The sequence below is a fragment of the Burkholderia semiarida genome (assembly GCF_029268935.1).
GTDB lineage: Bacteria > Pseudomonadota > Gammaproteobacteria > Burkholderiales > Burkholderiaceae > Burkholderia > Burkholderia semiarida.
Window position 1 is genome coordinate 1,503,738 of record NZ_JAHLCL010000008.1, and the last position, 115,343, is coordinate 1,619,080.

The 115,343-nt window shown below is 68.5% G+C and carries 101 protein-coding genes and 1 pseudogene (1 of these 102 only partly in view); 46 read left to right on the forward strand and 56 right to left on the reverse strand.

All coding sequences use genetic code 11. From position 1 onward, the window contains the following. Positions 1-11 precede the first annotated feature (11 nt). On the forward strand, positions 12-473 hold the full coding sequence (locus tag KPB06_RS30000) for a CBS domain-containing protein (protein ID WP_012339746.1): 462 nt from the start codon (positions 12-14) through the stop codon (positions 471-473). A 157-nt stretch (positions 474-630) separates the two neighbouring features. Here the strand turns inward: KPB06_RS30000 and KPB06_RS30005 are convergent, their stop codons facing one another. Then, positions 631-960 carry a DUF4148 domain-containing protein gene (locus KPB06_RS30005; RefSeq protein WP_059584855.1) on the reverse strand — a complete coding sequence of 110 codons (330 nt, stop codon included), beginning with the start codon at positions 958-960 and terminating at the stop codon, positions 631-633. 514 nt (positions 961-1,474) lie between these two features. On the opposite strand from KPB06_RS30005, the gene KPB06_RS30010 reads away from it, so the two are divergent. Next, the gene (locus KPB06_RS30010; RefSeq protein ID WP_027781009.1) at positions 1,475-1,873 is read left to right on the forward strand and encodes a GreA/GreB family elongation factor; all 399 of its coding nucleotides are present in this window, start codon (positions 1,475-1,477) and stop codon (positions 1,871-1,873) included. Between the two features lie 175 nt (positions 1,874-2,048). Here the strand turns inward: KPB06_RS30010 and KPB06_RS30015 are convergent, their stop codons facing one another. After that, positions 2,049-3,131, reverse strand: coding sequence for a porin (locus KPB06_RS30015; RefSeq protein ID WP_059584854.1), 1,083 nt, complete (start codon positions 3,129-3,131; stop codon positions 2,049-2,051). 581 nt (positions 3,132-3,712) lie between these two features. Between KPB06_RS30015 and KPB06_RS30020 the strand changes: the two genes are divergently transcribed. After that, positions 3,713-4,084, forward strand: a complete 372-nt coding sequence (locus KPB06_RS30020) for a YXWGXW repeat-containing protein (protein ID WP_059609057.1) — start codon at positions 3,713-3,715, stop codon at positions 4,082-4,084. Positions 4,085-4,306: 222 nt separating this feature from the next. Here KPB06_RS30020 and KPB06_RS30025 read toward each other — a convergent pair whose 3' ends face one another. Next, entirely contained in the window at positions 4,307-4,693 is a 387-nt protein-coding gene (locus tag KPB06_RS30025; RefSeq protein WP_059584853.1) for a winged helix-turn-helix transcriptional regulator, read from the reverse strand. A 324-nt stretch (positions 4,694-5,017) separates the two neighbouring features. Here KPB06_RS30025 and KPB06_RS30030 point away from each other — a divergent pair, with 324 nt between their 5' ends. Then, entirely contained in the window at positions 5,018-5,494 is a 477-nt protein-coding gene (locus KPB06_RS30030; protein ID WP_059584852.1) for a nuclear transport factor 2 family protein, read from the forward strand. A 158-nt stretch (positions 5,495-5,652) separates the two neighbouring features. Here KPB06_RS30030 and KPB06_RS30035 read toward each other — a convergent pair whose 3' ends face one another. The 6 genes from KPB06_RS30035 to KPB06_RS30060 form a co-directional block, all read right to left on the reverse strand. Continuing rightward, the gene (locus tag KPB06_RS30035; RefSeq protein ID WP_059584851.1) at positions 5,653-6,903 is read right to left on the reverse strand and encodes an MFS transporter; all 1,251 of its coding nucleotides are present in this window, start codon (positions 6,901-6,903) and stop codon (positions 5,653-5,655) included. A gap of 291 nt (positions 6,904-7,194) precedes the next feature. Next, positions 7,195-7,842: a glutathione S-transferase family protein gene (locus KPB06_RS30040; protein WP_059584850.1), complete on the reverse strand. Its 648-nt coding sequence runs from the start codon at positions 7,840-7,842 to the stop codon at positions 7,195-7,197. Between the two features lie 264 nt (positions 7,843-8,106). Beyond that, positions 8,107-8,562, reverse strand: coding sequence for a MarR family winged helix-turn-helix transcriptional regulator (locus tag KPB06_RS30045; protein ID WP_059584849.1), 456 nt, complete (start codon positions 8,560-8,562; stop codon positions 8,107-8,109). A gap of 166 nt (positions 8,563-8,728) precedes the next feature. Beyond that, positions 8,729-10,252 (reverse strand): efflux transporter outer membrane subunit, encoded by a 1,524-nt coding sequence (locus KPB06_RS30050; protein ID WP_059584848.1) that lies wholly within the window; start codon positions 10,250-10,252, stop codon positions 8,729-8,731. Next, complete coding sequence (locus tag KPB06_RS30055; protein ID WP_275905767.1) at positions 10,249-13,422, reverse strand: efflux RND transporter permease subunit; 3,174 nt, start codon at positions 13,420-13,422, stop codon at positions 10,249-10,251. Before KPB06_RS30055 ends, KPB06_RS30050 begins: the two co-directional genes overlap by 4 nt. 13 nt (positions 13,423-13,435) lie before the next feature. After that, positions 13,436-14,602 (reverse strand): efflux RND transporter periplasmic adaptor subunit, encoded by a 1,167-nt coding sequence (locus tag KPB06_RS30060; RefSeq protein WP_059584847.1) that lies wholly within the window; start codon positions 14,600-14,602, stop codon positions 13,436-13,438. Between the two features lie 79 nt (positions 14,603-14,681). Between KPB06_RS30060 and soxR the strand changes: the two genes are divergently transcribed. Further along, a complete protein-coding gene (gene soxR, locus KPB06_RS30065) occupies positions 14,682-15,161 on the forward strand; it encodes a redox-sensitive transcriptional activator SoxR (RefSeq protein ID WP_059584846.1) in 480 nt (159 codons plus the stop codon). A gap of 24 nt (positions 15,162-15,185) precedes the next feature. Here soxR and KPB06_RS30070 read toward each other — a convergent pair whose 3' ends face one another. After that, entirely contained in the window at positions 15,186-15,947 is a 762-nt protein-coding gene (locus tag KPB06_RS30070) for an SDR family NAD(P)-dependent oxidoreductase (RefSeq protein ID WP_059584845.1), read from the reverse strand. A gap of 108 nt (positions 15,948-16,055) precedes the next feature. On the opposite strand from KPB06_RS30070, the gene KPB06_RS30075 reads away from it, so the two are divergent. Further along, entirely contained in the window at positions 16,056-16,967 is a 912-nt protein-coding gene (locus KPB06_RS30075) for a LysR family transcriptional regulator (RefSeq protein WP_059584844.1), read from the forward strand. A 24-nt stretch (positions 16,968-16,991) separates the two neighbouring features. Here KPB06_RS30075 and KPB06_RS30080 read toward each other — a convergent pair whose 3' ends face one another. Beyond that, on the reverse strand, positions 16,992-17,645 hold the full coding sequence (locus tag KPB06_RS30080) for a TetR/AcrR family transcriptional regulator (protein ID WP_059584843.1): 654 nt from the start codon (positions 17,643-17,645) through the stop codon (positions 16,992-16,994). 146 nt (positions 17,646-17,791) lie between these two features. Here KPB06_RS30080 and KPB06_RS30085 point away from each other — a divergent pair, with 146 nt between their 5' ends. Next, a complete protein-coding gene (locus tag KPB06_RS30085) occupies positions 17,792-19,084 on the forward strand; it encodes an NAD(P)/FAD-dependent oxidoreductase (RefSeq protein ID WP_059584842.1) in 1,293 nt (430 codons plus the stop codon). A gap of 44 nt (positions 19,085-19,128) precedes the next feature. Next, complete coding sequence (locus KPB06_RS30090; RefSeq protein ID WP_059584841.1) at positions 19,129-19,518, forward strand: DUF3331 domain-containing protein; 390 nt, start codon at positions 19,129-19,131, stop codon at positions 19,516-19,518. 3 nt (positions 19,519-19,521) lie between these two features. On the opposite strand, the gene KPB06_RS30095 is transcribed toward KPB06_RS30090, so the two are convergent. Together KPB06_RS30095 and ggt are read right to left on the reverse strand one after the other, a co-directional pair. Then, entirely contained in the window at positions 19,522-20,850 is a 1,329-nt protein-coding gene (locus KPB06_RS30095) for a dicarboxylate/amino acid:cation symporter (RefSeq protein WP_059584840.1), read from the reverse strand. Between the two features lie 151 nt (positions 20,851-21,001). Further along, entirely contained in the window at positions 21,002-22,753 is a 1,752-nt protein-coding gene (gene ggt / locus KPB06_RS30100; RefSeq protein ID WP_059584839.1) for a gamma-glutamyltransferase, read from the reverse strand. 373 nt (positions 22,754-23,126) lie between these two features. Here ggt and KPB06_RS30105 point away from each other — a divergent pair, with 373 nt between their 5' ends. The 3 genes from KPB06_RS30105 to KPB06_RS30115 all read left to right on the forward strand — a co-directional run bounded on the left by KPB06_RS30105 (position 23,127) and on the right by KPB06_RS30115 (position 25,462). Further along, positions 23,127-24,005: a MurR/RpiR family transcriptional regulator gene (locus KPB06_RS30105; RefSeq protein ID WP_059584838.1), complete on the forward strand. Its 879-nt coding sequence runs from the start codon at positions 23,127-23,129 to the stop codon at positions 24,003-24,005. A 151-nt stretch (positions 24,006-24,156) separates the two neighbouring features. Next, positions 24,157-25,101: a metallophosphoesterase family protein gene (locus KPB06_RS30110; protein WP_059584837.1), complete on the forward strand. Its 945-nt coding sequence runs from the start codon at positions 24,157-24,159 to the stop codon at positions 25,099-25,101. 19 nt (positions 25,102-25,120) lie between these two features. Continuing rightward, on the forward strand, positions 25,121-25,462 hold the full coding sequence (locus KPB06_RS30115) for a cupredoxin domain-containing protein (protein WP_059585118.1): 342 nt from the start codon (positions 25,121-25,123) through the stop codon (positions 25,460-25,462). Positions 25,463-25,492: 30 nt separating this feature from the next. Here the strand turns inward: KPB06_RS30115 and KPB06_RS30120 are convergent, their stop codons facing one another. Further along, complete coding sequence (locus KPB06_RS30120; protein WP_275905766.1) at positions 25,493-26,662, reverse strand: alpha/beta hydrolase; 1,170 nt, start codon at positions 26,660-26,662, stop codon at positions 25,493-25,495. 346 nt (positions 26,663-27,008) lie between these two features. Between KPB06_RS30120 and KPB06_RS30125 the strand changes: the two genes are divergently transcribed. Both KPB06_RS30125 and KPB06_RS30130 read left to right on the forward strand, forming a co-directional pair. Then, positions 27,009-27,317, forward strand: a complete 309-nt coding sequence (locus KPB06_RS30125) for an ArsR/SmtB family transcription factor (protein ID WP_059584834.1) — start codon at positions 27,009-27,011, stop codon at positions 27,315-27,317. An 80-nt stretch (positions 27,318-27,397) separates the two neighbouring features. After that, entirely contained in the window at positions 27,398-28,459 is a 1,062-nt protein-coding gene (locus tag KPB06_RS30130; protein ID WP_059584832.1) for an alkene reductase, read from the forward strand. An 18-nt stretch (positions 28,460-28,477) separates the two neighbouring features. On the opposite strand, the gene KPB06_RS30135 is transcribed toward KPB06_RS30130, so the two are convergent. Continuing rightward, positions 28,478-29,005: a GNAT family N-acetyltransferase gene (locus KPB06_RS30135; RefSeq protein ID WP_059584830.1), complete on the reverse strand. Its 528-nt coding sequence runs from the start codon at positions 29,003-29,005 to the stop codon at positions 28,478-28,480. A 92-nt stretch (positions 29,006-29,097) separates the two neighbouring features. Here KPB06_RS30135 and KPB06_RS30140 point away from each other — a divergent pair, with 92 nt between their 5' ends. Next, on the forward strand, positions 29,098-29,709 hold the full coding sequence (locus KPB06_RS30140; protein WP_059584828.1) for a LysE family translocator: 612 nt from the start codon (positions 29,098-29,100) through the stop codon (positions 29,707-29,709). 21 nt (positions 29,710-29,730) lie between these two features. On the opposite strand, the gene KPB06_RS30145 is transcribed toward KPB06_RS30140, so the two are convergent. Then, on the reverse strand, positions 29,731-30,651 hold the full coding sequence (locus KPB06_RS30145; protein ID WP_155634560.1) for a phosphatidylinositol-specific phospholipase C: 921 nt from the start codon (positions 30,649-30,651) through the stop codon (positions 29,731-29,733). Between the two features lie 6 nt (positions 30,652-30,657). On the opposite strand from KPB06_RS30145, the gene KPB06_RS30150 reads away from it, so the two are divergent. Continuing rightward, complete coding sequence (locus tag KPB06_RS30150) at positions 30,658-31,689, forward strand: LacI family DNA-binding transcriptional regulator (protein WP_059584826.1); 1,032 nt, start codon at positions 30,658-30,660, stop codon at positions 31,687-31,689. Positions 31,690-31,721: 32 nt separating this feature from the next. Here the strand turns inward: KPB06_RS30150 and KPB06_RS30155 are convergent, their stop codons facing one another. From KPB06_RS30155 to ypfJ, 11 genes are all read right to left on the reverse strand, one after another. Further along, on the reverse strand, positions 31,722-32,582 hold the full coding sequence (locus KPB06_RS30155) for a carbohydrate ABC transporter permease (RefSeq protein WP_059584824.1): 861 nt from the start codon (positions 32,580-32,582) through the stop codon (positions 31,722-31,724). Next, the gene (locus KPB06_RS30160) at positions 32,579-33,448 is read right to left on the reverse strand and encodes a carbohydrate ABC transporter permease (protein WP_059584823.1); all 870 of its coding nucleotides are present in this window, start codon (positions 33,446-33,448) and stop codon (positions 32,579-32,581) included. Before KPB06_RS30160 ends, KPB06_RS30155 begins: the two co-directional genes overlap by 4 nt. A 40-nt stretch (positions 33,449-33,488) precedes the next feature. Continuing rightward, complete coding sequence (locus KPB06_RS30165; protein WP_059584821.1) at positions 33,489-34,733, reverse strand: ABC transporter substrate-binding protein; 1,245 nt, start codon at positions 34,731-34,733, stop codon at positions 33,489-33,491. Positions 34,734-35,035: 302 nt separating this feature from the next. Further along, entirely contained in the window at positions 35,036-36,247 is a 1,212-nt protein-coding gene (locus KPB06_RS30170) for a porin (RefSeq protein WP_275905765.1), read from the reverse strand. A gap of 161 nt (positions 36,248-36,408) precedes the next feature. Beyond that, a complete protein-coding gene (locus tag KPB06_RS30175; protein ID WP_059584816.1) occupies positions 36,409-37,347 on the reverse strand; it encodes a helix-turn-helix domain-containing protein in 939 nt (312 codons plus the stop codon). Between the two features lie 69 nt (positions 37,348-37,416). Continuing rightward, positions 37,417-38,013: a DUF3156 family protein gene (locus tag KPB06_RS30180; RefSeq protein ID WP_059584815.1), complete on the reverse strand. Its 597-nt coding sequence runs from the start codon at positions 38,011-38,013 to the stop codon at positions 37,417-37,419. Next, the gene (locus tag KPB06_RS30185; protein ID WP_059584813.1) at positions 38,010-39,512 is read right to left on the reverse strand and encodes an APC family permease; all 1,503 of its coding nucleotides are present in this window, start codon (positions 39,510-39,512) and stop codon (positions 38,010-38,012) included. Before KPB06_RS30185 ends, KPB06_RS30180 begins: the two co-directional genes overlap by 4 nt. Before the next feature lie 230 nt (positions 39,513-39,742). Further along, positions 39,743-41,083, reverse strand: coding sequence for an aspartate aminotransferase family protein (locus KPB06_RS30190; RefSeq protein ID WP_059584811.1), 1,341 nt, complete (start codon positions 41,081-41,083; stop codon positions 39,743-39,745). 70 nt (positions 41,084-41,153) lie between these two features. After that, positions 41,154-42,656: an aldehyde dehydrogenase family protein gene (locus KPB06_RS30195; RefSeq protein WP_059584809.1), complete on the reverse strand. Its 1,503-nt coding sequence runs from the start codon at positions 42,654-42,656 to the stop codon at positions 41,154-41,156. A gap of 169 nt (positions 42,657-42,825) precedes the next feature. Further along, entirely contained in the window at positions 42,826-43,554 is a 729-nt protein-coding gene (locus tag KPB06_RS30200; RefSeq protein WP_059584808.1) for a helix-turn-helix transcriptional regulator, read from the reverse strand. A gap of 170 nt (positions 43,555-43,724) precedes the next feature. Continuing rightward, complete coding sequence (gene ypfJ, locus KPB06_RS30205) at positions 43,725-44,606, reverse strand: KPN_02809 family neutral zinc metallopeptidase (protein ID WP_059584805.1); 882 nt, start codon at positions 44,604-44,606, stop codon at positions 43,725-43,727. A 428-nt stretch (positions 44,607-45,034) separates the two neighbouring features. Between ypfJ and KPB06_RS30210 the strand changes: the two genes are divergently transcribed. From KPB06_RS30210 to KPB06_RS30230, 5 genes are all read left to right on the forward strand, one after another. Beyond that, entirely contained in the window at positions 45,035-45,826 is a 792-nt protein-coding gene (locus KPB06_RS30210; RefSeq protein ID WP_059584804.1) for an SDR family NAD(P)-dependent oxidoreductase, read from the forward strand. Positions 45,827-45,927: 101 nt separating this feature from the next. Then, positions 45,928-46,953, forward strand: coding sequence for a LysR family transcriptional regulator (locus KPB06_RS30215; RefSeq protein ID WP_059584802.1), 1,026 nt, complete (start codon positions 45,928-45,930; stop codon positions 46,951-46,953). A 99-nt stretch (positions 46,954-47,052) separates the two neighbouring features. Beyond that, positions 47,053-47,742, forward strand: coding sequence for a DUF4286 family protein (locus KPB06_RS30220; RefSeq protein ID WP_059584800.1), 690 nt, complete (start codon positions 47,053-47,055; stop codon positions 47,740-47,742). Positions 47,743-47,800: 58 nt separating this feature from the next. Further along, entirely contained in the window at positions 47,801-49,120 is a 1,320-nt protein-coding gene (locus KPB06_RS30225; RefSeq protein WP_059584798.1) for an MFS transporter, read from the forward strand. 49 nt (positions 49,121-49,169) lie between these two features. Beyond that, positions 49,170-49,871 (forward strand): DUF2848 domain-containing protein, encoded by a 702-nt coding sequence (locus KPB06_RS30230; protein WP_059584797.1) that lies wholly within the window; start codon positions 49,170-49,172, stop codon positions 49,869-49,871. Positions 49,872-50,236: 365 nt separating this feature from the next. Here KPB06_RS30230 and KPB06_RS30235 read toward each other — a convergent pair whose 3' ends face one another. Continuing rightward, positions 50,237-51,214, reverse strand: a complete 978-nt coding sequence (locus tag KPB06_RS30235; protein ID WP_059584795.1) for an NAD-dependent epimerase/dehydratase family protein — start codon at positions 51,212-51,214, stop codon at positions 50,237-50,239. A gap of 99 nt (positions 51,215-51,313) precedes the next feature. Between KPB06_RS30235 and KPB06_RS30240 the strand changes: the two genes are divergently transcribed. Further along, positions 51,314-52,216 carry a LysR family transcriptional regulator gene (locus KPB06_RS30240; protein ID WP_059584793.1) on the forward strand — a complete coding sequence of 301 codons (903 nt, stop codon included), beginning with the start codon at positions 51,314-51,316 and terminating at the stop codon, positions 52,214-52,216. Between the two features lie 86 nt (positions 52,217-52,302). Here the strand turns inward: KPB06_RS30240 and KPB06_RS30245 are convergent, their stop codons facing one another. After that, positions 52,303-53,175 carry a LysR family transcriptional regulator gene (locus tag KPB06_RS30245; RefSeq protein ID WP_059584791.1) on the reverse strand — a complete coding sequence of 291 codons (873 nt, stop codon included), beginning with the start codon at positions 53,173-53,175 and terminating at the stop codon, positions 52,303-52,305. Between the two features lie 145 nt (positions 53,176-53,320). Here KPB06_RS30245 and KPB06_RS30250 point away from each other — a divergent pair, with 145 nt between their 5' ends. Next, the gene (locus tag KPB06_RS30250) at positions 53,321-54,781 is read left to right on the forward strand and encodes an MFS transporter (protein ID WP_059584790.1); all 1,461 of its coding nucleotides are present in this window, start codon (positions 53,321-53,323) and stop codon (positions 54,779-54,781) included. Positions 54,782-54,871: 90 nt separating this feature from the next. Here the strand turns inward: KPB06_RS30250 and KPB06_RS30255 are convergent, their stop codons facing one another. After that, the gene (locus KPB06_RS30255) at positions 54,872-55,069 is read right to left on the reverse strand and encodes an oxidoreductase-like domain-containing protein (RefSeq protein ID WP_059584788.1); all 198 of its coding nucleotides are present in this window, start codon (positions 55,067-55,069) and stop codon (positions 54,872-54,874) included. Positions 55,070-55,237: 168 nt separating this feature from the next. Between KPB06_RS30255 and KPB06_RS30260 the strand changes: the two genes are divergently transcribed. Then, on the forward strand, positions 55,238-55,660 hold the full coding sequence (locus KPB06_RS30260; protein WP_059584786.1) for a RidA family protein: 423 nt from the start codon (positions 55,238-55,240) through the stop codon (positions 55,658-55,660). A 77-nt stretch (positions 55,661-55,737) separates the two neighbouring features. On the opposite strand, the gene creD is transcribed toward KPB06_RS30260, so the two are convergent. The 4 genes from creD to KPB06_RS30280 all read right to left on the reverse strand — a co-directional run bounded on the left by creD (position 55,738) and on the right by KPB06_RS30280 (position 60,276). Continuing rightward, the gene (gene creD, locus KPB06_RS30265) at positions 55,738-57,132 is read right to left on the reverse strand and encodes a cell envelope integrity protein CreD (protein WP_059584784.1); all 1,395 of its coding nucleotides are present in this window, start codon (positions 57,130-57,132) and stop codon (positions 55,738-55,740) included. A gap of 105 nt (positions 57,133-57,237) precedes the next feature. Continuing rightward, entirely contained in the window at positions 57,238-58,707 is a 1,470-nt protein-coding gene (gene creC, locus KPB06_RS30270) for a two-component system sensor histidine kinase CreC (RefSeq protein WP_060009283.1), read from the reverse strand. 15 nt (positions 58,708-58,722) lie between these two features. Next, positions 58,723-59,436, reverse strand: a complete 714-nt coding sequence (gene creB / locus KPB06_RS30275; protein ID WP_059584780.1) for a two-component system response regulator CreB — start codon at positions 59,434-59,436, stop codon at positions 58,723-58,725. 126 nt (positions 59,437-59,562) lie between these two features. Beyond that, positions 59,563-60,276: an SDR family NAD(P)-dependent oxidoreductase gene (locus tag KPB06_RS30280; RefSeq protein WP_059584778.1), complete on the reverse strand. Its 714-nt coding sequence runs from the start codon at positions 60,274-60,276 to the stop codon at positions 59,563-59,565. Between the two features lie 342 nt (positions 60,277-60,618). Here KPB06_RS30280 and KPB06_RS30285 point away from each other — a divergent pair, with 342 nt between their 5' ends. Next, entirely contained in the window at positions 60,619-61,326 is a 708-nt protein-coding gene (locus tag KPB06_RS30285; protein WP_059584776.1) for a hypothetical protein, read from the forward strand. A gap of 95 nt (positions 61,327-61,421) precedes the next feature. On the opposite strand, the gene KPB06_RS30290 is transcribed toward KPB06_RS30285, so the two are convergent. Both KPB06_RS30290 and KPB06_RS30295 read right to left on the reverse strand, forming a co-directional pair. Further along, positions 61,422-62,231 (reverse strand): SDR family oxidoreductase, encoded by an 810-nt coding sequence (locus tag KPB06_RS30290; protein WP_275905764.1) that lies wholly within the window; start codon positions 62,229-62,231, stop codon positions 61,422-61,424. Continuing rightward, positions 62,228-63,061 carry a molybdenum cofactor biosynthesis F family protein gene (locus KPB06_RS30295; RefSeq protein WP_059584773.1) on the reverse strand — a complete coding sequence of 278 codons (834 nt, stop codon included), beginning with the start codon at positions 63,059-63,061 and terminating at the stop codon, positions 62,228-62,230. The genes KPB06_RS30290 and KPB06_RS30295 overlap by 4 nt, the downstream gene beginning before the upstream one ends. A 170-nt stretch (positions 63,062-63,231) precedes the next feature. Here KPB06_RS30295 and KPB06_RS30300 point away from each other — a divergent pair, with 170 nt between their 5' ends. From KPB06_RS30300 to KPB06_RS30310, 3 genes are all read left to right on the forward strand, one after another. Then, a complete protein-coding gene (locus tag KPB06_RS30300; protein WP_059584772.1) occupies positions 63,232-64,026 on the forward strand; it encodes an AraC family transcriptional regulator in 795 nt (264 codons plus the stop codon). A 184-nt stretch (positions 64,027-64,210) separates the two neighbouring features. Beyond that, positions 64,211-65,143: a DMT family transporter gene (locus KPB06_RS30305; protein ID WP_059585116.1), complete on the forward strand. Its 933-nt coding sequence runs from the start codon at positions 64,211-64,213 to the stop codon at positions 65,141-65,143. 201 nt (positions 65,144-65,344) lie between these two features. Next, complete coding sequence (locus tag KPB06_RS30310) at positions 65,345-65,893, forward strand: hypothetical protein (RefSeq protein ID WP_059584770.1); 549 nt, start codon at positions 65,345-65,347, stop codon at positions 65,891-65,893. Between the two features lie 93 nt (positions 65,894-65,986). On the opposite strand, the gene KPB06_RS30315 is transcribed toward KPB06_RS30310, so the two are convergent. Then, positions 65,987-66,121, reverse strand: a complete 135-nt coding sequence (locus KPB06_RS30315) for an entericidin A/B family lipoprotein (protein WP_006485835.1) — start codon at positions 66,119-66,121, stop codon at positions 65,987-65,989. A 231-nt stretch (positions 66,122-66,352) separates the two neighbouring features. On the opposite strand from KPB06_RS30315, the gene KPB06_RS30320 reads away from it, so the two are divergent. Beyond that, positions 66,353-67,648 (forward strand): aspartate carbamoyltransferase, encoded by a 1,296-nt coding sequence (locus tag KPB06_RS30320; protein WP_059584768.1) that lies wholly within the window; start codon positions 66,353-66,355, stop codon positions 67,646-67,648. A 143-nt stretch (positions 67,649-67,791) separates the two neighbouring features. On the opposite strand, the pseudogene KPB06_RS30325 reads toward KPB06_RS30320, so the two are convergent. Continuing rightward, positions 67,792-67,947 (reverse strand): annotated as a pseudogene (locus KPB06_RS30325) (VapC toxin family PIN domain ribonuclease); the annotation flags it as partial. 173 nt (positions 67,948-68,120) lie between these two features. On the opposite strand from KPB06_RS30325, the gene KPB06_RS30330 reads away from it, so the two are divergent. The 8 genes from KPB06_RS30330 (at position 68,121) to KPB06_RS30365 (ending at position 73,894) form a co-directional block, all read left to right on the forward strand. Further along, positions 68,121-70,364: a TonB-dependent receptor gene (locus KPB06_RS30330; protein ID WP_275905763.1), complete on the forward strand. Its 2,244-nt coding sequence runs from the start codon at positions 68,121-68,123 to the stop codon at positions 70,362-70,364. 3 nt (positions 70,365-70,367) lie between these two features. Further along, positions 70,368-71,123, forward strand: a complete 756-nt coding sequence (locus KPB06_RS30335) for a tetratricopeptide repeat protein (RefSeq protein WP_275905762.1) — start codon at positions 70,368-70,370, stop codon at positions 71,121-71,123. Further along, complete coding sequence (locus tag KPB06_RS30340) at positions 71,120-71,803, forward strand: Fe2+-dependent dioxygenase (RefSeq protein ID WP_275905761.1); 684 nt, start codon at positions 71,120-71,122, stop codon at positions 71,801-71,803. Before KPB06_RS30335 ends, KPB06_RS30340 begins: the two co-directional genes overlap by 4 nt. An 84-nt stretch (positions 71,804-71,887) precedes the next feature. Continuing rightward, positions 71,888-72,127: a type II toxin-antitoxin system Phd/YefM family antitoxin gene (locus KPB06_RS30345; protein WP_021158157.1), complete on the forward strand. Its 240-nt coding sequence runs from the start codon at positions 71,888-71,890 to the stop codon at positions 72,125-72,127. Next, positions 72,124-72,519 carry a type II toxin-antitoxin system VapC family toxin gene (locus KPB06_RS30350; RefSeq protein WP_059585115.1) on the forward strand — a complete coding sequence of 132 codons (396 nt, stop codon included), beginning with the start codon at positions 72,124-72,126 and terminating at the stop codon, positions 72,517-72,519. The genes KPB06_RS30345 and KPB06_RS30350 overlap by 4 nt, the downstream gene beginning before the upstream one ends. Beyond that, the gene (locus tag KPB06_RS30355) at positions 72,488-72,895 is read left to right on the forward strand and encodes a M15 family metallopeptidase (protein WP_275905760.1); all 408 of its coding nucleotides are present in this window, start codon (positions 72,488-72,490) and stop codon (positions 72,893-72,895) included. The genes KPB06_RS30350 and KPB06_RS30355 overlap by 32 nt, the downstream gene beginning before the upstream one ends. Positions 72,896-72,997: 102 nt before the next feature. Further along, positions 72,998-73,582, forward strand: a complete 585-nt coding sequence (locus tag KPB06_RS30360; protein ID WP_059584758.1) for a nucleotidyltransferase family protein — start codon at positions 72,998-73,000, stop codon at positions 73,580-73,582. 171 nt (positions 73,583-73,753) lie between these two features. After that, positions 73,754-73,894 carry a hypothetical protein gene (locus KPB06_RS30365; protein WP_012339712.1) on the forward strand — a complete coding sequence of 47 codons (141 nt, stop codon included), beginning with the start codon at positions 73,754-73,756 and terminating at the stop codon, positions 73,892-73,894. A gap of 49 nt (positions 73,895-73,943) precedes the next feature. Here the strand turns inward: KPB06_RS30365 and KPB06_RS30370 are convergent, their stop codons facing one another. The 8 genes from KPB06_RS30370 to panE form a co-directional block, all read right to left on the reverse strand. Next, the gene (locus tag KPB06_RS30370; protein WP_059584755.1) at positions 73,944-74,702 is read right to left on the reverse strand and encodes an SDR family oxidoreductase; all 759 of its coding nucleotides are present in this window, start codon (positions 74,700-74,702) and stop codon (positions 73,944-73,946) included. Further along, the gene (locus tag KPB06_RS30375) at positions 74,699-76,246 is read right to left on the reverse strand and encodes an FGGY-family carbohydrate kinase (RefSeq protein ID WP_059585113.1); all 1,548 of its coding nucleotides are present in this window, start codon (positions 76,244-76,246) and stop codon (positions 74,699-74,701) included. The genes KPB06_RS30370 and KPB06_RS30375 overlap by 4 nt, the downstream gene beginning before the upstream one ends. Before the next feature lie 29 nt (positions 76,247-76,275). After that, positions 76,276-77,364 (reverse strand): alcohol dehydrogenase catalytic domain-containing protein, encoded by a 1,089-nt coding sequence (locus KPB06_RS30380; protein WP_059584753.1) that lies wholly within the window; start codon positions 77,362-77,364, stop codon positions 76,276-76,278. Between the two features lie 46 nt (positions 77,365-77,410). Beyond that, positions 77,411-78,424 carry an ABC transporter permease gene (locus KPB06_RS30385; protein ID WP_059584751.1) on the reverse strand — a complete coding sequence of 338 codons (1,014 nt, stop codon included), beginning with the start codon at positions 78,422-78,424 and terminating at the stop codon, positions 77,411-77,413. Further along, on the reverse strand, positions 78,411-79,988 hold the full coding sequence (locus KPB06_RS30390; protein WP_410469505.1) for a sugar ABC transporter ATP-binding protein: 1,578 nt from the start codon (positions 79,986-79,988) through the stop codon (positions 78,411-78,413). The genes KPB06_RS30385 and KPB06_RS30390 overlap by 14 nt, the downstream gene beginning before the upstream one ends. A 5-nt stretch (positions 79,989-79,993) precedes the next feature. After that, positions 79,994-80,938: a substrate-binding domain-containing protein gene (locus KPB06_RS30395; protein ID WP_059584750.1), complete on the reverse strand. Its 945-nt coding sequence runs from the start codon at positions 80,936-80,938 to the stop codon at positions 79,994-79,996. A gap of 120 nt (positions 80,939-81,058) precedes the next feature. Next, entirely contained in the window at positions 81,059-82,018 is a 960-nt protein-coding gene (locus tag KPB06_RS30400; RefSeq protein ID WP_059584748.1) for an AraC family transcriptional regulator, read from the reverse strand. Between the two features lie 249 nt (positions 82,019-82,267). Further along, the gene (gene panE, locus KPB06_RS30405; protein ID WP_059584746.1) at positions 82,268-83,215 is read right to left on the reverse strand and encodes a 2-dehydropantoate 2-reductase; all 948 of its coding nucleotides are present in this window, start codon (positions 83,213-83,215) and stop codon (positions 82,268-82,270) included. A 247-nt stretch (positions 83,216-83,462) separates the two neighbouring features. On the opposite strand from panE, the gene KPB06_RS30410 reads away from it, so the two are divergent. Continuing rightward, positions 83,463-85,016, forward strand: coding sequence for a methyl-accepting chemotaxis protein (locus KPB06_RS30410; protein WP_059584745.1), 1,554 nt, complete (start codon positions 83,463-83,465; stop codon positions 85,014-85,016). An 18-nt stretch (positions 85,017-85,034) separates the two neighbouring features. Here the strand turns inward: KPB06_RS30410 and KPB06_RS30415 are convergent, their stop codons facing one another. Then, positions 85,035-85,712 carry a LuxR C-terminal-related transcriptional regulator gene (locus KPB06_RS30415; RefSeq protein WP_059585111.1) on the reverse strand — a complete coding sequence of 226 codons (678 nt, stop codon included), beginning with the start codon at positions 85,710-85,712 and terminating at the stop codon, positions 85,035-85,037. A 375-nt stretch (positions 85,713-86,087) separates the two neighbouring features. Between KPB06_RS30415 and KPB06_RS30420 the strand changes: the two genes are divergently transcribed. Next, positions 86,088-86,579 (forward strand): hypothetical protein, encoded by a 492-nt coding sequence (locus KPB06_RS30420; protein ID WP_059584743.1) that lies wholly within the window; start codon positions 86,088-86,090, stop codon positions 86,577-86,579. Positions 86,580-86,606: 27 nt separating this feature from the next. On the opposite strand, the gene KPB06_RS30425 is transcribed toward KPB06_RS30420, so the two are convergent. From KPB06_RS30425 to KPB06_RS30440, 4 genes are all read right to left on the reverse strand, one after another. After that, positions 86,607-87,113 (reverse strand): hypothetical protein, encoded by a 507-nt coding sequence (locus tag KPB06_RS30425; RefSeq protein ID WP_059584741.1) that lies wholly within the window; start codon positions 87,111-87,113, stop codon positions 86,607-86,609. 126 nt (positions 87,114-87,239) lie between these two features. After that, positions 87,240-88,607 carry a sigma-54 dependent transcriptional regulator gene (locus tag KPB06_RS30430; protein ID WP_373453017.1) on the reverse strand — a complete coding sequence of 456 codons (1,368 nt, stop codon included), beginning with the start codon at positions 88,605-88,607 and terminating at the stop codon, positions 87,240-87,242. A 164-nt stretch (positions 88,608-88,771) separates the two neighbouring features. After that, on the reverse strand, positions 88,772-89,356 hold the full coding sequence (locus KPB06_RS30435) for a hypothetical protein (RefSeq protein WP_089465673.1): 585 nt from the start codon (positions 89,354-89,356) through the stop codon (positions 88,772-88,774). A 155-nt stretch (positions 89,357-89,511) separates the two neighbouring features. Continuing rightward, a complete protein-coding gene (locus KPB06_RS30440; RefSeq protein WP_275905759.1) occupies positions 89,512-90,912 on the reverse strand; it encodes a chemotaxis protein CheA in 1,401 nt (466 codons plus the stop codon). Here KPB06_RS30440 and KPB06_RS30445 point away from each other — a divergent pair. Further along, on the forward strand, positions 90,902-91,213 hold the full coding sequence (locus KPB06_RS30445) for a hypothetical protein (protein ID WP_226093905.1): 312 nt from the start codon (positions 90,902-90,904) through the stop codon (positions 91,211-91,213). The genes KPB06_RS30440 and KPB06_RS30445 overlap by 11 nt on opposite strands. On the opposite strand, the gene KPB06_RS30450 is transcribed toward KPB06_RS30445, so the two are convergent. From KPB06_RS30450 to KPB06_RS30470, 5 genes are all read right to left on the reverse strand, one after another. Next, a complete protein-coding gene (locus KPB06_RS30450; RefSeq protein WP_059584734.1) occupies positions 91,197-91,478 on the reverse strand; it encodes a hypothetical protein in 282 nt (93 codons plus the stop codon). The genes KPB06_RS30445 and KPB06_RS30450 overlap by 17 nt on opposite strands. A 71-nt stretch (positions 91,479-91,549) precedes the next feature. After that, positions 91,550-92,140 carry a hypothetical protein gene (locus KPB06_RS30455; protein ID WP_059584733.1) on the reverse strand — a complete coding sequence of 197 codons (591 nt, stop codon included), beginning with the start codon at positions 92,138-92,140 and terminating at the stop codon, positions 91,550-91,552. Between the two features lie 111 nt (positions 92,141-92,251). Further along, entirely contained in the window at positions 92,252-92,575 is a 324-nt protein-coding gene (locus tag KPB06_RS30460) for a hypothetical protein (RefSeq protein ID WP_059585110.1), read from the reverse strand. A 363-nt stretch (positions 92,576-92,938) separates the two neighbouring features. After that, a complete protein-coding gene (locus KPB06_RS30465) occupies positions 92,939-93,208 on the reverse strand; it encodes a hypothetical protein (RefSeq protein WP_179231784.1) in 270 nt (89 codons plus the stop codon). Positions 93,209-94,455: 1,247 nt separating this feature from the next. Continuing rightward, a complete protein-coding gene (locus tag KPB06_RS30470; RefSeq protein ID WP_059584731.1) occupies positions 94,456-95,379 on the reverse strand; it encodes an AraC family transcriptional regulator in 924 nt (307 codons plus the stop codon). Positions 95,380-95,559: 180 nt separating this feature from the next. On the opposite strand from KPB06_RS30470, the gene KPB06_RS30475 reads away from it, so the two are divergent. The 7 genes from KPB06_RS30475 to KPB06_RS30505 form a co-directional block, all read left to right on the forward strand. Further along, positions 95,560-96,021, forward strand: a complete 462-nt coding sequence (locus KPB06_RS30475) for a (2Fe-2S)-binding protein (protein ID WP_006480868.1) — start codon at positions 95,560-95,562, stop codon at positions 96,019-96,021. A gap of 2 nt (positions 96,022-96,023) precedes the next feature. Further along, positions 96,024-98,234 (forward strand): xanthine dehydrogenase family protein molybdopterin-binding subunit, encoded by a 2,211-nt coding sequence (locus KPB06_RS30480; protein ID WP_089465677.1) that lies wholly within the window; start codon positions 96,024-96,026, stop codon positions 98,232-98,234. 447 nt (positions 98,235-98,681) lie between these two features. Beyond that, positions 98,682-99,080, forward strand: coding sequence for a winged helix-turn-helix domain-containing protein (locus KPB06_RS30485; protein ID WP_059639757.1), 399 nt, complete (start codon positions 98,682-98,684; stop codon positions 99,078-99,080). A gap of 383 nt (positions 99,081-99,463) precedes the next feature. After that, positions 99,464-100,621, forward strand: coding sequence for a type III secretion system cytoplasmic ring protein SctQ (gene sctQ / locus KPB06_RS30490; RefSeq protein WP_089465679.1), 1,158 nt, complete (start codon positions 99,464-99,466; stop codon positions 100,619-100,621). Between the two features lie 3 nt (positions 100,622-100,624). Next, on the forward strand, positions 100,625-101,299 hold the full coding sequence (gene sctR, locus KPB06_RS30495) for a type III secretion system export apparatus subunit SctR (protein ID WP_059584725.1): 675 nt from the start codon (positions 100,625-100,627) through the stop codon (positions 101,297-101,299). Next, positions 101,299-102,081, forward strand: coding sequence for a lytic transglycosylase domain-containing protein (locus KPB06_RS30500; protein WP_226289532.1), 783 nt, complete (start codon positions 101,299-101,301; stop codon positions 102,079-102,081). The genes sctR and KPB06_RS30500 overlap by 1 nt, the downstream gene beginning before the upstream one ends. Before the next feature lie 264 nt (positions 102,082-102,345). Continuing rightward, positions 102,346-115,343, forward strand: the 5' portion of a protein-coding gene (locus tag KPB06_RS30505) for an LWXIA domain-containing protein (RefSeq protein ID WP_275905758.1). Its footprint extends 541 nt past the window's final position; 12,998 of the gene's 13,539 nt are visible here — the first part of the coding sequence; the start codon lies at positions 102,346-102,348; the stop codon falls past the right edge of the window.

Below are 115,343 nucleotides of genomic sequence, written 5' to 3' on the forward strand. Positions count from 1 at the left end.
GGAGAAAGCGAATGAGCACGACTGTCGCGCAGATTCTCAAGGCCAAGCCGGATTCGGGCCGTACCATCTACACCGTCACGAAGACCGATCTCGTCTACGACGCCATCAAGCTGATGGCCGAAAAGGGTATCGGTGCACTGCTGGTCGTGGACGGCGACGACATCGCGGGCATCGTCACCGAGCGCGACTACGCGCGCAAGATCGTCCTGCAGGACCGCTCGTCGAAAGCCACCCGCGTCGAGGAAATCATGACGGCGAAGGTGCGCTACGTCGAACCGTCACAATCCACGGACGAGTGCATGGCGCTGATGACCGAGCACCGGATGCGCCACCTGCCCGTGCTCGACGGCGGCAAGCTGGTCGGCCTCATCTCGATCGGCGACCTCGTGAAGAGCGTGATTGCCGATCAGCAGTTCACGATCAGCCAACTCGAACACTATATCCACGGCACGCCTACCGTCACGTCGGCCTGATTCGCGTCAGCAAAAAAGGCCCAAACGCGTCAGCGTCTGGGCTCAAAGCCGCCGGCATGCGGCGACGGAGGTTCTGCTCCTGCGGGCGAACGACGCGCGGTCAGCGCGCGTCTCGTCGATTCAGCGGTGCGCTCGGGCAGACCCGGGGAACGTTCAATTAGTTACCGAAGTAGACCGAATTCACGGGATTCGGCGCTTCCCGCGTCACACGGCGGCCGGATTGTGCGGCACCCGTCGCCACGGCACCGTAGCCGCTCGTATCGGCCTGAGCGAGCGCCGGCTGGTTCGGCTGGATACGCTGTTCGGCAGCCTGGATGTCGCTCGGATATTGCGAATCGCTCGCCACCGGCTTGTAGCCGTTCTGCTCGAGTTGCACGAGTTCGGCCTTGACCTGAGCGCGGGTCAACCCCTGCTCGGACTGCGCGAACGATGCAATCGGAGCGGCAAGGACGGATGCGGCGATGGCTGCGTAGACGATCGACTTCATGATTTACCTCCGGAATATGTTGTCTTTTGACGTCGCCTCGACGGGGACTGTCTGAAGCGATTGAGTCCAGTGTAGTGCTCGCCGAACCAAGGGGAAACCCTTAGTTTGAATATACAGCGTTGCGTTTCTGGAAAAAATCGCCGATGGTTTTCAGACAGAGGCGTTGCAACTTGCTTCATCCGCACAACAATCGCTGACGAAACGCCAACAATCGAATCACTTGCCCGGAAGGTTGTGTTGTAGAATCGTAAGGTTTTATTCGCCAGTCGATATTCCGTCCACCATGTACGCGCTCACGCCCCTTTCGGTTTCGCCGTCCGGCCCGGCCGGCGTGCGCGCGTGCGCCGGCCAGCCGGCGCATCCCCTCGCTCGACGCACGGCCCAGGCGCCGCTCGCCCCTGCCCGGCGCCTGATCTGACCGCTCGGTCTCCACCCCGGAGCCAGGTCAGACAGGCTCCGGGCGATCCTCATAGGCACGCCACGCCTGCCCCTGCCGATCATTTGGAGAACTCCCATGAAACAACGCCTTTACCAGCTGACCGAACTCGACGTCGCTCGCCTCGAAAAGCACGCCGAGCACAACCCGCGCTTCCAGACGATGCTCGACACGCTGCTCGAACGCGCCGATATCGTCCAGCCCGACGCCATCAAGGCGAACGTCGTCACGATGAACTCGCAGATCACGCTACTCGACGAAGCGACCCAGGAACAGGCCACCTGGACGATCGTTTATCCGGACGCCGCCAACCTCGAACTCGGCCGCTTGAACGTCTTCTCGCCCGTCGGCATGGCGCTGCTGGGCACGCAACGCGGCCAGATGGTCAAGGTGATGCAGCCGAGCGGTGCCGAAAAGCTGATGAAGGTCGCCGAGATCGTGTTCCAGCCGGAAGCCAACGGCGAATACACGCGCTGAGCCGCTGGCGGCCAATGCTGCGTCACACGGCGCGCAGAACGAAAAAAGCGAGGCCCGTGCCTCGCTTTTTTGCAGCCGGACGATCCGGATCATCGTCATTGCTTTCCACAGACGAAAAAAGGCGCCCGAAGGCGCCTTTTCGATGCTGCGAAGCGGGTTGCCCCGCTCGTCACGCTTAGAAGCGGTGACGCAGACCAACCGTTGCTGCGGTTTGGTTGATCGACGAGCTCGGAGCCGTCGTGTTGTCGCCGTTGTAGATCGACGTGCCAAACGCGTTGTTCTTCGCACCGCGCTGGTACACAGCTTGTGCGTACACGTCCGTGCGCTTCGACAGCGAGTAGTCAGCTTGCAGGCCGAACTGGTTCCAGTGCGAGCTGCCACCGTTAACCTTCGCGTTCGTGTACGTGTATGCTGCGCCGAGGCCGAGAGCCGGCGTCAGGTTGTACTTTGCGTTGACTTCGTAGTTGTCAGCGCGCAGCGACGGAACGCCGACAGCTTGGTTGTCGATACGCGACTGCGTCCATGCAGCGCCGACTTGCGCCGGGCCGAATGCGTAACCAGCAGCAGCACCGTACGTGCGGACACGGCCTTGTGCAGCGATGTTCGTCGCGCCGTTGGCGTTGGTACCGTCGCCGAGGTTCGCTTGCGAGTATGCCGCACCCAGCTTCAGGCCTTGGAACTGGTACGACAGACCGCCGCTGTATGCACGGTTGTTGCCGAAGTTCTGGTTGTTCGAGAACGAGTACGTGCCGCCGAATTGCAGGCCAGCGTAGTTAGCGCTCGTGTACTTGATCGAGTTGTTCAGCGCGACGTCGCCGTTCGTGCTCAGACGGTCGTTGTTCAGCGGGTGAGCGAAGTACGTGCCGCCCCACGAACCCGTTGCCGTCAGCGGCGCCAGGTAGTCTTGCGTTGCGTCGTATTGCTTACCCAGCGTGACCGTACCGTACTGGCTCGACAGACCGACGAACGCTTGACGGTTGAACATGCCACCGTTGTTGCCCAGACGGCCGTTACCGATGTTGAAGCCGCTTTCCAACGTGAAGATTGCCTTCAGGCCGCCACCGAGGTCTTCCGAACCACGCAGGCCGAAACGGCTCTGGTCGATACCCGAGCCCATCGACCACAGCGACTTGCTGGCGACGTTGCTTTGGTAGGTGATGCCTGCGTCCAGCACGCCGTACAGCGTGACGCTGCTTTGTGCGTGAGCGACGGTAGCGAACGATGCTGCAGCTGCTGCAACGATCAGAGTCTTGTTCATTCGTGGAGCTCCCTTCTAAAAAGAGGCAGGTCTCGCGACCTTGTTCATAAACGGTCTCAACCGCCCGGGAGCGCCATCGGTCCTGCTGGCGGCGCCCGGATAGTTGCCCGTTTGGGAACCGTGAGTTTAGGGGTGTACCCTAGGGGAGCGATCCGCAAATAAAGAAATAACCTTTTCCAGAACTAGAAATAATGAAAGTGGGGAGGCGTCATAAGTATTTGTTTTAACGTTTGTTTTTGACTTCTTGACGCGTGCTTTTTGGAGCCCTTCATCGCACCATTCTTACATGTCAGCGTCTTGACGGTTGCATAGAAACAACAAGCGGATTCGGTTCGGCACCCCAAAATCGGTAATTGTTACCCGATTCAATCTCAAATATTGGCCAGCCGGCATCTCGGACGGCCCCCTCCGCCCCACAAACCCGAGCGACGCCCATAGCCACGACGAGATCCCGTCAGCCGTCGAAAAGGGAAAGAGTGGCGTTTCGTGACACTCGGTAACAGCCTTGACCGCCCGTGTAACCCTCCGGGTGCACCTGCAGGCTAATGTAAGGCGACCTCGAATACTGAACAGGAATCGCCATGAATCGACGCTCGCTGCTGCGCGCCATCGGATTGACCGCCGCCTTCGCGGGTACCGGCTGGCTGCGCGCCGCCTCGGCCCAGCCCGCCCCGCCCGTGTACCGTCCATCCGGCCCGAACCGCGTAGCGGGCGGCCCGCCCCATGCGGATCGCCCGACCTTCGCGCCGCCGGCCGCGCGGCGCGACCGCCGCCCACCGCCGCCACGGCCGCATGGCTATATATGGACGGACGGCTACTGGCGCTGGCAGCGCGGCCGCTATATATGGGTGCCCGGTCGCTGGGTCGCCCGGCGCCCCGGGCGCCGCTGGGTGCCCGGCTACTGGCGCCGCCAGGGGCCCGTGTGGGTCTACGTCGACGGTTCGTGGCGGTAAACAGCAGCCCGGCTCCGGCCGATGAAGGTTCCGAGCGGAACGGCGCGCGCGAGCCGGCGCCGTCCGCGCCACGGAATCATGCGCGACGGCAGCGGGTGCCCGGCAACATATCGTCGGGCTATCCATTTCGACGACCTCTCTTGGATCGCGAAGTGATTTCATGGCGATGCAAGTGCATCCGCCACGCTTCACCGCGCCCCGCTCGTTCGCCACGTACCACGCTCAACTCACGCCCTCTTCCGACTCGCGCGCACGACGGCGCGACGCGCGGATCGCACGATGATGTTCGTCGGCCCACCGGATCATCGCGTGCATCGGTGTCAGGAACGAACGCCCGAGGTCGGTCAACGCATATTCGACCCGCGGCGGCACTTCGGCGAACAGCGTGCGGCTGACGAAGCCATCCTGCTCGAGCCGCTTCAGCGTACGCGACAGCATCTGGTTCGACACATCGCCGATCGTACGGCCGAGTTCGTTGAAGCGCATCGTTCCGCCCGACAGCGCCTCGAGCACGAGCAGGCTCCACTGGTCGCCGATGCGGTCCAGTACATCGCGGATCGGGCACGGCTGATCGAGATCGACGGATTCGTCGGCGGACGGCAGCGGCATGACGGAATTCTCTTTCACGGGCGGTTCACAGTCACCGTGGCGTGACCTGTTCACACCGCGGTGACTTCTTGTGACGGGTTCGCGGCAACTGTACCATTCGATCGGCCCGACAGCCGCCTGCCCGTCGTCCGGATTCACCAGTTCAACGAAGCATGACGATATCGCGCACTATCGGCAGCGGCATCTCGTGGTCTTGCCGGCGAATCGCTCATGCCGATACGGGATGCATCGCGCGGCCACGGCTCGATCGCTCGCCGGCGAGCGCGTTCAGCGCCACCCGAGTCGCGCATCCCTCCACGCATCGTCAGACCAGGAAAACGCTACATGTCATCGTTTCGCTCCCCCGCTCACGCCGTTGCCGCAGTCGTTCTGCTGGCCGCATCGACGGCCGCGCTGGCCACCGGCCCGGCCACGCGCGACCTGGCTGCCGAGGAAGCCAACCGCCAGCTCGTGCTGACGTTCTACGAGCGCTTCTTCAACCGGCACGAAGCGGTCGAGGCCGCCGCCGTGGTCGCGGACGACTACAAACAGCACAACCCGCACGTGCCGGACGGCAAGAAGCCGTTCGTGTCGTACTTCGTCGGCGCGTTCCAGAAGAATCCGGCGTCACGCGCACGCATCGTCCGCAGCGCGGCCGACGGGGATCTGGTGTACCTGCACGTGCATGCGACCGAGCGCCCGGGCGATCGCGGCGAAGCGGTGGTCGACATCTTCCGCGTGAAGGACGGCAAGATCGTCGAACATTGGGACGTGATCCAGCCAGTGCCGGAAACGTCGGCGAACCGGAACACGATGTTCTGACGCATCGCGCCGGCGCGTCGCGATGCCGGGGGGCTGGGACGCGGCCCGGACCTCGTCCGCCGCGCCGGTGTCGGGCCGTGCGAAGTTGCGCGACGACCACGCACGGGGCCCCGTTCGACAGGAGCGGGCCAACGTCGCGCGGCCCACGACAACAACCCCTACGACAACACGGCCGTTCTCGCGCCCGGCCGCGTACGCCCGTACGCCACCATCATCGCGAAGCTGAGCAGGAAACCCGCGCCGCCGATCAGCAGCAATCCGATTTCGCCGAATACCGGCAGCAGATTCGTCAGCGCGCCCGTCACGACCCACGCGACCGCCATCACCGAGCCCGCGACGCCGAGCGCCCAGCCCTGCCGATCGTCGCTGACGGCGTCGGAAAACGCCGTATACATCGTCGTGTACGCAACCATGTCGAAGCAGCCGACGACCATCGCGAGCGTCCACAGCACCGGTTCATTCGGGAACAGCGCGGACAGGATCTGGCCAAGGCCGGCCACGAGCAGGCCCGTCTTCGCGATATCGATCACGCGCCACACGCGCAGCATCAGCCGCACGACGCACAACAGGCCGAACACGAAGCAGATGCCGATCACGCCGCTGAACAACCCGAGCCGCGCGCTCGTGTAACCGAATTTCGCCTGCAACAGCAGCATGACGGTCTGCAGGTAGAGCCCGTAGCCGACCTGCATCAGGAAGAACACCACCGACAGGAATGCGACGTCGCGCTGCCGCGCGGCTTCCCGGATGATCCGCAGCGGCAACAGCGGATCGATGCGCGTATCGCCGCGCGGCGCCGCGGAATCGCGATACGACGCCCAGGTCCAGCACGCGCAGATCAGCGACAACGCGGCGACCAGCGCGAACGGCGTGCCGTAGTCGAACACCGGCGAGATCGTCCGGTCGGACGTCACGCCGCCGAGCACCGGGCCGACGATCACGCCCGCGCTGAACGCGAGCGACATAATGCTCATGTTGTACGCCTTCGTCTCGGGCGTGCTGAGATCGGTGATGGCCGCCTGCGCGATGCCCTGGCAGCCGGCCATCAAGCCCGTGAGCCCGCGCCCGGCCAGCAGCAGCGCGACGCCGGCATGCGACGCACCGGCCGCCATCATCGCGTAGCCGGCCGCGAGGCCGAACACGCACAGCAGCAGGATCCGGCGGCGGCCGTAGCGATCGGACAGCTCGCCCATCAGCGACGAGCCGAAGAACATGCACAGCGGATAGATCCCGTAGCCGAGGCCGAGATAGAAATTGCGCACGTGCGCGCTGGCGTCGGCCGGCAGGATGCCCGCGTGCGGATCGCTGAAAATGGCGGACATCATCGGATAAACGAGGCCGAACCCCATCGCGTCGAGCGCGATGGCGAGCAAGCAGGGGCCGAGCAGCTTGTAATCGAGCCGGGACATGGCGACCTTCCGGACAGAGTGAATGATCGCGCCAGCGTAAACACCGGGCGACGGCCGCGGTAGGCCGCCGGACGCGATGCTGATCATCGGCTCGCCCGATACCCGCGATACCGCCCGCGCCGATGGGTCGCCGTCCCGCCCGGGCGGCCGCTACATCGGGCGCGCATCGCGTCGGGCCGCCGCACCACACGGCTCTGCCCGTCGCCCGCACGCGACGTGCTGATCCATTTGGACCGCACGAAGCGCACGCCTGGTTGCGATCATGGCCCAGGCGGCGCCGGCGATGCGACGTCAGTGCGCCGCCTCGGCCGTCGGCACGCGGCATGCGCTCAGGCCGCGCTGAACGGCCGGCCGCGCGGCGATCTCGGCAAGCCAGCGCTCGACGTGCGGAAAGCCGGCAAGGTCGAGGTCGAGCTCGGCCGCCGTGCGCAGCCACGGGAACGCGGCAATGTCGGCGATCGAATACCGCGACGACGCGAGATACACCGATTCCGACAAGCGGCCGTTCACGACGCCGTAGAGACGCAGCGCCTCCTTCCGGTAGCGGTCGATCGCTTCCGCATTGCCCGTCTTCGAGGCGTGCAGGAACCACCACAGCTGACCGAGCATCGGCCCGATCCCGCCGATCTGGACATGCAGCCATTGCTGGACCGCCGTGCGCTCGGCCAGCGTTTCAGGCTGCAGGCAGCCCGTCTTCTCGGCGAGATAGCCGAGAATCGCGCCGGATTCGAATACGGCCAGCCCCGTGTCGTGGTCGACGATGGCCGGGATCTTGCCGTTCGGATTGGTCGCGAGATACGCCGCGCTGCGCTGCTCGCCGGCGGACAGGTTCACCTGCACGCGGTCGTGGGCAAGCCCGGCCTCTTCCAGGTAGATCGCGATCTTGTGCCCGTTCGGCGTGTCGGCCGTATAGAACGTGAGGGAGTGCGTCGAGGTCATGTCGGTCCTTGTCATCGGTTATCATTGCAACTGCAATCGTTGCAATTGCAATCCTATGCCGAAACCGGCGATGCCGGCGACATGCCAGTACTCGAAGGAGGGACATGCAGATGGCGCGGCCTGGTCCGCCCGTGCGGCGCCCGACACCTGCCGCGCCGCGTCAGCCCGCCTCGAACGGCTGACGACGCGGCGGCTCGTGCCGCATGGCCGGCCGGCGCCCGCGCTCGATGCGCGGCGCGCGGCCGCTCCGTGTACCGGATACCGTTACTTCACTCCGGCTGCCGCGTCGCGCGCGGCAGCGGCCGCGCGATCGAGCGCAACGGCCATCGCCGCCCGCTCCTTGCCGGTGAACTGGTTGAGAAAAAGCTCGGCGACCGTCGACTGGTAGACCTTCCACATCTTTTTGCGCAGCGTCCGCCCCTTGGCGGTGATGCTCGCGAACGCGGCGCGGCCGTCGTCCGCCGAACGCGTGCGCGTGACGAGCCCCTCCTGTTCGAGCCGGTCGATGAGCCGCGTCAGGTTGTAGCGCTCGATCGCCAGCACATCGGCCAGTTCGTGCATGCGGCGCGTGCCGTCGGGCCCGCTTTCGAGCCCCCACAGTGCGTCGTACCACGCGTATGCGGGCAGGGACGCCGCCGCGAGGCGACGCTCGATCTCGCGAATCATCGTCCGGTGCGCGCGGACGAACGAGAACCACAGATCGGGTTCGGTTGCGCTCATGTCAGGTCGTTCCTCTCTCTTAATTGCATTTGCAATCAAATTTTACCGCGAGAACGATGACCCTTTCATGCGATTGCCATTGCCGCGTTGCTCGCCGATCGCTGCGCGTTGCTTTGCGCGGAGCGACGCGACGCGACGCCACGATCGCCGCGCCGCACTGTTCGCGCTACTTCTCCGACTGAGCAAGCGGGCCTTGTGCGCCCCGCCCCGTACCCGACGGCCAGCCGCCCGCGAGCGCCTTGTACAGCGCGACCGTCGATGCCGCGCTGCGCATCCGCCCGTCGGCCGCCGCGTCCTGCGCCTGCAGCAGCGTCCGTTGCGCGTCGAGCACTTCGTAGTAGTCGATCGCGCCCGCCGAGAAGCGCGCCTGCGCAAGTTGCGCGGCGCGCGCGCTGTCGTCGGCCGCGCGCACGAGATGAGCGGTCTCGTCACGCGTGCGCGCGACGCGCAGCAGTGCATTCTCGGTTTCCTCCAGCGCGCCGAGCACGGTCTGCCGGTACTGCGCAAGCTGGCCGGCGGCCTCCGCGTCGCTCGCGGCGATCCGAGCGCGCACGCGGCCGACGTCGAGGAACGACCAGTCGATGCCGAGCGCGATCAGGTTCGTGTCGCTGCCCGCGCGGAAGAACCCGTAGCTGCTCGTCGCGCTGCCGAGCAGCCCCGACAGCGTGAAGCGCGGAAACAGGTCGGCCGTCGCGACGCCGACGCGCGCGGTCGCCGCATGCAGCCGCGCCTCGGCGGCCGCGACATCGGGGCGGCGGCGCAGCAAGTCGCCTGGCGTGCCGGGATCGATGTCGGCCGCGAGCGCCGGCAGCGGCACCGGCGCGGCCGTCTTCGGCGGGTCGAACCGGCCGATCAACGCATCCGGCGTCTGCCCGACCAGCACCGCGAGCCGATGCTCGTCGACGCCGATCGCGGCTTCGTACACGGCGATCCGCGACGTCGTCGATTCGTACTGCGCACGCGCTCGCGCCGCATCGAGTTCGGAGCCGCGTCCCGCGCCGACGCGCACATTGATCAGCGCAAGCGTCTGCTTCTGGTTGTCGGCGTTCTCGCGCGCGATCCGCAATCGTTCCTGCGAGCCTCGCAGATCGACGTACGTGCTCGCGACCTCTCCCGCGATCGCGACGCGCACCGCGCGCACGTCGGCCGCGCTGGCCGCCGTTTCCGCGCGCTGCGATTCGATCGAGCGCCGCACGCGGCCGAACAGGTCGAGTTCCCACGCGGCATCGACGCCCACGCTCGACGTCGGCGCATCGCGCTGGCTGCGCGGCGCGCCGAACGCCTGGTCCTTGCTCATCAACTGATGGCCGATCCGGCCGCTCGCGGTGATTGTCGGATAGCGGTCGAACGTCGCCTGCGACAGCAGCGCATTCGCCGCGTCGTAGCGCGATACGGCCACCTGCAGATCCTGGTTCGCCGCGAGCGCCGCGTCGATCAACTGCGTCAGCGCCGGATCGCCGAAACCGCGCCAGAACGCGGCATCGGCCGCCGCCGATGCGTCGGGCGGCATATCGGGCCGTGTATCGGACCATGTATCGGCCGGCGCCGCATCGCGCTGCGTCGCCGGATGCGCATCGCGCGCGAACCGCGCGGCCGTGGCCGTATCCGGTCGTTTGAAATCGGGGCCGACCGCGCATGCGGCGAGCGTCACCGACATCGCGAGCGCGGAAAGACGGAAAGCGGCGCTCATCGGTTTTCTCCTTCGAGGGTGCCATGCTGTTCGCTCCAGACGGCCGGCGTGCCGCCCGCGAGCTTGCGGATCGCCACGTAGAACACGGGCGTCAGGAACAGCCCGAACAGCGTGACGCCCAGCATCCCCGCGAACACGGTGACGCCGGTGGCCGCCCGCACCTCGCTGCCCGCGCCGCTGCCGATCAGCAGCGGCACCGAGCCCGCGATGAACGCGACCGACGTCATCACGATCGGACGCAACCGCAGCTTGCACGCTTCGAGCGCCGCGTCGACCACACCCTTGCCCTGGATCTCGAGCTCGCGCGCGAATTCGACGATCAGGATCGCGTTCTTGCACGCCAGCCCCATCAGCACGACGAGACCGACCTGCACGAACACGTTGTTGTCGCCGCCGGACAGCCACACGCCGAACAGCGCCGCGCACATGCACACGGGCACGATCAGGATCACCGCGAGCGGCAGCGTCCAGCTCTCGTACAGCGACGCGAGCACCAGGAACACGAGCATCACGGCCAGCGGGAACACGACGATCGCCGCGTTGCTCTGCGTGACCTGCTGGTAGCTGAGGTCGGTCCATTCGAGCGTGATGCCCGGCGGCAGCACGTCCTTCGCGATCTGCTGCAGCTTCGCGATCGCCTGCGACGACGACATCGTCTTCGGGTCGGCATCGCCGATCAGGTCGGCGGCCGGATAGCCGTTGTAGCGCACGACCGGATCGGGGCCGTACGCGGGCCCGACCGTCACCATCGAGCCGATCGGCACCATCTCGCCCTTCGCGTTGCGTGTGCGCAGGTTCGCGATGTCGGCGGCCGTCTGCCGGTGGCCGGCATCCGCCTGCGCCATCACGCGATATACGCGGCCGAACACGTTGAAGTCGTTCACGTACATCGAGCCGAGATACACCTGCAACGTATTGAACAGATCGGTCAGCGCGACGCCCTGCGCCTTCGCCTTCAGCCGGTCGACCTTCACCTCGAGTTGCGGGATGTTCGCCTGGTACGAGCTGACGGGATAGCTCATCCCCGGCGTCTTCGCGACCGCGGCCTGGAACGCGGTGAGCGCCTTCTGCAATTCGCCGTAGCCGAGGCCGCCGCGATCCTCCAGATACAGCGCGTACCCGGAGCCGTTGCCCAGGCCCTGGATCGGCGGCGGCATCAGGGCATACGTAATGCCGCCGCCAATCGCCGCGAAGCGCGCGTTCAGGTCCGCGTTGATCTGCGCGGCGCTGCGGTGACGCTGGTCGAACGGCTTGAGGATCACGTAGGAGTTCGTGATGTTCGGCGTGTTCACGCCCTGCAGCGCATTCAGCCCGGCGAACGCCGGCACCATCTCGACGCCGTCGGTACCGAGCGCGATCTTCGTCATCTGCTCGGTCACCGCGCTGGTGCGCGCGAGCGACGCGCCTTCCGGCAGCTTCGCGCCCGCGAACAGGTACAGCTTGTCCTGCACCGGGATGAAACCGCCCGGTACCGCGTCGAACAGCAGCGCGGTCGCCGCGAGCAGCGCCGCATAAACCGCGAACACCACGCCGCGCCGCTTCAGCGTGCGCGCGACGACGCCGTGATAGCGATCGGCGCTGCGCTCGAAGAAGCGGTTGAACGGATGAAACAACCAGCCGAATGCGCGGTCGAGCGCGCGCGTCAGTGCATCCTTCGGCGCGCCGTGCGGACGCAGCAGCTTCGCGGCGAGCGCGGGCGACAGCGTCAGCGAGTTGATCGCGGAGATCACCGTCGAGATCGCGATCGTCACCGCGAACTGCTTGTAGAACTGGCCGGTGACGCCCGACATGAACGCCATCGGCACGAACACCGCGCACAGCACGAGCGCGATCGCGACGATCGGCCCCGACACCTCGCGCATCGCCTGGTGTGCGGCATCGCGCGGGCTCAACCCTTGTGCGATGTTGCGCTCGACGTTCTCGACCACGACGATCGCATCGTCGACGACGATCCCGATCGCGAGCACGAGCCCGAACAGCGTCAGCGTGTTGATCGAATAGCCGAGCAGATAGAGCCATGCGAACGTGCCGACCACCGATACCGGCACCGCGACGAGCGGAATGATCGACGCGCGCCACGTCTGCAGGAACAGGATCACGACGAGCACGACCAGCACCACGGCCTCGATCAGCGTGTGCTGCACCGCGCGGATCGATTCGCGCACGAACACCGTCGGGTCCCACACCGGGCGGTACGCGACGCCAGGCGGGAAGCGCTTCGACAGCTCGTCGAGCTTCGCATACACGGCCTTCGCGACGTCGAGCGCGTTCGCGCCCGGCGACAGGAAGATGCCGACCACGGCCGAATGCTTGTCGTTGAAATACGAGCGCAGCGTGTAGTCACCCGCGCCGAGCTCGATGCGCGCGACGTCGGACAGCTTCACGACCTGCCCGTCGTCGCCGTTGCGCAGCACGATGTCGCTGAATTCCTGAACCGTGCGCAGGCGGCCGCGCACGTTGATCGACACGAGAAAGTCGTTCTTCTTCGGCGACGGCTCCGCGCCGAGCTGGCCGGCCGACACCTGCACGTTCTGCTCGCGCACGGCCGCGATCACGTCGCTCGCGGTCAGGCCGCGCGATGCGAGCCGGTTCGGGTCGAGCCACAGCCGCATCGCGTAATCGCCCGAGCCGTACACGCCGACGTCGCCGATGCCGGTCAGCCGCGACAGCTCGTCCTTCACGTTCAGCGTCAGGTAGTTGCGCAGGTACAGCGAATCGCGGCTGCTGTCGGGCGAATAGAGGCTCACGTACATCAGCGGCGTGGGCGACTGCTTCTGCGTGGTCACGCCGTACTGGCGGACCTCGTCGGGCAGGCGCGACAGCGCCTGGCTCACGCGGTTCTGCACGCGCACGGCGGCCGTGTCGGGATCGACGCCCTGCAGGAACGTGACGACGACCTGCAGGCTGCCGTCCGACCCGGCGACCGACTTCATGTACATGATGCCTTCGACGCCGTTGATCGCCTCTTCCAGCGGTTCGGCGACCGACTCGGCGATTTCCTTCGGGTTCGCGCCCGGGTACGTCGCACGCACGACGACGCTCGGCGGCACGACTTCGGGATATTCGCCGGCCGGCAGCATCGGAATCGAGATCAGGCCGATCGCGAAAATGACGATCGACAGCACGACCGCGAAAATCGGGCGGTCGATGAAGAAGCGGGAGAAATCCATCGTATCGCTCCCGTCATTGCGCGGCAGGCGCGCCGGCATCGGCGCGCGCGGGCAGCGCCTTCGGCTTCACCTGCGCGCCCGGATAGTAGATGCGCTGCACGCCGTCGACCACCACGCGGTCGCCCGCCTGCAACCCCTTCTCGACGATCCGCTCGCCGTCGAGTTCGCGGCCGATCGTCACGTCGCGACGCAACGCCTTGTCGCCGGGGCCGATCACGTACACGTACTTGCGGTCCTGGTCGGTCAGCACGGCCTTGTCGTCGACCAGCAATGCATCCTGGTCGCGGCCGCTCACGAGCTGCACGCGCGCATACAGGCCCGGCGTAAACGTATGGTCCGCATTCGGCAGCCGCACGCGGGCGCGGATCGTGCCGGTTTGCGGATCGAGCCGGTTGTCGAGGAAATCGACGGTGCCCGCATGCGGGAAGCCCGTCTCGTTCGCGAGGCCGACGCGCACCGGATCGGCGCCGATCGCGCGATGCGCCGGATCGGCACGCCGCGCGTTGTAGCGCAGGTAGCTCTGCTCGTCGCAATCGAAATACACGTAGACCGGATCCTGCGACACGACGGTCGTCAGCAGCGTGTCGTCCGCGCGCGCGAGGTTGCCGACGGTCGCGACCGCGCGGCCGACGCGCCCCGCGATCGGCGCACGCACTTCGGTGAAGCCGAGATTGAGCTTCGCGTCGGCAACGGCCGCGTCGGCTGCCTGCAGGTCGGCGCGCGCCTGCTCGGCGGTGGCGCGCGCGTTGTCGAGTTCCTCCTGCGACGTCGCATGCGCATCGATCAGCGTCTGCACGCGCTTGAGCTGCAGGTTCGCGAGGTTCGCGGCCGCACGGGCGCGCTGCTGCTGCGCATTCGCACGGTCGAGCGCGATCCGGTACGGGCGCGGATCGATCTCGAACAGCAGCGCGCCCTGCGCGACCACGTCGCCCTCCTTGTACGCGACACGCTGCAGATAGCCGCTCACGCGCGGCCGCAACTCGACCGCGTCGACCGCTTCGACGCGTCCGTTGAATTCGTCCGCGAGGCGAACGGTACGCGGCGCGACGGTGGCGACGCCGACTTCGGGCAGCGGCTGGGCCGACGACGTGCCTTTGCCGTCGTGACAGCCCGACAACGCCAGCAACAGGGCGCAGGCCACGCCCAAAGGCGACGTCCTGCGTAGGGAAAAGGAGCGCATGATGCCTCGCGACGGGTTAAACTGCCGCGTAGCATAAAAGTTGAAGTTAACTTCAAGTCAAGCTTTCCCGGAGGGCGTCATGGGTATCCCGGAAACCCCGCAATGGCCGCTGATGTCGATCCGCGAAGTGGCCGCGCGCAGCGGCGTGCCGGCGTCGACGCTGCGTTTCTACGAGATGCGCGGATTGATCAAGTCGCACCGCAACGGCTCGAGCCATCGCCGCTATTCGCGTGCGGTGCTGCGGCTGATCGCGTTCATCGTGTTCGCGCAGAAGATCGGCTATTCGCTCGACGAAATCGCCGAGCAGCTCGTCAGCCTGCCCGAGGACACCGCGCCGACCAACAAGGACTGGCAGCGGCTGTCACGCGGCTGGAAGCAGCGCGTCGCGAGCCGGATCGAGGAATTGCAGCGGCTCTACATCAACCTCGACGAATGCATCGGCTGCGGCTGCCTGTCGCTGAAACGCTGCAAGCTGACCAACCCGGAAGACCGCGCGGGCCGCAACGGGCCCGGTGCACGGCGCTGGCTCGGCGACAAGCCGCCAACGGATTGCGAATGACGCGCCGATCGTGGATGCCGTGCGTCACCCGACGCGCCAGCCGCCGTTCACCGCGATCGTCGCGCCGGTGACGAACGACGCGCGCGGCCCGGCGAGCCAGGCAACCGCATCGGCGACGTCGTCCGGCTGCCCCGCGCGGCCGGCCGGCGTCTGCGCGCGGATCATCGCCGCGACCGCCGGCGCGACCCCGCCGTCCCCGAAGAAACGCGTGCCGGCGATATAGCCGGGCGCCACCGTATTGACCGTTGCGCCGCGCGGCCCGAGTTCGCGTGCCAGCGCGACGGTGAAGCCTTCGACGCCGGCCTTCGCGGCCGCATAGGCGAGGCCGCCCGGCAACAGGCTGCCGGCGCGCGCCGCGATCGAGCCGATGTTGACGATTCGCGCCGCGCGATCGGCGAGGTGCGGCAGCACGGCCATCGTCGTCAGGAACAGGCTCTTGAGGTTTGCGTCGAGCACGGTGTCCCACACGGCCTCGGCCTCGCTCGCTTCGGTGTCCGCACTGACGCGGGCGGTCCGCCCCGCGTTGTTGACGAGGACGTCGATACGCGGCCATCTTGCGACGATCGCCGCCACCACCGCCTCCGCATCGCGTCGCACGCTCAGATCGCCGGCCTGCCCGACTGCCGCTCCGCCCAGGCGCGCGACAGCCGCCTCCAGCCGCGCCGCATCGCGCCCGACGAGCGCGACGCGATACCCGTCCCGCACCAGCCGGCTCGCGATCGCGAAGCCGGTCCCGCTCGACCCGCCCGTGACGATGGCCGTGCGCTGCTGTTCATTGCCCGTCATGATCTGCCCTCCCGAGTATCGACGGTTGACGACAAGGACATTCTGGGCAGCGCAGGGTGATAGGTAAAATACGAATTCGATGATCTATTGATACATGGCAGGTATCGCATGATCGATCTGCGCCAGTTCCGGCAATTCATCGCGGTCGCCGAAACGCTCGGCTTCCGGCGCGCGGCCGAGCGACTGCACATGGCTCAGCCGCCGCTCAGCGCGGCGATCCGCAAGCTCGAGGACGAACTGGGCGTCGCATTGCTCGAGCGCGACAACCGCGGCTCGCGGCTCACGCCGGCCGGCGAAGCGTTCCTGCTCGAAGCGCGGCGCGCGCTCGAACAGGCCGAGCGCGCGGTGGCCGTGGCGCGCCGCGCGGGCGCCGGCCTCGGCGGCACGCTGCGGCTGCGCTTCGTCGACAGCACGGTCAACGCGCTGTTGCCGCTGATCCTGCGCGCGTTCCAGGAGCGCCATCCGGACGTCGATTTCCAGCTCGAGGAAGGCACGACCGCCGAACAGATGCTCGCGCTGCGTCAGGACCGCACGGACGTCGGCATCGTCGTGCTGCCGGTGGCCGATGCCGGCGACGTGCATGTCGAGCCGCTGCTGCGCGACCGGATGGTGGCCGCGCTGCCCGACGGCCACCGGCTCGCGCGGCGCCGCCGCATCGCGCTGGCCGAGCTGGCGGATGAACCGTGGGTCATGTTTGCCGCGCACCACGGGCCCGGCATGCACGCGCTGATCGTGACGGCGTGCGCGCAGGCGGGCTTCGCGCCGCGCGTGGTCCAGCAGCCGCGCCAGATGCAGACGACGGCCGGGCTCGTCGCGGGCGGCATCGGCGTCGCGCTGATGCCGCGCCTGTTCGTGCCGATGCAGCCGCGAGGCATTACGTTCTGCGAACTGAAGGGCGCGGGCAGTCCGCTCGCGTACGAGCTGGCGATCGCATACCGCGCGCCGTCGCCGCTCGTCGATGCGCTGCGCGAGAGCGCGCGGAACGCGGTGCGCGAGCTGGGGCTGATCGCGGCGACGTGACCGCGCGCATCGCGCGCGCGGCGCTCAGTCGCCGAGAATGTTCAGCGCGACCGCGAGCACGGCCTGCCTGAATTCGTGCTGCCGCGTGGGCAGCGACGTGAACTCCAGCATCATGTGGCTGTACGACACGGTCGTACCCACGGCGCTCGCGATCATGAAGAACAGCACGTTCGGATCGACCGGACGAATCGCGCCGGCCTCGACCGCGTCCGCCAGCAGCGGAAACATCGCGTCGTGGTACGGGCGCACGAGCCGCTCCCGCAGCCGGTCGAGCCGCGCGCCCTCCTCGGTCGCCGCCGTCGAGAAGAACATGCCGATATCCGGCTCCGCGAATTCGTGATCGACGCACAGCTCCAGCGCGCGCCGCACGCGCTCGCGATGCGGCAGCGGCGACGCGCGCAACGCACGCAGCGCGTCGAACATCGGTTCGGCCAGCTCGACGATCTGCTCGACGACCGCCAGCCACAACGTTTCCTTCGTGCCGAAGTGATGGGCGATCAGCGCCGCGTCGATGCCCAGCTCGCGCGCGACTTCACGCACGCTCGTCGCGTCGTAGCCGCGCTTCGCGAACGTGCGGCGCGCGGCCCGCAATATCACGTCCGGACCGACGGACGCATCCGCCAGCGGCCGTCCGCGCGTCCGCCGCTTCGACGGCGCGCGTTCAGTGACTTCTGCCACGTTTTTCCTGCTCCTTGAACGATTCGAATGCCCGTGTCCGGCCCCCGCTTCGACATGCCGGAATCGGGCGACCCGCCCCGCTCCGTTGACACGCGGAGCCGGGAAGCGCTAGGATCATACCTTATTCATCACGTGATGATTTATCCATGACAACCCCTACACGCATCGTCATCGTCGGCGGCGGGATCGCCGGGCTGCAACTCGCGACCCGCCTGGGCGAGCGTCTCGGCCGGTCCGGGCAGGCACGGATCACGGTCGTCGATCGGAGCCCGACGCACATCTGGAAGCCGATGCTGCACACGATCGCGGCCGGCACGCGCGACGTCCAGCAGCAACAGGTGATCTTCCTCGCCCATGCGCGCGACCACGGCTACACATACCAGCCCGGCGAACTGAAGGGGCTCGATCGCGCGCGCCGCCGCGTGCAGCTCGGCGCGATCCGCTCGCGGGACGGCGACGTGGTGATCGGCGCACGCGAACTCGAATACGACGTGCTGATCCTCGCGCTCGGCAGCCAGGCCAACGATTTCGGCGTACCCGGCGTGCGCGAGCACTGCTACTTCATCGACAGCCAGCAGCAGGCCGAGACCTTCAACGAAGCGTTGCGGATGCGCGTGTTCCGCAGCATCGCGCGCGACGAGCCGTTTCGCGTCGCGATCGTCGGCGCGGGCGCGACGGGCGTGGAACTCGCGGCGGAGCTGAGCCGCTTGCTGGAAGTGGCGCAGGCGTACGGTGACGAGACGGTACGCGAGCGGCTGCAGCTCACGCTGCTCGAAAGCGGCCCGCGCATCCTCAACGCGTTTCCGCCGCGCATTTCCGCGTCGGCCCGGCGGCGGCTCGAACAGATCGGCTTTCGCGTGCTGACGTCGACGCGCGTCACGTCGGCCGACGCGAACGGTTTCCACTACGGCGACGGGTCGTTCGCCGAAGCCGACCTGATGGTCTGGGCGGCCGGCGTGAAGGCGCCCGACTTCATGCAGGCGCTGGGCGGGCTCGACACGAACCGCGCGAACCAGATCGTCGTCGGCCCCACGCTGCAGGCGACCGGCGACGAGTGCGTGTTCGCGATCGGCGATTGCGGCAGCCTGCTGCCCGACGGCCACGAACGACCGCTGCCGCCGACCGCGCAGGTCGCGACGCAGCAGGCCGAGCACCTCGCGAAGCATCTGCCCGCATGGCTCGACGGCACGCCGATTCCACCGTTCGCATTCCACGATTTCGGCGCGCTGGTGTCGATCAGCGATTACGACGCATTCGGCACGCTGGGGCAGTTCGGGTTCTTCCGCGGCGGCTTCATCCAGGGGCGCTTCGCGCAGTTCAGCCACCTGATGCTCTACCGGCGGCACCAGCAGGCGCTGCACGGCTTTTCCAAGGCGACCCTGCTGTGGATCGCCGAACGGATCAACGGCTGGGTGCAGCCGCGCATCCGCCTGTCGTGATGCCGCGCGTCGCGGCACCGCGTAACGTTTCGAGGAACAGAGACATGAACAACCGTGCAGCGCCCTGGCTCATGACCGTCGCCGCGATCGGCAGCTTCGACATGCCGTCCGTCTCATGGGGTGCGCCGCGGCGGCGCAGCGTCACGCGCGACCGGCTGCCGTCGTGGGACGCGACGAGCAAGCCGACCATCGACGTGCTCGAACGGCCGACCGCCGACACCGTGATGATTTCGTGGTGCGACGCGTGCACCGGACACTACGGCTACCAGAAATGGCGCCTGTTCACGACGCGCAAGCGCGGCGTGTGCGCGCTGTCGGGGCGACCGATCGAGATCGGCGACAGCGTCTATGCGCCGCAACTGCTCGGCTCGACGCCGGGCAACGCCGCCGCGATGGTCCTCGCGGCATGCATCGACGACGCGCTGGCGGCCTGAGCGTCAGGTCGCCGTGGTCTGACCGGCGCCATAGGCCGGATCGCCGTTCTGCCGTTCGAGTTCGGCATCGAGATGCGCGGCATGCGCGCGTGCTTCGGACTCCGACATCAGCTCGCCCTCCCACTTCGCGACCACCGCGCTCGCGATCGAGTTGCCGACCGCATTGGTGGCCGAGCGGCCCATGTCGAGGAACGTGTCGACCCCGAGAATCAGCAGCAGCCCGGCTTCCGGGATGTTGAACTGGTGCAGCGTCGCCGCGATCACGACGAGCGACGCGCGCGGCACGCCGGCCATTCCCTTCGACGTGAGCATCAGCACGAGCAGCATCGTGATCTGCGTGCCGAGCGACAGGTGGATGTTGTACGCCTGCGCGATGAACAGCGACGCGAACGTGCAGTACATCATCGAGCCGTCGAGATTGAACGAATAGCCCATCGGCATCACGAAACTGGAGATCTTGCGCTTCACGCCGAAGCGGTCGAGCGCGTCGAGAATCTTCGGATACGCGGCTTCGGAGCTGGCCGTCGCGAACGACAGCATGAACGCTTCCTTGATCAACGCGAGCAGCTTGAACACGCGGCGGCCGAGGAACAGCAGCCCGGCCGCGACGAGCGCGGCCCACAGCAGCACGAGGCTCGCGTAGAAGTCGCCCATGAACACCGCGAACTTCAGCAGGATCGACAGCCCGTTGACCGCGACGGTCGACGCCATCGCTGCCATCACCGCGAGCGGCGCGAGCTTCATCACGTAGCCGGTGATCTTCAGCATCACGTGCGCGAGCTGGTCGATCGCGGCGACGAGAATCTTGCCGCGCTCGCCGAGCGCGGCGAGCGCCACGCCGAAGAACAGCGAGAACACGACGATCTGCAGGATTTCGTTGTTCGCCATCGCCTCGGCGATCGACTTCGGCACCATATGGCCGACGAAATCCTTCAGCGTGAACTTGGACGTCGCGAGATGCGCGGACGCGCCGATGTCCGGCAGCGGCAGGCCGAGGTTCTCGCCGGGCCGCAACAGGTTCGCCATCAGCAGGCCCAGCAGCAGCGAGACGAGCGACGCGGTGACGAACCAGCCGAACGCTTTCGCGAACACGCGCCCGACCGACGCCGCGTCGCCCATGTGCGCGATGCCGACGACCAGCGTCGAGAACACCAGCGGGCCGATCACCATCTTGATCAGCCGCAGGAACACGTCGGACACGAGCGAGATGTAGCCGGCGATTTCCGCGGCCGACTGCTTGTCCGGAAGCTGCGTGTAGATCAGGTAGCCGATCAGGATGCCGGCTGCCATGGCGAGCAGGATCCAGCCTGCCGCAGACATTCGTTTGTTCATGACGGAGTTCGCCGAGTGGCGATGGAGTTGACGGAAGAAAGGTGCGCGCCGCTCAGGCTGGTGGATGTCCGCCGACGGGCGCGCTGCCGCCGCACCGGCATTCGCGGCAACGCGAACGCCGGCGGCAGCGATTCGGGATGAAACGGTCGGGTCAGTAGCCGATCGCCGAACCGGCCGGACGGCGCGGGTCGTTGTAGCCGTAGATGAAGCCGACACGCACGTTGCCGGACACGGACGAATCGTTCCCGGAACTCTGACGGCTCGCCGCTTCGGTGCCCGGCAGGCCGACCATGATCAGCTCGGCGGCGCCCCACGGCGTCTGCTCGACCATCTTGTAGCCCATGTTGCGCAGGATCGCGAGCGTGTCGGGCGACAGGCCGTAGGTTTCGTAATAGACCGCGTCGGGCAGCCACTGGTGATGGATGCGCGGCGCGGCGACCGCGTCCTGCGGCGTCATCCCGTAGTCGATCACGTTCAGCACGGTCTGCAGCGTGATCGTGATGATGCGCGAGCCGCCCGGCGAGCCGACCACCATGAACACCTTGCCGTCCTTCTTCACGATGGTCGGCGCCATCGACGACAGCGGACGCTTGCCCGGCGCGATCGAGTTGCGCGTGCCCTGCACGAGGCCGAACAGGTTCTGCGCGCCGACCTTCACGGTGAAGTCGTCCATCTCGTCGTTGAGGAAGAAACCGGTGCCCGGCGCGATGACCACGGCGCCGAAGCGGCCGTTGACCGTATAGGTCGTCGACACCGCATTGCCGTCATGGTCGACGATCGAGTAATGCGTCGTTTCCGGCTTCTCGTGCACGCCGACACCGGGCTGCACGTCGACCGACGGCGTGGCCGTGTCCGCATGGATGCTCTTGCGGATCTGTGCCGCGTATTCCTTGCTCGTCAGCTTCGCGATCGGGTTGTCGATGAAGTCCGGATCGCCGAGGAGCGTGTTGCGGTCTTCGTACGCGTGGCGCATCGCTTCGGTCATGTAGTGGACCGCCGCGGCCGAGTGGTAGCCGAGCTTGCGCAGGTCATACCCTTCGAGGATGTTCAGCGTCTCGCACATCGTCACGCCGCCCGAGCTCGGCGGCGGCGCCGACACGAACTCGTAGCCGCGATACGTGCACGTCAGCGGCGCCATGTCCTGCGCGCGATAGGACGCGAAGTCTGCCGCCGTGATCACGCCGCCGCCGCGCTTGGCGGCCGCCTCGACGATCTTCGGGATCTCGCCGTGATAGAACGCGTCGGGCCCCTGCTCCGCGATGCGTTCGAGCGTGCGGGCCAGATCCTTCTGCACCAGGCGGTCGCCCGGCTGCAGCGCCGAGCCGTCCGGGCGCAGGAAGATGCGTGCGGCTTCGGGATCCTTCCTGAAGCGCTCGACCGTCGTGTCGAGGATGTCGGTATCGCCGCGCGTCAGCACGAAGCCGTCACGCGCGAGCCGGATCGCCGGCGCCATCACCTGCCGGCGCGTCAGCTTCCCGTACTTGCGCTGCGCGAGATCGAGGCCCGCCACCGTACCCGGTACGCCGACCGCGCGATAGCCGTACAGGCTCTGCTCCGGAATGACGTTGCCCGACGCATCGAGATACATGTTCGCGGACGCCGCGGCCGGCGCCGTCTCGCGGAAATTGATGAAGCGGTCGCGACCGTCGGCCAGATGGATCGTCATGAAACCGCCGCCGCCGATGTTGCCGCAGCACGAATTGGTCACCGCCTGCGCATAGCCGACGGCGACCGCCGCGTCCACCGCGTTGCCGCCTGCCTTCAGGATGTCGACGCCGATCTGCGACGCGAAGTGCTGCGACGACACGACCATGCCGTTCTTCGCTTCGACCGCCGGGTCCGACGCGGCGAACGCGCACACGCTCATCGCCGACAACAGGGTGAGTATTACGAGCCGCCTCATGACGGGATCCTCCAGACGAATAAACCGGGCCATGCGGGAATGCACCAGTGCGCAACTACGTGTCGACGCTGCCAATCCGACATGTAATAAACGATACATTCCAGTGAGGCCGCGATCATAGCACTCGGTTTTTTGGGCCAAAACCTAGGGTAAGCCCTGAATTTGACGCGAAAGCACGTCGATAAGACTGACAATGAATGTTCGATTTATTACACATATGAACGTATTCGTTGAGCAGGGTGATGCGTCCCTCTAATTTCAGGCCGTACGCGGCCTGCGGCACGTCGATCGGCTAACATGCGTGCAGTTGGCGGCAGACGCCCGTCTGCCGTTTGGTCGTTCAGTTCAATTCAGATAGAAAGCCGGAGTACCGATGGGGACGAGCATCAGGGCGTTGTTGTTATCCCAGATGGATAGCTTCACGCCGTCGGAACAGAAGGTCGCGCAGGCGTTGCTGGAGCGCTATCCCAGTCTCGGGCTGGGCCCCATCGCGCAGTTTGCGAAGCAGGCGGAAGTCAGCGACCCGACCGTGTTCCGCTTCGTCGTCCGGATCGGTTTCCCGAACTACTCGTCGTTCCAGCAGGCGCTGCACGACGAGATCGACACCGCGATGAATTCGCCACTCGCGCGGATGGATGCGTTCCACTCGGAAACCGGCATGCGCGACAGTCATGCGGCGATCTTCCAGCGGCTGTCCGAATCGCTAGCGGCGACGATCGAAGGGCTCGACGCGGCCGCGTTCGACGCGGCCGTGGCGGTGCTGGCCGATCCGGACGTACGCATTTTCTGCGGCGGCGGGCGGTATACGGCGCCGCTCGCGTCGCTGTTCTCGTTCACGCTCGCCTATGCGCGGCCGCGTGTGCAGTACGTCGAGCCGAACGTGAATCTCGCGTCCGTCGCGCTGGTCGACATGGGGCGCAACGACGTGCTCGTGATCTTCGACTTTCGCCGTTACCAGAAGGACAGCATCCGCTTCGCGCAGGCCGCGCACCGGCTCGGCGCGCGGATCCTGCTGGTCACCGACGAATGGCGCTCGCCGATCGCCGCGTTCGCGGAAATCGTGCTGCGGATCCAGGGGCGCCCGTTCGCGATGCTGCAGACCAACGTGCCGGCGCTGGCGCTCACCGAGGCGCTCGTGATCGCCGTGACGAACCGGCTGCCGGAGCTCGCGCGGCAGCGGATGGAAAAGATCGAGCGGCTCAATGCCGGCGGGATCGAGTGGGATACCAACCAGCGGGATTTGCCCGAATGACGATCGTTCGCGTGGCGGGCGTGGGCGCCGGCTTTCGACCTCGCAACGGCCGGGAATAAATCCGCCGCTTCGCCGGTATCGCATGCGAAGGCGCCGGCTTATTCCAGGACGATCCGGCCGTCCGGTTTCGTCACGAGAATGCGAGGCTCACATGGCTTCATCGACCCCCACCCGCCCGTCACGCCGCAAGGCCCTGCAATGCATGGCCTTCGGCGGCCTCGGCACGCTGTTCACGCTGTCGGGCGGCATCCTCACGCCGTTCGATCTCGCCCTCGCGCAGGCCGGCGACGCGCGCCCGGCCGCCGCGGGCCGGCCGCTGTTCGTGCAGATCAGCGATACGCACATCGGCTTCAACAAGGACGCGAATCCCGACGTGTCGGCCACGCTGAAGCAGACGATCGATCTCGTCAACGGGATGCCTGCCTTGCCCGCGCTGGCGATCCATACCGGCGACATCACGCATCTGTCGAAGCCCGAGGAATTCGACCACGCGTCGCAGTTGCTGTCCGCGCTGCGCGTGCCGGAACTGCACACGGTGCCCGGCGAGCACGACGTCACCGACCGTTCCGGCGCCGAATATTTCGGCCGGTTCGGCAACGCGTCGGACAACCGCGGCTATTACAGCTTCGATCACGCGGGCGTGCACTTCATTGCACTCGTCAACGTGATGCACTTCAAGCCGAACGGGCTCGGCAGCTTCGGCGACGAGCAGCTCGCGTGGCTCGCGCAGGACCTGAAAGGCCGCTCGTCGAGCACGCCGATCGTCGTGTTCTCGCACATGCCGATGTGGACCATCTACGAACCGTGGGGCTGGGGCACCGGCGATGCGCCGCAGACGATGGCGCTGCTGCGCCGCTTCGGCTCGGTCACCGTGCTGAACGGGCACATCCACCAGATCGTGTCGAAGGTCGAGGGCAACGTGACGTTCCATACCGCCCGCTCGACCGCGTTCCCGCAGCCGACGGCCGGCAACGGCCCGGGACCGGTGCCGCTCACGGTGCCGCACGACCGGCTGCCGTCGATGCTCGGCGTGACGACCGTCGAATTCGCCGGCCATCCGGTTGCGTCGTCGCTGCACGATGCGACGCTCGCCTGACAAATATAAGGAGACCGACATGATCCGCTTCACGCCATCTCGAATCATCACGGTGCTGATCCTGTGCGGCGCGGCCGCCGGCATGCCGCCCGCCGCGTTCGCGCAAGGCCCGACCGGCCCGCTCGTGACGATCCGCAATTTCATGTTCTCGCCGATGTCGACCACGATCAAGGCCGGCACGACGATCACGTGGAAGAACCTCGACGCGGAGCCGCACACCGTCGTCAACGACGCCGGCATCTTTCATTCGAAGGCGCTCGACCAGGACGAAACGTATGCGTTCCGCTTCGACAAGCCGGGCGTCTACAAGGTGTTCTGCGGCATTCATCCGTACATGAAGGAAACGATCACCGTCGAATGACGATGCCGGCCGGTCGTCATCGGCGTATGCTCACTGCCCCGCCGAGCGCATGCCCGGCGCGGTACCGGCGACGACCGGGCACGACTGCGGCAGCGCCTGCCCGAACAGGACGGCCAGCCCGCAAGCGGACGCGAACATGCCGAGGCCGTCATGCCCGACGCCCGGCACTTCGACGACCTGCTGCGCGAGATCGTCCGGATGCCGCTTCTTCAGGTAATCGAAATACGCGAGCCCGCGCGCGAGCCGGTACGGCCCCTGCGCCATCGCCGCGCACGAACGGTCGATGAAATGCGTGGTGGGATTCGTGTCGGCCTGCCCAAGCAGGTACACGACATGGCGCGCGACGTAGCGCGTTTCGAGATCGCGCACGTCCTGCGATGCAACGTAAGGCGGCGCCGACTTCAACCCGTACTTCCATTCGGTCGCGCGCGGGCAGGCGCCGCCTGCCATGGCCTCGGCATTCGGCCGTTCGTCGTCGAAATACAGGTAGCTCGACGGGTTCGCAACCACGTAGCGCACGGCAATGCCGGTACGCGCGAGCGCGTCGCCTTCGCGCCCGGCCACCGCATAACGCTGCAGCAACTGTGCGCCGGCCGAGTGGCCGATCACGACGACCGTCGACATCGACGGGTACCGGCCGCGGTCGGCGAAATGCGCGAACAGCGCGTCGAGCGCCGCGAACGAGCTGATCGGGCCCGGCTGGCGGGCCGGTTCACCGCCCTTCCATCCTTCCTGCGTCCATGCGAGCGTCGGCGCGGGCAACGAAAACGCGCGCACGTCGGCGCGTGTCAGGAACTGCGGCGCGACGACCATCGTGCCCGTGCCGGCCGCACCGGCCTTCTCGACGACCTCGCGCCCCGATGCGTAGTACGCGTCGGCATTACGCAGCGTGCCGTGAATCACGATGAACACGCGCGTGACGTCGGGCGCGGCCTGGTCGAGCGGATGATCGGCGTAGACGGGCAGCACCGCACGGCCTTGCGGCGTGTCGACGGTTATGCGCTGGTCGGCGACGGCCTTGACCGGCGCTTCGAGACGTTCGCGCTGTGTGGGCGTAATGGCTTCGGCCGGCCGCGCGCCGACCAGCATGCCGGCGGCGGCACAGGCCAGCGCGAGCGGAACGGCATAGGACAGGGCTCGAGCGGCCGGCAGCATGCGCGAGAGTCGGATGCGGGAAAAGGCAGCGGAAGTGACGGACATGGCGGCGGCTCGGGTGGCGGATATGACTTGAACGGCGATGGTCGCAGAATCCGTCGCGCGCCGCCGGTCCGTTGCGGAAAACGAATCAGCCCGCCGGTTGCGTACCGCGCTCCGCGCCGATGCACGCTTCGCCCGATCTCGTACGGCGATAGCGGATTGCAGGCAAGGCGACCTGAAGCCGGCGGCCCCATCGACGGCGGTTCACGTCGCCCTCTATCCGACCCCGAGATTACAACGTCCTATCAACCCCATTGCCGACAGTGCTTTCAAACATATCGTAAAAACACGATATATGATTCGCCCATCGACGATACCCGTTTGCCCGACCGAAACACCCAGCCTTTCCATGCCGACCGAACTCGACATCGACGCGATCCTGAAAGCGCTCTCGAACCCCGTGCGCCGGGAAATCCTCGTCTGGCTGAAAACGCCCGACGAGCATTTTCCGCAGCAGACGCTGCCATACGAACACGGCGTCTGCGCGGGCCAGATCGACGCGCGCTGCGGGCTGTCGCAGTCGACCGTCTCCGCGCACCTCGCGACGCTGCAGCGCGCGGGGCTCGTGACGTCGACGCGGATCGGCCAGTGGGCGTTCTTCCGGCGCAACGAGGCCGTCATCGACGCATTTCACGACGCGCTGCGTCGCGAACTCTAGCCAACGGCCGAACCGGCCATGCGGAGCGCCGTCGTATCCGACGCGACGGCTTCTCCGCCTTTCGTAAGAGGTTATTTGCCATGCCCACGCTGTTCGATCCCGTTACCCTCGGTGACCTGACCCTGCCGAACCGCATCGTGATGGCGCCGCTCACCCGCGCCCGTGCGGGCACGGCGCGCGTGCCGAACGCGCTGATGGCGCGCTACTACGCCGAGCGCGCATCGGCCGGCCTGATCATCACCGAAGCGACGTCGGTCACGCCGCAAGGCGTCGGCTATGCCGACACGCCCGGCATCTGGTCCGACGAGCAGGTCGAAGGCTGGAAGCAGATCACGCAGGCCGTGCACGCGGCCGGCGGGCGCATCGTGCTGCAACTCTGGCACGTCGGCCGGATCTCCGATCCGATGTTCCTGAACGGCGACCTGCCGGTCGCGCCGAGCGCGATCGCCGCGGGCGGCCACGTGAGCCTCGTGCGTCCGCCGCGTCCGTTCGTGACGCCGCGCGCACTCGAACTCGACGAGATTCCGGGCATCGTCGCCGCGTATCGCAAGGGTGCCGAGAACGCGAAGGCAGCCGGCTTCGACGGCGTGGAGATTCACGGCGCGAACGGCTACCTGCTCGACCAGTTCCTGCAGGACAGCACCAATCGCCGCACCGATGCATACGGCGGCCCGATCGAGAATCGCGCGCGCCTGCTGCTCGAAGTGGTCGACGCGGCGATCGACGTGTGGGGCGCGGGCCGGGTCGGTGTGCACCTTGCGCCGCGCGGCGACGCGCATACGATGGGCGATTCCGATCCGGCGGCAACCTTCGGTTATGTCGCGCGCGAACTCGGCCGCCGCAAGATCGCGTTCATCTTCACGCGCGAATCGTATTCGGGCGACCAGTTGAGCCCGCGCCTGAAGGAAGCGTTCGGCGGCCCGCTGATCGCGAACGAGCAGTTCACGCTCGACACCGCGCAGGCCGCGCTCGCGAACGGCAGCGCCGACGCGATCGCGTGGGGCAAGCTGTTCATCGCGAACCCGGACCTGCCGCGCCGTCTCGAACTCGGCGCGCCGCTCAACCAGCCGGTGCCGGAGACGTTCTACGCGGAAGGCGAAACCGGCTACACCGACTACCCGGCGCTGAGCGACGCGGCCTGACGGCACAACGGCGCGGGTTCAGATGCGCACGTCCGCGCGCATGAACACGCGCCGTGTTTCGTCGAGACCGAGTGCGACGTGGTGCGCGCGTATCGCGCGCAGCGCGTCGTCGAGCGCTGCATCGTCGATGATCCGGAAACCGAGGCGCGCGTAGTACGGCGCATTCCACGGCGCGTCGCGAAACGTCGACAGCACGATCTCCGTGATCCCTTCCCGCGCCGCGCGCGCCGTCACCTGTTCGATCAGGCGCGCGCCGATACGCTGCCCCGCATGCGACGGCGCGACGTCCAGTTCCTCCAGATACAACCGCTGCGCATCGAGCAGCCGGTAGAACGCGAACCCCACGCACGTGCGTTGCGAATCGACCGCGACATACGCACGGCCGTCGTCGATCCGCACGAGCACGGCGGCCGCATCGGTCGGCTCGCCGTCGGCGATGTCAGCCATGCCGATCGCGCGAAACCGCTGCGCGGCGGCGACTTCCACGGCGGCCATCGCGGCCGCGTCTTCCCGCGTGGCGGGACGAATCAGGATCGATGCAGGCATCACGGCGATTCAGGCAGGCAGTCTGGAACGGCCGTCACTATAATCGAAACTTCATACGTATCGTTTCGAATGCCCGATCCACGAGGTCCGTCATGACGTTGTCCGCACTCGCCGTCTTCGCCTTTGCCCTGCTCGTCACCGCCGGCACACCCGGCCCGAGCGTCGCCGCGCTCGTCGCGCGCGTGCTGACCAACGGCGTGCGCGACGTGCTGCCGTTCCTCGCGGCCATGTGGCTCGGCGAAGCGCTGTGGCTCACGCTCGCGGTCGCGGGGCTGTCGGCGTTCGCGCACACGTTCGCGACGGGCCTGATCGTGCTGAAGCTGCTCGGCGTCGCGTACCTGCTGTTCCTCGCATGGAAGATGTGGACCGCGCCGACAGGCACGGATGCCGACGACCTGCCGCGCGGCCAGTCGCCTTGGCGCATGTTCGTCGCGGGCATGCTGGTCACGCTCGGCAACCCGAAAATCATGTTGTTCTATCTCGCACTGCTGCCGACCATCGTCGACCTCACTCACGTCGGCGTCGCCGCGTGGGCCGAGCTGGTCGGCACGATGCTCGCGGTCCTGATTCTCGCCGACTGCTTCTGGTCGCTGCTCGCATCGCGTGCACGCGCCTTCCTGACGTCGGCGCGCGCGAAGCGGATCGCGAACCGCACGAGCGCAACCGCAATGGCCGGTGCGGCGGTGGCGATCGCGACGCGGTAGTCCGCGGCGGCGCTCCACCCACTAACAGCGAAACGCCTTGCGCCAGGCGCCCCGTTCCGGCATGTAGTCATTGCATTCGATCAGCGCACGCACGAGCGCCCAGTCGTCGTCATCGCAGAAATCGAGCAGCATCGCGCCGTACGGGCCGGGCTGCTCGCGCAAGCGCTCGGCCAGTCGCGCATGAATGCCCTGCACGCGGCCATCGCCGTGTGCGACCACCGACGGATTCGCGCCCATCCCCGTACCGCTGCAGAAACTGATCGCCCAGCGGCCGCTGTCCGGCAGCGGCAGATGCGTCAGCAGCGCGTCGATCGCACGCCACTTCCACGCGATCGATGCTGCCACCGGCACGCGATATTCGTCCTGGATCACGAACGCGCCGTCCGGATGATCGATCGTAAACGTCGCGTTGTCAGGCCACGCGGTCAGGTCGATGCCGAGCGGCCGGCCGCTGCGAAAGCGCCGCAACAGCACGACCGCGCCGCGCACGTCGCCGAGCGCAGGCAGCGTGCCGCCGGCATGCCAGCGCAATCGCGGATGCCGCGCGCGATGCGCGTCGAACGTCGCATCGAAACCGCGCGTGCACGCCTGCGCCGGCCACTCGTCCTTCACCGACATCACGATGCATTCGCGCGGATGCGCATCGAGAAAGCGCGTACAGGTGGCCAGCACGTCGTCGAACGTCATGCCGAGCGCGATGCCGCCGTGATGGATGTCGAACGCATCGCGCACGTGCCGGCAGCGGATGTCGAGCAGCCGCACGCCATGCGCGAGCTGCGCATCGAGCGGCGCACGCTGCGTGCGCACCAGCGAATCGTCGACCGTATACGCACAGGTGTCATGGCTGCCCGGTAGGGTCAGCGTATGCAGCGGCCGCGCGTCGTCGAGCGCGGACATCCAGTCGGCAGGCGGCATGCCCGTATCGTGGCGCGAAGGAATCATGAATCGATGAATGACAAGGAAAGAAAACCGTGGGTCACGGCGTCGGATGTCGCGGCGCGGGCCGGCGTCTCGCGCTCGGCAGTGTCGCGCGCGTTCTCGCCGACGGCAAGCATTGCGCCGCAAACGCGCGAGCGCGTGATGGTCGCCGCGCGCGCGCTGGGCTACCAGGTCAACCTGATCGCGCGCGACATGATCACGCAGCGCAGCAGCATGATCGGCGTCGTGACGGCCGGGTTCGAGAACCCGTTCCGCGCGCGGCTGCTGTCGGACCTGATGGCCGCGCTCGGACAGCGCGTGCTTACGCCGCTCGTGACCAATGCGGAAGATCCGCGCCAGATCCGGCAATCGCTCGAACAACTGCTCAGCTACCGCATCGCGGGCCTCGTGATGACGTCCGCGTCGCCGCCGCTGTCGGTCGCGCGGCAATATCTCGAACACCGGATTCCGGTCGTGATGATCAACCGCGAAGCGAACCTGCCGGGCGCGGATGTGGTCGTCAGCGACAACGCGGCGGGCGCCGCCCACGCCGCGCAGCGGCTCGTGCGGGCCGGCGCGCGCCGGCTCGCGTTCGTCGGGCCGCGCGGCACGAGCTACAGCGCGCGCTCGCGCGCCGCGGCGTTCGAGCAGGCGCTCGGGCCACGCAACGCGTTCGGCGCGTTCGACGCGACGCTCGTACGCGTGCTCGACACGCCGTCCGACACCCATGCCAGCGGGATCGACGCCGCGCGGCACCTGTTCGCGACCGCCGAGCGGCCCGACGGCGTGTTCTGCTCGTCCGACCTGCTCGCGCTCGGCGTGATCGACGCCGCGCGCCGCGAATTCGGCTTGCGCGTGCCGGACGACCTGCGCGTGATCGGCTTCGACGATATTCCCGCCGCCGAATACGATGCGTATCGGCTGACGACGCTGCGGCAGGACACGCGCGGCCTCGCGCATGCGGCGATCGACCTGCTCGCCGACCGGATGCAGGCGTTCGACGGCCCGTCGCGCACGCGGGTCGTGCCGGTCACGCCGGTGGTGCGCGATAGCTGCGCATGACGACGTGAGACCGGGCGCGGCCACGCCGCGCGTCACTTCAGCCCACCCGCGAACCCGCGCAACAGGTAGCGCTGCACGTAGCCGGCCACGGCCAGCGTCGGCAGCGACGCCATCAATCCCGCGCTCAGCAGGTCGCCCCAGTCGATGCCGTTCTCCGTCACATAGCCGGCAATTGCGAGCGGCAGCGTGAAGCGGCTTGGCGTCGACACGAACAGCAGCGCGATCAGGAATTCGTTCCACGCCGCGATGAACACGAAGATCGCGGTCGCGATCAGCCCCGGTGCGCACAGCGGCAGCACGATCTGCACGAGCCGCCGCGCGAGCCCCGCGCCATCGATGCACGCCGCTTCCTCGTATTCGATCGGGACGTCGCGCACGAACGCGAGCAGCATCCAGATTGCCATCGGCAACGCGTAGATCTGGTACGCGAGCATCAGGCCGAGCGTCGAATCGAGCAGGTGCAGCCGCTTCGCGAGCGCGAACAGCGGCACCGCGATCGTGATCGGCGGCATCAGCTTCAACGCCAGCACGAGCACCAGGAACAGCAGGTCGAGCCGCGCCGGAAACCGCAGCCGCACGAGCGCGTATGCAGCCGGAAAGGCGAGCGCCAGCGCGAGCAGCGTCGTGCCGAAGCCGACCAGCAGCGAATTGAACAGCGGCGCGCCGATGCCGTTCGCCCACACCGACGCAAAATGCGCGACCGTCGGCGCGGCCGGCCAGATCCGCAACGGATGATCGAGGCGTTCGAGCGTCGGCATGAAGGCCGCGCCGGCCATCCACAGGCACGGCAGCAGCAACAGCGCGAGCGCGACGACGCGCAGCGCCCACGGCATCGCGTGACCGAATGCAGCGCTCGCTCGTGCGCGCGGGATACCCGTCGATCGCGTCGTCATGCGCGCCGCTTGCGAACCGTCTGCCATACGTACCCCGAGACCAGCAGCGCGGACGCCGCGAGCATCAGCACCGACGCGGCGCTCGCCGGCCCGACGTTGAAGAAGCGGAAGCCCGTGTCGTAGATGTAGGTCGACAGCGTCTGCGTCGCGTTGCCGGGGCCGCCGCCCGTCAGCGCATAGACCTTGTCGAACAGCTTGAACGTGTCGATCGAGCGCAGCAGCAGCGCGAGGCCGATCTGCGGCGCCGCGAGCGGCAGCGTGATATCGCGCAGGCATTGCCATTCGCTCGCGCCGTCGGTGCGCGCGGCTTCGTACAGCTCCTGCGGGATCGACTGCAGCCCGGCCAGCACGATCAGGAACGCCATCGGCGTCCACTGCCACACGTCGACGAGCGCGAGCGACCACAGCGCGAGATGCGGGTCGGACAGCCAGCGCACGCCTTCGACGCCGAACACGGCGAGCAGCGCGTTCAGGAAGCCGTCGAAGTTCAGCCAGTTGCGCCAGATCGCCGAGCACACGAGCGTGGACAGCATCATCGGCAGGATCGCGAGCGGCAGCGCGATGCGCCGGCCAGGGAACGCGCGCACGAACAGCAGCGCGAGGCCGAAGCCAAGCGCCACTTCGGCCAGCGACGCGACGATCGTGAAGCGCAGCGTGTTGCCGAAGCCGGCCGTAAATGCGTCGTCGCCGAGCACCGCGCGATAGTTCGCGAGCCCCACGAACGCGCGGCGGCCGGCCGAGTAATCGACCCGGCAGAACGAGTCGATCAGCACCTGCGCGACCGGATACAGCGCGAGCGCGGCGAGCACCAGCAGCGCGGGCCCGATCAGCGCGACGAACGGCAGGCTGCGGCCGAACGCTTTCATGCGCGACCTCCGGCCGACGGATTGACGTTGACGCGCGCGGTCACTTGCCAGCCGCGGCCGCAGCCGTCGCCTGCGCGATCTTCTGCTGCGCCTGGCGCAGCGCGGCGTCGGGCGCGGCCTGCCCCGTCAGCGCGAGCTGCAACTGGTCGCCGAGAATGCTCTCCACCTGCTGCCAGTCCGTCACGCGCGGCCGCGCACGGCCGGCCTCGAGCGCCTTCAGTTGATCGGGATACCAGCGGTACTGGCGCACCAGCGCCGGATCGTTGAACACGCTGCGGCGGGTCGGCGGAATGCCGATGCCGGCGAGGCGCGTCTGCGTATCGCGCGCGCTCAGGTAGGCGAGGAAGTCCTGCGCGAGCTTCGCGTGCGGCGCGTCCTTCGGAATGCCCATCTGCCAGATGCCGAGCATCGGCGCCGGGCCCGCGGTCTGCCCCGGCGGCGGCTGCAGCGCGATCTGCCCGACCACGCGCGACTGCTTCGGATCGTCGAGGGCCGGCACCCATGCCGGCCATACCTCGATCGACTGCGCGGCCGTGCCGCGCTGCAATGCGTCGCGCACTTCGGCCGCGCCGTACACGTCGACGTCCTTCGGCGCGAATGCCTTCAGCGCGAGGAAAGTCTTCAGCGCGGCCTGCGCTTCGCGGGAATCGATCGTCACGTTGCCGGCCCGGTCGAACACGTCGCCGCCGTACGCCCACAGGATCGGCAGAAAGCCCGTGACGACCGGGTTGCCCTTCGTGCCGCGGAACACGACGCCCGACACGCTCTTGTCCGCGCCGCCGACGGTCTGCGCGATCTTCAGCACGTCGTCCCAGTTGCGCGGCGGTTGCAGCTTGTACTTCGCGAGCAGATCCTTGCGGTACGCGAACATCTCGACGTTGCCGACGATCGGCAGCGCGTACAGCGCGCCCGCCGCGTTGCGGCCGAGCGCGACGGCGGACGGCACGAGATCGGCGTCCGCGAGCGACGCGGGCAGCGGCTTCAGCCAGCCGTTGCCGATGAATTCGGGCGCCCACGTGTCGTCCATCATCACGAGGTCGTACGCGCCGGTGCCTTCGCGCATCGACAGCTTGAGCTTCTGGTACAGGTTCGCGTTCGGTAGCTTGAGCAGCTCGACGTCGGTGCCCGGATGCAGCTTGGTGAAGCCGGCGACGGCATCGGCCAGCCCCTTGCCGTAGATGTCGTCGCGGCCTGCGATGACGAGATCGGCGGCCACGGCGTGCGTGGCGGCGAAGGACAGCGCAAGGGCGGCGGACAGCGCGCGCAGGCGGCTCAGCAAGGTCATGAGGTCTCTCTCGATCGGCGTATGGAGCGGAACGGTCATGCGTTGCACACGTGTGCAACGCCGGCGACACGTCGGGTCGCATGAAGCGTCGCCATTGTTCACGCAGACCGTGAAGGTATTGTGGCAACCCGCAAAGCCGGGCAACCTGACGCCCGCATTCCGTCCAGCCGGGCCCGTTCAGTTAAGCATACGGACGGCTTTTTTCAAGCATCGCTTTCCATCACTCGACCGGCGCAGGACCATACGCGTGGAGGCAGCACGGCGGCATGCGACCGACGTGCCGCCGCCAGCCGCATTCAGCGTCAAAAGTTCACACGAATCCCGGCCATCACCGCCAGTTGCCGGCTCGAATTGCTGTTCGCGAGCACCGGAATCTGCGCATAGTTCGCCGCGTTGCCATCCGCATCGGTGCCGAGCCCCGTGCCGCTCGCGATCTGGCCGATCGCGACCGCATACAGCGCGGTGCGCTTCGACAGGCTGTAGTTCGTGCCGACGTTCACCTGGTGGAATCGCGTCGTGCCGCGCCCGTCCGTATGCGCGGCATTGAAAATGTACGCGACGCCGCCTTGCAGCGCCGGCGTGAACATGTACGTGACGTTCAGCTCGCCGATGTCGAACGTGAACGCCTGCGTGCGCGGCTGCGCGGCGGTCGAGAAATAGCGGCTGTCGCCGAGACGCGTATGCGTATAGGTCAGCGCGACCGTCGCCGCGCCGAACGTGACCGACCCACCCGCGCCGAACGCACGCATCGAGCCCGCATCCTGCAGCAGGCAGTACATCGCGCCCGGGTTGCCGCACGCGAAATCGCCGATATAGCCGCTCGCGCCGCCGAGCGCCGCGTCGAGCGGCTGGTGCAGGTCGAGGTAGCCGACCGAGAAGGCCACCGGCGAGCGCGTGTACGTCGCGGCCACCGCATAGCCACGCTTCGCGGAAAAATCGCCGGCCTGGCCGCCGAAGCTGAACGTGCCGCCGAACGTGAGGCCGTTGAAATCGGCACTGGTGAACTTCACCGCGTTGTTGAAGTTGAACGCGGCATTCAGGTTGTCGACGTCGCCAAGGTGCGAGCCATACGGCGTCGCCCAGTTGTTGCTCGACACGTACGCGCCGAGCATGTCGGTGTACGAGTCGTATTGCCGGCCGAGGCCGAGCGTGCCGATCGAATCCTGGCGCAGCCCGACCCACGCCTGCCGGCTGAACGCGGTGCCGCCCTGCAGCGCCTGCCCGCTCGCGGACAGGAACTGCTGCTCGAGCGTGAACACCGCACTCAGGCCGCCGCCGAGCGGCTCGGCGCCCTGGAAGCCGAAGCGGGACGGCACGAGGTTGCCGCCGCCCATCTGCCATGCATGGCCGCCGCCCGTGCTGCCGTCGGCGCGCGTGAACTGCTGGTTCGTCGAATAGATGATGCCGGTGTCCACGGTGCCGTACAGCGTCACGCTCCCTGTAGTCTGCGCGTGCGCCGCATGCGCGCAACCCAGCATGGCCGCGGCTGCGGCCAGTCGTCGTCCGTTCTTCATGTCCCGCCCCTCCGTGATCATCGATACGCAGTGCGAATCGATGGTGTTGTCGATATGGGTGGCAGGACTGTATCCAGCGAAAATTCCGGACCTCTATCCCAAATCAGCAAATGGTGATGGGGACGAGCGATACACGGCGGCACCGTCGCGGCGCGGGCAGATCATTCGGGACGCAAGGTTTGCGACGGCAGCTCGCCGAACAGGTCGCGATACTCGCGCGCGAAATAGCCGAGATGCGTGAAGCCCCAGCTCGCCGCGGCTTCGCCGACGCCGAGTTGCCGCACCGACGTCGTGCGCAGCAGGCGACGCACCGCATTCAGCCGGATCGTGCGCAGGTAGCCGACCGGCGTGACGTCGGCCACGCGCTGGAAGCTCGTTTGCAGCGTACGACGGCTGCAACGCAGCGCGCGGCAGAGTTCGAGCACGGTGACGGGTTCCTCGGGCCGGTCGCGCAGATGCTTCTCGCAGCGGCTCACGATGTCGCTGTAGGTGGCGTGCGTGATGTCGCGGCGCTCGACGCCGATCCCCTGTTCGAGCGCGTCGAGGAACATGCCGAGCATCGCGTCGCGAAACATCTTGCGGGTGGCCGCGTATTCGAGGCAGCCCGGATTGCGCTGCGCGTCGTCGATCAGCGACGACAGCCGCACGCCGAGCGCGACGCCCTGCGCGTCGGACAGCCGCGTCACGTGCCGCAGCCGGCGCGCGCCGGCCGCGCCGAATTCGGCCTCGCACAGCTCGTCGACCATGTCGGACGCCGCGCTGATCCCGACGAGCCCCATCCCTTCCGGCGTGTGGAATTCGAAATCCTCGCCGGCGCGCAGCGCGAGCAGCGCATAGCCGTCGACCGGCTGGCCCTGGAACGTGCCCGCGAGCGGCACGGACAACGGCACCGCGAGCGACGTGCGCCCGGCCGGCGCGAGCCCGGTTTGCGCGACGCGCCGGTTGGTCGTTTCCCGGAAGAAGTGGAAATCGTCGTACAGCACCTGCGTGACGGTGCCCTTGAAACGGCCCGGCGTCATCTGACGGTACACCTGATGCCAGCCCGCGATCGCGAGCCCGTGATCGTGCACGTCTTCGTGTGAGCGTGACTGGAACAGCATCGGCACCTCCGGTAAAACCCTGATTTCTCGATGCGACCGCCGGGTTCACGCGGCACGCATCGCCACAGCTTACCCTCGCAAAATCCCGCGCAGTGCGGCTTCGAACGCAAGACAGGCCGCCGACAGCGCGGCGGCCTGCTCGTCGATCAGCCTGACATAGCGGCGAAACGACGGCATCCGGTTCACGACCTCGCTACCGCCGAACGGCACGATCGCGAGCGTCCAGCGGCCATCGCGCGCGGCGATCGCGCAGTCGGTCAGGTGCAGCCCGCGCAGCGCGTCGGCCAGCGACGGCCCGGCAAGCAGCGCGGCCAGCGTGTCGATGAAGACGGGGTCGCATCCGGGCGCGGGCACGGCTTCGATACCCGTACGGCGCAGCCAGCCGGTCTGCCGCACGCATGCGCTGCCCTGCGCGGCCGGGCCGTCGGCGGCGGCCGTCACCGTCACGCTGACCGTATGCATCAGGAACTGGCGCTCGACGCGCTCGTCGATGCCCACGCGCACGCCGTTCGGCAGCCGTGCCGAGACGCCGCCGACGCCACCGACCGCGTCGGCGTCGCGCACGGCCCGCAGGTCGGCGAGCACGCGCGCGGCGATCGCGCCGGGCCGATGGCCGGGCGGCGGCGCATCGAGCGCCGCACGCCGCGAGCCAAGCGCGGCCTTCACGACGCGACGTGCTCGTTGCGCAGCACGTCCTCGACCGGCACCGGCCTGAACGGATGCCGGCGCTGCACGACGAGCGTCCAGAACAGCGCATACAGCGCGGTGAGCCCGAGCATCGCGCCGAACGGCACGTAGATGTCGCGCGGGTTCATGCCGGGCGGCGTGATGTACCAGATCGCGAGCACGATGCCGACGCTCGACACGATCTGCGGCAGCGGGAACAGCGGCGAGCGGTACGGGCGCGGCAAGTCAGGCCGGCGGATGCGCAGCATCACGACCGACGCGGTGACGAGCAGGTACGCGGTGCCCCACGCGCAGGTGGCGGCGAGCACGAGGTGGAGGATGCTGTCGAGGTTGCCGTTGATCAGCCACGCATGAACGATCGGCACGATCGCCGACGCGACGATGCCGACCACCGGCGTCTTGAAGCGCGGATGCAGGTACGCGAAGCAGCGCGGCAGCGCGCCGTCGATCGCCATCCCGTACAGGATGCGCGGCAGCCCGGCCATCAGCGTGTTGATCGTCGCGGCGCCCGCGCACAGGAACGCGATGCCGAACCAGATCCGCCCGAACGGCCCGAGCACCTGCAGCGCGAACGCGGGGATCGCGCCCGGCGTGTCGAGCAGATGCGTGAGGCCGTCGGGGCTCACCGGCACGTTCGCGACCTGGCGGCGGATCGCCGCGCCGTACAGGAACATGCAGATCGCGACGCCGACGAGGCCGAGCGCCATCGCGCGCGGAATCGTGCGCCCCGGCGCCTTCATTTCCGGCGCGAGCGGCGTGACGAACTCGCAGCCGACGAACATGAACATCGCCATCCCGACGAGCGACAGCACGGACGAGATCGACGTACCGACTTCCGAGCCGCCAAACCAGCCGTCCAGATGCACGGCCGGCGCGGCCGCGAGCCCGAGAATCCCGAAGATCATCAGCGACAGCCACATGCCGGCCGTCAGCACGATCTCGAGCTTGCTGAACACCTTGATGCCGATGATGTTGGTGATCGCGAACGTGACCACGAGGCCGACGCCGACGAGCCACGAACTATTGTGCTTCTCGAACGCGGCGTTCAGCGATTCGAAGTTCACGAGCGCCATGATGCCGCTCAGGATCGTCTCCGCGGTGCCGGCGAACACGTGCACGAGGAAATACGCGGAAATCGTGCCGGTGATCGCCCAGAAGCGGCCGAGCCCGCACGACAGGTAATCGTAAACCGAGCCGGCCGTCGGCAGCATCGCGGCGGCTTCGGAGAAGGTCGTGGCCTGCGCCTGCATCATCACGAACGCGACGATCATCGCGACCGCGAACGCCCAGCCGCCCATCCCGAAGCCCGACGTCGCGGTGAGGATCACCGGGCTCGCCATGATGAGGCCGACCGCGCTCGCCAGCGCGGTCGGGAAACCGACCGCGCCGGCCTTCAATGCGGCGCCGCCGCCTGCTTCAGCCGGCGAGCCGGCGGACGTATCGCCCGCGGCGCCGGTCATTCCCGACCATCCCGACATCGTTGTCTCCTTCGTGGGTTGGCCCGAACCGGCGCTTCGTCAGCGGCCGGGGCCAGATGCTTTGCGGTCGGCCCCGGGCGGTGCGTCAGCGCGTCGATGCCCCGGGCCCCTGTCGATCACGGCGTGATCCGATGTCGAAAAAATACGCAGGCAAAATAATCCGGTCATAGCGCAAATCGGCAAACCCGCGATGGCGTTTACCCTCCGCCGCGGGTTTGCCGGTCACGCCGTCATGCGAACGGCACGGCCTCGAAGCCGGCCGCGAGCGCGTCGACGATCCGGTCGAGCTGTTCGCGCTGGATCACGAGCGGCGGCGACAGGATGATCTTCGTGCCGACCGGACGCACCAGCACGCCGTTCTCGCGCGCGACTTCCGCGACCGCGTTCGCGTAGCCGGACAGCGGATCGATCGGCTCGCGCGTGTCTTTGTTCGCGACGAGGTCGAGCGCGAGCATCAGCCCCTTGCCGCGCACCTCGCCGACCGCCGCGAAGCGTTCCGCGAACGGCCGCAGCGCCTCGAGCAGATACGCGCCCTGCTTCGCCGCATTCGCCGGCAGATCCTCCTTCACGACGATGTCGAGGCTCGCGATCGCGGCCGCGCACGCGACCGGGTGGCCGGCGTACGTGTAGCCGTGCATGATCGCGCCGCCGAAATCGGCGTTCGCGGCGAACGCGTCCTCGATCCGCGCGTTCACGACCGTCGCGCCGAGCGGCACGTAGCCCGACGAAATCCCCTTCGCGAGACACATGATGTCCGGGCGCACGCCCCACCCGCGGCTGCCGAACATACTGCCGCTGCGGCCGAAGCCCGTCACGACTTCGTCGGCGATCAGCAGCACGCCGTAGCGGTCGCACACCTCGCGCACGAGCGGCCAGTAGTTGGCCGGCGGCACGATCACGCCGCCCGCGCCCTGGATCGGCTCCGCGATGAACGCGGCGATGGTGTCCGGGCTCTGGAACTCGATCTCGCGCGCCAGCATTTCCGCGCAGATCCTGCCGAGTTCCTCCGGGTCCTGCGTAAACGGATTGCGGTACAGCCACGGCGTCTCGACGTGGAAGCAGCCGGGCAAATTCGGCTCGTAGTTGCGGCGGAACACCGTGTTGCCGTTCACCGACGCGCCACCGAAATGCGTGCCGTGATAACCCTGCTTCAGCGAGATGAACTTCGTGCGATCGGCCTGGCCGCGCACCTTCCAGTACTGGCGCGCGATCTTCAGCGCGGTCTCGATCGAATCGGAGCCGCCCGAGCTGTACAGCACGCGGCGCATCCCTTCCGGTTCGAGCATGTCGATCACCTTCTTCGACAGCTCCTCGGCGCGCGGATGCGAGATGCCGTCGAACAGCTGGAAGTATTCGAGCTCGTCGAGCTGGCGCACGATCGCGTCCTTCACTTCCTGGCGGTTGTGGCCGACGTTCACGTTCCACAGACCCGCGACGCCGTCGACGAGCTTGCGCCCCTGTTCGTCGAACACGTAACAGCCGTCGCCGCGCACGATGCGGATCGGCTTGCGCTGTTTCATTTCGTTCGGGTGCAGCATCGGGTGCCAGAACTTCGCTTCGTTGTAGCTCATTGCAGTCTCCACTTTCGGATCGGTTGTTGCGGTTTTTGCGGTTTTTGCGGTGGTCGGATCGGCCCGCGCGTCAGTGCGCGATGCACACGGATTTGGTTTCGGTGAAGCCTTCGATCGCGTACTGCCCGAATTCGCGGCCGATGCCCGATTGCTTGTAGCCGCCGAACGGCATCGACGGATCGAGCGGGATATGGCAGTTCACCCACACGGTGCCGGCCTCGATTCGCGGCACGAGATTCATCACGCGCTTCAGGTCGTTGCTCCAGATGCTCGCGGCGAGGCCGTACGGCGACGCGTTCGCGAGGCGTATCGCGTCGGCCGCGTCGTCGAACGGCACGACGACGATCACCGGGCCGAACACCTCGTCGCGCACGATCGCGCTGTCCGGATGCGGATCGGCGATCACGGCCGGCTTCACGTAGTAGCCGGGCAGATCGTCGGCCGGCGTGCCGCCCGCGAGGAACGTGAGGCCCGCGCGGCGCGCGCCTTCGATGTGCTGGACGACCTTGTCGCGATGGTGAGCGGATACGAGCGGGTTGATCTGTGCGGTGGTGTCAAGGCCAGCGCCGAGCTTCATCGCCTGCGCGACGCCGGCGAGGCCGTCGGCCAGTTGCGCGAACTTGCTGCGATGCACATAGAGGCGCGACGCGGCCGCGCACACTTGCCCCTGGTTGAAGAACGCGCCGGCGGCGACGCCGTCGAGCGCCTGCGCGACGTCGACGTCGTCGAGCATCACGATGGGGTTCTTGCCGCCGAGCTCCAGCGAGAAGCGCGTCATGTTCTGCACGGCCGCCGCGCCGACCAGCTTGCCGGTCGCGGTCGAGCCGGTGAACGAGATCTTCGCGATCGACGGGTGGCTCGCGAGCGCCGCGCCGCAAACGCGCCCGCCCGTGACGACGTTGAACACGCCGGGCGGCACGCCGGCTTCGCGTGCGAGCTCGGCCAAGCGCAGCGCGGTGAGCGGCGTTTCCGGCGACGGCTTCAGCACGATCGTGCAGCCGGCCGCGAGCGCCGGAATCAGTTTCCACACCGCGATCATCAGCGGGAAATTCCACGGCACGATCGCGGCGACCACGCCGACGGGCTCCTTGCGCGTATAGGCCGTATAGCGCGCGCCGGGCGGGAACGGAATCGACACGTCGAGCGTCTGGCCGGTGATCTTGGTCGCCCAGCCGGCCATGTAGCGCACGTATTCGACGCTCGCGCCGACCTCGATCGCGCGCGACACGTGAATCGACTTGCCCTGGTTCAGCGTTTCGAGCTGCGCGAGCGTTTCGGCGTCGGCTTCGATCAGGTCCGCGAGTTTCAGCAGGATGCGTTCGCGGTCGGCCGGCCGCAGCCCGCTCCACACGCGCGCGTCGAACGCGTGTTTCGCGCTGGCGACGGCGCGGTCGACGTCGTGTGCGTCGGCGTCCGCGACGGTGGCGAGCCGCTCGCCCGTGGCCGGGTTGTACACGTCGAGGCGTGCCGCCGCATGCGCGGGCTGCATGGCGCCGTCGACGAAGAGGCCGAAATCGCGCGCGACGAAGGTGCGCACGGTGTCGCTGACGGCGACGAAGTTCGTGTTGCTCATGGGCGTCTCGTTGATTGTCGTGGCTGGACCGCGTACCGGTGAGGCACGCGGGCGTCGGACCACTGTATCGACGAGGGATAGCGCCCGGTGAGCGCAAATTGGCAGCGCGTCATCGGCAAGACGATCGCGCATCGAATTGCACGATCTCGCGGGCCGGCCGGCAGCGCGATTACAGGAACAATGCGCCGACCAGCTCCGTGCGATTCGACACGCCGAGCTTGCGGTACATGCGCATCAGGTGGGTCTTGATCGTCGGTTGCGCGAGCGCGAGATCGCGCGCGATCTCCTTGTTCGAGCGGCCGTCGCGCACGAGCCGTGCGATCTGCTCCTCGCGGTAGGTCAGCCGTTCCTCGCAACCGATCCGGTGGATTCCGCGCCGTGCACGCAGCAGCGGGCTCAGCGCGGCTTCGGCGACGGGTTGCAGCCGCGCGAGCGCGTCGATCTCGCCGGGTGCGAACCGTCCTGCCGTGCCGTTGCCGTTCGCGTCGCCCATGCCGAAGCGCAGCAGCGAGAACGCGCCGACCGTGCGGCCCGCGTCGCGCAGCCAGATCTCGACGACGTCGGCCACGTCGTGCCGCCGCAGAAACCGGGTCCAGTACGCGGACGCGGCACGTCGTTCATCAGGCAGTTGGGACGCGAGCGTGACGACCGCGCAATCGCCCGACGCGCAGCGCGACGGATGCAGCGGATCGAGCATCCGGTAGCGGGCGACATAGGTGCGATGCATCGATTCCGGCATCCCGAACAGCTCGAAATCGGCCGGCTCGCCGCTGTGGTCGAGCCGATAGAACACGATCGCCGACGGGCTCGCGAATGCGTCGAACGCGTCCACGCACGCGCGCAGCGTGCGTCGCCAGTCGGCGGCGTCGTGGTCGGCGGAAACGAATGAGGTCGGCATCGGGAATCGGCTGGCGGATGGACGACAACGAATGTCGACGTCCGGGCCAGCCTACCGGCGCCGAAAAAGCGCCGGTGAGCACAAATCGGCAAATCGTCCCGGGCCGGCCAGCGGCCAGTGGCCGGTTCAGCCGAGACGATATCGGCGCGCGACGGTGCGCGCGCCTCGTTTCAGCGGGCGTTCGCGGCGAACGTGTCGCAGGCGCTCACCTCGCCCGACTCCATCCCCCGCCGCAGCCAGTACACGCGCTGTTCGCTGGTGCCGTGCGTGAAGCTTTCGGGCACGACGTAGCCCTGCCCTTGCTGCTGCAGACGGTCGTCGCCGATCGCGGCAGCGGCCTTCAGCCCCTGCTCGAAATCGCCGGGCTCCATCAGCCGCTGGTTCGCGCGCTGCGCGTTGTTCGCCCACACGCCGGCGAAGCAGTCGGCCTGCAGCTCCATCCGCACCGACAGCGCATTCGCGCGCGCCTGGCTCGACCGCCGGCGCGCGGCATCGACCTTGTCGGCGATGCCGAGCAGGTTCTGCACGTGATGGCCGACTTCGTGCGCGATCACGTAGGCCTGCGCGAAATCGCCGCCCGCGCCGAAACGCTTGCGCAGCTCGTCGTAGAAGCCGAGATCGATGTACACGTTGCGGTCGCCCGGGCAGTAGAACGGCCCCATCGCGGTCTGGCCGGTGCCGCACGCGGTCGGCGTCGAGTTCGTGAACATCACGAGCTTCGGCGGTTCGTATTGCGCGTGCAATTGCGTGTTGAACACGCCCGTCCACGTGCGTTCGATATTGCCGAGCACCTTGCGCGTGAACACCGCGCCCGGATCGTTCGCCGGCGCGCCCTGGCGCTGGGTCGGCGCGGGCTGCGCCTGTTGCTGGCGGCCCTGCAGCGCCGACGCGCCTTCGAGCACGACGCGCGGGTCGATGCCGAAGAAATACGATGCGGCCAGCGCGACCACGATCGTGCCGATGCCGATCGTCGCGCCGCGCCCGCCGCCGAAACCGCCGGCGCCACGGCGATCCTCGACGTTCATGCTTTCTCTTTCGTCGTCCAGCCTCATTGGCGGCCCCTCCCTGTTCTTGTCGATGGTCCGGCCGCGCCAGCGCGCGACCGGGCGATACGCCGTGGCGACACGATCCGTCGGCGGACGCGATAGCGGCGCATCGGATGTCCGCTCGCGCCGATCCCGCCTGCCGCGCATTTGCCGGCCGCGCCCTTGCGGGTCGCACCATTCGTACGACGGAATCGGACGGCCGACGCGCCGCGCGCCGCTGCGCGCCCGCCCACGCTATTTTGCCGGGCTTTCGTGGCTTATCGCAAAAATGTGGAGGATAGAGCGATTCGGCGCCGGACATCGTCAGCCTTTGCAAAATGGGCCCCGGCCGCCGCGCTTGGCCATCCGGACGGCCCGCGTTCATCCTTTCGGCGGATACCGGCGCGCGCCGGCGCCGCCTAAAGTGGCCGGAACACCCCTTTCCGGAGAACGACATGACGCACCCGCCACCCCGCACGATCGCGATCACCGGCGCAGGCACGGGCATCGGCGCTGCGTGCGCGCGCCGCTTCGCCCGTCGCGGCGACCGCGTCGTGCTGATCGGGCGCCGCCCGGCGCCGCTCGCTGCACTCGCGGCCGAAACGGGCGGCCTCGCGCTTGCCGGCGACGCCGCCAGCGCAGCCGACTGGGCCGCTTTCCTGCCGCGCATCGCCGAACGCTTCGGCCGCGTCGACGCACTCGTCGCGTGCGCGGGCGGCCACGGCGTCGGCCGCGCGGACGAAACCGGCGACGCGCAATGGCGCGACGCGATGCACGCGAACCTCGATACCGCGTTCGTCAGTGCGCGCGCATGCCTGCCCGACCTGATCGCGCAGCGCGGCAATATCGTGCTGGTCGCGTCGATCGCGGCGCTCGCGGCGGGGCCCGGCGTATGCGGCTACACGGTCGGCAAGCACGCGCTGCTCGGGCTGGCGCGATCGCTCGCACGCGACTACGGCCCACACGGCGTGCGGGCAAACGCCGTCTGCCCGGGCTGGGTCCGCACGCCGATGGCCGATGCGGAAATGGCACCGCTGATGGCCGCGCACGGCGATTCGCTCGACGCCGCGTACACCCGCGTGAGCGCCGACGTGCCGCTGCGGCGCGCGGCCGATCCGGACGAGATCGCGGCCGTCTGCGCGTTCCTGGCGTCGCCGGACGCCTCGTTCGTGACCGGCGCGACGCTCGTCGCGGACGGCGGCGCCATGGTCGTCGACGTGCCGACGCTCGCGTTCGACCGGCTTTGACGCCACCGGAAGGCGTCGCGCGTGCCGGCGCGCTTCCGAATCCGTTAACATCGTCCCGATCCGCCGCCCGGGCGCGGCACCGCCTCACCGTTCGGAACGAGATGAACATCCGGTTTCTTGAAACCTTCGTCTGGCTCGCGAAGCTGGAAAACTTCCGGCTCACGGCCGAGAAACTGCACACCACGCAGGCCGCCGTGTCGAGCCGCATCGCATCGCTCGAGGAAGCGTTCGACGTGCGCCTGTTCGACCGCAACACGCGCTCGGCCACGCTCACGCCCGCGGGCCGGCGCATGCTGGCCTACGCGGAGCGGATCGTGCGGCTCGACGGAGAAATGCGGCGCGACATCGACGCGGCGAGCGATGCGGGCCTGATCCGGATCGGCGTGATCGAATCGATCGTGCACAGCTGGTTTCCCGCGCTGATGGCGCAACTGCGCGAGCGCTACCCGCGCCTCGACGTCGAGATCACCAGCGACACGACGCTGCATCTGACGCGCCTGCTCAGCACCGACGGCGTCGACCTGATCCTGCAGACCGATCCGGTGCCGGGGCCGGACTTCACGAACCTGCCGCTGTGCGAATTTCCGGTGCGCTGGGCCGCGAGCCCGCGCCTCGGGCTCGGCGGCCAGCCGCTCGACGTCGCGCGCCTGGCCGGGTTTCCGATCATCAGCTTCTCGCGCCATTCGGGGCCGCACGCGACGATCGAGCGGCTGTTCGCTGCCGTCGAACGGCCGGCCAGCATCAACTGCATCACGTCGGTCGCCGCGATGATCCGCCTCGTCGCCGACGGCTTCGGCGTGGCCGCGCTGCCGCCTGCCATCATCGGGCGCGAGCTGCACGAAGGCACGCTCGAACTGCTCGACGTCGAGCCCGAATTCCCGGCGCTGCCGCTCGTCGCGACGTACCGCAGCCAGGGGCTGCCGGTGGCCGCGCGCATCGCGGAACTCGCGAGCGAAGTGGCGCGTGCGACGGGGGCCGCCGATCGCGTCGACGCAACGGCCGCCGACTCAATGCCCACCCGCAACGCGACCGCGACAACGACGCGCGCCCCGGCGAAAGCGAAGCGCACGACGAAAGCCGCGTCGCCTGCCGCGCCCACCGCCAAACGCCGCCCGCGCCGCTCATAAGAAAACCTGTTCACCGCGAATTTGTTTTCTTGTTGGACTGGCGCGGCCGGTCTTCGGGACACTGAGGTTCCTGACATCCCCGTCACGAGGAACCCCGCGATGACCCGCTTTTCCCTTCCGCACGGCCAGCTTTGCGTCTGGACGGATATCGACCCCGCGCACGAGGCCGATTTCAACGCGTGGTACGACCGCGAGCACATGCAGGAGCGTGTCGCGATTCCCGGCTTCACGCATGCGCGGCGGTTTCGCGCGACCGACGGCGGCCCGCGCCGATACCTCGCGCTGTACGTGACGGATTCGCTCGACGTGTTCCGCGGCGACGCGTACCGGCGGGCGTTCACGCAGCAGACCGCATGGTCGCTCGCGAACTTCGCGCGCATGACGGGTACGCAGCGGCGTGTCGGCGAGCTGACGATCGAGGCCGGCGACGGCGAAGGCGTGCATCTCGCGCTGTTCGTGCTGCCGCCCGACCGCATCGATGTGCCCCGCCTGCGCGAGCGCTTCGACACGGCCCTGCAAGAACCGGGCATCCACGCCGCGCGACTCTTCCGCACGTCGCCGGACCTGTCCGCGCCGATCGGCGCCGCCGCGGCCGCCTGCCCGGCCGCCGATGCACTGGTGCTGATCGAAGGCAGCGACGCAGCGGCCACGCGCCGCGTGGCCGCCTCGCTCGCCGGACACGACGACGTGCGCACCTTCGGCCTGCTGTGGCGCGCCGCTTCGCCGCTGCCTGCCCGGCGACGCGACGCCGAAACCGAACCGGCCGCCGCTGCCGCCCTGTCTGCCTGAAACGCCCGACGCCAACGCCAACACCGGCCCCACGCGTCACCCCGTCACCCGTCACGATCTGCCCGACACCATGAACACGCTCGCCCAGCCCGCCGCCCACGCGCCCCGCCATGTCCGCAACAGCCGACTCGCGACCGCGAGCATGATCGGCACGTCGCTCGAGTGGTACGACTTCACGATCTACAACACGCTCGCCGCGCTCGTTTTCAACCATCTGTTCTTCCCGTCGGTCGATCCGCTGGCCGGCACGATCCTCGCGTTCTCGACCTATGCGGTCGGCTATGTGTCACGCCCGCTCGGCGGCTTCGTGTTCGGCAACCTCGGCGACCGCATCGGCCGCCGCGCGGTGCTGATGCTTACGCTCGTGCTGATGGGCGTGACGACCGCGTTGATGGGCGCGCTGCCGACCTACGCGCAGGCCGGCATCCTGAGCCCGATCCTGCTCGTCGCGCTGCGTTTCGTGCAAGGCGTCGCGCTCGGCGGCGAATGGGCCGGCGCGGTACTGCTGTCGGTCGAGCATGGCGACCAGAAGCGGCGCGGGCTGTCCGCGTCGTGGACGCAGATCGGCCCGTCGTTCGGCACGCTGCTCGGCACCGGCTGCATCGCGCTCGTCACGCTGTCGACCACCTCGGACAACTTCCTGTCGTGGGGCTGGCGCGTGCCGTTCGCGGCCAGCGCGCTGCTCGTCGTGTTCGGCTTCTGGGTACGGCGCGGCGTCGACGAAACGCCGCAGTTCGAGCAACTCGCCGAATCGCACGCGACCGCCGAAGTGCCCGTCGCCGACGTGCTGAAGTACCACTGGAAGCGCCTGCTGATCGCGGGCGGCTCGCGAATCGGCTCGGACGTGCTGTACGCGCTGATCGTCGTATTCACGCTGACCTACGTGACGACCGTGCTGCACCTGTCGCGCCCCGTCGCGCTGACGGCCGTGATGATCGGCACGGCCTGCAACGCGCTCGCGGTGCCGTTCTTCGGTGCGCTGTCGGACCGTTTCGGCCGTCGGCCCGTGTATCTCGCCGGCGCAATGGCCGGCATCGTATGGGCGTTCGTGTTCTTCGCGCTGCTCGATTCGGCGCGCCCCGCGGCGATCGTCGCGGCCGTCGCGATCGGCCTCGTGATCCATGCGGTGATGTATGGCCCGCAGGGCGCGTTCGTGACCGAGCAATTCCCGACGCGCGTGCGCTATGCGGGCTCGTCGCTTGCGTACACGCTCGCCGGCATCGTCGGCGGCGGCTTCGCGCCGCTCGTGATCGCCGCGTTGTTCCGGCAAACGGGCACGACGACGGCCGTGTCGCTGTACGTCACCGCCGCGCTCGTCGTCACGTCGATCGCGCTCGTCGCCGCGCGCGAGACCGCGCACCGGCCGCTCGAGGGCTAAGCATCGCCGCCGGCCGAATCATTCCTTCGCACTTCAAACGGATAGCCGCATGCCAACCCTGTCGTTCAACGTGATTTCCCTGCAACACGCGCCGGCCGCCGTCGACGTCGACATCGAGCGCGTCGTGATCGCCGGCTGGGCCGGACGCGACCCGGCCGCGATCCACGCGCATATCGACGAACTCGCGGCGCTCGGCGTCGCGCCGCCGTCGACCACGCCGTGCTTCTATCGCGTGTCGGCCGCGCTGCTTACGCAGGCACCGTCGATCGGCGTGCTCGGCGCGCGCTCGGGCGGCGAGATCGAATGCGTGCTGGTCGACAGTCCGGCCGGCACGCTTGTCACGGTCGGCTCCGATCACACCGATCGCGAAGTGGAGGCGTACGGCGTGGCCGTGTCGAAGCAGGTGTGCGCGAAGCCGCTCGGCCGCGACGCGTGGCGTCATGCGGATGTCGCCGATCACTGGGATGCGCTCGAGATGCGCTCGTGGCTGATCGCGCGCGACGGCGAGCGGACGGCGTACCAGCACGGCCCGGTCAGCGGCCTGCTCGCGCCCGACGTGCTGTGGCAGCGGTTCGACGGTCGCCGCACGATGCCCGCGTGCTGCGCGATGTATGGCGGGACGGTCGCCGTACATGGCGCGATCGCGGCAATGGGCGACGGCGATGCGTTCGAAATGGAACTGCACGATCCGGTGCTCGGGCGCAGTCTCACGCATCGCTATGCAGTCGAGGTGTTGCCGGTCGTCGCGTAACGGCAAGCCGTGACGGCAAGCGGAAAACCGCACGGGGCACGGGCACGACGGCATTCAGGCGTCGCGCCTGTTCCTACCTGTACGACTCAAAGCAGTGGTAGTCCGGAAAGTTGAACTGCGAGTTGCCGCAATACAGCACGCCGGCCAGGTTCGTACATCCACTCAATGTGAACATGATTGCTCCCGCAACCGACATTTTCCACCCGAAGTACCCCATCGCGCCCCCGTTTTCGCGTTATCGGCATTGCCCGACATGATGCGCATCGGACGCGCGCGGGTATGTGGAGAATTGTGGCCCCGCGGCTTCTTCGGTTCGGCATGGCGCGTTTCCGTGCGGGGGCGCAGCCTTTACTGCCTGCCGTTGCTCACCCGAGACAACCGAGCCCCGCCAGCGTCGCCTCCACCGCCGTATCGAGCGGCGTCACCGGCTCGCGGCCGAGCACCGCGGTCACGCGCGCGTTGTCCATCCTGATCGGTTCGCGCCACAGGTAGCGCATCTCGAGCAATTCGCGCAGCGTCGTCACGAACGGCGCGGCAACCCACACGAGCCACCACGGAAAATCGCGCAGCGCCGGCCGCATGCCGTGCCGCTGCGCGACGCGTTGCACGGCCCGCGCCATCTGCATGCCGTCCTCATCCCAATGCCCGTCCAGATGGAAACGCGCGAACGGCTCCAGCGTCTCGCGCCGCTCGATCAGCTCGACCATCGTGCGGGCCACGTCGGGCACATACGCCCATTGATGGCCAACGCCGCGGCTCGGCACGCTGATGGCCGCGACGGGCCGCCCCGGCTTGACCAGCCCCTGCGAGAACCAGCTGTTGCCGAGTTGCGGCCCGAAGAAATCGCCGGCGCGCACGACGATCGTCCGCACGCCGTGCGCGCTGGCGTCCTGCAGCCGCCGCTCCAGTTCGACCCGGATCGCGCCCTTGCGGGTCGCCGGATGCTGCGGCGCATCTTCCCGCAGCACCGGAAATGCATCGGCGCCGAAGTTGTAGACCGTGCCCGGCAGCACGACGGTCGCCTGCGCGGCCCGCGCCGCCGCGATCGTGTTGTCGATCATCGGCAGCACCTGCGTGGCCCAGTTCCGGTATCCGGGCGGGTTCACCGCATGCACGATCACGCTGCAGCCGCGGGCGGCGCGCACCACTGCATCGCGATCCAGCGCGTCTCCGCGCACCCAGGCGATGCCGTCGCGCTCCACGCCCTCGGCATCGAGCCCGCGCTTGAGCGCACGCACCTGCCAGCCCGCATCGCGCAACTGCCGCGCGACTTCCCCGCCGATCCCGCCGCTCGCGCCGAGCACGAGCGCCTGCCGTTGCATCCCGCTTGCGTTTGCCGTCATTGCCGCTCTCCTTGAATGAAACCATCACGACACGCATTCTGCGGCGCCGCCTGCTATCAAGGAATTGCCGAACCCAGTCGATCAGCTATACATTTATGCATGACCACCGATCTGAACTGGGAACGCTACCGCACCTTCCTCGCGGTGCTGACGGAAGGCTCGCTGTCCGGCGCGGCCCGCGCGCTCGGCATCACGCAGCCGACGGCCGGCCGCCATGTCGCGGCGCTCGAAGCCGCGTTCGGCCAGACGCTGTTCACGCGGTCGCCGTCGGGCCTGCTGCCGACCGAGGCGGCGCTCGCGCTGCGCGGCCATGCGGAGGCGCTGCGCAGCGCGGCGGCCGCGTTCGAGCGCGCGGCGGCCAGCCACGGCGCCGGCGTGCGCGGCATCGTGCGGATCTCGGCCAGCGACGTGATCGCCGTCGAGGTGCTGCCGCCGATGCTCGCGCAATTGCGGCGCGACCATCCGGGGCTCGTGATCGAACTGGTGCCGACCGACCGCATCCAGGACGTGCTCAAGCGCGAGGCCGACATCGCGGTCCGGATGGCGCGGCCCGCGCAGGACGCGCTCGTCGCGCGGCGTGTCGGCGAAATCGAGGTCGGACTGTATGCGCGCGACGATTACCTGGCGCACCATGGCGCGCCCGCGACGATCGACGCGCTCGCCCATCACGCGCTGATCGGCTTCGATACGGTCACGCCGTTCATCCGCTCGGCGGGGCGAGGCATGCCGCAGTGGCAGCGCGACGCGTTCGCGCTGCGCACCGACAGCAACCTCGCGCAGCTTGCGCTGATCCGCGCCGGCTACGGGATCGGCTTCTGCCAGACGGCGCTCGCGAAACGCGACGCGCGGCTCGTGCGCGTGCTGCCCGACGGGCCCGCGATGCGGCTGGAAACCTGGGTCGTGATGCACGAGGATCTGCGGACGAGCCCGCGCTGCCGGGCCGTGTTCGATGCACTGGCCAACGGGCTGCGTACGTATGCGGACGGTGAGCTCGCCGAGTAGAAAGCGGCGTGGGTGAATCGCGGGGGCCGCGCCATTCGTGGATTTTTCCCGGCGAACAGGATGTCCGCGATGCACGCGGCACGGTTTTACATCAGCAATTGACGCGACAGCACCTCGCGCGCCTGGGTGACGGTCTCGCGCTCGCCCGGCAGCGGCGGTGTCAGCGAAAACACCGCGTCGGGCAGCGGCGGCAGCCGGTATTTCGTGCCGAGCCGCATCAGGCCGTCGCCGATCGCCGACGCGCACAGGCAGCCGACCCCGAGCCCCGCCGCGAGCATAGACTGCAACCCCGCGACGCCCGACGCGCTGTGCACGAGCACGTACGGCGTGTGCCGCTCGTCGAGCGAGCGCACCGCGACCTGATGCATCATGCAGTCGTCCGGCAGCAACACGAGCGGCAGCGGTTCGGGCAACTGCTCGGCGAGCGCGGGCGACGCGACCCACGACAGCGGTTCGCGCCGCAGCACCCAGCGCGTATCGGCCGACACCGGCCGGAACGGCCCGCTCGACATGTTCATCACGACGCCCAGATCGATCTGCCCGCGCGCATGCGCCGCTTCGATATCCGCGCTCTTCATCGCGCTCACGTGCAGGCTCAGCTGCGGATAGCACTCGCGCAGCCGCGCCAGCATGCCCGCCACTTCGTTCGTGCGGTAGTAGTCGGTGATCGCGACGCGCAACTCGCCCTTGATCGCCTGCCCACGCAGTTCGTCGAACGCGGCCTCGTTCAGCGCGACGATGCGCCGCGCGTGCTGCAACAGCCGCGAGCCGGCCGGCGTCGGCTCGACACCGCGCTTGCTGCGCACGAACAACGGCACGCCGGCGCGCGATTCGAGCTTGCGCACCTGCTCGCTGACCGTCGATTGCGACAGGTGCAGCAGCGGCGCGGCGGCCGTCAGGCTGCCGGCGTCCGCGACCGCCGCGAACGTGCGCAACTGGTCCAGATCGAAACCGCGCATCGCCTTCCTCCATCCATCGAATAACCCGATGGATGCTACCACTCTTTCCCGCTTTTCCGAACCATGAGCGATGACCAGAATATGGGGTCAACGGCCTGCTCGCGTCCATCGCTTATCGGGCCCTCTTTTTTTCGGATCTGCTTTCATGACGAACAACACCCTTGCCCCCTGCGCGTCGGCCGGCGCGGCTGCCGCGGCGACGCCCCGCAGCCATCACGGCTGGGCGCTCGTGGTCCTGCTGGTCGGCGCCATTCTGCCGCCGCTCGACTACTTCATCGTGAATCTCGCGCTGCCGGCCATTCGCGACGGCATCGGCGCGCGCCAGGCCGAGTTGCAGCTCGTCGTGTCGGCCTATGCATGCGCGAACGCGGTCGCCCAGATCACCGGCGGGCGGCTCGGCGACCTGTACGGACGCAAACGCATGTTCATGGTCGGCATGGCCGGCTTCGTGCTCGCGTCGACGCTGTGCGGGCTCGCCGACAACGGCACCGTGCTCGTCGGCGGGCGCGTGCTGCAAGGCCTGTTCGCCGCGATCCTCGCGCCGCAGGTGCTCGCGACGATCCGCAGCGTGTTCAGCCCGCACGAACAGGTGCGCGTGATGGGCTTCTACGGGTTCGCGTTCGGCCTGGCGGCCGTGATCGGCCAGCTCGGCGGCGGCGCGCTGATCAGCCTGCATCCGTTCGGGCTCGGCTGGCGCGCGATCTTCCTCGTCAATCTGCCGATCGGCATCCTGGCGCTGATCGGCAGCTGGCGCTTCATCCCGGAAAACCGCCCGCCGCGCGGCCAGCGCATCGACGTGTCGGGCACGGTGCTGCTGTCGCTGTTCCTGCTGATGCTCGTGTATCCGCTCACGCACGGCCGCGAAGCCGGCTGGCCGCTATGGATGATCGCGTGCGGCGTCGGCGCGCTGCCGATGCTCGGCGCGCTGCTGACGGTCGAATCGCGCCGGCTCGCGCGCGGCCGCGATCCGCTGCTCGACGTGCGCCTGTTCCGCAACCCGGTCGTCGCGCTCGGGCTCCTGCTCGCGTTCCTGTTCTACATGCTGAGCGCGTTCTTCCTGAGCTACGGGATTTATCTGCAGGGCTGCCTGAACTGGTCGCCGCTCGCGTCCGGGTTCGCGATCCTGCCGCTCGGGCTCGGTTTTCTCGCGAGCCCGCTGCTGATGCCGCGCCTCGTCGCCCGGTTCGGCGCGTATCGCGTGCTCACGCTCGGCTTCGCGATGCTCGCGGCCGGCGTCGCGACCGCCGCCACGCTCGCCCGCGACGGCGCGCCCGGGCCCGGCTTCTATGCGGGCATCGCGGCGATCGGCATCGGACAAGGGCTCGTGCTGCCGTCGGTCGTGCGGATCGTGCTGGCGGAAGTCGACGCGGCCCGCGCGGGCGTGGCGTCGGGAATGGTCAGCGCGATGCTGCAGATCGGCGCGGCGGTCGGCGCCGCGACGATCGGCGGCGTGTTCTTCGCGCGGCTCGGCACGCATCCGGCCGCGCTCGATTACGTGCAGGGGTTCAGGGTGTCGATGTTCACGCTGACGGCCGTGTTGCTCGGCTGCATCGCGCTGTCGATGGCGCTCGAGCCGCTGCATCGGCGGCTGCATGGGGATGCGTGACGCCGGATGCGCGACGGAAATGGCCTCGTCAGTCCAACGCCGGCAACCGATGCGGTGCATGCAACGCATGGCCGCTCGCAGGCATCCGGTTTATTTGCGATGCTCGCGCTGCGCTTGCCGCGCCTCCCATTCGGCCAGCTCGACGCGATAGCGCGCGAGCGCTTCGTCGTACAGGTCGAAGACGCACGGCGAGCAGCCGCGGTTGCAGCAGTCTTCCAGTTCGGGTTGGATAGGCGGGATCGGACGGGGATCGTCGATGGACGGATCTCCGGAAGCTTGGTTCGGCACGGCGTGGTCCGGTAATGTGGAGAAGCGAGTATCGGGCGATCCGGGCCGCCGCCGCTTTCGGCAGGGCGGGCCGGCCGACGATGAACGCGTCCACGTTTATCACGGCGCGATCGCCGAACGCGGCACGCCGCTGCGTTACCCCATTTCCGCCCCCACAGGAGCTGCGCGATGGCCGAAGCCGTGAATCCGCCGGAAGTCTGGGCGCCGTTCGGCGCATTCTCGATGGCCGTGATCCAGGGCGACGGCCGGATCGTGCATCTGAAGGGTCAGGTCGCGCTCGACCGCGCCGGGCAGGTCGTCGGCGCCGGCGACATGCGCGCCCAGGTCCGGCAAACGCTCGACAACATCCGTGACGTGCTGGCCGCACTGGGCGGGCAAATGCGCGACGTGATCTCGCTCGTCCATTACGCCATCGACATCGACGCATTCATGCACGCCGGCGACATCCGCAACGCTTATTTCGCCGAACCCTACCCGGTGACGACGACCGTCCAGGTCGAGCGTCTCTACCGTCCCGACCTGCTGATCGAGATCGCGGCCATCGCCGAGATTCCGCTGGCGCGGTTTCGTCGTCCCGGGACGGCCGCATGAAGGGCGTCCTGCCCGCCTGAAACCGCGCGCCGGTCGCGACATTCGCGACCGGCGCGCACTTGCTCGCACCCGCTCGCCTACTTCGCGGGCGTGCCCGGCTTCACCGCGTCCGGTTTGTCGGCCAGCGGCTGCCACGCGGCGCCGAGCGAATACCAGTCGACGCGGCGCGTGAGCGTCATGATGCCGGCGAGGATCGCGAACAGCAGCAGCGAGCCGAGCATCAGCGCATTGTCTTCCGACAGCAGCAGCCCGTAGAGCGCCGCGTACAGCATCGCGAGCAGCGCCGTGAACGTCGCGCCGCGCTTCACGCTGTGCAGCACGAACGACAGGTAGAAGCCGAGCAGCCCGATGCATGCGCCGCTCGCCACGAGATACGCATAGCCGAACGCAATGTGTTCGGACAGGCTCAGCAGCAGCAGGAAGAACAGCGCGAGCGACAGGCCGACCAGCGTGTACTGGATCGGATGAATGCGCAACCGCTTCACGAGTTCGTACATGAAGAAGCTCGCGAACGTGAGCATCACGAACAGCGCACCGTATTTCGTCGCGCGTTCGGCCTGCAGATAGACGTTCACGGGTTCGATCACCGACACCGACGCCCTCTCGATCCCACCGTCGCCGTTGCCGTTGCCGGACGCCACTTGCTCGCGCGCCTTCGTGTTGAACGACGTCACGCGCCAGTTGCTGACGAAGCCGCGCGCATCGACCGTGCGCTCGGCCGGCAGGAATTCGCCGCCGAAGCTCGGGTGCGGCCACGTCGATTTCAGCGAGAAGTCGTTCTGGTCGCCCACCGGCGCGAACGCGACCGACTCCGCACCGGCCAGCGGCAGCGCGATGCTGAACGGCACGACCGTCGCCCCCGCGTTTGCGTCCGCCAGCGCCGCGAGATCGACGTTCGCATGCACGCCCTGGCGCAGGCTGTCGAGCCGCGTGCCCTGCTCCACGTCGATCCGCTTGCCGCCGATGCGCAGGTCGGGCTGCGCCTTCAGCCCGCGAAGATCGCCGATGCCGAGCGCGACGTACGCGCCGTCGACCTTGAAGCTCACGTGGCCGTCGGCCTGCGGCAGCTTCTTCAGGTCCGGCAGCGGCAGCGTGCCGGTCATCCGGCTGTCGAGCGCGTACACGAGCGCCTTGTGAATGCCGCGATAGCGCGTGCTGACCGACAGCGTGCCGTCGACGTTCAACGTCTTCGGGAATACGAGCAGCCGTTTCGCCTCGCTCTTCAGGCTGGTTTTCGCCTTGCCGCCGGCCCGCACGTCGTCGCTCACGCGCGTGACTTCCGTGTAACGGACGACGAGCACCGGCCCCGTCACCGTCTGCGGCCCCGCATAGCTCGCCCAGATGCTTTCCAGCGCACTTTGCCGATAGTCGGCGCGTTCCCGCACGATGCTCTGGACCATCTGCAGCGGGATCAGGATCGCCAGCGCGAGAAACGCGGTAATCATGGACTTGAACAACAGGACTCGATTCATTGCTGGCAGGTACCGGAGTGGAAGGTACGGTCAGCATGAGCGGCCCCGGTGAAGGGCGATTGAAGCCGATGTGAAGCGAATGTGTGGCGGGCGTGAAGCGCGCGATCAGCCCGCCGACGGCAGCGTGAGCGTCGCGCATGCGCCGCCTTCCGCGCGGTTCGCGAGCGCGACCTGGCCGCGGTGCAGCATCGCGACTTCACGGACGAAACACAGCCCGAGGCCCGTGCTGCGATCCTGCCCGTCGGGCCTCGGCAGCGAATAGAAGCGTTCGAACACGCGCGACAATGCGTAGTCGGGCACGCCGGGGCCGTCGTCCGCGACGCGCACGACCGCGACGTGCGCCCTGCCCGCCGGCTGCCGCTCGAGCGCGATGCGTATCGTGCTGCCCGGCGGCGCGAAATCCAGCGCGTTGTCGAGCAGGTTGCCGAGCGCCTGCCGCAGCAGGAACGGATCGCCGTCGACGACCACCGCATCGGCTCCATCGGCCGCATCCGCCGCACCATTCGCGTCGATCCGCAAGCTCACGCCGCGCTGCCGCGCGCGCGGCTCGATATCGTCGACGAGCTGTTCGAGCACCGGCCGCAGCGCGACCGGTTCGTGCACCGACAGGCGCTGCTTCTGTTCGACCTCGGCCAGCGCGAGCAGCTTGCGGATCATCTGTTCGAGGCGGCCGGCCTGGCGGCGGATGTTCTCGGCGAAGCGCCGGCGGTTCGCGACCGGCATGTCCTCCTGCAACAGCTCGGCCGCGCCGCTGATCGCGGCCAGCGGGCTCTTCATCTCGTGCGTGAGCGTGTGGATGTAGGTTTCGACGTATTGCCGGTCTTCCAGCCGCCGATGCATGCTTTCCACCGCGCGCCCGAGCTCGGCCAGCTCGTTCGCGCCCTGCAGCGGCATCGACGCGCGCTCGCCGGCCGCGATCGCCCGCGCATAGCGCTGGAGGCGCCGCAGCCCGAGCACCAGCCACCCCGTGCACGCGACGCCGATCAGCATCGCGCCGCCCATCAGCAACGCACCGTACAGCATGATCTTGCGCTGGCTGCGGGCGATGAACGGCGCGACCGTCTGGTTCGGTTTCGCGATCGTCAGCACGCCGATGATCTCGTCGCCGCGCCGGATCGGCGCCGCCACGTGCATCACGGTGCTGCCGTCGTCGTTCGGATCGCTGCGCGTGCTGCGCGCGCCGTATTCGCCGCGCAGCGTCCGGTACACGTCGTTCCAGCGCGAGTAGTCCTGCCCGACCGCGCTGCCGGACGAGTCGTAGCGCACGATGCCGTGCGCGTCGGTGATGTAGAGGCGGTAGCCGATCGCGTTCTTCTGGATGCCCCACACGTTCGCGCTGACCGGGCGCTCGTGCAGTTTCCCGAGCTGCCGCGCGAACGCGCCGTCGGCGATATGCCCGTTCGCCATGTCGTCGGCGGCCAGCGTCGCCAGCACCTGCGCGGTGTCGACGAGCGTGTCCTCCATCGCTTCGCGCACGCCGGGCTTCACCTCCTGCACGAACACGCGCAGCGTGATCAGCGCGGCCAGGCCGACGATCAGGAAAAAGCCGAAGAAGATGCGCAGGCCGATATGCATGGGCGGAGCCGGTCGTTACGGTTGCAGCGAATAACCCATCCCGCGATGCGTGCGGATCGGGTCGCGCTCGGGATCGATCGCGCGCAGCTTGGCGCGCAGCGTCTTGACGTGCGTGTCGACCGTGCGGTCGGCCGAATCGAGCGCTTCGTGCCACACGAGATCCATCAGTTGCTCGCGCGAGTAGATGCGCCCCGGATGCCGGACCAGCAGCGCGAGCAGCCCGAATTCGTACCGCGTGAGGTCCAGCGCGTGGCCGAGCCACGACACGCGCGCGCCATCGATGTCGAGCGTGAAGCCGGAGGCAACCGGTGCGCACGCATCGGCCGGCGCGGGCGCGGGCACCGGTTCCGGCGCGGCCGCGCGGTGGAAGCGGCGCAGGATCACGCGCACCCGCGCCGCCAGCTCGCGCGGCGAAAACGGCTTGACGACGTAATCGTCGGCGCCGATCTCGAGCCCGACGATCCGGTCGATCTCGTCGTGCCGCGCGGTCAGGAAAATTACCGGAATATCGGTGAACGTGCGCAGCCGCCGGCATACCTCGAAGCCGCTGAGGTCCGGCAGGCCGACGTCGAGCACCACGAGATCGACACGCGTAGCGCGCAGCTGATCGAGCGCCGCCTGCCCGAGCGTGCAGTGCATGGTCTGCATGCCGTCGGTGCCGAGGGCATAGACGATCGTGTCCGCGATCGCCTGTTCGTCTTCGACGATCAGGATGGTGGGCTGTGTCATGGCCTCGGATTCGGGTCTCGGATTCGGTCTCGGGTTCGGGTCTCGGGTTCGGGTCTCGGGTTCGGGTCGCGCGATCCGGTGCGACATTGTACGCACGGCCGGACCCGGCGAGCCCTCCCCGGCGCACTACGCGACGCGCCCGCTCACCGGAATCGACGCACCGGTGATCGCCTGCGCGTCGGGCGACAGCAGGAATCCGATCGTCGCCGCGAGCTGTTCCGGGCGGACCCAGCGCGAGAAGTCGGCGTCGGGCATGTCCTTGCGGTTCGGCGGCGTGTCGATGATGCTCGGCAACAGCGCGTTCACGGTCACGCCGCGATCGAGCAGCTCCGCCGCGAGCGCCTCGGTGAGCCGCGCGACACCCGCCTTCGCGGCCGCATACGCGCCCATCCCCGCGCCGGCCTTGAACGCCGCGCCCGCGCCGATGTTGACGATGCGGCCGGCCTGGCTCGCCACCAGGTATGGCAGCGCGGCCTTCGACGCATTCAGCGCCGTCTTCACGTTCAGTTCGTACATGCGGTCCCACGTGGCGGCATCGCCGTCGGCGATCGTCTGCCACACGAATGCGCCGGCGATGTTCAGCAGCGCGTCGACCCGGCCGAATTCGCGATTGACCGTTTCGAGCGCCTGCACGGCGGCCCGCGGATCGACGAGATCGATGCCGCCGATGCGCAACGCATCGGCCGGCACGCCGGGCAGCGCCTGCGCCGCCGGAGCCGTGCCGCGGCCGATCAGCGCGACGCGGGCGCCGCGCTCGCCGAGCCACGCGGCCGTCGCGACGCCCAGATGACCGAAGCCGCCGGTGATCGCGACTGCCTTGCCTTTCAGGTGGTGTTCCATCGATGTGTTCTCCTGGATCGAGGGTGATGGGTTGAAATGCCGACAGCGTAGCGCCGTTCACGCGTTCGTGCGCACGGCGATGAGGGTGCGGCAGCGCGGCGTCCCTGTCGTTTCGCCGCGGTCGCGGGCCCACGCGCGGCCGGCGGCATCGCGAGACGGATCGCGGCTCATGCGTCGCGAGACGGCGCGACGTGGCGGACGTGGCTCGACAAGCGCGCAGTCGAACGGCCGGGCATAATGCGCGATGCCCGCCAGGTGCGGCGCACGGCACGACAACCAAGCCCGCCTGGCCGACGGCACGTACCACCGCCGACTCGCCTCCCAATCTCAACCGTCAATCCCATGCAAGTACTCGTCATCGGAACCGGCAAGCTCGCCAACGAGTTGCTCGGCTCGCACACGCTCGACCCGGCCGCCTGCCGCGTGATGCCGTGGCCGGACAGCGCGCGAACCGACGCCCGACGTAGCGACGCCCGACGTAGCGACGCACGAACGATCGTCGTCCATGCCGGCTCGGGCCGCGAACTCCCCGACGCGATCGCATTCTGCCAGGCCACCGCGTCGCCGCTCGTCGAGTTGTCGACCGGCTCCGACCTCGAAACGGGGACGTACGGCTTTCCGGTCGTGCTGTGCCCGAACACGAACATCCTGATGCTGAAGTTCATGTGCATGCTGGAAGCCAGCGGCCACCTGTTTCGCGACTGCGAGATCGGCGTGACGGAATCGCATCAGGCCGGCAAGACGTCCGTCCCCGGCACGGCCGTCGGTATCGCCCAATCGCTCGGCGTACGGCCGGAAGACATCCGCTCCGTGCGCGACCCGGCCGTGCAGCGCAGCGAACTCGGCATCCCCGACGATCAACTCGGCCGCCATGCGGTTCACCGGATACGCATCGACGACGGCGCATGCAGCCTGCAGTTCGAATCGCGCGTATCCGGCGCGACACCCTATGCGGATGGCGTATCGCGCATCGTCGAAGCCGTCCGGCAGCACGATCTCGAGCATCGCCGCTATTCGATCGTCGAGTTCATCCGCAACGGCTGGCTGTAGTCGCGGCGCGGCGTGCGGCACGTGCCCTCATGGCGCGGGCCGTCCGCAGATGCCCGCACGGCCTCGCCGAAACCGATGCCCGCGCTGGCTCACCGCTACCCGTTGCCCAGCACCGCCCCGCTCTCCGGCAAGGTCGCGCCGCCGTCGACGACGATCGTCTGCCCGGTGATGTACGCCGCGTCGGCCGATGCAAGAAACAGCATCGCGTTCGCGATGTCCTCGGGCTCGCCCATCCGCGCGAGCGGAATGTCGCGCGCGATCTGCGCGGCGACGGACGCGTCGCCGAGATTGCCGGCCGCCGGCGTGCGGATCATCCCCGGTTCGACGCCGTTGACCGTCACGTTGCGGCGCGCCAACTCCAGCGCCGCCGCCCGAATGAAGCCGTTCACGCCGGCCTTCGACGCCGCGTAATGCGCGAGCCCCGGATAGACGACGCGCGGCCCCGTCACCGACGACGTGACGAGCAGCCGCCCGGCCCCCGCGCGCTCGAAGGCCGGCAACGCGGCCTGCGCAAGCCAGAACAGCGCCGACAGGTTGACCGACAGCGTGCGCTCGAGCGTCGGCTCGTCGATCCGCATGAACGGCGTCAATGGAAAATACGCGGCATTGTGGACGACGACATCGAGCCGGCCGCCGTCGCGCTCGACCGCCGCGACGAGCGCATCCAGTTCGTCCCGGCTCGCGGCATCGACCCGATACGCGCGCGCTTCGCCGCCCGCGCTCGCCAGCGCGCCGGCCTGCACGGCCGCCGCGTCGCCGTTCAGGTCGGCCACGGCGACGAATGCGCCGGATTCCGCGAAACGGCGCGCGATCGCCGCGCCGATTCCTTGCGCGGCGCCCGTGACGAGCACGACGCGCCCGCTGAAATCCGCATGCAGGCGGCCGCTGCCCCGCACGGCAGTCATCGCTGCGCCTCGTCGCCGACCGGATGCACGGTTTCGTTCAGTACCTGCGCGTAAGCACCGACCGGGAAATTCGACAGCGTGCCGAAATCGCCGCCCTGATAGCCGAAGATCTTGCCGTCGGTCTTGCGTTGCGCGAGGTCGATCAGCACGACGCCGAGCGTCGGCACCACCTTTTCGCGCCACACGAACAGATACAGCGCGTCCGCAATCTTGAAGTAATGACAGCGGTCGACATCGGCCAGCCCGCCTTCGACGCCCTGCAGGCACTGCCATGCGTAGAAATTCTCGTTCAGGTAGATGTGCTCGTAGCATTCGGTCGGGCTGTAGCGATACATCGTCCGTTTGCCGATCAGTTCGCGCGTGGGCGCGTGAAGCGGGCCCGGCTCGGCGTGGCCGCCGAGCGTGCCGTGCCGGAATTGCGCGTCGACGGCCGTCAGCGGCAGCCCGCGCGCGACGCGCGTGAACGCATCGATGCGCGTGTCGGCTTCCGTCGGCAACGTACCGACGACCGACGTCCACACGCCGTTGTCGAGATCGATCACGAGGCTGACCGATGTCGCCCGAGCGGTGGCATCGATGTAGTCGACGAAGTACAGCCCGTCGCGCAGCCGCGTCACGCGGCATGGCGCGCGGCCGCCCGTATCGGCGACCGCGTCGCGCCACTGCAGCGCACCCGGCTCGAACGTATGGACGCGCCATGCGCACGATGCGTCGACGAGCGTCAGCGTCCGCCCGACGAGCGCGTCGACGGATGCAAGGATGTTCGCCTCGGGCGCGAAGCCGTCCGCGAGCGCACCCACCTGAATGAATACCGGATCCTGTCGTTCCACCTGCCGCCTCCCGTGCAGCCTCAGGCCCGGCGGGCCGTGTACGCTGCTCATGCGCACATGGTGCGGGCTGCGCGCGCCGCGCGGTATCGGCCAAAAGGATGAAGGGCGCGCGGCGCCGGAACACGCTAAAGTGCACGTGATCCGCGCCGCCCCCGGCACGAGGAGCGCACATGCACCGTGTCATCCATTACCGACGCACCGGCGAAGGCATCGAGGCAATCAGCCTCGAGTCCGACCGCGCGTTTCCGCGCCACGCGCACGACGAATTCGGGGTCGGCGTGATCGTCAGCGGTGCGCACCGGTCGTGGAGCGGCCGCGGTCAGGTCGACGCGCTCGCAGGCGACGCGATCATGGTCAACCCGGGCGAGGTGCACGACGGCTCGCCGCTCGAAGCCGGCACCGGGCGGCGCTGGCGGATGCTCTATCTCGCCCCCGCGCTGGTCGCGAGCGTCGCGGCGGAAGAAGGCCTCGGCGGCGTCGAGCTTGCGCATCCGGCCGTGCGTGACACGCGGCTTGCGGCCGCCGTCGGCAGGCTGCATGCGCGCATCGTGGCAGGCGAAACCCAGCCGCTGGCCCGCGACGAAGCGCTCGTCATGCTCGTCGCCGGGTTGCTCGCCCGGCACGCAAGCCGCACGCTGCCGGCGGCCGGCGTCGCGCCGGCGGTCCGCGTCGCGCGGGAGCGGCTCGACGCGGCGCCGGCCGCACCCGTGTCGCTCGCCGAGCTGGCCGACCTGAGCGGCGTCAGCCGCTTCCAGTTGCTGCGCGGCTTTGCGCGCGAGCTCGGCATCACGCCGCATGCATACCTGGTTCAGTCGCGCACGCGGCTGGCGCGCGCGCTGCTGGCCAGCGGCCTGCCGATCGCCGATGCCGCGGCCGAAGCCGGCTTCGCCGATCAGAGCCACCTGACCCGCGCATTCGCGCGCCAGTTCGGCATCACGCCGGGGCGGTTCACGCAGGCGGGTTGAGTAACGCCGTCGGCCGCGCAGCGCCGCAGGCGCCGGGCGCACTGCGTTCGAAAGCGACTACCCCCTCGAAGGCCGCCGCGACCTGTTGCGTCAGCGCAAGCCGACGGTTCACCACCTTCAGTCCCGTCCCTGGCTGCAATTTCGTTCAAGACGCACGCTGCCGCCATACACGACGATGCAGCGCATGAAGACACGACTGATCGGCTATCTCTATCTCGCCGCCGCGATGGCGGGCGTCGGCAGCACCGTCATCGCGAGCCGTCTCGCGGCCGGCGGCCTGCCGCCGTTCGCGGCCACCGCGCTGCGCTTCCTGATCGCGACCCCGTTGCTGTTCGCGATGATGCGCGCACAGCGCATGCGCTGGCCGCGCATCTCCGCACGCGATGCCGTGCTGCTCGTCATTCAGGCGGCGGCGGGCGGCGTCGGATATACGGTGCTGCTGATCAGCGGCACGAAGCTGTCGTCGCCGCTCGATGCCGGCGTGATGCTCGGCACGTTGCCGGCCATGTCGACGCTGATCGCGGCCGTCGTGCTGCGCGAGCGGCAGACGCCGCGCGACTGGCTGGCCGCCGCGCTGGCCACGGCCGGCGTGCTGTTCGTCACGTTCGCGCCGGGCCATGCGATGCCGTCGCTGCAAACACTTGCCGGCGATGCGCTGGTGCTGGCGGCCGTCGCATGCGAAGCGGTCTTCATCCTGCTCAACCGTCGGCTTGCCGCGCCGTTGCCGCCGCTTGCGCTATCCACCGCGATGTCGGGCCTCGGCTTCGTGCTCGCACTCGTGCCGGCCGCGTTCGAATGGCATGCGGTGGCGAGCAGCTGGACCGTCGGCGCCGTGTCGGCGATCGTCTACTACGCATTGATTCCGACCGTGCTGGGTTACCTGTGCTGGTATGCGGGCTCGGCACGCACGAGCGGCACCGAGGCGGCCCTGTTCACCGCGGTCGCGCCGGTTTCGGCCGTGCTGTTCGCGGTCGCGCTGTTCGGCGAAACGCTGACCGGCACACGTGTCGCCGGCATCGCGCTCGTCGTCGCCGGCATGCTCGTCGGCGCGACGCGACGGCGCGAGCCGCCCGTCGAGCCGCGCGCCGCGCTCGCCGCGCAGGCCGCCGCCGACTGACTCGCGTTCGTCGCGTCCCCGCGGAGACGGCGGCGCCTCCGTCGACGTCGCAGCGCTCGTCGATCCAGCCTTTCCGACACACGGTCGACCGACTGTAGGAATGTGTCCGCGCACCGCAAAACCGTTGCGCACGACTGCGCAAGATGCAATATTCGCGTGGCCGATCCCTTTGACCATCATCGAACAACACTCCGCCACGCAATGAACAGGAAGGAAGCCAAAACAAGAATCGCGGTGCTGCTGTCCGCGGGAACGAGGAAGGCCGACGCGCTGGCCGAGCTATCCGGGCAAGGGCTCAAGGATCGCGTGCTCGCGCACCTGATCGCGTCGCGCCCCGACCCTGAACGCTGCCGCAAGAACAAGATACACATCCGGATCCTGATCGCGCTCGGCATCGCGCAGTTGGTCATCAGCCTGATGCTTGCGTACTACTTCCTCGCGTCCGGCGCCGGCGGCGTCCTGGTCACCGCCTTCCTGGCGTTGACCGTGCCGCTGTCGCTGCTGTTCATCTGGGGCTTCGCGACCCATCGTGTCGGCGCATATCACGCGTTCATCCTGCTGTCGCTGCTGCAGATGCCGAAGACCGTCGCCGATCTCGGGCGGGATCCGTCCGCCGCGCTGCCGAGCCTCGCGATCACGGTCGCGCTGGTCGGTTATGTCTGGTTCGTCCGCAACCGGTTGTTCCCCGACTACGGCTGGTTCACGCCGCGCAAGGTCGAGGGCCGCTACGCGTTCGTGGAACGCGCCTGACGCCGCGGCATCGATTCGTACGCAAAAAAGGCGCCGGGCCGCCCCGCCATCGCGGGAAGGCCCGGCGCCTTCTGCATGCCGGAACCGGTCGGCTTACTTGGCCTTTTCAGCCGAATCGCTGATCGCCTGGCCGCCCTTCGAAATGTCCTGGCCCACGCCGGCGACGGTATTGCAACCGGCGAGCGCGGCGGTCACCACCAGCAGCATTGCAGCAATCGTACGCGTCATTCTCATTCTCCTTCGAATCAACAAGCCCGACCGGGCGAATCGTGTGCGGCGCGGCGCCCGGCACGCTGCCGGACACGGGGCCTGACCTGATTATACGGAGACGCGCGCCGCGCGCCAGTACGGCCCCGCGAGTGTCATACGCGCCACCCCTGCGCGCACAGATTTTTCTTGACTTCATCGCGGCAGAAACTAATATACGCACCGCGTATATTTTCCGCCCAGGAGCCGCCGATGACCGTTCCCCAGCAAGCCTTCCTCCGCGACGCGATGCGCCGCCTCAACATGACCCGCGAGGCATTCGCGAATCGCATCGGCGTCAGCCGCCGCGCGCTGGATACGTGGCTGCTTCCGGACGATTCGCAGGAATCGCGCGGGATGCCCGAAATCGTTGAGCGCTTCGTGTCGGAAATCGTCGAGCGTTCGGCGCCGGATGGCGAGAACTATACGCAAAGCGTAGACAAGCAAGGGCTCGCGAAGCAATTCCTGTTCGAAGGCAAGCCGCAGTTGATCTCAGTCGACCAGTTTTCGCGGGATTCGGTCGAGGCGCTGTTCCGCGTGGCCGACGTCATGCAGCCGATCGCGCGGCGTCACAAGATTTCACGCGTGCTCGAAGGCGCCGTGCTCGGCAACCTGTTCTTCGAGGCCAGCACGCGCACGCGCGTGTCGTTCGGCGCGGCCTTCTGCCGGCTCGGCGGCTCGGTGTGCGACACGACGGGCTTCACGTTCTCGTCGATGGCGAAGGGCGAATCGATCTACGACACGAGCCGCGTGATGGCCGGCTACGTCGACGCGCTCGTGATCCGCCATCCGGAAAAAGGCTCGGTGGCCGAATTCGCACGGGCGACCAACCTGCCGGTGATCAACGGCGGCGACGGCCCCGGCGAGCACCCGAGCCAGGCGCTGCTCGACCTCTACACGATCCAGCGCGAGTTTTCGCGGCTCGGCAAGATCGTCGACGGCGCGCACATCGCGCTGGTCGGCGACCTGAAGTACGGCCGCACCGTGCACTCGCTCGTCAAGCTGCTCGCGCTGTACCGCGGGCTGAAGTTCACGCTCGTGTCGCCGCCGACGCTCGAGATGCCGGCGTACATCGTCGACCAGATCTCGACGAACGGCCACGCGGTCGAGCAGACGAACGATCTCGCGGCGGGCTTGCGCGGCGCGGACGTGGTCTACGCGACGCGGATCCAGAAGGAGCGCTTCACCGACGAGTCGTTCGAAGGCTATACGCCGGATTTCCAGATCAACCAGGCGCTCGTCGACTCGGTGTGCAAGCCCGACACGCTGATCATGCACCCGCTGCCGCGCGACAGCCGGCCCGGCGCGAACGACCTGTCGGTCGACCTGAACCGCGACCCGCGTCTCGCGATCTTCCGGCAGACCGACAACGGCATTCCGGTGCGGATGGCGATCTTCGCGGTGCTGCTGGGCGTCGAGAATCTCGTCCAGCATTCGATGCGCGACGCGACGTGGCGCCCGCCGGCATACCTGGGGCCGGAGGATGCGGTGTTTCACGGAATCGACTGATCTGCGGCCGGTCGCGCGCGCCCGAACGGGAATTCGCTGCAGTTCAAGGGCCGCGCGCAGACGTAACGCATTCAACGCGCCGACTTGCACGGCGCGTTGTCATTTTCGGCGCCGGTGACGTGACGGCCGCCGACCCGGCGCCGGCGGAACCAAGAGTCGATCACACGCAGGCCTGCTGCTTCGAACGGCGCGACGTCGCGCGTGGCCGCGATCGAACCGTTCGAGGCGGCGATTGCAGCGACGAAGCCATCGGCAGACGCCATTGCGTTGCCTGTCGCTCCCCGGCCACGAGCCTTCGCCCCCTCCGCAACATTCGTCAACAATTCCCCGACAAATGAGAACAAGAACGCTTCTCATTCGTAAAGAAATTACATAGAATGCCGCCTGAAAACAAATCGTAATAATCCCCGCTGGCATGCACATTTCCGTAGCGCACTGCCCCGGGAGCCACACCGCGAGGTCGAAGCGCACCATGAAGTCCCGTCCCGACGAGCTGAAGCTCGGCAAGTTCACCACCCTCTGCAGCGTGCTGGCCGCGAGCCCCGCGTTCGCCGACGGCACGCCGCCCGCGGCGACCGCCGGCACCGAAGGCCATCTCGCGCCGATCGAGATCCAGGGCAAGACCGAGCACAGCTACAAGGCCGACTTTTCCGCTTCCGCGAAATTCACCGCGCCGCTCGTCGACACGCCGAAATCCGTCACCGTGATCCCGCAGGAACTGATCCAGAACAGCGGCGCGACCACGCTGACCGAAGCGCTGCGTACCGTGCCCGGCATCACGTTCGGCGCCGGCGAGGGCGGCAACCCGCTCGGCGACCGTCCGTTCATCCGCGGCTACGACACGCAGGGCAGCATGTTCGTCGACGGCATGCGCGACACGGGCGCCACCACGCGCGAGATCTTCAACACCGAGCGCGTCGAGATCACCAAGGGTTCCGACGGCGCGTACGGCGGCCGCGGCGGCGCGGGCGGCAGCATCAACCTGATCACGAAGGCCCCGCACCTCGGCACGACGGCCGCCGCGAGCGCGGGCCTCGGCACCGACCGCTATCGCCGCTTCACCGCCGACGGCAACTGGCAGTTCGCCGATCACGCCGCGTTCCGCCTGAACCTGATGAGCCACAACAACGACGTGGCCGGCCGCGACGCCGTCAACAACGAGCGCTGGGGCGTCGCGCCGTCGATCGCGTTCGGTCTCGGCACGCCGACGCGCGTGACCGCGAGCTACTACCACCTGCAGACGGACGACATGCCCGACGGCGGCATCCCGTACTTCTATACGACGTCGAACAAGCCCGCGAACGTCGGCACGATCTATCCGGCGCCCGTCGATCGCCACAACTTCTACGGCCTGATCGACCGCGACTTCCGCAAGACCACGTCGGACATCAGCACGATCAGGATCGAGCACGACATCACGCCGAACCTCACGGTGCGCAACACCGCGCGCTACACGGAATCGACGCAGGACTACATCTGGACGCAGCCGGACGACAGCCAGGGCAACGTGGTGAACGGCAAGGTCTGGCGCCGCAACAACAACCGCAACAGCGCGATCAACAGCCTCGCGAACCTGACCGAGCTGTTCGGCGAATTCCGCACGGGCCCGTTCAAGCACAGCTTCAACACCGGCATCGAGCTGTCGCGCGAATGGGGCAAGCGCGACTCGTACACGGTCGCGACCGACACCGGCAAGATCTGCCAGAAAGGCATCGGCGCCGCGTCCGGCTACAACTGCACGAGCCTGTGGTCGCCGAACCCGAGCGATCCGTGGGCCGGCTCGATCTCGCGCAACAACGACTACGCGCATGCGCGCACCACCACGAAATCGATCTACGGCTTCGACACGATCGAGATCACGCCGCGCTGGCAGGTCAACGCCGGCGTGCGCGTCGACGACTACTCGACCCGCTTCACCGATACCAAGGCGAATGGCGGCAAGACCTACACGCGCGACGACACGCTGTTCAACTGGCAGGCCGGCCTCGTGTTCAAGCCCGCGCGGAACGGCAGCCTCTATGCGTCGTATGCGACGTCGTCGACGCCCGCCGGCATGCTGCTCGGCGAAGGCAGCGAAACGCAGTCGCTCACGCCGGGCCGCGGCGGCGTCGGCCCGAATGCCGATCAGCTTTCGCCGGAAAAGAACCGCAGCATCGAACTCGGCACGAAATGGAACGTGCTGAACGACAAGCTGTCGCTGACGGCCGCGCTGTTCCAGATCGACACGACGAACGCGCGCGTGACGCTGCCGAACAACCAGTACGCGATGGTCGGCAACAAGCGCGTGCAAGGCCTCGAGCTCGGCGTCGCGGGCCAGATCACGAAGCAGTGGCAGGTGTTCGGCGGCTACACGTACATGAAGAGCGAACTGCGCGACAACGGCAAGGACACCGCGAACAACGGCAACCGCTTCCCGAACACGCCGAAGCACAGCCTCACGATGTGGTCGAACTACGACATCACGCCGAAGTTCACGGTCGGCGGCGGTGCGTTCTACATGTCGGAAGTGTTCGGCGATCCCGCGAACCTGCGCGCCGTACCGTCGTACTGGCGCTTCGACGCGATGGCGCAGTACCGGATCAACAAGAAGCTCGATCTGCAACTGAACGTGAACAACCTGTTCAACCGCACCTACTTCGATCAGGCGTATCCGGCGCACTATGCGTCGATCGCGCCGGGCCGCTCGGCGTTCGTCACGCTGAACGCGCGCTACTGATCGATGGAGGCCGTGTCGCTGAAGGCGCTCGCGTCGGTCTCGCCGCGCGAGTTCGCCGACATCCTGGCCGGGCCGCCCGAGCGCGCCGCCGCGTGGGTCGCGGCGGCGGCCGAGCACGGCATCGTCGATGCGCAGGCCGTGTACGGGCAATACCTGCTCGACGGCCACGGCGTGCCGCGCGATCCCGCGGCCGCGCTCACGTGGTTCCGGCATGCCGCGCAGGCGAATCATCCGATGGCGATGAACATGCTCGGCCGCTGCTACGAGTTCGGCTGGGGCACGGCCGCGTGCGCGCCGGTCGCCGTGTACTGGTACCGGCTCGCCGCGCAGGCGGGCCTCGACTGGGGCATGTACAACTACGCGACCGCACTCGCCCTCGGCAACGGCGTCGACGAGAACCGCGCCGACGCGCTCGACTGGCTCCGCCGCGCGGCCGCGCTCGGCCATGCGAAATCGATCAACCTGATCGGCGGCTTCTACGAGGACGGCTGGGTCGTACCGGTCGATATCGACGCCGCGTTCGACCACTATCGCCGTGCCGCCGTTGCCGGCGATTTTCGCGGCCAGTTCAACTACGCGCGGCTGCTCGCCGAGCGCGGGCGCGTCGACGAAGCGCTCGTGTGGCTCGCGCGGGTGCCGGCCACCGCGACACCCGCGTTCATCGCGAAGATGCGCGCGTATCTCGTGTCGTCGCCGCTCGACGCGTTTCGGTCGGCGGCGATGCAACTGGCGCCGCACGCAATGGAATCCGTATCATGATGCTTCACATCCCCGGCGTACTGACGAAAGCGCAGGTCGCGCAATGCCGCGAACTTCTCGATCGCGCCGAATGGATCGACGGCAACGCGACGTCCGGCGCGCAGTCGGCGCTCGCGAAACGCAACCGGCAATTACCGGAAGGCTCGCCCGCCGCGCGCGCGGTAGGCGACGCGATCCAGGATGCGCTCGCGCGCCATCCGCTGTTCTTTTCCGCGGCGCTGCCGCTCAAGGTGTTTCCGCCGCTGTTCAATCGCTATGCAGGCGGCGAGACGTTCGGCACGCACGTCGACAACGCGATCCGGCTGCTGCGCGGCACGGATTTCCGCGTGCGCAGCGACCTGTCGGCGACGTTGTTTCTCGAAGAACCCGATGCGTACGAGGGCGGCGAGCTGTGCGTCGAGGATACGTACGGCGTGCATCGCGCGAAGCTGCCGGCGGGCGACCTCGTGCTGTATCCGGCATCGAGCCTGCATCACGTGACGCCTGTGACGCGCGGCGAGCGCGTCGCGTCGTTCTTCTGGATCCAGAGCATGGTGCGCGACGACGGCGACCGCACGCTGCTGTTCCAGCTCGATACGCAGATTCAGGCGCTTTCCGCCGAGAAAGGCGCGAAGGATCCGATGGTCATTTCACTGACCGCGATTTATCACAACCTGTTGAGGAAGTGGGCGGATGCGTAGCGCGAGCCGGTCACGCCCACGGCGCTTGCGCCGCATCGAAATGCGAGGCTAAAATGACCATAGTCCGATGACCATGAACATATCATGATGCCACACGCTCCCGTATCGAAATCCGAATTCAAGGCTCGCGCGCTCGAATACTTCCGGCTCGTCGAGGCGTCGGGCGAAAGCCTGATCGTCACCGACCACGGCAAACCGACGCTCGAGATCCGCCCGTATCGCTCGCGCGAAGCCCAGCCGTTGGACATATTGCGCGGGTCGGTCATGCGCTACGACAATCCTCTCGATCCGATTGCGGAAGATGATTGGGAGGCGTCGAGGTGATCGTGCTGGATACGCATGCATTGGTGTGGTGGGTAGCGGGCGACCCCGCGCTCAGCAAGAAGGCGCGGAGTGCGATCGATCGTGCGCGGAGCGAAGGCGCGCTCGCCGCATCCGCGATCTCCGCGTGGGAAATCGCGATGCTGGTGCGCAACGATCGCCTCGCCCTGACGATGGATGTCGACGCGTGGCTCGCCACCGTCGCGCAGATCGACGGCATGCGTTTCGTGCCCGTCGATGCCGACATCGCCGCAAAATCCACCGACCTGCCCGGCACGTTCCACAAGGATCCGGCCGATCGCATGATCGTCGCGACCGCGCGGCGGCTCGGCGCGCCGCTCGTCACCCGCGACGAAAAAATCCGTGCATACGCGCACGTCAAGACGCTCTGGTAAGGGTCGCCCGCGCTCGCATCAAATCGCGGCGCATTCTCCACGAGACTCTGGCATATTGGCGATTCGTCTGACCAAAACGACCGCGGCCACCCTGCTCGACATCGGCCGGCGGCCTGCAACCGGCCTCGCCATCATGAACGCCACCGACCAGGAATCGTCCGGCGCGTGCTACACGCACAACGCGTTCATCAGTCGCGCGGCCGCGCGAAACCGCCAGATCCTGATCGACGCGCTGACGCACGCCGGCTTCACGAATTACCCGTCCGAATGGTGGCACTGGTCGTTCGGCGATCGCTATTGGGCCGTGATACAGAACGAATCGCACGCAATTTACGGTCCTGTCGACGAAAGCATGCTCGACGAAGCGGCGCGATGACAGTTTTCCCGATCCGGCAGGCGTGATTCGGTAACATCCTCACTTGCCGATCCCCGTGTGCTCCCGCACAATCGCAGCACCTGCCTCACTCCCCTCGCGCCGATGTCCTATGCGTCACTCGCCACCGGCGTCCTGCTCGCCGGCGGCCTTGGTCAACGCTTCGACCCGAGCGGCCTGCACAGCAAGCTGCTCGCCCGGCTCCCCGACGGCACGCCGGTTGCGGTGGCCGCCGCCCGCCGTCTCGCGGCAGCCACCGCCGACGTGATCGCCGTCGTGCGTCCCGGCGCCGAAACGCTTGCGATTCTGCTGAACGAAGCCGGCTGCCAGGTCGTCTATGCACCCGACGCGTTGCGGGGCATGGGCGCGAGCCTCGCGGCCGGCGTCCGCACGACGCCCGATGCGAGCGGCTGGCTCGTCGCGCTCGGCGACATGCCGTGGATCGCCGCTTCCACCTACGAAACGGTCGCACGCGCGCTCGAAGCCGACAACGCATCGATCGTCGCGCCCGCGCATCGCGGCGTGCGCGGGCATCCAGTCGGTTTCGCCGCGCACCACTTCGAAGCACTGGCCGCCCTCGACGGCGACACGGGCGCCCGCGCGCTGTTCGCCAGCGCACCGGTGCAACTGCTCGATATCGACGATCCCGGCATCCTGCGCGACGTCGATACACCGGCGGACTTGCGCTGACTTCGATTGCGCGACCTCGCGAGATTCCGCACGAACACCGTCAATACGCGGATTTCGCCGACGATCGGCAGCCTGCCGCAAGAACCCGCTGCAAACGCGCGCCCGATTGGCTATAACCAAGACGAGGCGCGTCCGCCGCGCCACCGCCGCCACGCACCGCACGAGTTCTCCATGAGCGACCACACGACCCCGACACCCGAGCCACCGGCCGACCCGAACCGCGACCCGGAAGACGACCCGTTCTCGTCGCCGCCCGGCCATCACGACAACCCGCAGCAGCCGGACGGACCGCCGAGCAAGGACCCGGTCTAGCCGCGCGCCGGCCGCGCCGCGAACTCGACCGCGACTTACGTGACGGGCTCTAGCGCGCGGTATATCCCCCGTCGATCGGCAACGACACACCGCTGATCATCGACGCCGCATCGCTCAGCAAAAACAGGATCGGCTCGACGACTTCGTCCGGCTGCGCGAACCGGCCGAGCGGAATCGCGGCGAGCATCGGTTCGCGCTTGTCCGGTTCGCTCCACGCGAACTGCGCCATCGGCGTGAGCGTGACGGTGGGATTCACGCTGTTCACACGAATGCCGTGCGGGCCGAGCTCAATGCACAGCACGCGCGTGATCGCGTCCATCGCCGCCTTCGACGCGCAATAGCTCAGATGCGCGGGCAGCCCGACGAGCGACGCCTGGCTCGACACGTTGACGATGCTGCCCCGCGCGTGCGCGTCACCGCGTCCGTCGCGCTCGATCATCCTTCGCGCCACGGCCCGCGCGACGAGCGCCGCACCGCGCGCATTGACGGCCATCACGCGATCGAAATGCGCGGCTTCGACGTCGAGCGCAGGCTCGAGCGACGCGATCCCCGCGCAATTGACGAGGCCGTCGAACGCATCGTACGCGGCGAGTGCGGCATCGATCGCGTGTTCGTCGCCGCCGACATCCATGCGCAACGTATCGCACGCAATCTCCGCGGCGAGCGTGTCGAGCGCGGCCATGTCGCGCGCCGCCGCGACGACGCGCGCGCCTGCATGCGCCAGCGCGACCGCGCACGCACGGCCGATTCCGCTCGAGGCACCCGTGACGAGCACCGTCGACCCACTGAAATCGAATCGTGTGTTCATGATGATGTCCCGAGCCTGTGCATGATCGGCTTGAGTGCCGGATACAGCGCCGTATAGAGCGAAAAACGCGCGTCGTACGTTTTCGCGCGGTCGGCGTCGGGCCGTGCGCGCTCGACGAGCGTAACCCAGCCGCCCTGCGCGTCGTCGCGCGACACGAGCCCTGCGCCGACGCCCGCGAGCAGCGCGGCGCCCATTGCGGCTTCGACGTCCTGCTCGATCGTCCACACCGGAAAACCCGTCACGTCGGCGATGATCTGCATCCACAGCGCCGAATGCGCGGCGCCGCCGACGACGATCAATCGATCGTCCAGCGCCGCCGCGCCACGGCGGCCGGCCTCGATGTTGTGGCGCAACGCGAACGCGACGCCTTCGAGTACCGCACGATAAAGATGCGCACGCGTATGCGCGAGACTCAGCCCGACGAACGCGCCGCTCGCCTTCGCATCCCACACCGGGCTGCGCTCGCCCATCAGGTACGGCAGAAACAGCACGCCGTCGGCGCCGGCCGGCACGCGCTCGGCCGCCTCCTCGAGCAACATGTGCGGATCGCCGTGCGGCAGCAGGCGCGCCGCGTCGATTTCCGCGTGACAGAACTGGTCGCGAAACCATGCGACCGATGCGCCGGCCGTGATCGCTCCGCCGAACACGTACAGGTCGCGCTGCCCGTCGAACACGTGCGGCATGCTGACGAGGCCGTGGCGCGCATCGACGTGCCGGTTCACGTAGCCCCAGCACATGCTCGTGCCGATCATCGCGACGTGCTGCCCGGTGCGCGCGGCACCGGCCGCGAAGGTCGCCACCGCCGCATCGACGCCGCCTGCCACGACGGGCGTGCCGGCCGGCAGGCCGAGTTGGGCGGTCCATTGTGACAGCAGGCCGCCGACGACGTCCGTCGAATCAACCAGCCGCTCGGGCATCATCGTCGCCGGAATGCCGAGCATGTCGAGCGCGTCGTCCGACCACTCGCGGCGCGCGACGTCGTACACGCCGCCGATATTGCCGGCCGAACTGTGGTCGACCGCGACTTCGCCGGTCAGTAAATAGATCACGTACGCGTTCGGCGGCAGGAAATAGCGCACGTTCGCCCACACGTCCGGCCGCTGGTCGCGCAGCCACAGCATCTTGGTGAACCCGTAGTAGCTGTCGACGCCGTTGCCGGTGATCACGCGCAGCCGCTCGACGTTCACGTGCTCGTTGACCCAGTCGACTTGCGCGGTCGCACGCCGGTCCATCCAGATCAGGCATGGATGCAGCGGCCGCATGTCGATGTCGACCGGGATGCCCGAGCCGCCGTACAGGCTGCTCACGCATACCGCGCGAATCGCATCGGCCGGCACGCCCTGCGCGCGCGCGTCGCTCACGCAGCCCGCGATGCAGTCGAGCACCGCGTCGAACCACACCTTCGGCCACTGCTCGGCCCACAGCGGGCGCGGCGTATCGGGCTGGTAGCCGGCCGAGCGCCGCGCGACGATCGTGCCGTGCCGGTCGACGAGCAGCGCCTTGGTGCTCTGCGTGCCGATGTCGACGCCTATGACGTATTCCATGATGTCTCCGGTGAGGCGCGCGCCGGCCGTCAGCGGGCCGGCTTCAGCAGCACCTTGATCGATTCGGGCGATTTCGCGACGCGGATCGCGTCGTCCCATTCCTCGAGCGCGAAACCGTGCGTGACGATGCCCTTCGACGTGACGAGCCCGCGCGCGAGCAGGTCGATCGCGACCGGATAGCAGTATGGCCCGAGGTGCGCGCCGCGTACGTCGAGCTCCTTGCGGTCGCCGATGATCGACCAGTCGACGGTCGCGTCCTCGCCGAACACGCTGAATTCGACGAAGCGGCCGAGCTTGCGGATCAGGTCGAGCCCCTGGTTCACGCCGACCGGCGCACCGGTCGTCTCGATGTACACGTCACAGCCATAGCCGTCGGTGAGCGCACGGACGATTTCGCGCGCGTCGTCGCGCTTCGGGTTGATCGTCACGTCGGCGCCGTACTGCCGCGCGAGTTCGAGCCGTTCGTCGATCAGGTCGATCACGACGAGTTTCTTCGGCGTCTTCAGGTGCGCGACCTGCGTCATCATCAGCCCGAGCGGGCCCGCGCCCGCGATCACGACGACGTCGTCGAGCTGGACGTCGCCGCGGTTCACCGTGTGGATCGCGCACGACAGCGGCTCGATGATCGCGGCATCCTCGAGCGATATGCCGAGCGGGATCTTGTGGACGATCGCGGTCGGCGGAATGCGCATGTATTCGGCCATCCCGCCGTCGGCGACCTCGCGCTGGAAGCCGAAAATGTTGTGCACCTCGCACATCCAGTACTGGCCCGACCTGCAATAGCGGCACTTCCCGCACGGCACGATCTGCTCGGCGATCACGCGCTCGCCCAGCGCGACGCCGAAATGCTCGGCCGCGCCGTCGCCGAGCGCTTCGACATAGCCGAAGAATTCGTGGCCGGGAATCACCGGCGCCTTCACCCACGGGCTCGGGCCGCCCCAGAACATCTTGGCGCCGGTGTAGCACTTGCAGTCGCTCGCGCAGATGCCACACGCGGCGATGCGGATCACGAGCTCGTTCGTACCGGGGCGCGGCATCGCGACCTGTTCGACGCGATAGTCCTCGGGGCCGTGGCAGACGACCGCGGTCATGCGCGGTTTGGCTTCGGGTGTCGTCATGAGTTGTCTCTTTTCTGAATGATTCGGATAACCGATATCTCCGTCGTTACCGCGATCGCTCGCGGCTGATGTAGATCGCGAGCAGGATGATTCCGCCCTTGATCACGTTCTGCACATACGGGTTCACGCCGATCATGTTGAGCCCGTTGTTGAGCACGCCGAGCAACAGTGCGCCCACCAGCGTGCCGAGAATCGCGCCGCGCCCGCCGGAGATCGACGTGCCGCCCATCACGACGGCCGCGATCGCGTCGAGCTCGAAGCCCACGCCCGCGTTCGGCTGCCCGCTCATCAGGCGCCCGGTCAGCACGATCGCGGCGAGCGCGGACGTGAGCCCGGCCAGCGTGTACACGATCAGCTTCACGCGCGCGACGCGCACGCCGGTGAGCCGCGTCGCCTGCTCGTTGCCGCCGATCGCATACACGTAGCGGCCGAATGGCATCCGGTCGAGCAGCAGCCACGCGATCGCATAGACCACCAGCATGATCAGCACCGGCGCCTGGATGCCGAGCACCTTGCCGCTGCCGAAGAACGCGACCCAGTCGGGCAGCCCGTCGATCGGATAGCCGCCCGTGTAGATCAGCGCGAGACCGCGCGCGATGCCCATCGTCGCGAGCGTGACGATGATCGGCGGCATTCCCGCGAACGCGACGAACACACCGTTCAGGACACCGAAGCCGAGGCCGACCGCGATGCCGATCGCCAGCGCGGCGACCGCGTTGACGCCCGCGACCATCAGCCCGGCCGCGAGCGTGCCCGACAGCGCCATCACCGAGCCGACCGACAGGTCGATTCCGCCCGTCAGGATCACGCAGGTCATGCCGACCGCGATGATCGCGTTGATCGACACCTGGCGCAGCACGTTCTCGAGGTTCGCGGCGGACAGGAAGCTCGGGCTCGCGATCATCATCGCGATGCAGACCACGACGAGGCCGACGAGCGGATAGAACAGCGTCGAGCGGCGCAGTTGCGCCCACATCGCGCGCGGCGGCGGCGCGTCGCCGTTTCCGGCCGTGGCCGCGAGCGTCGTCGAACGCGTGGAAGAAGAATCAGGCAGGTTCATGGGTCGCTCCTCGCGTGCCGGCCGTGGCATAGGTCATGACCGTGTCGGGATCGATCTCGTCGCCGGCGAGCGTCGCCTCGATGCGGCCTTGCCGGAACACGGCGACGCGATCGCACATGCCGACGATTTCCGGCAATTCGGACGAGATCATGATGATGGCGTAGCCGCGCGCGGTGAGTTCGCGCATCAGCCCGTAGATTTCGGCTTTCGCGCCGACGTCGATGCCGCGCGTCGGCTCGTCGAAGATCAGCACCGACGTGTGATGGTTCAGCCAGCGCGCGATCACGACCTTCTGCTGGTTGCCGCCGGACAGCGTCGCGACCTCGGTGTGGATCGACGGCGCCTTGACACCGACGCGCCGCATCACGTCGTGCGTGGTGCGCGCCTCGCTTCGCCGGTCGATCAGCCAGCGCATCGACCGGTACTTGCCGAGGTTGTTCAGCGAGATGTTGTCGCGAATCGAGAACGACGTGACGAGCCCTTCCGTCTTGCGGCTTTCCGGCAGGATGCCGATGCCCGCGCGCAGCGCGTCGGCCGGATCGGCGAGCTTCGCCGCCGCGCCGCGCACGCGCAGCGCCTTGCGATGAGCACGCGTCGCGCCGATCACCGCGAGCGCGGTCTCGGTACGCCCCGAGCCGACCAGCCCCGCGAAACCGAGGATCTCGCCTTCATGCAGCGCAAAGCGGTTCACCGGGCCGTCGCGCTCGATCTGCAGCGCATCGACCTCGAGCACGGCCGGCGCGTCGGCCGGCCGCGCCGGCTTCGGCGGAAAGCTGCTTTCGATCCGGCGGCCGACCATCATGCGCACCAGTTGCTCGACGTCGGTGCGCGCGACCTCGGTCGTCGCGACGTACTGGCCGTCGCGCAGCACCGTGATGCGGTCGCACACCGCGAAGATCTCGTCGAGGTGATGCGAGATGAAGATCATCGCGACGCCCTGCCGCTTCAACTCGCGCATGATCGCGAACAGGTGCTCGGCCTCGGCCGGCGTGAGCGTGGCGGTCGGCTCGTCCAGGATCAGGATGCGCGCGTCGAGCGACAGCGCCTTGCCGATCTCGACGAACTGCTGCTGCGCGACCGACAGCGCGCGGATCGGCGCATCGAGATCGATCGCCACGCCCAGGCGCGCGAAGATGGCGGCCGCCGCGGCGCGCATCCGCTTGCGGTCGCGCGCGCCCCAGCGGTTGCGCAGCTCACGGCCGAGGAACAGGTTGTCGACGGCATCGAGGTGCGGAATCAGGCTGAATTCCTGGAACACGATGCCGACGCCGGCCGCGACCGCGTCGTGATAGTCGGCGAAATGGCGTGCGCTGCCGTCGATCTCGATCGTGCCCGCATCCGGCTGGTGGATGCCGCACAGGATCTTCATCAGCGTCGACTTGCCCGCGCCGTTCTCGCCGAGCAGCGCATGAATCTCGCCGCGCGCGATCTCCAGATGAATGTCGGACAGCGCCTTCACGCCGGGAAAGCTTTTCGTGATGTGGCTGAGCCTGAGTATCGTGTCCATCGGCTTCTCCGTGCGAAGGGCGTCGGCCGCGCCGCCGCCCTTCGCGTCGCGTCGCACGTCGTTCACCAGCTGAAACCCTTCGCGTTGCCGCGATCGACGACCTTCACGTCGACGGGAATCGCCTTGGGCACCGTCGCGCCCCACTTGCGCGCGATCGCGATGCCGAGCGCAATGCGCACCTGGTCGGCCGGGAACTGCGCGGTCGTCTCGATGAACTTCGAGTTCGGCTTCTGGATCGCGGCGATCGCCTCGGGCGCGCCGTCGACGCTCGTCAGCTTGATGTCCTTGCCGGAACCCTCGATCGCGGCGAGCGCGCCCATCGAGCCGCCGTCGTTCACGCTGAAGATGCCCTTCAGGTTCGGATGCGCGGAGATCATGTTCTCGGTGACCGACAGCGCGGCGGCGCGCTCCTGCTTGCCGTTCTGCGTATCGACGAGCTTCACGTTCGGGAATTTCGCGAGCCCGGCCTTGCAGCCGCGCACGCGTTCGAGAATCGGTACGACCGGAATGCCGTCGAGGATCGCGACCTCGCCGCTGCCGCCGATCGCCTTCGCGAGGTATTCGCACGACATCACGCCCGCGTCGTAATTCTTCGAGCCGACGAACGAATCGACCGGCCCGTTCGCGTTCGCATCGACGGCCACGACCACCGCGCCGGCCTTCTTCGCCTGCGTGATCGCCGACTGGATGCCGGTCGAATCGGTCGGGTTCACGAGCAGGATGTCGATCTTCTTCTGCAGCATGTCCTCGACGTCGCTCACCTGCTTGCTGACGTCGTGATGCGCGTCGGTGACGACGACCTGCGCGCCGATCGACGCGGCCGCTTCGTTCAGCGCCTTCTGCATCGTCACGAAGTACGGGTTGTTCAGTTCCTGGAACGTCATGCCGATCCGCAGCGGCGCGGCGTGCGCGGCGGCGGCGGGCAACAGGGCCGCGGCGGCGAGCGCGGCAACGGCCGCCAGGCGGGCGGCGCGACGGGAAGAAGAAGCGGGCGATGCGTGCGTCATGACGGTGTCTCCAGATTGTGTGCGGCTTTTTCGTGGGTGAATGCGCCCCTCGCGGCGCAAGCGACGCGATTCGGCTGGGTAAAACGGTTGGGAAAACTCGGGCGGGCAACGGCCCGGCGATCATCCGGGCTGCGGCATGAGTTCAGGCGCACCGGGCGTCAGCACGCGCGGCGGCAGCGGATTGCCGGTCGGCGCCGCATGCAGCGCCAGCTCGCGGCTGCGTGCGTTCAGGCGCTGCAGCGCGCGGAATTCGGACGGCGCCATCCCCTTCACCGCGCGGAACTGGCGGTTGAAGTTCGACACGTTGTTGAAGCCGGCCTGAAAGCAGATGTCGGTGATGCTCGCGTCGTCGGCGAGCAGCATCTGGCACGCGGATTCGATCCGCAGACGATTCACGTACTGGACGAACGGCATGCCCGTATGGCGATGGAACGCGCGCGAGAACGCGCTGACGCTCTGCCCGGTCAGTTGCGCGAGATCGGATTCGCGCAGCTCGGACGCGAGGTTCTTGCCGATATACGACAGCGCGTGGCTGAGCCGCGTCGGCGTGACGTCGGCCTGATCGTAGGCGGGGCTCGCGAGCAGCATGCGTTCGGCCGCGCCGCACAGCCGTTCGAGAATCGTCATGAACAGCGCGATGCGGCGCATCCCGCGCGCGGTCAGCAGCTCGTCGAACAACGGCGCGATCGCGGCGCTCGTCGCGGCGTCGAAGCCGACCCCGCGCCGCGCATCGTCGAGCAGCGCCTGCGCGTCGCGGCATTCGGGGAATGCGTCCATGCAGCGCCGCACGAACGACGGATCGAACTGGATCACGAGATTGCGGCGCTCGACGGTTTCGCCTGCGGCCATGTCGCTGACCCAGTTGTGCGGCAGGTTCGGCCCGAGCAGCACGAGATGGCCGGGGCCGAACGAGCCGATGTGATCGCCGACGAAATACTTGCCGTGCGTCGCGACGATCAGGTGCAGCTCGAATTCGGGATGGAAATGCCAGCGGATCGTGCGATACGGATAGCCGTGCGACCAGACCTTGAACGACTCGTCGCGTCGCACGTCGACCACTTCGAGATCGGGGTGCATCATGTTGGCGTCTCCATTCCCTTGGTTCGCTGGCCGGCCTGTTCGGCTGTGCGCGTGCGCCGCGTGTCTCGCGCGGCGCCGCGACCGGTCGCATGGGAAGCAATGTAGGTCGATCGCGCGCGCGGCTCCACCAACTTTACGCCTGATTTTCGATACTTTTTTGCCGCCTGCGGGCGGAAATGGCGCCAGAAGGCAAATTTGTTGCGGTGCGGAACGGTGCGGCGGCCGTCCGCGCCCGTCGCCCGCGCCGGCTTACGCCGCCGCTTGCTCGCGCGCCGTGCGCGCCTCGTACGCCTTCAGGTGGTTGTACGCGATCCGCAGCAGCGACAGCGTATCGGCCGCCTGCGGGTCGCGCCGCGCGAGCAGGTCGCCGATCACGTGATCGGCCTCGACGCGCGCATGGTTCTCGACGTCGCGCAGCATCGACGCGGTCAGCGGCGACGGCGTCAGCACCATCCGCTGCATCCGCTCGCTGGCCGCCGGGTCGGGCCGATGGCCGTTGTATTCGGCGATCGCGCTGCATTCGGCGAGCATCGTCTCGAGCAGGCGGCGGCCGTCCGGCGCGGCGAGAATGTCGCCGATCGACCCGCGAAACAGCGACGTGCTCGCGGCGAGCGTTGCCAGAAACACCCACTTGTCCCACATCCGCGCGGCGATGTCGTCGCTGAGCGTCGCGTCGAAGCCCGCGCCGCCGAGCACGTCGGCCACCGCGCGCACGCGCGGCGATTCGCCGCCGGCCAGCTCGCCGAACGACACGCCGTGCGTGTCGTTCAGATGCACGATGCGCTGCTCGCGATCGAGCGTCGCCGCGATCACGCACAGGCCGCCGAGCACCTGCGCGGCGCCGAAGCGCTCGCGCAGCACGTCGAGATGGCGCATCCCGTTGAGCATCGGCAGGATCAGCGTCCGCGGCCCGACGAACGGTGCGAACGACGCAATCGCGTCGTCGAGGCTGTACGCCTTGCAGCTCAGCAGCACGAGATCGAACGGCGCGACGCCGGCGCCCGCCTCGCCCGCGCGCACGGTCTGCACGTTCGCGAGCGTCAGGTCGCCGCGCGGGCTGCGGATCAGCAGCCCGTCGCGCGCGAGCGCGGCGGCGCGGCCCTCGCGCACCAGGAACGTCACGTCGCGCCCCGCCGCGGCCAGCCGGCCGCCGAAGTATCCGCCGACCGCGCCGGCCCCTACCACCAGAATCCGCATCGTTGCCTCCTTTCTGTTTCGTTCGGTGCCCGCGCGCTGCCCGTGCGTGCGCGACGCAGACCGTCGCCCGACAGTATAGCGGCCGCTGTTATGCATATGCATAGATGCCCGCGCCCGCGTCGCGGACATCGGGAAATGACCGCTTCTAAGGGATTTCCCGTCTACGGCGACACGCATGGCGCGCCGTCAAGAGACTTATCCCGTCACGCCGTTCCGGCAAGCGTTCTCGACTGACCAACCTCACACCATGCGCAATCTTTCCCTGAATCAAAAACTCGCGTCGATGATCGTCATCCTGTGGCTCGGCCTGCTCGTGATCGCCGGGCTCGGCGCATGGCAGACCCGCGCGTCGATGATCGCGGACCGCCGCGACCAGCTTGCATCGCTGGTCGCGCAGGCCGCGAGCGTGACCGATCACTACTACAAGCTGTCGCAGCAGAACGCGCTGCCGGAAGCCGATGCGAAGCAGAAGGCGCTCGAGGCGATCGCTGCGATGCGCCATGGCGTCGACGGCTATATCTCGGTCAACGATTCGAAGCCGGTGATCGTGATGCATCCGATCAAGGCCGAGCTCAACGGCAAGGACGTGTCGAATTTCACCGATCCGAACGGCCAGCACCTGTTCGTCGAGATCGTGAAGGCCGGCAACGCGGACGGCGGCAAGGGCTTCGTCGAATATCTGTGGCCGAAGCCGGGCGCGGACAAGCCGCAGGAGAAGACCAGCGCCGTGCAGCGCTTCGCGCCGTGGGACTGGTATCTGGTGACCGGCATGTACATGGACGACGTGCGCACGGCGGTGCTCGCAAGCGTCGGCCGCTGGTTCGCGATGACGGCCGTGCTCGGCGCGATCGCGACCGCCGTGATGGTGATGGTGCTGAAAAGCGTGCGCGCGAACCTGGGCGGCGAGCTCGAAGTGGCGCTCGACGCCGCGCAACGCATCGCGCAGGGCGACCTGACCGCGCGCGTGGCCGTGAAGCAGGACGATCGCGGCAGCCTGCTGCATGCGCTGCACACGATGCAGGGCGGGCTGATCGACATGGTGTCGCGCGTCCGCACCGGCACCGAGAACATCAACGTCGGCGCGAGCGAGATCGCCTCCGGCAACACGGACCTGTCGCAGCGCACCGAGGAACAGGCGGCCGCGCTCGTGCAGACCGCGTCGAGCATGGACCAGATGACCGCGAACGTGAAGCAGAACGCGGACAGCGCCGCGCAGGCCGCGTCGCTTGCCGGCCAGGCCGCGCAGGTCGCGACGCGCGGCAGCGCGGTGGTCGACGACGTCGTGCGCACGATGAACGAGATCACCGACCGTTCGCACAAGATCGGCGACATCATCGGCGTGATCGACGGGATCGCGTTCCAGACCAACATCCTCGCGCTGAACGCGGCCGTCGAAGCGGCGCGGGCGGGCGAACAGGGCCGCGGCTTCGCGGTGGTCGCGGCCGAAGTGCGCTCGCTCGCGCAACGCTCGGCGACGGCGGCCAAGGAAATCAAGTCGCTGATCGTGTCGTCGAACGAGACGGTCCAGCACGGCGCGACGCTCGTCACGCACGCGGGCGAGACGATGGCCGAGATCGTGCAATCGGTGCGGCGCGTGAACGAGATCCTCGACGAAATCAGCCACGCATCGCGCGAGCAGAGCGCCGGGATCGAGCAGGTCAACCGCGCGGTGGGCGAGATGGATCAGGTCACGCAGCAGAACGCGGCGCTCGTCGAGCAGGCCGCGGCGGCCGCGCATTCGCTGCGCGATCAGGCCGAGGCGCTGCGCGACGCGGTGACGCGGTTCGCGTTGCCAGCCTGACGGCGCCCCGCCCTGCGCTCACGCCGCGCTGCCCGCCCGCCGCGCGGCCTCGGCGCTGCCGAGCCCCAGCCCCGCCGCCCGCTGGATCAGCTCGACGTCGTTGTTCGCGCCGAGCTTCTTCATCGCGCTGATCTTCTGCGCACTGACCGTCTGCTTGCCCTTGCTCAGGCGCTGCGCGATCGTCTTGATCGGTACGCCCGCCAGATACAGGCGAATGACCTCGATCTCGCGCGCCGACAGCTTCACGGGCGCGTCGCCGCGCGTGCCGAGCGCATCGACCGCGCGCCGCACGGACGGCGACAGGTAGGCGCCGCCGCTGTAGCTCGAATGGATCGCCGTGACGATGTGGCCGACCTCGTCGAGCTTGCTGACGATGCTCACGCCGCCGTTCGCGAGGATCGACCGGAAGATCAGCGGGTTCTCGTTCGCGACCAGCGCGACGATGCCGACGTTCGGCCGCGTGCGGCGCAGCCAGTCGAACAGCGCGAGGCCGTCCATCTGCTCGTCGCCGCGAATCGCATAGTCGACCAGCACGATGTCGCAATCGACGCCGCCGAGCGACGCGACCAGTTCGGCCGCGCTCCGGTAGACCGCGACGAGCTCGATCGCGCAGCTGCTGTCTGCGATCTGCTCGATACCGGCCAGCGTCAGCGGCCAGTCGTATGCGACGACGATGCGAACGTTGAATTTCCTCATGCGCAGTTCCTGGTGGTTCACCGGCCCCGCCACGCGAAGCGCACGCGACCGGTTGGGCGTTGAAATGACGTTCAGGCTATTTTTAGCCTGAACGCCGATTCTATGAATGTCCGCCCGGGCGCGATATCGGACGGCGTACGAATTGGCCGCCGAAAACGTAATACAGGTTTGATATTTGCGGCGTTCGACGCGCGACGACCGGCAGATGGGCCGCCGCGGCATCGGCCGGATGGCCGGCCGCACGCACCGCGCGGCCGGCCAGCGGGTAAAATTGCGCGTTTGCATGCCACCCCGGCCCGCCGGCGGCGAGCGACGCGCCGTCACCGGCCGCGCGCCCGCGCCTTCGCCGGCTTGCCCGTACTGCCCGCTTTCCTCATGACCGATTCCGACCTGCAATCCGACGACACCTCCATCCACGAAGACGGCCTCTGGCGCGACAACGGCTGGACGGCCCGCATCATCAAGAACGAAGACGACGATGGCTGGGCCGTCGAAATGGTCAAGGACGGCGAGTCCGAGCCCGCGCTCGTCGGGCCGTGGACCATGGGCCGCGACAAGAAGAACCCGAAACCGATGGACGCGAACGCGTTCCGCACGCTCGTGAAGACCGCGACCGAAGTGCTGATGCGCCACGAACAGCAGCGGCGCGCGATGCTGCACAAGGAAGTGACGGTGCAGGACGAAGCCGGGCAGGATGTGTCGGTGACGCTCGACATCGTGCCGGACGAGTTCGAACCGTATGCGCAGCTCAAGGCATGCGATCCGTATGGCGAACTGCTGGCCGAAGCGAAGGTGTCGGCCGGGTTCAAGCTCAACAAGGCCAGCGCCGAACGCTGGGTCGCATCGGGTTTCGACCGGCCGGCCTGAGCGCGCGCGGCGCGCCGAAGCGCGCGGTCAGGCGCCGGCGCCCCGCTGCGCGCGTGCGAGCCGGCGGGCGGCCAGCTTGCGCCGCACCAGTTCCTCGAATTGCGGCGTCGCGGCCTCCGGGTCGCGCGCGGCCAGGCCGAGCACGTTGCGTGCGAGCTGGATCGGCGTCAGCACGATGCCCCACGGCAGCCCCCACCAGCCGAGCACGGCCGACGCGAGCAGCGCGAGCGCCTGCTTCCTGCGGCCGCAGCGGCGGCAGCACACGTGGCGCCGCGTCGCCCAGCGCGTCACGAACACGAGCGACACGACGCGATGCGACGCGTGAATATCGACCGGCTGCCCTTCGCGCAGGCAGATCGGGCATGGCCCGTAGCGCCAGTCGTCCACATACTGCCGAACCTTCGCGTCGGGCACCCGTTCGGCCTCGACGACGACCGGATGCGCCTGCGCGCATGCCGGGCCGCAATAGCGGCGGCCGTCGATCGACTGCCCGCCGACCAGGAACGTCCTGCCGCACTGACTGCACTCTGCCACGATGACCTCGGATAAGCGTGATGCGCCGCGTGCCGGTTGCGCGCCCATCGATGCGCGTTCCGGCCGGGCCGTTTCATGTTTTAACGGCTGCCGCCGCGCGGTCTTGAGCGGCGCCGCCGCAGCGCGTCAGCCATGCAGCCCGTGCGCGGTCATCAGACGGTACAGCGTCGCCCGCGAGATCCCCAGCTCCGACGCGGCGTTCGCATGCTGCTGGCGGTGACGCAGCAGCGTTTCCTCGATCGCGTGCCGCTCGGCCTGCCGGCGCGCCTGCGCGAGCGTCGGCGGGCGCAGCGACGTGTACGCGTGCAGTTCGAGATCGGCGGCGGAGATCAGCGGGCCGTTCGTCATCACGACCGCGAAGCGGATCCGGTTGATCAGCTCGCGCACGTTGCCGGGCCACGGATAGTTGTGGATCGCCTCGATCGCGCACGGCGTGAAGCCGCGAATCCGGTACGAGCCGTCGCCGCGATAGCGCCGCAGCACGTCGTCGGCCAGCAGCATGATGTCGCGGCCGCGCATGCGTAGCGGCGGCTCGTCGATCCGCAGCACGCACAGGCGGTAGTACAGGTCGGCGCGGAACCGCCCGGCCCGCATCGCGGCTTCGAGATCGACGTGGGTCGCCGACACGATCCGCACGTCGACCGGAATCGACGCATGCCCGCCGAGCCGCTCGATCTTCCCTTCCTGCAGGAACCGCAGCAGGCTCGCCTGGCTCTCGAACGGCATGTCACCGATTTCGTCGAGAAACAGCGTGCCGCCGTGCGCGGCCTCGATGCGGCCGATCTTGCGCTGGTGCGCGCCCGTGAACGCGCCGCGCTCGTGCCCGAACAGTTCGGCCTGCAGCAGCGACGTCGGGATGGCCGCGCAGTTCACGGCGACGAACGGTGCGTCGGCGCGCGACGACTGCCGGTGGATCGCCGCGGCCGTCAGCTCCTTGCCGGTGCCGGATTCGCCGGCGATGAACACGGTCGCGTCGGTGTTCGCGACCTTGCGGATCGTCGCGAACAGCCGGCGCATCGCGCCGCACGCGCCGATCATCTCGCCGCCGGGCGGCGGCGCCTCCGCGGCCGGGTCGCCGTCCGCGAGCTTCAGCATCCCGTATGCATGGCCGACGAGATAGCCGATCGTCGTGTACGCCGCCGGGTTGCGCACGTAGTCGAAGCAGCAGCGGCGGATCAGGCGCGCGATCGCGAGGTTGCGCAACCGCTCGCCGCCGGCGAACGCGAGCCAGCCGACACGCGGGTCGCGCAGCAGCGCCTCGAACGACGCGACGTCCGGCGACGCGAAACTGTCGAAATCGACGATGCCCGCATGCGGACGGTTCGCCCTGACGAGATTCAGCGCATCGGCCACGGTTTTGGCGCGCCGCACGTCCCAGCCGCGCGACGCGAGCATATCGACGAGCGCGGCATCGTGTCGCTGCGACAGGTAAACGAGCGGGCGCGACGGCGCGACGGGGTCGTGCCGGACCGCGATGAACGGCAGCGCGCTCATCTGCCGTTCGACCTCTCGCGGGCCTGACATGCTCGGTTGACAACAATGGTTCACGATCGCCTCGCCGCATAAGGGTGGGTATCGGAGCGGCCGTTGCCCGATCGCGCCGGCGGGGCCTGCGGCCCTGCGGCGCGGCGCCGCTCCGTCCTCGAATCGATGCCGTGTCATCGGCAGAACACGACGCGCTGCGTGTAGACCTGCGGCTCGACGACGGGCTTCGCCGATCCGTTGAGATCGTCGCGATAGGCGCGGTAGGTCTTGCCGTTTACCGTCACGTCCGACGCGCGGGCCGTCTCGATCCGGTCGAGCCCGGTGTGCCGCCATGCGTTCACCCGGTCCGCCGCCGTGACGGCCGGCTCGCCCGCGATCCTCTGCGTGAGCGCGCTGCCGTCGCTCCACGGTTGCGTCCGCATGTCCTCGGCGTGCTGCATCGCGCCGACCGTCTTGCCGGTCGGCCTCGGCCCGCTCTGTGCGTCGAACGGCGCGCCTCGGCCGTACACCGGCGATTGCCACGATGGCGCGTGGCCCGCTTCCGGCATCATGTAGATCATCTGCGGATCGCCGATCATCATCATCGGTGCGCATGCCGCATTGTCGGGACGGCCGAGGGTCGACAGCGCCTGCTGCACGCTCGCGGCGTTCGCAAGCGTCTGCTCGCTCAGAATGACGAAGACCGCGGGATTCTGGAAAACCGACTGCGCAGCGGCTTGCACGCTGGTCAGCAGCAAAGCGACCAAAAAGATCCTCATGATTGAGGCCTCCTTGCATCCTCGTCACGCAAAAAGAGGTGTTGACCTCGGGGATCGGAACAACACCCGTCAAACAGGAAACGACCATCGGGCATCGGGCCGAACGCCTGCCGTGCGGCCGGCGCGCCGGTCGCACGGCAAACCGGTCCGCATGCTTACGACGAGGTACTCGTCGAGACGACGGTCGGCGCCGGCGCGACCGGCGCAGCAGGTGCGGCCTGCTGGTCGACCGTGGCCGGCGACAACGCTTGCGCCGGATCGGTCAACGCCGATGCGGCGGCGGGCGGCGCGGCGGCGGCTACTGCGGGTTCGACCGCGTCCGGCACTTTCGCGACGGGGGCCGGCACGTCGGCCGGTGCCGCGACGACGGCCGGCGGCGCGGCCTCCGGGGCAGGCGGTTCGGCCGATGCCTGCGGCGCCGGTTCGACAGCCTTCACATCGACAGCCTTCGCATCGGCTGCCGGCACCGCGACGACGGCAGCCGCCGGCATCGGTTCGGCCACCATCTCGCCCGCAGCCCGCGCCGTGTCGGTCGCGGCCGGCATCGGCTCCGGTACTTTGTCGGCGACGGGCTGTGCTGGCTCGGGAGCCGTGTCGGCGACGGCCGGAGCAGGCCCGGGCGTCTTGTCGGCAACCGCCGGCGCGGGTTCGGAGGCTTTGTCGGCGACCGGCTGCGCGGGTTCCGGCGCCTTCGTATCGGCAACCGGTGCGGCCGGCGCTGGCGTGGCCTTGTCGGCCGCGACCGGAGCGGCAATGACCGCTGCAGCCGGCACGGCGGCCATTGCGGCGGCCGGTACGACCGACGCAGCGGGCGCGGCGACGGCCGCAGGCGCGGCTGTCGCCACGGGCGCCGCGGCCGAGGGGACTGCCGCGGCCGAGGGGACTGCCGCGGCAACGGCCGGCGCGGCTGCGGCAACGGCCGGCGTCGCGACGGCAGGCGCGGCGGCGACGGGCGCCATCGTCGGGACAGGAACCGGCACCGAAACAGGCGCGGCGCGCATCGACGCCGTCTCGATCGGGCGCGTCGCCGCGGGCGCCGGCGAGGCCGAGCCGAGCGGCGGCAGGCCCATCCGGTCGCGCACGATCGGATCGCGATACTTGATGTCGTCCGCGACGGTCGCTTCGACGCTGGGCGCCACGTTCGAACGCGCGAGCGGCGCGGTCGTGCCTGGACACAGGTGCCCGGTCGCCTCCACCGCGCGCCGGTTCGCGTCGCTCTGGCACAGCAGCGCGAGCGCCACGTCGGTCAATCCCATCGCACGGAATTCGCGCGCATCGAGACGCCGCACGCAGGCCTGGTCGACCAGCGTCGTGCCGCCCGTCGCGCCGAACCCCGGGAACGACACGCCGACGCTCACCGAGCCCATGCAGGTATCGGACAGCGTGGTCGTGAGGCCGGGCGCCTGGATCGACGGATTCGTCTTGATCGTCTGCGTGCCCGAGTAATTGACGTTTTCCGTCGCCTGCGTGTTGTACGGGCTGGAGCCCGGCGCGCCGGTCGCGAGTGCGTTCGTGCTCTGCGGCGCCACGTTGCCGCCGGCCGTAGTGGACGGCATCGTCACGTTCACATTCACGCTCGAATTGCCGCTGCCGCGTACCCCGCTGCTGCTCGTGGCATTGCCGCCGCGCGAACTCGTGGTGTTCGTGTTCATGCTCGAACCACCGCCCTGGCTGATCGCGGTCGACGACGTCGTCGACTGCGCGCTCGACGTCGAATCGGCGGTTTGCGCCTGGGCGCCGATCGTGGTCATCGCGAACATCGCCGCACATGCCACCTTGATCCTGTTGCTGTTCATTTCACTCTCCGGACGAGGTTGGACCTCCGACCCAGGCAACCGTACTAATTCCCCTGAATGACTTCAGATTTCGCTGCTTCCCCGAACTGCTTCCAGCCGCTGCCCAGCTGGGACCACGAGCCGGCCGACATGCCCTGCCATTGCCGGGTGTCAGGTCCGCCGATCGCGCTGCCCGACGAAAGCGTTTGTTGTTCTGACGGTTTGGTTGTCTGGTCACGGTTGTTTGACGTCTGCATAGTCGATTGCCCGCCATCGGCGGCACGGTCGGCGCCATACGCCGTCAGCGACGCGAGCATCAGCGCGGCGGCAATCAGGTTCTGCTTCATGCCAACTCCTTACGTGACAACAAGGTGGAAAAGAGACCAGCGTCGCTGGGAAACTGGCCCCCCACACCTGACTAATGACTGCTCCCGGTCGCGCTCGAGTCGGCCTGGCTTCCGCCCGATGCGGACGGCGAACCGGCCGGGCCGGTACTCCACGCGGTCGACGCGTTGGTGTGATTCGAGCCCGCGATCGCGCCCGACCCGCCCATGCCCGTCCAACCCGCGGCGCCGGCGTTGGCCATGCCGTGGTCGTTTGCGCCCGTGGCCGTGTAGTGGTTCGCGCCGAGTACGATCGTGGCGGTCACCCCGCCCGAAAGCGCATTCGCGTTCTCGTTCGTGCTGCCGTTTCCGGCGAACGAGCCGGCGGCACCGATACCGCCGCCTGCCGCGAACGCGCCCCCGTTCGTGCCCCAACCGCTGGCCGTCGAAGTCGAGTTGTGATACGCGGACGCCGTGCCGGCGGAGCCGGCCGGTGTCACGGTACTGCCTGCATTCGCGCCGGCCGTCGAAGTCGAATTGCTGGTATAGCTGCCGGAGCCGACCAGCACCGAACCGGAAACACCCGCCGCAACGGATTGCGTCTGGTTGGTCGTGGACGATCCGGCCGCCAATGCAGCGGACGAAATGACGGTGAGCGCGGTCGCTAAAATGACTTTGGCTTTCATAGCAATCCCTTGCCGTGAGGAAGTTCGACGGTGGCGGAGCCGAGCCTGCCCGCACGCGGCAAGGCCCGGCCTCCGCACCGCCAGCCAATGACGAACGCTACGCGTCGCGGCTTAGTGGTGATACGTCCAGCCGGTCGAGCCCGCGTTCGCGCCGCTGCTGCCGCCTGCTTGTGCGCCGCCGAAGCCGAAGCCGCCGACCGTCGACGTTTGCGTGTGGTTCGTGTACGAGATCGAGCCGCTGCCGCCGTAGCCCGCCGTTGCACCGGCTGCACCGAGTGCGGAGCCGGAATCGGTCGCGGTGAAGTGGCCGAACCCGGTGACCCCTGCCATCGTCTGGCCACCGCTCGTCGAAGTGGTGCTCGACACCGTGCCGCTGCCAGCAAACGCTGCACCCGAAACCACCAGAACTGCTGCTGCAATCAGAAGCTTCTTCATGGTCGACTCCATAACGGCGTGGAGAGAATGAGCATGGAAGATCGCACGCCATCGATCCTCCTGCCTCGAGCAATCCTCAAAAAATAAGGATTGCTATCAAATCGGGAAATAATTATCGAATTGCAAACCTTCTAATTTATTTTTAGCCAGCCGAAGTCTAGTTTTATGTTTTCAATTTTTCCAAAATTTATGCGTAGGTGTTTTCTATTATTTTTATGAGCATTGATACGCTCTTTAAACACCCATGATTACATCAACCGGAACGACGCGCACATCCTTCCGGCTCGCGATTTTCAATACCCCATCCAAAAGCGACGCGCAAACCAGGCACCCGCTTTCCGAATTGAAAATTCGCGAATGTATTTAATACTGCAAAATGCGGCACGCGTTCCGCATATGCCCTTTAGCCGGGCGATAACGGGCATGCATTGCAGCCAGACGACATGTCTGCTCCCTGAGCTGACGGAGAAAGGCCTTCCGGATAATCCGGCCGACGCGCGTTCGATCTAGTCCGGCCGGCGCCGGCACTGGCCCGGCGCGATCGAAACGGCTCTGCACGGTTGAAGTGGAATCGGCGCGCTGTCCGGCATGAACAGCGTGGCCCATCCGGGAACGCTCGATGAAGTCGAGCATCGCTGTCGCCGGGTTGCGGCGCGCAACGGCAACCGCTCCAGCACGCGGCGCGCGCGGAGGGCGCGAAATCGGCAAGGCGCGACCGGCGACGCTGGCACTGCGTCGCAAGCGCTACCCCGAGCAATCGGACTACCCCTATGGTGCGCAAGAAACGCGCGGATCAAGCCACTGCTTATAGTGTTCATCGCCGCTTCCCCGACTGGCTTATGACGAACTGGCCGCCCCCACATCGTTGTTGCATCGTGTCGACCGCTCGCCGGTGCGTCCTGTGTCGCAAACCGCATGCCATGCGATATTCCACCGAGCATTGCGCGCCGAAAACAGCCGCCAGGCCTGATCATTTCGCCGGGAATGGCATTTTTTGTTTCACGAATGTATCGCGATAACGGGACGTTCGCGGCAGTGATCCTCTAACAATGCGACGCAATGCGCTGATTTGACGGACGAATTCGGCGCGACAAGGCACGCCGGACACCCCTGCGAACGGTTGTTTCATAGTTGAGAAGCGTTTCGCGACAGGGCCGCTGGTTCACGCGCTTGCGCCGGCAAACCGCGTGTTGCAGCATGCCGGCAAACCTTCCATGACGCAGGACAACGCGGATCCAGTCGCTCGATGCCCGACGCCGAATGGCCGCCGATACGGCCGGAACGCCGATTCACTCTGAATTGGGAAACGGATTTGATTCATCCGTGAGAATAGCCACATGATCATGCAGCGAGAATGCTGCCGTCCGGCGCGTTGCGGCCGTAAAAATTTAAAAGGAAAAACATGCGATCCTGGCAAAAACGGGCGCATCATTTTTTCATTTCCATTCGATTCGCCTTTCATCCATAGCGCACCGACGAGTCATTCATTGAAGCGACATACTCGACCCACCATCCGCCTGATTCTCATCACTGAAACGTGCCGATTCAAAACGGCGCTCAGGTCGCCAATCTCGCGACAGCCTGGTTTATCGCGCACCTCGTCGTTCGTATCGGACCGCATCGATCCTGCGACCGACACGGACGCGTCACTGCCCCACCATGCACGCGCGAAACACGAACGTACATACCGAACGGTCAATGCGCGGCAGCGGCCGCACGCCAATCGGCGTGTCGGTGAAAAGGCGATGAAGATCACCACCGATCGATGCTCGCGTCGTTCAGGCATCGACGGGGTTGTCAGTGAAACCGGAGCGCCGCGCCGGCATTCCGCCAGGCGGCAGTCGTCGCGAATCGACAAGCGGCAACGGGCCGGCCGCCCGTCAGCCGAGCAGCTCCTTCTTCCGCAGATGCACGACGTCGCGCATCGGCGGCGCGCCGAACAGCCGGCTATATTCGCGGCTGAACTGCGACGCGCTTTCGTAGCCGACGACGGCCGCCACCGACCCGACGTCGCCGCCCTGCCGCAGCAGCAGCCGCCGCGCCTCGTGCAGCCGCAGCTGCTTCTGGTACTGCAGCGGGCTCAGCGTCGTCACGTGCTTGAAATGATGGTGCAGCGACGACACGCTCATGTTGACCGCCTGCGCGAGCGACTCGACGCGCATCGGCTCCGCGAAGTGATCGCGGATCCATTCGATCGCACGCGCGATCCGGTGCGTCTGGCTGCCGGCGATCGCCATGTGCCGCAGCCGCGTGCCCTGCCCGCTCGTCATCAGCCGGTACAGCACTTCCTTCTCGATCAGCGGCGCGACGACCGCGATGTCGGCCGGCGTATCGAGCAGCCGCAGCAGTCTCAACGCCGCATCGAGCAGCGGCGGCGTCAGCTCGGCGAGCGCGATTCCCTCGCCTTCCGGGCCGGCTTCGGGCTCGGGCAGCCGCATCTCGGCCGCGAGCTCGACGATGCGCTGCGGATCGAGCGTCAGCGACAGGCACAGGTACGGCGCCTCCGGCGTTGCACGCGTCACGCGCGACAGGATCGGCAAGTCGATCGACGTAATCAGGCAATTCTGGGTGTCGTATTCGTATGCCTGGCCGGCCACGATCACGCGCTTCGCGCCCTGCGCGGCGATTACCAGCGCGGCGCGCGACACGCCGCAGCCGAGGTCGACCGGCCGCGTGTGCCGATGCAGCATCAGGCCCGGTACGGCCGTCGAATGCGAGCCGTCGGCCGGCGCGAAGCGGCCGATCAGCGACGCCAGTTCGCGCCGCCCGGATTCGCGCGACGCGACGATATCGGTCATGTCCATGACGCATCCTCGAATGATTTCCCGTGTCGCGCGAGCATAGCGAAACGGCTCGCGGCGTGGCGGGGATTTGCAGGATTGTTCAATAAATTTGCAGGATTGGGTAGACGCAAAAAGCGGCTGCTCGCGCACACTCCCGGCTAACCTGCCCGTAAGGCGGGTTTTCCCCATGGAGACATAAAAATGCCTACCTCGTTTGTCCTGAACGGCAAGAACGTCACGCTCGACGCCGATCCGTCGATGCCCGTCCTCTGGGCGATTCGCGAACACGCGGGACTGACCGGCACGAAATTCGGCTGCGGCATGGCGCAGTGCGGCGCATGCACGGTGCATCTCGAAGGCCAGGCCGTCCGCTCGTGCGTGCTGCCGCTCGCCGGCATCGCGGGCAAGCACGTCACGACGATCGAAGGCCTGCAAAGCAAGCCCGCGCAGGCCGTGCAGGCCGCGTGGGTCAAGCTCCAGGTGCCGCAGTGCGGCTATTGCCAGTCCGGCCAGATCATGTCGGCCACCGCCTTGCTCGAACAGAACCCGAAGCCGACCGACGCGGACATCGACGCCGCGATGAACGGCAACCTCTGCCGCTGTGCCACCTACGCCCGCATCCGGGCCGCGATCCACGACGCGGCCGCGACGCTGGGAGCCTGACCATGACGATCGAACTCGACAATACCGGTTCGGTGCGCCCGTCGCGCCGCACGTTCCTGAAAGCCGCGGGGGCAACCGCCGCCGTCAGCCTGACGATCGGCTTCGACTGGGCCGGCCTCGGCCGCCGCGCGCTCGCCGCCACCGCCCCCGCCGGCGAATTCGCGCCGAATGCGTTCCTGCGCATCACGCCCGACGGCGCCGTCACGGTCATCGCGAAGCACGTCGAAATGGGCCAGGGCGCGTATACAGGCATCGCGACGATCGTCGCCGAGGAGCTCGACGCCGACTGGTCGAGCGTGCGCGTCGAAAGCGCGCCGGCCGATGCGAAGCGCTATGCGAACCTCGCGTTCGGCACGATGCAGGGTACGGGCGGCAGCTCGGCCATGGCGAACTCGTGGCAGCAACTGCGCGAAGCGGGCGGCAAGGCACGCGCGATGCTCGTGTCGGCCGCGGCGGCCCGCTGGAAGGTGCCGGCCGGCGAGCTGACCACCGCCAACGGCGTCGTCACACACGCGAAGAGCGGCAAGACGGCCACGTACGGCGCGCTCGTCGCCGATGCGTCGAAGCTGCCCGTGCCGGACAAGGTCACGCTGAAGCAGCCGGCCGATTTCAAGCTGATCGGCCATCGCATTCCGCGCGTCGACGGGTCGGCCAAATCGAACGGCACCGCGCAATTCACGCTCGACACGACATTCCCCGGCATGCGCGTCGCGCTGCTGCAGCGGCCGCCGCGCTTCGGCGCGACGGTGAAATCGTTCGACGCGACAGCCGCGAAGGCCGTGCCGGGCGTCGTCTCGGTCGTGCAGGTGCCGGGCGGCGTCGCGGTCGTCGCGACGGGCTTCTGGGCCGCGAAACAGGGCCGCGACGCGCTGAAGATCGAATGGGACGAAACGAAAGCGGAAAAGCGCGGCTCGGACGAGATCATGCGCGAATACCGGCAACTCGCGGAGAAGCCGGGCGCGTCCGCGCGCAAGGACGGCGATGCCGATGCGGCGATCGCCGGCGCGGCGCGCAAGATCAGCGCGACGTACGAATTCCCGTATCTCGCGCATGCGCCGATGGAGCCGCTCGATGCGGTCGTCAAGCTGACGGCGAACAGTTGCGAGATCTGGGCCGGCGACCAGTTCCAGACGGTCGACCAGGGCAACGCGGCCAAGGTCGCCGGACTGAAGCCCGAGCAGGTGAAGATCCACACGCTGTATGCGGGCGGCAGCTTCGGCCGGCGCGCGAACGCGTGGTCGGATTACGTGGTCGAGGCCGTGTCGATCGCGAAGGCGCTCGGCGCGGACGGCAAGCCCGTCAAGCTGCAATGGACGCGCGAGGACGACATCCAGGGCGGCTTCTACCGGCCGATGTACTTCCACAAGCTCGACGCGGGCCTGACCGCGGACGGCCGGCTGGTGGGCTGGCGTCACCGGATCGTCGGCCAGTCGATCCTCGCCGGCACGCCGTTCGAGGCGTTCATGGTCAAGAACGGGATCGATGCGACGTCGGTCGAGGGCGCGGCGAACCTGCCGTACGCGGTGCCGAACGTGTCGGTCGAACTCACCACCGCGAAGACGGGCGTACCCGTGCTGTGGTGGCGCGTGGTCGGCAGCTCGCACACGGCCTACGCGGTCGAGGCGTTCATCGACGAAGCCGCGCACGCGGCCGGCAAGGACCCGTACGCGTTCCGCCGCGACCTGCTCGCGAAGGAGCCGCGCATGCGCGCGGTGCTGGAGCTGGCCGCGCAGAAGGCCGGCTGGGATCCGGCCAAGCCGCTGCCGAAGGGGCGCGGGCGCGGGATCGCGGTGGCCGAGGCGTTCAAGAGCTATGTCGCGCAGGTGGCCGAGGTGTCGGTCGACGCGGACGGCAAGGTGAAGGTCGAGCGCGTGGTGTGCGCGGTCGACTGCGGAATCGCGATCAATCCCGACATCGTCGCCGCGCAGATGGAAGGCGGCATCGGGTTCGGACTCGGCGCGGCGATGCACAGCGCGATCACGCTGAAGGACGGCCAGGTCGAGCAGCGCAACTTCGACGGCTACCACGTGCTGCGGATGGCCGAGATGCCGAAGGTCGAGGTGCATATCGTGCCGTCGGCGGAGGCGCCGACCGGGGTCGGCGAGCCGGGCGTCGCGCCGGTCGGGCCGGCCGTCGCGAACGCGATCTTCGCGGCGACGGGCAAGCGGCATTACGTGCTGCCGTTCGATTCGGCGGATGGCGCGAAGGCTTGATCCCGATGCGATAGCGCGCCGGCCGCGGGCGGGGCATGCCCCGTGGCCGGCGCCGCTGTCGATGCAGGGTTCGATGTCGGCGGGAAGTTCATACAACCCATTGATTTAAAAACAAAATAAGGCAAACCCGGTAGAGTTCGATGTAGGGTTCGTTATCTGGCTGAACCATCATCCAGCCCGCCCCCGTAAACCATCCCCTCTCCCACGTTACGTCAGACGTAACGCCCGTAACGTCGGCGCGCCGATGCTACGTAACAATCCTTCACCGTCGATCCGGCCCTTTCATCGCCTGCCCGACGCTTCCCGTTAAAAATTCTTTTGAATTCAAGGCTGCCGGACCCTCTGCGCCGCTCCGCGCGGCCGCCACCACGTGACGATCCCGCCCCTGGCCCGGAAGTTGCAGCACAGGACCCGCAAACACTCCTTTACGGACATGCGAGGGCCACCATGGATTGCAAATACCTGTACATCGACAACATAAAAATCAACTTCGTCCGCCGCACGATCGAAATCGACGACAAGGTCGTCGACGTGACGCCGCGCGAATTCGACGTCGTCGAATTCCTGCTCGACAACATGAACAAGATCGTGCCGCGGCAGGCAATCCAGGAAGCCGTGTGGGGCCGCGAGCTCGGCGTGTCGTCGCGCACGCTCGACACGCATATCTCGCGGATCCGTTCGAAGCTGCAGCTCGAACACGACAAGAATCTGCGGATCATCCCGATCTACGCGGTCGGTTATCGCCTCGTGCTGTTCGGTGCGGCGATGACGCACGTCGAGCGCCACGACGCGGCGCCGATCGTACGCGCGGCGCCGCAACCCGCGATGGCCGCCGACTACGCGTAACGCTTCACCCGCGCGCCGCCCGTTCGCGACGCGCCGGCCACGCCTCCCCACCGCGCCGCGCGGATTCGCAGCCCTTCGCGGCCTGCACCCCGCCCGGCCCGCCAGCCAGTCGCGTCCCGACCGCCGCCTCCGGGCGGCGTTTGCCTTTGAGCGCCCGCCGTCGCCTCCGCCCCTTCATCGCCCTCCACCACCCTCCGCCGCACTTCGTCACGCTTCGTAGCGCCCCGCTCCCGCCGTCTCCGCGCGACGGTCGCGACTACGGATTCCGACACGGCACGCGGCCATCGCCGTCCCTACAATCGACGCAGCAGCCGCGCGCCCCTCGGCGCCGCCGGCCCCAGAACAACCCGTCGAATCAACGCCGAATCCGCCCCGATCCCGCCGTGCCAGCGCTGTTCCTGACGAATGCCGACGCCGGCGACGCCGCGAACCGGGCCATGCCCGCCGCCTCCGAACTGCCCGCGGCCGCCGCGCCGGCCGCGGGCGCGCTCGACGCGTCGCCCTACCTGCCGCGCCTGTCCGCCGCCGCCGCGCGCGGGCTGTCGCACGCGTACTGCGCGACCGGCGCCGTTCCGGTCACGCTCGGCGAGCACGCATACGAGGTGCGCTGGCGCGTCGACGCCGAGCCGGCCGCCGACGCGCACGCGTACCGCTTCGTCGTCGGCCCGGCCGCCGGCACGCTGTGGATCGACCCGGTCGCGGAAACCGAATGGCTCGGCGAGGCGGCCGACCCGGCCGTACCGGCCGTGATCCGCGCGGCGCTGCTCGCCGACCTCGCCGCGCCGCTCACGGCCGTATTGCAGGCGGCGACGCGGCAGCGCGTGGAACTGCTGCCGCCGCCCGACGGCGCACCGGCCTGGCACGCGTCGCCGGCCGCGCTGCGCTTCGAGCTGCGGCGCGCCGACGCCGCGTGGCGCTGCCACGGCGCGCTGCTGTTCGATGCGCCGGATGCGCTGGCCGTGTTCTTCGCGGCCGCGCCCGCCGCGCGCACGTCGGCAAGCGCGGCCTACGCGAACCTGCCCGTGCCGCTCGTGTTCGAGATCGGCCGCACCGAGCTGACGACGGCCGAGCTGGCCGACGTCGTCGGCGGCGACATCATCGCGATCGAACGCTGGCAGGCGCACGAGCAGAACCTGCTGTGCGTCGCGCGGCTGCCGGCCGCGCCGGCGTGGGAAATCACCGGACGGCCGTCGGGCAACCGGCTGACCGTCGAACGAATCAGGGAGATGCCTTTGGAACCGACCCGCACCGACTCCGCGCCGCCGACGACGCACGACGCGCCGTCCGCCGACGCGCCGCGCTCGCTCGACGGCCTCGCGGTCGACCTGCGCTTCGAGCTGCCGCCCACGTCGATGCCGCTCGGCGAGCTGAGCGCGCTGCAGCCGGGCGCCGTGATCGAGCTGCAGCAAGGCATCAATCAGAGCGTGATCCACCTCGTCGCGAACGGGATGCTGATCGGCACCGGCCATCTGATCGCGGTCGGCCAGAAGCTCGGCGTGCGCGTGGTCACGCTGACGCAGCCCGCGCCGCGCGAGCGCTGAACGATGGGCAACCTGCCGAATCCGGTCGCGCTGATCGCGGTGATCGCCGCGCTCGGCATCGCGCCGTTCGCGGCGCTGATGGTGACGAGCTACACGAAGCTGGTGGTCGTGCTCGGCCTGCTGCGCTCCGCGCTCGGGATCCAGCAGGTGCCGCCGAACCTCGTGCTGAACGGCATCGCGCTGATCCTGTCGCTGTTCATCATGGCGCCCGTCGGGATGTCGATCCGCGACGCGCTGCAGGCGCGCCACTTCGATGCGTCGGGACAGTTGTCGACCTCGGACATCGGCGCGCTCGCCGATGCCGCGCTGCCACCGATCAAGGATTTCCTCGTGTCGCATACACGGCAGCGCGACCGCGAGTTCTTCGTGCGCACGGCCACCTCGGTATGGCCGAAGCACCGCGCGGACGGCATCAAGGACGACGACCTGCTCGTGCTGGTGCCGAGCTTCACGCTCGCCGAGCTGACGAAGGCGTTCCAGATCGGCTTCGTGATCTATATCGTGTTCATCGTCGTCGACCTGCTGGTCGCGAACATCCTGCTCGCGCTCGGGATGCAGATGATCTCGCCGACGACGATCTCTGTGCCGTTCAAGCTGCTCTTGTTCGTCGCGCTCGACGGCTGGTCGCTGCTCGTGCACGGGCTCGTGCTGTCGTATCGGGTCGCCGGAGCCGGATGATGCGCGCACGCGCCCTGCGAACCGCCGCCGCATGCGTTTGCGTGTTGATCGCGCTCGCGTGCGGGCAGCACGGCGTCGCGCATGCGGCCGGCAGCGCCGCCGGCTTCGCGCAACTGGCGCGCGCGTGTGCGCCGAACGTCGACCCCGATACGCTCGCCGCGCTGGTGCGCACCGAGTCGGGCTTCAATCCGTATGCGATCGGCGTGGTGGGCGGCCACCTGGCGCGCCAGCCGGCGTCGCTCGACGAGGCGCGCGCGACCGCGCGTGAACTCGCGTCGCGCGGCTTCAGCTACAGCGTCGGGCTCGCGCAGGTGAACGAGCGCAATTTCGCGAAATACGGGCTCGATGAAACGACGATGTTCGAGCCGTGCCGCAACCTGCGGGCCGGCGGCGCGATCCTGACCGAATGCTTCGCCCGCTCGTCGAATACCGGCCGCCCGGCCCAGGCCGCATTGCGCGCGGCGCTGTCGTGCTACTACAGCGGCAACTTCACGACCGGTTTCTCGAGCGGCTACGTGAGCCGCGTCGTCGCGAGCGCGCAGCGCAACGCGCACGAAGGCGGCGTCGAACCGATCCCGGTCGTGCGCGACGTGCCGCCGCCGGCGCGACAGCGGCGCATGGACGCGGCCGCGACCACGCCGCCCGAACGCGCGCGCAGGCTGCCGTTGCCGGCCGCGTCCGCCGATGCGCCGTCGTGCCATGCGCGCCCGGTCGTGATGATGTGCCGCGGCTTGCCGGCGAGCCAGGCGAAGCGGCTGTGCGTGCGGTGTCTCGACCCGTGATCGCGTGATCGCGCGCGGCTCCGTGCGCTCGCACCCGCGCCGCTTTCAGGGGTCCGAACGACAGCGCGCGGCATGGCGGCCGCACGCCGGGCCTGCCTCGTAGCCCGCCTCGTAGCCCGCGCCGCGCCCAGGCGCCGGCCGCTTCCCGCCGCTACGAAACTGCGGTGTTCCCGCTGCCGGGTGCGTCCGTACACTCGAACGATCACGTCGCGGCGTGCAGGGCGCCGCGCGTGCCGCGCGTCGCGCGGCTCAACGGAGACGAGCATGCTGTTGATCGACGGATTGGGACTGGGTGTGAACTGGCAGCGTTTCCTGTCGGAAACGCTGAATCCGGTCGTGGCGCCGCCGCCCCCGCCGCCTCCGCCGCCGAAGAAGGACGATCCGGCGGCCGGACCCGCGAACCCGAGCGCCACCCCGCCGATTCCCGTCACCGCGTCGCTGGCCACCGATCCGTCGAAGCCGACCAACGCCGAGATCCAGTCCGCGACGTCGCTGATCCAGAACATGGCCGCGCAATATACGGCGCCGCCGCCCGACATCACCGTCGAGAACGACAAGACGCGCGCGGTGCAGAAAGCGATCCAGGACGCGCAGACGAAGTACGACAACGCGTCGCAGACGCTGCAGGGCGCGCAGAACGTGCTGCATCTGGTCAACCGCGATCCCGAGTCGACGGCCGACGACCGCAAGACCGCGCAGGCCGACTACGCGAAGGCGCGCACCGCGGCCGACACCGCGCAGCGCGAGCTGAACGTGACGACCGACGCCGGCTACATGATCCTGTACGGCGAACAGGCGAACGCCGACATGCCGGCCGGAATGAAGATCGACGATTCCGGCAAGGTGACGGACCCCGGCGACGCGCAGCACGCGGCCGACCAGCAGTTCAAGACGCTGCTGGCCGCCTTCCCCGACCATGCGACCGATCCGAACTGGGTGCCGCAGCCGGGCGACTGCAAGAATCCGCTGCAGATCCGGCTCTACGACGATTGGCAGACCGCGAGCGCGAAGGCGGCCGTGGGCGCGTCGAAATACTTCGCGGACGTCGCGAATTCCAACCTCGCCTATACGCAGTTCCAGTCGTACCTCGCCGATCCGGACTACAAGGCCGCGCTCGATGCGGGCGTCGGGCGGCTGAACGACGCGCTGCAGCCGCTGGAGCTGCGGGTCACGATGCCCGACGCCCCCGCTTCGCAGGATGCCGCACAGCAGGCCGTCACGGCCGCCGCGAAGGATGCGAACTATGCGAACGCCGCGTACGGCGCGGCCAACGACAGCCTGGCGCTCACGAACGCGCAGCAGCGCTACGATTCGGCCAGCGGCAAGGAAGGGCCGACGGTGATCGTCCCGAACGAGGTGTCGAACGCGAAGACCGCGCTCGCCCGCGCGCAGACGGCCGCGAACACGAGCGGCGGCTATCTGCAGATGCTGTCCGCGCAGCGGCAGGTCGACACGCTGCAGGCCGACTATACGAAGAAGCTGGACGCATCCAACGCGTGGCACAAGGACAATCCGCACGCGATGATCAAGGATCCGCAGGTCGATCTGGACCTCGGCGATGCGTATGCGAAGCTGGATCAGGCGAAGCAGCAGGCGAGCATCGCGCACGACGGCTTCGTCGTCGCGTACGGCGCGACGCTCGCGCAGCAGTACGACGATCAGGCCTCGCAGATCAAGGCGAAGGTCAACCCGCCATCGATATTCACGAAACCCGCGCTCCAGTCGCCGCTGCTGACGCCGTCGCTGTCGACCGCGAACGGCCTGCCCGGCCTGCCCGCGTCGTCGTTGTCGACGGCCGCGTCGGCCGCCCCCACCGGCACGCCGTCGCTGCCGAGCGCGTCGCCGCTGGCCTCGCCGACATTGCCCGGGTCCAACGGCGCGTCGTCGCTGCCCGCGTCGCCGCTGCTCGACCGGCCGTTCCTGCTGCCGCAATCGTCGGGCCCGTCCGCCGCGCAGGCGGGCCCGACGATGCTCGACGTGAAGCGCATGCAGACCGTCGCGGGCGCGATCCGCGCGGCCGACAGCCGGATGTCCGATTCGGTCAACGAGCGCGCGACCCAGCTCGCGCTGTCGCAAGCGCGCATCAAGCAGACGCAGGCGAAGAGCACGCTCGAGTCGGTGCAGAAGCAGTATGACGACTGGGCCGCCGCGAATCCGCCGCCCATGCGTTTTCGCACCGTCGCGGGCGACGACATGATCCCGGCGCCGTCAGCGCCGCGCCCGAACCTGTATCAGGACCAGCTCGACAAGGCGAAGGCGGCCGTCACGCAGGCCGACAACGCGGTGCAGCGCCTGCAGCTGCTGAGCGAGACGTCGCATCAGCAGGTGCTGATGGACCGGTTCGACGCCGGCCTCGAAGAACGGCTGCGCTACGCGGCGCCCGGCTCGGACGAGGAGAACGACTACAAGAAGGCGCTGCACGATTTCTACGAAGCACATCGCGGCGAATTGTCGAACTCGCTGCTCGACGCGGCCAGCGCGAGCACGAACAACGGCGGCACGATCGCGTTCGGCAAGCTGACCGACAACGAACAGCGCAACCTGATCGGCGTCGCGCTCGGCATGCAGCCGGACGTCCAGAGCGATGCGGCGTCGGGCGACGGTTCGGACCCCGTATCGCCGACGAAGGACGACGTCGCGCGCTACACCGACAAGGAAAAGCTGAAGACGATCAACAGCGTGCGCGACAAGCTGCTGGAGATCGGCGGCGGCGCGACGACGCAGGTCAGCGTGTTGCCGATGGTCTACGCCGCCAAGGAGGCTGGCATGACCACCAGCGCGCTGTTCAAGGTCAGCGGCAAGGACGGCACGCAGTACGTCGACGAGACGGCGAGCAACTACGACGACATCAACGACTACATCGACAACAACGAGCTGTCGACGGACGGCACGGTCGACATCGCGACCGGCCACAACGCGGACGGCACGCTGCAGCTCGTGTCGAAGGCCGCGCATCACGAAAGCGGCTTCGACAGTTTTCTGAACACGCTGACCAGCACCGGCCTGAACATCGGCATGATGGTCGGCGGGATGGCGCTCGAAGGCCTCGGCACGCTGCTCGACGGCACCGGCATCGGCGCGATCGTCGGCGTACCGCTGAACATCCTCGGCGCGGGGATGATGTACACGGCGATCGGCGCGACGATGACGAGCGCCGGCCTCGATCTGGCCAACCGCGCCGACCACGGGCGCAGCCTCAATCCGTTTACCGACCCGGGCGCGCGGGCCGACTTCATCAATCTCGTGCCGATGGGCGCGGCGGGCGCCGCGAAGCTCGCCGGCAGCAAGCTGTTCACGCGCGCGGTCACGGCGCTCACGCGCACGCCGAAGGTCGCGTCGGTGCTCGCCACCGGCGCGCGGACCACCGCGGTCGTGACGGGCGTGGGCGGTGCGCTCGAGGCGTTCGGCGAAGCCGGCTACGACTATTTCGTCACGGGCGACAAGAAGGCGGCCGGCGAGCAGCTCAAGTCCGGGATCACCAACGTCGCGCTGATGGCGGCCGGCGGCCTCAAGGAACGCGCGGTGACGTCGGTGCGCACGCGCACCGGCCGGCCGGTGCCGATTCGCGGGGCCGACGGCAAGACCGTCGCCGTCGACAGCCAGATGATCGGCCGGATACTCGAGAGCGGCGACGCGTCGTCGCTCGCGGCCGGCCGCACGCGCGTGACGCTCGACGGCGAAGCCGTCAAGGTGTCGCCGGACGGCACGCTGCGCGTGGGCGACAAGGTGCTCACCTACGACAACACGCCGATTCGCGTGCTCGACCGCGCATCCGCGAAACGCCTGCCGCCGGGCAAATCGGTGGTGCTCGGCGAAGACGGCACGCTGTCCGTGGTATCGGTGTCGCCGAAGGCATGGACCAACGGTACGCGCGTCGACGACGTGACGGGCACCGGCGAGCGCATGTCGTTCGGCCCCGACGGCGAGATGAGCGTGACGCCGAAGATCGTCGCGAAGACGCCGCTCGACGTGCTGCAACACGTGCTCGACCAGGCGAGCGACGCCTACCGGCAGACGGCCGCCGGCGCGCAGGCGCCGCGCCGGCTCGCGCAGACGGCGGCCGAAGGCGAAGCCGCGAGCGTGTCCGCCGATGCGCGCAGCACGCGACGCACCAGCGAGGAACGCGCCCGCGTGCAGCAGCAGCGCGACCAGACCGATGCCGAACGCAGCACGACCGCGAGCGCCAACCGGCGCAGCGCCGATACGCAATCGATGCGCTGGCGGCCGGTCGCGGCCGACGAGCCGGCCGGCCCGGGCACGCGCGCGAAGCCGGACGGCGCGCCGCCGCGCGTCAACGCGAAGGTCGTCGATCTGACGGAGGACGCGCCCGTCACGCGCGCGGCGACGTCCGATCCGGCCGGCATCGCCGTACCGCGCGGGCCGCGCGCCGAGCCGATGGAGCTCGGCGATCGCACGGTCTACGTGGTGCGCAGCGGCGCGACACCCGACGCGCCCGGGGCACGGCCATCGTCGCCGCGCCCGCAGGATCTCGAGGAACCGGTGATCGTCGTCGCCGGCGAACACGACGCGGCGCTCGCACCCGAGCTCGCGAACCGCTGGCAGAAGCCCGTCTATGCGGCCGCGCCCGACGCATTCGGTGCGGACGGTCAACTGCGCGCGGGCGCGCGCGTGCTGCGCTTCGATCCCGCGCCGGAGACGGCCGCGGCCCATGAAGCCGGCCTGCCGGACGGCATCGCGCCCGACGAAGCGCCGCCCACGTCGCCCCGCGCGGTCGCCGACGACACGGTGATCGTGCTGGCCGGCAAGCGCGGCCCGAACGAACCGGCGATGCCGCGGACGGCCGCGCCGCCCGAGCCGGTCCATGCGCTCGACGGCGTGTTCAGCGCGCCGAACCGCGTGCTCGTGCTCGTCCAGCCGGAACGCGCCGGCGCGCCCGAGCGAATGGCGCAACGCGACACCGCCGCGGCCGACCGCGGCGCACGCGCGCTCGACGACGCGCACGGCCAGGCCGCCCGCGCGCCGGCGGACAGCGAACGTCGCACCGCGGCGAACGACGACGTCGGCCTCGCCGCCGCGCACCCCGAAACGACCGAGACGGCCCCGCCCGATCACGGCGCATCGAAGCCGGGCTGGGTCACGCGGATGCAGATGCGCTTCGGCGGCGCGGCGCTGCCAGAAGCCGCGCAGGCGCTCGCGATGCAGTCGGGCACGCTCGCCACGCAACTGCGCATGCTGCAGGACGCCGGCTGGCGCGTGACGCTCGGCAAGCGCGGCGGCGGCAGCCGCATCGACCCGCGCAAGCGCCGCGTGACGATCGACGGCGCGCTCCAGCATCCGGGCAGCATCACGTACACGCTCGCGCACGAGGCGCGCCATGCGGTCGAGGCGATGGCCGGCGTGCTGAACCTCGACTACGGCAACCGCAGCCGCTTCACGCGCAAGGCGCTCGAAGCCGAGGCCCGCGCGCAGATCAACGCGTTCGAGGCACGCTACGAAATCGAGCTCGCGGGCGGCGGCGACATTGCCGCGCACGTGCGCCTGCCCGATGCGATCGAGCGCGAAGGCGCCGCGTGGCGCGCGCCGTCGCACGACTATGCGGGCACGGTCGGACGCCTCGTCGACGCATTCGCCGATGCGCCCGTGTCGGGCCGCGACGGCGAGACCTACCGCGACTTCTACGACGACGTCTGGTCGCGCCAGAAGCGCCGCGGCGGCATCCCGCGCCGGATGCCCGCGCCGCAGACGCACGAGACCGGCGGCGCGCCGCGCGGCGTGCGCGGCTTCGACGAACGCGTGGCATGGAGCCGCGCGCATGCCGAATATGCGTCGCCGTTCGGCGACGGGCCCGTGCCGGCGGTGGCCGACCTGCAGGCGGCGCGCAGCCGCCACTTCACGATGCTGCAGGACCAGGGCGTGCTGATGCTGCACGCCGATACGCTGGCGGACGGCACGCTGCTCGCGGGCGGCCGGCCGGCCGGCGTGCATGAATACGCGCTCGACCAGGCGCCGTCGTTCCTGGTCAAGGACGGCTATTCGATCGTGCTGTCCGCGAAGCACGGTGGCGACGCGGCGGCCGCCGGGCTCGCGAATCTGTGGCAGCGGCCGGTATATGCGCCGCCCCCGCACGCGGTCGGCGAACGCGCGGCGCTGCTCGACACCGGCGTGTTTCGCCGCTACGACCCGGCGCCCGCGGCGCCGCACGATCTCGGGCCGCTCGCGGCCGATGCCGAAGGCGTGCACGTCGAAGGCAATCCGGCCGCGCGGATCGACGTCGAGCGTCACGTCGGCGAACTGCTCGGCGCCGGCGCCGAGAAAACCGTGTTCGCACTCGGCCACGATGCCGCGCTCGCGGTGTACGACACCGGCCCGCATACGTCGGAAGCGCGTCAGATCGACGCGGCGATCGACGAGAGCATCGCACTCGACGATCTCGCCTCGTACGGCCTGAAGACCGTGACGATGGACGGGCCGTTCTCCGCGCTGAACCGCGTTGCCGTGCTGTACCGGCCGCTCGGCGTGTTCCACAGCTTCGGCTTCGAGACGGGCGCGCTGCCGCGCGTGGTGTCGCGCGCGGCGCTGGAGCACATCCAGCGGATTCGCGACGTCGTCGAACGCACGGGCATCGGCTTCGACCTGCAAGGCCTCTTCACGCGCGGCGGCGATTTCCTGCTGAGCGACCCCGGTGCGATCGGCATGGGCGCGAGCGAGCACTTCGCCGCGCTGGAGCGGCTCGCGGTGATCGAGCGCGCGCTGACGCAAGGCCTCGAGCGCGGCAATATCGAACTCGCGCATCCGCGGCTGGCGGAAACGCCGCCGCCCGATGCGTTCGTGCAGAAGCCGTCGGTCATCACGCGCGTGCGGATGCGCTTCGGCGGCGCGCCGCTGCCGAAGGAAGCGTACCGGCTGATCGACGCATCGAGCCTGCTGTCGCAGCAGCTTCGGCTCGGCGCCGACGCAGGCTGGAAGGTCGTGCGCGGCAAGCCCGGCGGCGGCAGCAAGATCGACACGCGGCGGCGGCGCGTCACGATCGACGGCGGCCTGCAGTCGGCCGGATCGATGGTCTACGTGCTCGCGCACGAAGCCCGCCATGCGCTCGAGGCGGCGACCGGCACGCTCGGGCTCGACTACGGCTCGACGCAGCGCTACGTGCGCAGCGCGCTGCTCGCCGAGGCGCGCGCGCAGGTCAATGCATTCGCGGTGCGCGACGAGATCCGCGCGAACCTCGGCGTCGACATCGGCCGCCACGTCGCGCTGCCCGAGGCGATCGCCAACGAATACGGCCGCGCGCGGGCCGGCGACGCCGCCTCGCTCGCGCGCCTCGCCGACGCGTTCGAGCACAGCCCGACGTCGCTCGACGGCGGCGTGACCTACGGCGAGCTGTATCGGCGCCATGCGCAGGCCGCGCGGCGCACCGGCGTCACGATGCCGGCGCCGCGCGACACGGCCGCGACGCTCGCCGAAGAAACGGCATGGTCGCGCGCACGTCCGGTGAAGGCATCGCCGTTCGACGGCAAGCCGGTCGCCGGCGTCGACGCGCTGACGCTCGACCGCTCGGGCCCGCTGTCGTACGACCGCGACGGCCGCATCGTGATCGTGCATGGCGTCACCGATGCGCAAGGCCGCCTCGTCGATCCGGACGGCCGGCCCTACACGCCGGTCGAGGTCACGCTCGCGCACCGCTCGGTGCTCGGCCTGCCCGGCTCGTCGGTGATTCTGTCGGCCCGCAACGGCCGCGACGCCGCCGCATGGCTCGCGAACGTCTGGCAGCGCCCCGTCTACGCACCGCCGACGATCGCGGTCGGGTTCGGCGCCGAGGCGCGGCTCGGCCACACGAACGCGTGGCTGCGCTACGATCCCGCGCCGCACCAGCGCCCGGAGCTGGGCGCGCTCGACGTGGACGGCAACGGCGTCCACGTGAGCGGCGATCCGGCCGCGCGCGTGCCGGTCGAGCGCTTCACCGGCGCGGCGACCGGCGCCGGCATCGAGAAGACCGTGTTCGAACTGGGTCGCCGCAATGCGATCGGCCTCTACGAAGGCACGGACAATCGCGCGATTCTCGACCACATCGAATCGATCCGCCTCGAACAGGAAGGCCTCGCGGCGCTGCGCGCGCACGGGCTGCGCACGCTCACGGTCGGCGGCCCGTTCTCGGCATTCGATCGCGTGGCCGTGATGTACGCGCCGTTCGCGTCGCTGAGCAGCCACGACGTGATGGCCGGCGTGCTGCCGGCGCGCGTCACTCGCGACGCATTCGCGCAGCTCGACCGCGCGCGCGACGTCACCGCGCGGCACCGCCTGTACTACGACTTCGAAGGCGTGTTCGACGCGCACGGCGACTTCTACCTGAGCGACCCGTCGACGGTCATGACCGATGCGCCGAAGCTGAACGTCGAAGGCATCGTCCGCGAGATCGGCGCGCTGCGCGCGACGCTCGAGGACGGCATCGCGCGCGGTGCGATCGAGCTCGCGCATCCCGGCATCACCGAACACCTGCCGCCCGACGCGTTCGTGCAGAAGCCGTCCGTCATCACGCGCGTGCGCATGCGCTTCGGCGGCGCGCCGCTGCCCAAGGCCGCCCATGCGCTGATCGACCGCTCGAGCCTGTTGCGCCAGCAGGTCGCGCTGGCCGGCGAGGCCGGCTGGAAAATCGTGGTGGGCCGGCCCGGGCGCGGCAGCCGGATCGATACCGCGAAGCAGCGGATCGTACTCGACGGGCAGTTCCACGGCAGCGGCACGCTCGTCTACACGCTCGCGCACGAAGCGCAGCACGCGGTCGAGACGATCACGCGCCGCCTCGCGCTCGACCGCTCGTCGCCGGAGGCGCTGACCGACAGCGCGCTGATGGCCGAGGCGCGCGCGCAGGCGAACGCGTTCGCGGTGCGCCGCGAAATCCTCGACGATGGCGGCATCGACATCGCGCGGGACGCCCGCCTGCCCGACGCGATCGCACGCGAAGCCGACCACGTGCTGCCCGGCGACGAAGCCGGGCTGCGCCGGCTCGCGGCCGCATTCGGCGACGCCGCGCCGTCCGTGCCGGGCCACGCGACCTATCGCGCGTACTACGCGAGCCAGGCCGACGCGATGCAGGCGCTCGGCATGCCGCGCGAGATGCCCGCGCCCGCGCCGCAGCCGGCGTCGAACGCGCCCGTGCCCGCGGCGACGGCGGACGCCGCAAGCCGCCAGCATGCGCTCGATCACCTCGCGTCGCACGGCAAGCGCGACCTGATCCGCATCGACGGTTCGCAACTCGCGTCGCTCCAGCAGATGAAGGATGCGTTCGGCACGAATGCGCACGTGCTGATCGCGGAGCACGAACCGCGGCCGGAGGCCTCCATCGACGCGCGCCACGCGCAGCCGAAGTTCGTCGCGAGCATGCGCACCGACGAGAACGGTACGTTCGTCGACAAGGCGTCCGCCGATCCGGCCGTGCCGATCCGCGACGCGGTCTATCGCGCGTTGAAGGACAACGGCCAAGCGGAACGCGCGGACGTCGATTTCTACGTGTCGCCCGTGTCGCTCGCGGAACTGCGCGAGTACGGCGGCGCCGCTCGGATCACCGCGCGCAGCGACGGGCGCGCGTGGGAAGCCGAACAGACGGGTGCGACGCCCGACGCGAACGTCGTCACGACGCTGAAGTCGCTCGCCGACGCGCCGCGCTTTCGCCGGCCGAAACAGGCGGCGAAAGCGGCCGGCGACGGCGCGACGCTTTACGCGATCGACAAGGAAACCGGCACGGTGCTCGGCTACGCGACGCGCAACGCCGCGCACGACTGGACCTATCACGAATCGACCTCGCTCGGCGACGCGACGATCGCGCCGCGCGATCTCGGCGCCGCGTTCCGCCGGCGCGCGCGCAACCTGTCCGGCGGCCGGCGCGGCGTGCGATTCGTCGTGACGGACGTCGCGCACGACACGGTCGAGCGCTACGGCGGCTTCGCGCCGGCGGAGCTGCGCAAGGCGCTCGGCGACGAGAAGCCGCCGATGCAGAAACTCGGCACGCGCGTGCAGCGCGGCCTCGCGAAAGCCGATCCCGGCGTGCGCCGCAAGATCGCGGAAATCGAGGGCGCCGACAGTCCGTTCCTGCCGCCGAAGCTCGTACCGGACAGCGAGCAGCTCGCGATCGACTTCAGCGGCGCGAACACGCTGCACCTGATGCGCGCGCTGGAGCTGAAGGCTCTTCGCGGCGATCACTACGTGTACGTGTACGAGACCGATCATCCGGTCGCCGAATCGCTGCACACGCGCCGCGGCATCATCGCGATCCACGACGGCAACGCGCGCTGGTACGACGACGCCGAGCAATTGCGCGACCGGCCGGACGCGGGCCGCCCGCTCGACGAGATGCCGCTCGGGCGCGGCCCGTTCGGCGCGAACCAGCACTTCCTGCTGTCGACGCTCGCGCCCGATGCGTTCGACCCGCGCGCGACCGCCACGCAGAAAGCCGCGCTCGCGCAACGGCTCACGCAGTTGCTCGACGAGAAGTCGTATTTCGATGCGCTGCCGCAGAAGTTCGACCTCGCGACGCGCTGGATCCGCACGCAGATCGCCGGCCAGATCGATCGCGTGAAAGCCGCGCAGGCCGACCTCGCCGCCGCCCAGCAAGCCGCGCGGCAGGCCGCGCAGCCGGCGGGCGGCGCGACGGGCCCCACCGGCCCCGCCAGCCGGGTGCGCAATGCGCTGCGCGGCAAGGGCCGCCGGCGCAACCGCCGCGCCGCGAATGCGTCGAACGCGTCGAACACGCCGGCCGCGCCCAAGCCGCCGAAAACGCCGGCGGCCAAGCCGCTGACGCTGCGGCCCTACCAGCCGAGCCTCGGTTCGAGCACGGTCGCGGAATGGGTGATGCGCTACGGCGCGGCCAAGGTGGCCGACTGGTTCCCGACGGTCGACCGCGTGAAGGCGCTCGCCGCGCGCAGGCACCTGCCCGATGCCGGCGGTCTCGCGCTGACCGACGAACCGCAGACGATCCTGGCCGACGCACCGATGCTGAAAGCGCTCGGCATCCCCATCGGTCTCGCGCGCGAGGTGTCGAGCATGCCGTCGCGCGGGCCGGTGGCCGATCCCGGCGGCGATCACAACCGGTTCGTGAAGTGGATGCAGGCGTACGCCACGCGCCACAGCGCGGCCCGCATGATCGACAAGCGCGCGATCCAGGCGTTCGTGCGCGCGCCGGCCGAGATCCAGGACCGCGTCGCGCCGATGGCGCGCGCGTTCAACCTGCGCGACGATCCCGCGCTCGCGGTGCGCTACGTCGAGCAATACGGCGGCGCGATGCCGGTGGTGTCGATTCCGGTCGATCCGCACACGCTCGCGGCCGCGCGCGGCGGCAAGCACGATCCGGCGTTCATCCGGCGCGCCCGCCAGTTCGGCTCCCCGATCGGCGCGCGCTACAACGAGGCCGACGCGACGATCACGCGCGAGGCGCCGGACGGCACCACGCGCACGCTCGAGCTCGACGACATCGCGCATCTGCACAAATGGCTCACCGCGGCGTCGCGCCATGGCTTCCAGCTTCGTCTCGAAGCGGCGTCGGGCCGCCCGCTCGTCTCCGCGGACGACCGCCGCACGATCGCCGGCACCAACGACAGCTACGCCGAATACACGCGGCTCATGACGTCGTTCGAGACGTGGTCGCACGATCATGCCGGCGAGCCCGCGCCGAACGTGATGCTGAGCTTTCACGGGTGGGACGCCGTGCTCGAACCGGTGCCGGGCGCCGGCCACGTCGAGCTGCTCGATGCGCTGCTCGACCGCAAGGCGATCGACTGGCTGCACGTCGGGTTGTCGTACGGCACGCACGGCGCCGACTTCATCGCGAACCAGGACCTGACGCGGGCGCTGGCGGAACGGATCGTCGACTATTACCAGACCGACCGTCACGGCAAATTCGCGCGGCTGCACGGCGCCGATGCGCTCACGCGCGTATTCGAACCGGTGAGCCCCGAGACGTTCGCGAACCAGCAGCAGGTGCTGTTCGCGGAAATCGCGCGCATCGGCAAGTCGAAAGGCCTGTCCGACGACGCGCTCGCGACGCTGCGCGGCGAACTGTACGAACGCAACACGACCGCGCTCGTCAACCAGGCGCGCAAGGCGACCATCGAGCATGCGATGACGCAGTGGGCGTCGGCCGATCATCCGCCCGCCACGCGCACCGAAAAGCTCGCGCGCCGCTTCGGCGAACGCTGGCTCGCGGAAACCGGCAGCCGCGCGCCGGCGCGCGGCACCGTCGTGTCGACCGCCGATCCCGCGGGGCCGCTGCCCGACAGTCGCGCGTACTGGCAATCGGTGGTCGAGCGCGAAGCGCTGAAGAACGATCCGTCGAAGCCGATCAGCGTCGGCCGGCAGATCGCGGCGAACCCGAAACAGGCCAAGATGATCGAGGAGCTGCAGGCGCTCGCGCAGATCAACGCGCTGCGCGTGCATCGGCCATCGTTCCGCAAGGCGGAGCTGTGGAAGTCGATCGGCTTCAGCTCGCTCGTCACCGGCGCGGGCGCGCTCGTGATCGCCGATACGCTCGGCGCGACGCACGTGCTGCGGCAGGACATGCTGGGCAGCGCGACGTCGTCGTTCCTGCTGGGCTCGCGTCTGGGCCGCGTGTTCCAGGTCATGCACCAGGGTGCGGTGCGCAGCCTGCAGGCCGGCGATCCGAAGGCCGCGCAGGCGGTGCTCACGCGGCTCGAAGTGACGCTGTCGCGGCAGTTGCGCTCGGGCGCGCACGATTACGGCCAGAACCGGCGCGCCCAGCTCGAACAGATCTCGAACGAAGCGCGGACGCTGGCCGCGCAGTATGTCGAACTGAACCGCGTCGGGCTGATGAGCTTCGACGACGCGACCACCCACATCAAGGCGCTCGCCGCGGACGTGCTCGCGCAGATGCAGGGCACCGTCGGCGGCACGTCGCTGCAGCAGCTCCATACCGGCAACCCGCGTCACCTGTTCGGGATCGCGGGCCGCGCGGGCGCCGCGATCACGTCGACCGCGACGCTCGCGGTCGGCATCAGCGGCGTCGTGCACGCGCACGGGGCGTTCGATCTCGCCTACGGGTCGGCCGCCATCGCGAGCGGCGCGTTCGGCGCCACGTATGCGGGCCTCGTCTATACGATCGGCGCGCACCGCGTGAATGCCGACAAGCGCAGCCGCATCGTGCGCTTCACCGATTCGGCGAGCGACTTCATGGCCGTCGCGTATGGCGGCCTCGGCACCGGCGTGCAGTGGAGCGGCGGCCATTACGACCTCGCGATCGCGACCGGCGTGTCCACCGCGCTGCTGCTCGGCGGGCGTCTGAACACGCATTTCCCGAACGC

Bases quoted from the DNA above. Each gene is read 5' to 3' on its own strand.
- KPB06_RS30000 (WP_012339746.1), top strand. From the start codon at position 12: ATGAGCACGACTGTCGCGCAGATTCTCAAGGCCAAGCCGGATTCGGGC.
- KPB06_RS30005 (WP_059584855.1), bottom strand. From the start codon at position 960: ATGAAGTCGATCGTCTACGCAGCCATCGCCGCATCCGTCCTTGCCGCT.
- KPB06_RS30010 (WP_027781009.1), top strand. From the start codon at position 1,475: ATGAAACAACGCCTTTACCAGCTGACCGAACTCGACGTCGCTCGCCTC.
- KPB06_RS30015 (WP_059584854.1), bottom strand. From the start codon at position 3,131: ATGAACAAGACTCTGATCGTTGCAGCAGCTGCAGCATCGTTCGCTACC.
- KPB06_RS30020 (WP_059609057.1), top strand. From the start codon at position 3,713: ATGAATCGACGCTCGCTGCTGCGCGCCATCGGATTGACCGCCGCCTTC.
- KPB06_RS30025 (WP_059584853.1), bottom strand. From the start codon at position 4,693: ATGCCGCTGCCGTCCGCCGACGAATCCGTCGATCTCGATCAGCCGTGC.
- KPB06_RS30030 (WP_059584852.1), top strand. From the start codon at position 5,018: ATGTCATCGTTTCGCTCCCCCGCTCACGCCGTTGCCGCAGTCGTTCTG.
- KPB06_RS30035 (WP_059584851.1), bottom strand. From the start codon at position 6,903: ATGTCCCGGCTCGATTACAAGCTGCTCGGCCCCTGCTTGCTCGCCATC.
- KPB06_RS30040 (WP_059584850.1), bottom strand. From the start codon at position 7,842: ATGACCTCGACGCACTCCCTCACGTTCTATACGGCCGACACGCCGAAC.
- KPB06_RS30045 (WP_059584849.1), bottom strand. From the start codon at position 8,562: ATGAGCGCAACCGAACCCGATCTGTGGTTCTCGTTCGTCCGCGCGCAC.
- KPB06_RS30050 (WP_059584848.1), bottom strand. From the start codon at position 10,252: ATGAGCGCCGCTTTCCGTCTTTCCGCGCTCGCGATGTCGGTGACGCTC.
- KPB06_RS30055 (WP_275905767.1), bottom strand. From the start codon at position 13,422: ATGGATTTCTCCCGCTTCTTCATCGACCGCCCGATTTTCGCGGTCGTG.
- KPB06_RS30060 (WP_059584847.1), bottom strand. From the start codon at position 14,602: ATGCGCTCCTTTTCCCTACGCAGGACGTCGCCTTTGGGCGTGGCCTGC.
- soxR (WP_059584846.1), top strand. From the start codon at position 14,682: ATGGGTATCCCGGAAACCCCGCAATGGCCGCTGATGTCGATCCGCGAA.
- KPB06_RS30070 (WP_059584845.1), bottom strand. From the start codon at position 15,947: ATGACGGGCAATGAACAGCAGCGCACGGCCATCGTCACGGGCGGGTCG.
- KPB06_RS30075 (WP_059584844.1), top strand. From the start codon at position 16,056: ATGATCGATCTGCGCCAGTTCCGGCAATTCATCGCGGTCGCCGAAACG.
- KPB06_RS30085 (WP_059584842.1), top strand. From the start codon at position 17,792: ATGACAACCCCTACACGCATCGTCATCGTCGGCGGCGGGATCGCCGGG.
- KPB06_RS30090 (WP_059584841.1), top strand. From the start codon at position 19,129: ATGAACAACCGTGCAGCGCCCTGGCTCATGACCGTCGCCGCGATCGGC.
- KPB06_RS30095 (WP_059584840.1), bottom strand. From the start codon at position 20,850: ATGAACAAACGAATGTCTGCGGCAGGCTGGATCCTGCTCGCCATGGCA.
- ggt (WP_059584839.1), bottom strand. From the start codon at position 22,753: ATGAGGCGGCTCGTAATACTCACCCTGTTGTCGGCGATGAGCGTGTGC.
- KPB06_RS30105 (WP_059584838.1), top strand. From the start codon at position 23,127: ATGGGGACGAGCATCAGGGCGTTGTTGTTATCCCAGATGGATAGCTTC.
- KPB06_RS30110 (WP_059584837.1), top strand. From the start codon at position 24,157: ATGGCTTCATCGACCCCCACCCGCCCGTCACGCCGCAAGGCCCTGCAA.
- KPB06_RS30115 (WP_059585118.1), top strand. From the start codon at position 25,121: ATGATCCGCTTCACGCCATCTCGAATCATCACGGTGCTGATCCTGTGC.
- KPB06_RS30120 (WP_275905766.1), bottom strand. From the start codon at position 26,662: ATGTCCGTCACTTCCGCTGCCTTTTCCCGCATCCGACTCTCGCGCATG.
- KPB06_RS30125 (WP_059584834.1), top strand. From the start codon at position 27,009: ATGCCGACCGAACTCGACATCGACGCGATCCTGAAAGCGCTCTCGAAC.
- KPB06_RS30130 (WP_059584832.1), top strand. From the start codon at position 27,398: ATGCCCACGCTGTTCGATCCCGTTACCCTCGGTGACCTGACCCTGCCG.
- KPB06_RS30135 (WP_059584830.1), bottom strand. From the start codon at position 29,005: ATGCCTGCATCGATCCTGATTCGTCCCGCCACGCGGGAAGACGCGGCC.
- KPB06_RS30140 (WP_059584828.1), top strand. From the start codon at position 29,098: ATGACGTTGTCCGCACTCGCCGTCTTCGCCTTTGCCCTGCTCGTCACC.
- KPB06_RS30145 (WP_155634560.1), bottom strand. From the start codon at position 30,651: ATGATTCCTTCGCGCCACGATACGGGCATGCCGCCTGCCGACTGGATG.
- KPB06_RS30150 (WP_059584826.1), top strand. From the start codon at position 30,658: ATGAATGACAAGGAAAGAAAACCGTGGGTCACGGCGTCGGATGTCGCG.
- KPB06_RS30155 (WP_059584824.1), bottom strand. From the start codon at position 32,582: ATGACGACGCGATCGACGGGTATCCCGCGCGCACGAGCGAGCGCTGCA.
- KPB06_RS30160 (WP_059584823.1), bottom strand. From the start codon at position 33,448: ATGAAAGCGTTCGGCCGCAGCCTGCCGTTCGTCGCGCTGATCGGGCCC.
- KPB06_RS30165 (WP_059584821.1), bottom strand. From the start codon at position 34,733: ATGACCTTGCTGAGCCGCCTGCGCGCGCTGTCCGCCGCCCTTGCGCTG.
- KPB06_RS30170 (WP_275905765.1), bottom strand. From the start codon at position 36,247: ATGAAGAACGGACGACGACTGGCCGCAGCCGCGGCCATGCTGGGTTGC.
- KPB06_RS30175 (WP_059584816.1), bottom strand. From the start codon at position 37,347: ATGCTGTTCCAGTCACGCTCACACGAAGACGTGCACGATCACGGGCTC.
- KPB06_RS30185 (WP_059584813.1), bottom strand. From the start codon at position 39,512: ATGTCGGGATGGTCGGGAATGACCGGCGCCGCGGGCGATACGTCCGCC.
- KPB06_RS30190 (WP_059584811.1), bottom strand. From the start codon at position 41,083: ATGAGCTACAACGAAGCGAAGTTCTGGCACCCGATGCTGCACCCGAAC.
- KPB06_RS30195 (WP_059584809.1), bottom strand. From the start codon at position 42,656: ATGAGCAACACGAACTTCGTCGCCGTCAGCGACACCGTGCGCACCTTC.
- KPB06_RS30200 (WP_059584808.1), bottom strand. From the start codon at position 43,554: ATGCCGACCTCATTCGTTTCCGCCGACCACGACGCCGCCGACTGGCGA.
- ypfJ (WP_059584805.1), bottom strand. From the start codon at position 44,606: ATGAGGCTGGACGACGAAAGAGAAAGCATGAACGTCGAGGATCGCCGT.
- KPB06_RS30210 (WP_059584804.1), top strand. From the start codon at position 45,035: ATGACGCACCCGCCACCCCGCACGATCGCGATCACCGGCGCAGGCACG.
- KPB06_RS30215 (WP_059584802.1), top strand. From the start codon at position 45,928: ATGAACATCCGGTTTCTTGAAACCTTCGTCTGGCTCGCGAAGCTGGAA.
- KPB06_RS30220 (WP_059584800.1), top strand. From the start codon at position 47,053: ATGACCCGCTTTTCCCTTCCGCACGGCCAGCTTTGCGTCTGGACGGAT.
- KPB06_RS30230 (WP_059584797.1), top strand. From the start codon at position 49,170: ATGCCAACCCTGTCGTTCAACGTGATTTCCCTGCAACACGCGCCGGCC.
- KPB06_RS30235 (WP_059584795.1), bottom strand. From the start codon at position 51,214: ATGACGGCAAACGCAAGCGGGATGCAACGGCAGGCGCTCGTGCTCGGC.
- KPB06_RS30240 (WP_059584793.1), top strand. From the start codon at position 51,314: ATGACCACCGATCTGAACTGGGAACGCTACCGCACCTTCCTCGCGGTG.
- KPB06_RS30245 (WP_059584791.1), bottom strand. From the start codon at position 53,175: ATGCGCGGTTTCGATCTGGACCAGTTGCGCACGTTCGCGGCGGTCGCG.
- KPB06_RS30250 (WP_059584790.1), top strand. From the start codon at position 53,321: ATGACGAACAACACCCTTGCCCCCTGCGCGTCGGCCGGCGCGGCTGCC.
- KPB06_RS30260 (WP_059584786.1), top strand. From the start codon at position 55,238: ATGGCCGAAGCCGTGAATCCGCCGGAAGTCTGGGCGCCGTTCGGCGCA.
- creD (WP_059584784.1), bottom strand. From the start codon at position 57,132: ATGAATCGAGTCCTGTTGTTCAAGTCCATGATTACCGCGTTTCTCGCG.
- creC (WP_060009283.1), bottom strand. From the start codon at position 58,707: ATGCATATCGGCCTGCGCATCTTCTTCGGCTTTTTCCTGATCGTCGGC.
- creB (WP_059584780.1), bottom strand. From the start codon at position 59,436: ATGACACAGCCCACCATCCTGATCGTCGAAGACGAACAGGCGATCGCG.
- KPB06_RS30280 (WP_059584778.1), bottom strand. From the start codon at position 60,276: ATGGAACACCACCTGAAAGGCAAGGCAGTCGCGATCACCGGCGGCTTC.
- KPB06_RS30285 (WP_059584776.1), top strand. From the start codon at position 60,619: ATGCAAGTACTCGTCATCGGAACCGGCAAGCTCGCCAACGAGTTGCTC.
- KPB06_RS30290 (WP_275905764.1), bottom strand. From the start codon at position 62,231: ATGACTGCCGTGCGGGGCAGCGGCCGCCTGCATGCGGATTTCAGCGGG.
- KPB06_RS30300 (WP_059584772.1), top strand. From the start codon at position 63,232: ATGCACCGTGTCATCCATTACCGACGCACCGGCGAAGGCATCGAGGCA.
- KPB06_RS30305 (WP_059585116.1), top strand. From the start codon at position 64,211: ATGAAGACACGACTGATCGGCTATCTCTATCTCGCCGCCGCGATGGCG.
- KPB06_RS30310 (WP_059584770.1), top strand. From the start codon at position 65,345: ATGAACAGGAAGGAAGCCAAAACAAGAATCGCGGTGCTGCTGTCCGCG.
- KPB06_RS30315 (WP_006485835.1), bottom strand. From the start codon at position 66,121: ATGACGCGTACGATTGCTGCAATGCTGCTGGTGGTGACCGCCGCGCTC.
- KPB06_RS30320 (WP_059584768.1), top strand. From the start codon at position 66,353: ATGACCGTTCCCCAGCAAGCCTTCCTCCGCGACGCGATGCGCCGCCTC.
- KPB06_RS30330 (WP_275905763.1), top strand. From the start codon at position 68,121: ATGAAGTCCCGTCCCGACGAGCTGAAGCTCGGCAAGTTCACCACCCTC.
- KPB06_RS30335 (WP_275905762.1), top strand. From the start codon at position 70,368: ATGGAGGCCGTGTCGCTGAAGGCGCTCGCGTCGGTCTCGCCGCGCGAG.
- KPB06_RS30340 (WP_275905761.1), top strand. From the start codon at position 71,120: ATGATGCTTCACATCCCCGGCGTACTGACGAAAGCGCAGGTCGCGCAA.
- KPB06_RS30345 (WP_021158157.1), top strand. From the start codon at position 71,888: ATGATGCCACACGCTCCCGTATCGAAATCCGAATTCAAGGCTCGCGCG.
- KPB06_RS30360 (WP_059584758.1), top strand. From the start codon at position 72,998: ATGTCCTATGCGTCACTCGCCACCGGCGTCCTGCTCGCCGGCGGCCTT.
- KPB06_RS30365 (WP_012339712.1), top strand. From the start codon at position 73,754: ATGAGCGACCACACGACCCCGACACCCGAGCCACCGGCCGACCCGAAC.
- KPB06_RS30370 (WP_059584755.1), bottom strand. From the start codon at position 74,702: ATGAACACACGATTCGATTTCAGTGGGTCGACGGTGCTCGTCACGGGT.
- KPB06_RS30375 (WP_059585113.1), bottom strand. From the start codon at position 76,246: ATGGAATACGTCATAGGCGTCGACATCGGCACGCAGAGCACCAAGGCG.
- KPB06_RS30380 (WP_059584753.1), bottom strand. From the start codon at position 77,364: ATGACGACACCCGAAGCCAAACCGCGCATGACCGCGGTCGTCTGCCAC.
- KPB06_RS30385 (WP_059584751.1), bottom strand. From the start codon at position 78,424: ATGAACCTGCCTGATTCTTCTTCCACGCGTTCGACGACGCTCGCGGCC.
- KPB06_RS30395 (WP_059584750.1), bottom strand. From the start codon at position 80,938: ATGACGCACGCATCGCCCGCTTCTTCTTCCCGTCGCGCCGCCCGCCTG.
- KPB06_RS30400 (WP_059584748.1), bottom strand. From the start codon at position 82,018: ATGATGCACCCCGATCTCGAAGTGGTCGACGTGCGACGCGACGAGTCG.
- panE (WP_059584746.1), bottom strand. From the start codon at position 83,215: ATGCGGATTCTGGTGGTAGGGGCCGGCGCGGTCGGCGGATACTTCGGC.
- KPB06_RS30410 (WP_059584745.1), top strand. From the start codon at position 83,463: ATGCGCAATCTTTCCCTGAATCAAAAACTCGCGTCGATGATCGTCATC.
- KPB06_RS30415 (WP_059585111.1), bottom strand. From the start codon at position 85,712: ATGAGGAAATTCAACGTTCGCATCGTCGTCGCATACGACTGGCCGCTG.
- KPB06_RS30420 (WP_059584743.1), top strand. From the start codon at position 86,088: ATGACCGATTCCGACCTGCAATCCGACGACACCTCCATCCACGAAGAC.
- KPB06_RS30430 (WP_373453017.1), bottom strand. From the start codon at position 88,607: ATGAGCGCGCTGCCGTTCATCGCGGTCCGGCACGACCCCGTCGCGCCG.
- KPB06_RS30435 (WP_089465673.1), bottom strand. From the start codon at position 89,356: ATGAGGATCTTTTTGGTCGCTTTGCTGCTGACCAGCGTGCAAGCCGCT.
- KPB06_RS30440 (WP_275905759.1), bottom strand. From the start codon at position 90,912: ATGCCGTCCACTACGGCCGGCGGCAACGTGGCGCCGCAGAGCACGAAC.
- KPB06_RS30450 (WP_059584734.1), bottom strand. From the start codon at position 91,478: ATGAAGCAGAACCTGATTGCCGCCGCGCTGATGCTCGCGTCGCTGACG.
- KPB06_RS30455 (WP_059584733.1), bottom strand. From the start codon at position 92,140: ATGAAAGCCAAAGTCATTTTAGCGACCGCGCTCACCGTCATTTCGTCC.
- KPB06_RS30460 (WP_059585110.1), bottom strand. From the start codon at position 92,575: ATGAAGAAGCTTCTGATTGCAGCAGCAGTTCTGGTGGTTTCGGGTGCA.
- KPB06_RS30465 (WP_179231784.1), bottom strand. From the start codon at position 93,208: ATGCTCGACTTCATCGAGCGTTCCCGGATGGGCCACGCTGTTCATGCC.
- KPB06_RS30470 (WP_059584731.1), bottom strand. From the start codon at position 95,379: ATGGACATGACCGATATCGTCGCGTCGCGCGAATCCGGGCGGCGCGAA.
- KPB06_RS30475 (WP_006480868.1), top strand. From the start codon at position 95,560: ATGCCTACCTCGTTTGTCCTGAACGGCAAGAACGTCACGCTCGACGCC.
- KPB06_RS30480 (WP_089465677.1), top strand. From the start codon at position 96,024: ATGACGATCGAACTCGACAATACCGGTTCGGTGCGCCCGTCGCGCCGC.
- KPB06_RS30485 (WP_059639757.1), top strand. From the start codon at position 98,682: ATGGATTGCAAATACCTGTACATCGACAACATAAAAATCAACTTCGTC.
- sctR (WP_059584725.1), top strand. From the start codon at position 100,625: ATGGGCAACCTGCCGAATCCGGTCGCGCTGATCGCGGTGATCGCCGCG.
- KPB06_RS30500 (WP_226289532.1), top strand. From the start codon at position 101,299: ATGCGCGCACGCGCCCTGCGAACCGCCGCCGCATGCGTTTGCGTGTTG.